Genomic DNA, 100,728 nt, shown 5'->3' with positions numbered 1-100,728 from the left:
CCCCCCCCCCCCCTCCCCCCCCCCCCCCCCCCCCCCCCCCCCCCCCCCCCCCCCCCCCCCCCCCCCCCCCCCCCCCCCCCCCCCCCCCCGCCCCCGGACCTCGCGCCCCCGGACCCCGCTCAGCCGGACGGGGCGGGGGCGGTGCCGGTCAGCAGGGCCTCGCGGACGAGTTGGACGGGGTGCCAGGCGTGGCGCTCCGTCCCGTGGAAGATCTGCTGGCGGCAGGACGCGCCGGTGGCGACGATCACGGTGTCCTCGGGTTCGGCGTTGACGGCGGGGAAGAGCCGGTCGTTCCCCACCGTCATGGACACCTCGTAGTGCTCGCTCTCGAAACCGAAGGAGCCCGCCATCCCGCAGCAGCCGGCGTCCAGTTCGACCACCTCGACGCCGGGGATCCGGTTCAGCAGGGCGATGGTGGCGGCCGTACCGACCTCGGCCTTCTGGTGGCAGTGGCCGTGGTAGAGCAGTCGGCGACCGGCCGGCCAGGCCTCGGGGCTCAGGCGGAGGCGTCCGGCGTCGATCGCCTCGGTGAGCAGTTCCTCCACCTGCCGGACCCGGCCCGCGAGATCCTTGACCACCGGGTCGTCCGGGTGCAGGGCCAGGTGCTCGTCCCGCAGCGTCATCAGGCAGGACGGCTCGCAGCCGGTGACCGGTGAGTCCGGGGCCGCCGTCGCGGCGATGGCCCGGGCGAAGTCGGCCGACTGCCGCTTGGCGTCGTCCAGCAGTCCCTTGGACAGGCTCGCGCGACCGCAGCAGCCCTGCGCCGCCAGCCGGACCCGCCAGCCGGCCAGTTCCAGCAGTTCGACGGCGGCGCGGCCGATGGCCGGCTCGGTGAAGGTGGTGAAGGAGTCGGCCAGGAAGGTCACCTCACCGAGGGGGGCCGACGGGGCCGCGCCCTCGTGCTGCCGGAACCACCGCAGCAGGTTGTCCCGCGCGAAGGCCGGCAGCGGCCTGGCAGCGGTGATACCGAGCCTCCGTTCCAGCAGTCGGCGGACGAGCCGGCTGCGCCCCGGGAGGTTGGAGAGCGGCGCGGTGGCCGAGCCGAGCCGGTTGAGCAGGCGGATGGCGCCGAACACCCGGGATCTGCGCGGCACCCCGTGCAGGTCGTGGTGGTGGGAGAGGGTCTCGGCCTTGAGCGTGGCCATGTCGACGCCGAGCGGGCACTCGCTCTTGCACGCCTTGCACATCAGGCAGAGGTCGAGGATCCCGTGCAGGCGCTCGTCTCCCAGCGCCTGCCGGGGGTCCGGCTCGGAGAGCGCCTTCACCAGGGCGTTGGCGCGGCCGCGGGTGGAGTGCTCCTCCTCCCGGGTGGCCATGTAGGAGGGGCACATCGTGCCGGTGGCGCTCTTGCGGCACAGCCCGATGTTCATGCACCGGTCGGCCGCCCCGCGCATGCCGCCGAGGACCTCGAAGGCGAGCCGGGTGCGCAGTTCGGGCGCGGGCGGCAGGGCCCGGTCCCGCAGGTGGTCCGTCATCGCGGGGGCGTCGACGATCTTGCCGGGATTGAAGAGGTTCCGGGGGTCGAAGAGCCGCTTCGTACCGCGCATCGCCTCGTAGAGGTCCCGCCCGAAGAGCAGCGGATTGAACTCGCTGCGGGCCAGGCCGTCGCCGTGCTCGCTGGAGTTGACACCGCCGTACTCGGTGACCAGGTCCCGGATCTCCTCCGCGACCGCCCGCATGGTCGTCACCTGGGCGGGGTCGGTCAGGTCCACGAAGGGGCGGATGTGCAGGCAGCCGACCGAGCAGTGCCCGTAGAAGCCGGCCGACAGGCCGTGCCGGTCCAGCACCTCCTGGAAGCGGCGGGTGTAGTCGACGAGGTGGACCGGGTCGACGGCGGTGTCCTCGACGAAGGCGAGCGGACGGCGGGTGCCCTCGCCGGCGGCCATCAGCAGGCCCAGGCCGGCCGAGCGGACCTTGAGCAGGGCCTCCTGCTGCTTCGCGGTCACCGCGTGCAGGGTGTGGTAGCCGTGGCCGTGCCGGGCCCACCGGGCGGTGAGCCGCTGGAGCCGGCCGCGCAGTTCGCCCTCGTCGTCCCCGCTGAAGCTGACGAACAGCAGCGCCCCGGGATCGCCGGCCAGGATGCCGCCGAGCGGGGCGTACTCGATCTTCCGCCGGGAGAGTTCGAGGATCGTCCGGTCCATCAGCTCCACCGCGGCGGGTTCGCAGGCGAGGGCGTCCGCGGTCGCGTCGACGGCCCCGGCGACGGAGGTGAAGTGGCCGACGGCGATGACCGTGTGCGCGGGCCTGGGCACCAGGTCGACCAGGGCCCTGGTGGCGATGACGAGGGTGCCCTCCGAGCCGACGACGAACTTCGCGAGGTCGAAGGGGGCGTCCACCGCGCCCTCCGCGCCCTCGGCGCCCTCGCGGACGAGCCGTTCCAGGCGGTACCCGCCGGAGCGGCGCCAGAACTCCGGTGTTCCCTCGGCGATGGCCCGGGCGTTGGCCCGGACGATCCGCGGGAGTTCGCGGTAGACGGCACCTTCGAGGGTCGGCAGGGCGGCCCGGCGGCGGTGCTCCGCCGCGTCGACCGGGGCGAGGTGGGCCCGACTGGCGTCGGAGAGCACGACGTCGAGCTCCCGGACGTGGTCGATGGTCATCCCGTGGCGCAGCGACCCGCTGCCGCCCGAGTTGTTGCCGATCATGCCACCGATGGTGGCCCGGTTGGCGGTGGAGGTGTCGGGGCCGAACACCAGGCCCGACGGCGCCGCCGCACGGTTCAGTTGGGCCTGGACGACGCCGGGTTCCACCAGGGCGGTGCGGGCCTCGGGGTCCAGTTCCACGATGCGGTTCAGGTGGCGGGACAGGTCCAGGACCAGCCCGGGCCCCACAGTCTGCCCCGCCAGGCTGGTGCCCGCGCCGCGCGGCACCAGCGGTACGCCGTGTTCGGCCGCCGCGGCGACCGCGGCCTGGACGTCGTCGGCGTGCCGGGGCAGGACCACGCCGACCGGGGTGATCGCGTACATGCTCGCGTCCCGGGAGTACAGGTGCCGGGTGTAGTCGTCGAAGCGGACCTCGCCGTCGAGGTCGCGGCGGAGCCGGTGCTCCAGCGCGCGGGTGTCGCCGTGGCGGGTGCCGCTCTCGGGTCGGGCGGCGCGCTCGGGGCCGCGGCCGGCCGTCGAGGCGTCGGAACTGCTCGCTGTCATGTCCGGTTGACTCCTGTGTCTGGGGGTGCCGGGGCGTTCACGGGCGGCGGAGCACGTCGAGCGCCGCACCGAGGCCGGCCGGGTCGATCGGCACCCCGGCGAGTTCCAGGCCCAGCTGCACCCCGGCGAGGGTGCCGATGAGGGTCAGGTCGTTGAGGTGGCCGAGGTGGCCGATCCGGAAGACCCGGCCGGCGAGCCTGCCCAGACCGGCGCCGAGCGACATGTCGAAGCGCTCCAGGACGAGTTCGCGGAACCGGTCGGCGTCGTGGCCCTCCGGCAGCAGGACCGCAGTGAGCGAGCCGGAGTACTCGCGTTCGTCCGCGCACAGGACCTCCAGGCCCCAGCCGTGGACGGCGGCCCGGGTGGCGGCGGCGTGCCGGGCGTGCCGGGCGTGGACGTTGTCGTGGCCCTCGGCGTCGAGGATCCGCAGGGCCTCGTCCAGGCCGTAGAGCAGGTTGATGGCGGGGGTGTAGGGGAAGGCACCGTTCCGGTTCGCCTCGATGACCGGCGCCCAGCTCCAGAACGACTTGGGCAGCCCGGCGGTGCGCGAAGCGACCAGCGCCTTGCGGCTGACCGCGTTGAACCCCAGCCCGGGCGGCAGCATCAGGCCCTTCTGCGAGCCGGACACCGTGACGTCGACGCCCCACTCGTCGTGGCGGTAGTCGAGGCAGCCGAGCGAGGACACCGCGTCGACCAGCAGCAGCGCCGGGTGGCCCGCCTCGTCCAGGGCCCGGCGCAGTTCCGCGATCCGGCTGGTCACGCCGGTGGAGGTCTCGTTGTGGACGACGCACACCGCCTTGATCGTCCGGTCGGCGTCCTCGGCGAGTCGCTGCGCGAGCACCTCGGGATCGGCACCGTGGCGCCAGTCCCCGGGGACCAGATCCACCTGGAGGCCGAGGTCCTGGGCCATCTCCCGCCAGAGCGCGGCGAACTGTCCGGTCTCGAAGCAGAGCACCCGGTCGCCGGGGCTGAGGGTGTTGACCAGGGCGGCCTCCCAGGCGCCGGTCCCCGAGGCGGGGTAGATCACGACCGGGCCCGAGGTGCCGAACACCGGCCCGATCGACTTGAGCAGACGCAGCGTCAGTGCCGCGAACTCGGGCCCCCGGTGGTCGGTCGTGGGCGCCGCGATCGCCCGCAGCACGGGGTCGGGGACGTTGGTGGGGCCCGGGATCTGGAGGAAGTGGCGGCCGGTACGGAAGGACATACGCGTCGAACCCCCTTAAGGGTTGTGCCGTCTGACGGCACGTCGTATCGTGGAGCGGCATAGTGGAGCGTAGGCGCCACCTTCGAAGGGGGTCAAGGATGCAGAACGTGCTCAACGCGCTGCGGGTACTGGAGGAGGTCGCCGCGCGCCAGCCGATCGGCGTCGCGGAGCTGGCGCGGGCCATGGACCTACCGAAGAGCTCCGTGCAGCGGGCGCTGCTCACCCTGCACACGGCGGGGTGGCTGCGCCAGGCCGGCGGGGCACCCACCCGGTGGCTGGTCACCGCCAAGGCACTACAGGTCGGTCGGCAGGCCACCGGTGAACTGGGCCTGCGCGACGCCGCCGTGCCGGTGATGGAGGAACTGCGCCGGCAGACCGGCGAAACGGTCCACCTGGCCGTGCCGGAGGGCGGCCGGGTGATCCTGGTGGAGCGGCTGGAGACCAGCCAGCCGGTGCGGATCGTCCTTCCGCTCGGGCAGGACCTGCCCGCCCACGCCTCCGCCAACGGCAAGGCGGTGCTCGCCGCGAGCCCCGCCGAGGCGCTGGAGAGCTATCTCGCCGAGGGGCTGGCCCGGTACACCGACACGACGATCGTCGAACCACGGCGGCTGCTGGACGAGTTGGCGGAGGTCCGGCGCCGGGGCTACGCGACCAACAGCGGCGAGTGGCGCTCCGACGTCTCGGCGGTCGCCGCGGCGGTCATCGGGGGCCTCGGGCTGCCGGTAGCGAGCATCAGCGTCAACGTCCCCGCCAGCCGGGCCACCGACGAGTCGCGGGCGGAGCACGGAACCCTGGTCAACGCGGCGGCGAAGCGGCTCGGCGTCGTGCTCGGAGCGCGCGGGTGACGGCGAACTCGGCTTCCCCCACGCCTTCCTGACGATACGTCAGAACCGGCACTCCCGATCCTGAGCCCGCACCCCGCCCCCTTGACGGCGGTATCGGCGCATCCCATGCTTGGCGCCTGATGGAACTCGGGTTCCATGATGCGAAAACGTGCGTGCGCCGATCGTCCGTACCCGGGTGGATCGAGCGTTCTCGCCGTCGCGGTCATCGCCGACTGGAGAAAGCGAGACCCACCCGTGTATCGCCAAGTCCCAGACCCGCTCGGACACCCCGCTCTCGCCGCCCTGCTCGCGGCGACCCCCCTCCTCGTCCTCCTGGTCCTGCTCGGCCTGGTGCGACTGAAGTCGCACTGGGCCGCCCTCGCCGGGCTCGCCACCGCCTTCCTGATCGCCACCGCCGGCTACGGCATGCCGCTCGGCCAGGCCGCCGACGGCGCACTGGAGGGAGCCGCCTTCGGACTGTTCCCGATCGTGTGGATCATCCTCGGCGCGGTGTGGATCAACCGCCTCCAACGCGCCTCCGGACACTTCGACGTCATCGGAAGGACCTTCTCGTCCCTCTCCGGCGACATCCGGATCCAGGCCGTGCTGATCGCCTTCTGCTTCGGGGCGATGATCGAGTCCCTCTCGGGATTCGGCACCCCCATCGCGGTCACCTCGCTCATCCTGCTCGGCCTGGGACTGGACCCCCTGAAGGCCGCCGCCGTCGCGGCCTTCGCCAACACGGCGCCGGCGGCCTTCGGTTCGGTGGGCAACCCGATCCAGACCCTGGCCAAGGTCACCTCCCTCCCCGGGGCCGACCTCGGCGCCATGGTCGGCCGCCAGTCCGCCGTCATCGCGGCCCTGGTGCCGTTCGTCCTGCTGCTCCTCCTCGACGGGCGCCGGGGGCTCCGGGAGGTGTGGCCGGTGGCCCTGGCCGCCGGAACCGGCTTCGCCGTCGGCCAGTTCCTCTGCTCGAACTACCTCACCTACCAACTCACCGACCTGGTGGCCTCGCTCACCTCGCTCGCCTCGGTCATCGTGCTGCTCAGGATCCGGGCGCGACGGAACGGCCCCGCCGCCGAAACGCGGCCCCGCGTGGAGCGCGCCCCCCGCCGGGACACCCTGCTGGCCTTCCTCCCGTACGCGATCATCACCGCGCTGTTCGCCCTGGTGTCCTACGGCGGGCCCGTCGCCGGCTTCGTGAAGGACCAGGACGTCTCCTTCCCCTGGCCCGGGCTCCACGTGACCAGCCCGAGCGGCCGACCCGTGGCGGTCACCACCTTCGACTTCGGCTGGCTCGGCGCGGCCGGGACCCTGCTCCTCGCCACCGGCGTCCTGACCGCGCTCATCCTGCGGGTGCCGGTACGGCGGGCACTGCGCTGTTACCTGGACGCGCTGCACCAGATCCGCTGGGCGGCCCTGACCATCGCCTGCGTCCTCGCCCTCTCCTACCTGATGAACCTCTCCGGGATGGCCGTCTCCATCGGCACCTGGCTGGCGGGCCTCGGCGGTGCCTTCGCCCTGTTCTCCGGCTTCACCGGCTGGTTCGGCGTGGCCCTCACCGGATCCGACACCTCCTCCAACGCGCTCTTCGGTGCGATGCAGGTCTCCGCCGCCCAGCACATCGGACTGTCCCCCCTCCTGGCCGCCGCGACCACCAGCACCGGCGGCGTCCAGGGCAAGGCCGTCGCGATGCAGAACCTGGTCATCGCCGCCAGCGCGGTCGGGACGTACGGGCGGGAGGGGGAGGTCCTCCGCAAGATCATCGGCTGGAGCCTGGCCGTCCTGGCCGTCCTCTGCCTCCTCGCCTGGCTCCAGTCCACCCCGGTCCTCGGCTGGATGGTGCCGTGAACGAGTCGCCGCCGCGCCGACCGGGCCGGTCGGCGCGGTGGCCCGGCTCGGCGGATCGGCCCAGGCCAGGGGTCAGCCCAGGCCAGGGGTCAGCCCAGCCAGGGGTCAGCCCAGGCGGCGGATCGGCTCGCCGGCCAGGTAGGCCGCGATGTCCTCGACCGCCTCGCCGTAGTAGCGGCGGTAGTTGTCGCGCGACACGTACCCCAGGTGCGGGGTGGCCAGCAGCCGGGGCGCGGTGCGCAGCGGGTGCTCGGCGGGCAGCGGCTCGACGTCGAAGACGTCCACGGCGGCGCCCGCGATCCGGCCCCCGGTGAGCGCGGCCAGCAGCGCGTCCTGGTCGACGATCGCCGCCCGGGAGGTGTTCACCAGGTACGCCTCGGGCTTCATCAGCGCGAGTTCGGCCTCGCCGAGCAGCCCCCGGGTGCGCTCGCCCAGGGCGAGGTGGATCGAGACGAAGTCGGCGCCGCTCAACAGCTCCTCCTTGCCGGCGGCCCGGCGCACGCCGACCTCGGCGGCCCGCTCGTCCGTGAGGTTCTGGCTCCAGGCCAGCACGTCCATGCCGAAGGCCAGTCCGACCCGGGCGACCAGGCCGCCGATCCTCCCCAGGCCCAGCAGCCCGAGCACCCGCCCGTGCAGGTCGGCGCCGACGGTGCTCTGCCAGGGACCGCCCTCGCGCAGCGCCGTGCTCTCCGGCACGATGCCGCGGGCCAGGCCGAGCAGCAGCGCCCAGGTCAGCTCGACCGGCGGGGTGGAGGAGCTGGCCGTCCCGCAGACCGTCACGCCGTGCGCCTCGGCGGCCGCGTAGTCGATCACCGAGTTCCGCATGCCCGAGGCGACCAGCAGCCTGAGCCTCGGCAGCCGGGCGAACAGCGAGGCCGGGAACGGCACCCGCTCGCGCAGGGTCACGACGAAGTCGAAGTCGGCCAGCGCCGCGGCGAGTTCGTCCTCCGACCCGAAGTGCTCGGAGAAGGCGGTCACCGCCACCCGCTCGGAGACCGGCGACCAGTCGACGATGCTGGTGGCGACGCCCTGGAAGTCGTCGAGGACGGCGCAGCGAAGGGTCCGAAGTGTCATGCCCGCACTCTCCCAGACGCTGACCGGCGCCCGGCGTGCCAGGCCCGGTCCGAGCCGCGGGTCTGCGAGCTTGGCCCCGGGGGTGGACCACCGGCACCGGAGCACGGGGAGGCGCGCGATGGCCAAGCCCCGTCACGCCACGGCGGGCTGCCCGGTCGGCCTGGCCCTCGTCCCGGTGGCGAGCGCCAGGCCGAGCAGGCAGCCCGCCACCAGACCGGCGCCGTGGTTGTTCCGCAGCGCGCACAGGAACAGACCGGCCGCGGGGATGAGCAGCAGGTACCAGGTGCCCTTGAAGGTGAGGCCCAGGGTGTTCCCGCGCAGCAGGCAGGTGACGGCCAGGGCGCCGAGCAGGCCGCAGACGGCCACGGAGTCGCCGCCGCCGCGCGGCGACCAGCCGGCCAGGCTCACCACGTGGGCGAGGACGCCGCTGACGAGGAAGACGGCCAGGGTCCGCCACCACCCGAGGACCGACTCGGCGACGGCGCCGACCACGAGCAGGGCCGGCAGGTTCATCGCGATCTGCGTGATCCCGGAGGACTGCACCAGCAGGGCCGTCCCGGCCCGCCACCACTGCCCGTCGGACAGCGCTCCCGGCTGCCGCATCAGATCCTCGACCAGGGCGGGCACCGCGTACTGGAGCACGGCCATCACCGCCATCACCGCGAACAGTGTGAGGGTGGCCCGGGGCCGGCGCGCCAGGGCGCCCCGGACCACGGCGAGCACCTCGCCCGGCCCGGCGCCCGCCGGGGCTCCTGCTCCCGGGCCGGCTGCGGAGCCGACTCCCTGACCGACGTTGGAGCCGGCCAGTACCAGCGCCTGAAGTCCCACGCTGACCACCACGGCGGCGCTCGCGTACAACCCGATCTCGTGCGGCGACATCGCCGACCCCCGTTCACCCGACCCTGGGCGCTCCCGCCCCGTCGACGCGCCCCATCATCCCGGTCGGGCGGGGCCCCGGACCAGGGAGGGTGATCATGGACTCGGCATGACGGTTGTCACAGTCCCGCCAGGTCCGCCGTCATCTCCGCCCCCGTGGATTCCCCGGGGATTCACACATTCCCGAATCGCTGGCGGTCGGGGCAGTGCAGTGGCGATCATGACGGCATGACCTCCGACACCACCCCCGCCGCCGTCACCGCTGCCGCCGTCACCGCTGCCGCCTCCGGCAGTTGGACGCTCGGCGACCGCACCGTCCACCGGATCGGCCTCGGCACGATGCGCCTGCCGCAGACCGGCCGGGCGCTCGTCCCCGACGCCGTACCGCGCGACCGCGAGCAGGCCGTCCGGGTGCTGCGGCGCGCCGTCGAACTGGGCGTCAACCACCTCGACACCGCCGCCTTCTACTTCTCCCCACTGCGCTCCGCCAACGAGCTGATCAACCGGGCGCTCGCGCCGTACGCCGACGACCTGGTGATCGCCACCAAGGTCGGCCCGGGCCGCGGGCTCGACGGCGAGTGGGTGGAGCACGCCCGCACCCCGGAGCGGCTGCGCGGCCAGGTCGAGGAGAACCTGCGCCAACTCGGCCGCGACCACCTCGACCTGGTGAACCTGCGGATCGTCGGCACCGACTCGATCGCCGAACGCTTCGGCGCCCTCGCCGAGTTGCGGCAGGCCGGGCTGATCCGCCACCTCGGCCTCTCCAACATCCACCCGCACCAGCTCGCCGAGGCACAGGCCGTGGCGCCCGTCGTGTGCGTGCAGAACCCGTACGGCATCGGCGCCTCGCCCGAACAGGACGCCGTGCTGCGGCTCTGCGGCGAGCAGGGCATCGCCTTCGTCCCGTTCTACGCGATCGCCGGAACCGGGCGGGAGTCCGGCACGGGCGGAGCCGAACCCGCCCAGGTCCGGGCGGTGGCGCAGGCGCGCGGGGTCGGCCCGGCCCAGGTCCGCCTCGCCTGGACGCTCCACCAGGGCCCGCACGTCCTGGCCATCCCCGGCACCGGCGACCTGGCGCACCTGGAGGACAACATCGCCGCCGGGGCGCTGCGCCTCTCCCCGGAGGAGTTGGCACTGCTCCAGGAGGCGCACACGGGCTGATCCGGAACCGGGCAGGGCCGCGACGGCGTCGATCCGGGACGAGCCCAGGATCACCGGCGAGCACGAGAGCACGCACGCCGACACGAACGAAGGAGTCCCGGAGCATGGCCGAGTCCGCCACCCGCTACCTCTACCTGACCCGCCACGGCGAGGCCGCGCCCGACGGCAGCGGGCTCACGGCCGACGGACGCCGACAGGCCGTCCTGCTCGGACGGCGGCTGGCGGACCGCCCCATCGCAGCCGTGCACCACGGACCGCTGCCCCGGGCCGCGCAGAGCGCCCGGCTGATCGCCGAGCAGTTGGGCGGCGGGCGGCCGGGCAACGAGCCGTTGGGCGGCGGCTGGCAGGCCGGCGCGGTCCCGACGGTCTGCGCGGAGGCCGGCGACTACGTGCCGTACGTCCCGGAGCGGCACGAACTGCCCGCCGACAGCGCCGACTACCTGCTGGACTTCCTCGCGCAGTCCACGGCGGAGGAGCGCGCCCGCGGCCCGGAGCTGGCGCGCCGGGCCGTCCAGCGGTTCACCGGTCCGGTGGCGGGCGGCGAGGACCGGCACGAACTGGTCGTCACCCACGCGTTCCTGATCGGCTGGCTGGTCCGGCACGCCCTCAGCGCCCCTGCCTGGCGCTGGCTCGGCCTCAACTCCTGCAACGCGGCGCTGACCGTCATCCGCTACACACCCGGCCGCCCCTCCTACGTGCTGCTCCACAACGACATGCGCCACCTGCCCGACGAGCTGTGCTGGACCGGCTTCCCGTCCGAGGCCCGGTGCTGAGGCCCGGCTTTGAGACGCGGTACTGAGGCCTGGTGCTGAGGCCCGTCGACAGGAATATGCAGACCGGTCTATTGTTTTCCGCATGGGAGTCAAGGGTGAGGAAACCCGGGCCCGGCTGATCGCCGGCACCCGGACGCTGATCGAGGCACAGGGCTACTTCGGGACCGGCCTCAACCAGATCGTGGCCGCGACGGGCGCACCGCGCGGCTCGCTCTACTTCCACTTCCCCGAGGGCAAGGACCAACTGGTCGCCGCCTCCCTCGTCCAGGCCGGACAGGAGGTCGAGGACCTGCTCGCCGCGCTGGCCGCCGAGGGCGCCGACAGCGGAGCGCTCACCGAGCGGCTCACCGAGGTCTTCGCCGAGCGACTGGCGGGCTCCGACTACACCAAGGGCTGCCCGATCGCGACCGTCGCCCTGGAGGTCGCCGGCACCAACGAGCCGCTGCGCGCCGTCTGCGCGGAGGTGTACGAGAGCTGGCAGCGCGTGCTGGCCGGCCGGCTGGAGGCCGAGGGCTTCCAGCCGGCCGAGGCCGCGACGGCGGCCGGGCAGGCACTGGCGCTGATGGAGGGCGCGGTCCTGCTCGCGTCGGTCCGGCGCAGCCGCGAGCCGCTGGACCACGCGCTGCACGCCGTCCGCCACCTGCTCGGCGCCAAGCCGGCCGCCCGCACCGCGTAGGGCGTCGCGGGGCGGAGCCGCCGCCGACCGGTGCGCGGCTCCGCCCTTCCGACCCTCCCGATCCCTTGTGCCCGAATCTCCCGTGCCCGAAGTCTCCTCGCGCCCAAAAAATATGCAGACCGGTCTACAGATTCCAGCTCCAGGAGTTGCCCCATGCCGCCCCTCCCGCCATCGCCCCGCACCCTCGTCCTCGGCGCCACCGGCTTCCTCGGCCGCTGGCTCGTCCTCGAACTCCTCACCCGCGGCGAGCCCGTGGCCGCCGCCGTGCGCGGCGTCGGCCGCGACACCGAACTACGCCGCTGGCTGCGCACCCACGGCGCCGACGACACCGCGCTGACCACCGTCGCCGCCGACCTCACCCGCCCCGGCCTCGGCCTCTCCCCCGAGGACGACGCCCGGCTCACCGAGGTCCGCGACGTCCACAACCTCGCCGCCCGCTACCAGTTCGGCCTCACCCGCGCCCAGGCCGAACCCGCCAACGTCCACGGCGCCCTGCACGCCCTCCACTGGTCCGCCACCCGGCCCCGGCTGCGCCGCCTGGTCCACCTCTCCGGCTACCGCGTCGGCCGCGACCCGCAGCCGCTGTACCCGCCCAGTCCCCGCGCCACCACCGCCGCCTACGCGTGCCTCGGCGCGTACGAGGCCTCCAAGCTGCTCGGCGACGCCGCCGTCCGGGTCACCGCACCCCGACTCGGCGTCCCGCTGACCACCGTCAACCCCAGCAGCGTCATCGGCCACTCGCGGACCGGCGAGGCCGGCCAGTACCTCGGCCTGGCCCAGCTCGTCCGCCAGTTGCACCGCGGCCGCCTGCCGCTGCTGCCCGGCACCCGCCGCACCTTCCTGCCCGTGGTCACCGTCGACCACCTGGCCCGCTTCCTCGCCGCCGTCCCCGCGCACGACAGCGCCACCACCCCCGCACCCGACGGCTCCGCCCTGATGGCCCACACCGTCCTCGACCCCGCCACCCCCGTGCTCCCGGACCTGATCGCGCTCATCGCCGCCCACCTCGGCGTCCGCCCGCCCCGCGGCCTGGTCCCCGTCGCCATCGTCCGCCGCCTCCCCCGCGCCCTCACCGGCGCCGACCCGGAGACCCTCGGCTTCCTCTCCGAGGACCGCTACGACACCACCTCCGCCGACCGCCTCGCCACCGCCGCCGGCCTCGTCCACCCGCCCCTCGCCCCGGCCCTCCGGCGCTGGGCCGACCGGCTGGTCGCCGAGGACTTCGGCACCCCGCCCCGGTGAACCACGGCGCGCCGTGCGGGTCCATGACGAGCGCGGAGCGGCCCGGCTGGCCGGCTGGCTGGCTGGTGGCGAACTGCCGCTGTCAGCCTTGGGGTGAGACTCCATCCGGAAGGCGCCCGTGAACAGGATCCACCGTCAGCCCCCGTGCACCGGCAGGGTCCGGAGGAAGTCGTCGAGGAGCTCGTTGAAGGCGTCCGGGCGTTCCATGTTGGGGTAGTGGCCGGTGCCGTCGACCGTCGTCGTACGGCCGTCGGCGACGCTGCGGACGAGGCGTTCGGCCATGCCGAGGTGGTCGTCGGAGTCGATGCCGCCGTTGATGGCCAGCACCGGGACGCCGATCTTCGCCGCCCGCGCCCAAGTGTCGGTGACGGGCACCTGGTGGTCGGGTTCGGTGGGGGCGTGCTTGGCGAGGGTTCGCCGGGTCATGTCCTTCAACGTGCGCACGATGTCCGGGTCGACGTCGTCGAGGGTGCGGTGCGGGCCGGCCGCGAGCCGGGTGAACGCCGTGATCCAGCCTTCGAGGTCGCCCGCGGCCATGGCGCGGGCCTCCTCGGCCTCGATCTCGCCGAGCCACGGGTCCTCGAACTCGGGTTCGCTGGTGCCGACGCCGCTGACGACCAACGCCTCGACCACGTCCGGGTGTTCGAGCGCGGTGTCGACGGCGATGGCGCCGCCCATCGACAGCCCGACGAGGATCGCGGGGCCGGTGCCGAGGTGGCGCAGCAGGGCCGCGAGGTCGTCGGTGTGCCGGAACGGGCCGGTCGCGTTGGAGGATTCGCCGTGGCCGCGGGCGTCCGGCGCGATCACCCGGTAGTCGGCCGCGAAGGCGGCGATCTGGTCGCTCCACATGCGGTGGTCGAGCAGGCCGCCGTGCACCAGCACCAGGGGTCGGCCGGACCCGGTGTCACGGTAGGCGAGGTGGCTGCGGCCGTCGTCGAACGAGAACACGTCAGATGCGTCAGTCATGACAACCAAGTTGTCATCCATCGCGAGGATTGGCAACCCAGGTGTCATGATGGTGGGGTGACCGATACCGATGCCCCGCTCCCGCCCGACGTCCTCGCCCACCGGCTCATGGACGTGTTCGACCTGGTCGGCCCGCTGTACCGGCGGGTGCTCCGCAAGGTGGAACTCGCGGCTCCCATCGAGGGGCTGTCCGTCGGCGTGCGCGCCGTGCTGCTCCTGCTCGCGGAGCACGGGCCCATGACCGTCCCTCAGATGGGCCGCGCACAAGCGCTGAGCAGGCAGTTCGTGCAGCGCATGGTCAACGACGCGGTAGCCCTGGACCTGGTCGAGATCACCCCGAACCCCGCCCACCAGCGGTCCTCGCTGATCCGGCTGACCGACCACGGCAGGGCCGCTGTCTCCGCCGCGAGCGCCCGCGAGCACGCCCTGCTCCGCCAGGTCGGCGGCGAGCTGACCGACGCCGACCTGACCGCCTGCGTGCACGTCCTCACGCAGATGCTCGAACTCTTCGACAACGTCGACGTGAACTGACCCCCGTACCGCGCAGGCGCGGCCCGGACGGCAGGAGAGCGGCCTACCCGAAGACCAGGCTCGTCCAGCGGACGCCGGACCGGCCGTGCAGGTCGCCGCGTTCGGCGCGGCGGAGCAGTCGCAGGCCCCGGGCGGCGGCGAGCGCGACGGTCTCCTCGGGCGGGACGTCGAACATCCGGCGGCCCGGCGGGACGGGGCCGTGGCGCAGGGTCAGGGCGAGGCGCCCGCCCGGGGCCAGCAGCCGACCGAGGGCGGCCATCGCCAACGGCCGCTCGGCGGGGGCGAGATGCATCCAGACGGCGGTCAGCAGGACCAGGTCGAAGCGTTCGGCGCCGGCGCTCAGCCGCGGCAGCTCGGGCAGCGCGTCGGCGACCCAGCGCACGCCGGAGCCCGCGTGCAACCGCTCGGCGACGGAACGGAGTTCGGCGGTCGGCTCGACGGCCACCACCGGATGGCCGAGGGCGGCGAGGGCGGCCGCGTCCCGCCCGGTGCCGGCGCCCACGTCGAGGACGGCGGCGGGCGGGGGCGGGTAGCTGTGCAGCAGGTCCGCGTGGACCTCGGCGAAGGTCACGCTCTCGTACTGGACGGCGAGTTCCTCCGCCGCCTCGGCGTAACCGGCGGTGCTCGAAAGCCCGTCCATCCCTTTCACGTCCTCCACCCCGTCCAACCCTTTCACGTCCTCCACCCCGTCCAACCCTTTCACGTCCTCCACCCCGCCCAACTCGTCCACCCCGTCCACCCCGCCCAACTCGTCCACCCCGATCATGCCTTCCGGTCCCGGACGACCACCGCGTCACCGGCCGCCGCCGCGTGGGCGAAGAAGTCCCGCAGCTCCCGCAGGTCGGCGACCACCCGGGACGCCCAGGTCTCGGACCACGGCGTCGGGTACCCGAGGCGCGCGACCGTCCGGGCCAGCACGGTGTCCTGCTGGCGCACGAGTTCGCCGAGCGCCGAGTCGCGCAGGAAGGTGAAGGCGGCCGCGACCTGCGCGGGGCTCAGCACCAGCGGATCGGTCTGCGCGGCGTCGGGTTCACGGCGCTCGCCGCCGTACACGGGCAGGCGGGCGGCCGGGTCGGGGTGCAGGCCGTTCTCGGTGAGGGCCAGTTCCATCAGCCGGGCGGTGCTCCGCACGCCCAGGAGGAGCCCGGCGGAGGCCAGCTGGTCGTAGCGGACGTCCTGCCGGTCGGGGACGAGCTCGCCGAGTTCCGCCGGCGAGCAGGTGTCGACCTCCTGGCCGGGCAGGCGGCGCCAGAAATGATCCACGCTCACCCGGACAGCGTAACGAAAGCGCGGCTCACGCCTCGCCGGGGTGCCAGAGGGGCCACTCCCAGGGGCGATCCGCCCAGTGGACGCGGACCGGATCTCGCGGGTCGAGGTCCGGGAAGAGCTGGCGGATCCGGGGCTCGAACTCCTCGGGGGCGAGCGGCTCCCAGCCGTGGCCCTCGAAGTGGACCAGGCGGTAGCGGCTGTCGGTCCGGAAGTCGGCCACCTCGACCAGGTGCTTGGACGTGCTGTTGGTCTCCATGCCCCCCAGCATGTGGCGCGGCGGCAATCGGCGCCCCTCCAGACCCCTCTTCCGGGTCATGTCCCGGCGTCGGCGCGCTCGTTGAGCACGGGGAAGGCATGACGGGGGATTCGGTGGGGGGTTCGGCGCTGGAAGGACGACAAGATGACTGGGCAGCCCACCGGAGGACAGTGGCAGTGGCCGCAGGACGCGTGGCAGCCACCCCCGGTACCCACCGGGTTCGCGCCGGCCCCCGTTCCGGCGCCCGCACCGGCGTCGCGGCGGTCGCGGAAGGTGTGGGCCGCCGCGACCGTCGGGACCGTCGCCGTCCTCGCCGCCGTCCTGGCGATGTGCGGGCCGGGGTCGGGAGACGAGCTGGACGTGGTGGCCCTGCCGCACGCCTCCCCCTCCGCGTCCGACCCGGCGGCTCCGGACCCGCCCGCGTTCTCCCCGCTCCCCACCACGCCCGCGCCGTCCCCGCTGCCGCCGCCCACGCCACAGGGCGCCGGACCGGCCCTGGCCACGGCCACCGCGGCGGCCGCGCCGAACGAGGACGAGCCGGCCGACGCGCAGCACGCGGCGACCGCGCACCCGAAGCCCGGCCGCACCGCGCACCCCTCGCCGTCGGCCCACGGCACCGCCCCCGCCGGCGCCACCCCGGCGGCTCCGGCCCCCGGCACGGCGCTGCCCACCCTCGGCGCGGGCGGCATCTGCGACCAGGCCGAACGCGTCGGCCGCTGGCCCGCGGGCTCGGAGCAGGCCCGCCTCTGCCACAGCATCTACGGCTGAAAAAACGCCTGCGGCGGCCGCACCCGCACCCGCACGACGAGGGCGCCCCGCCGGACCGATCCGGCGGGGCGCCCCAGGCGGTGGAGCCGCGCTACCCGGCCGCCTCCAGGATTCCCTTGTCCAGGCGCGGCGCCAGGACGCGGGCCAGGGTGTCGGTGATGTGGCCGGTGTCGCGGTACAGCACCACGCCTTCCAGCACCGCCGGGCAGTCCGGTCCGCTGCCGGGGCACAGCAGCGGGCCCAGGTCCAGGGTGCGGACGCCGTAGCGGGCGGCGAGGCCGCCGTCGAGCATCGGGTCCGGCTCGAAGGCGGTGTCGCGCGGGAAGAAGCAGGCGTCCGAGCGGCCGTCGGATGCGGCGAGGCAGGTCGGGATGTCCTTGCCGGGCATCGGGGTGTCGCCGAGGTAGGCGAGCGGGGCGCCGACGGCGGCGAGGCGGTCCAGGGTGCGGGTCCAGCCCTGGGTGCGTTCCTCCTGGCTGCCGTAGCGGTTGAGGCCGGCCATCAGGACGAGGCGCGGCCTGGGCCCGGAGGTGAGCCGGGTGAGGGTGTTCTCGCGCCAGCGGTCGCACTCCTCGAAGGTGCGGCCGAGGACGTTGTTGCGCACGGTGAGGGTGGCGAGCGGGCAGCCGGGCTTGACCAGGACCTCCAGGGCCCAGTGTCGCTGCTCGGCCATCGCGAGTGCGGAGGATATCCACTGGCCGGCGTGCGAGTCGCCGAGCAGCACGATCCGGTCGGGGCTGTCCTCGGCGCCGAACAGGCAGCGCGGGCTGCTGTCGGCGTTCAGCGGGATCTCGCAGCCCTTGCCGGGCGGGAAGTCCTCCCGGGCGCGGGCCAGCGAGGGGGTCAGGCCGAGCACCCGCGCGCCGGGGGCGAGCAGGGTGGGGCCGGTCGGGGCCCCGGCCGGGGCGGCGGAGGGGGTGTCGGCGGTGCCACCGAGGGCGCGGACCGTGCCGCCACCCAGGGTGAGGGCGGCGATCAGCGGGATGACGAGGGCACTTGCGCCGACCGCGAGGCCCCGGCGCGGCGCCGGGCTGCTGCCGTAGCGCAGCGGCTGTTCGACGAGCCGCATGGTGAGCCAGGCGGGCAGCGCGCTGGCTGCGGCGAGGGCGGCCAGGGTGGTCCAGGGCAGGGCGCCGTAGCGGGCCTGGGCGATGGTCAGCACCGGCCAGTGCCAGAGGTACCAGGCGTACGACAGGCGTCCGGCGGCGCGCAGCGGGCGGCTGTCGAGGAGGCGCCCGGCGTCGGTGGCGCCGAGCGCGCGGTGGGCGGGGCCGGCGAGCAGGACGGCGGCGGCGCCGAGGACGGGCACCAGCGCGGCGGTGCCGGGGAAGGGGGTGTTCCGGTCGTAGAGCAGGATCGACGCGAGGACGGAGGCGGCGCCGGCCCAGCCGAGCAGTCGCAGCGACCAGGCCGTCCCGCGCCGCTGCGTGCGGCCGGCCAGCGCGCCGGCGAGCAGCGCCGCGCACGCGCCGGCCGCGAACTCCCAGAGCCGGCTGCCGGTGGAGAAGTAGGCGAGCGGCGCCGAGGTCGCCGTCCACCGGACGCACAGCAGCAACGAGACCGCGCCGATGGCCGTGGTGGCCAGGGTGATCGCGACGGTGCGGCGGCGGCCGTGCAGGAAGCGGGCGAGGCCGAGCAGCAGAACGCCCCACAGCAGGTAGAACTGGTTCTCCACGCCGAGCGACCAGAAGTGCTGGAGCGGGCTCGGGGCGTGTTCGGCGGCCAGGTAGTCGGTCTGCTGGCCGACGAAGCGCCAGTTGACGAACTGTCCGGCGGAGGCCATCAGGTCGCGGGCGAGGTCGGTGCCGCGCAGCGGGTCGAGCAGCGCGCCACCGGCGACGGCGGTGGCGACCAGGACGGTGGCGGCGGCGGGCAGGATGCGGCGGGCGCGGCGGGCGGCGAAGTCCCACAGGCCGATCGGGCGGCCGAGCAGCAGTCCGGTGATGAGGAAGCCGGAGATGACGAAGAAGACGTCGACGCCGACGTAGCCGCCGGCGAAGCCGGGAACGGCGGCGTGGTAGGCGAGGACGGAGAGGACGGCGACGCCGCGCAGGCCCTCGATGTCGGGGCGGAAGCCGGTGCGCCGCTGGGCCTGCGGCGGTGCGACGGCTTCTGCGGAGGGGCGCCGCTCGGGCGCGGCCTGCCGGTCCATTCGGACGACGCCGGGCAGCAGCTCGGCCGAGGCGGTGGCGGCAGGGGAGGAAGGGGACGACGACGGTGGTGGTACGGCCGTTGACACGGCGGTGCTCCTCGCAGGGGCAGGCAGCGGGTGGTCGGGACCGCCGGGCCGATGGGGCGGCCGGGCGGCGCATCCGCGCCGGTGGGGCGACGCGCTGGGAAACGCGGTGGATCCGAACGAAGTTGATGGGTCGTCAGACATCGACTTTGACGTCAGGAGTTGATGGAGTGGAATCGAACGAGCGGAGTTGATGGAGCGTCAGAAAATCAGCGGATCGGCCCAGCCGGAGGCCAGCAGCCCACAGAGCAGCAGCACGGCGGTGACGGCGACGGCCTCCGCGTGGCCGAATCCCAGGTCGGACCGGCGCCGCACGGGCGGGGCGACCTCTCCGACGGCGGCCCCGTTGCCACCGCGCAGGAGCGGCCACAGGGACCGGATCAGCGGGATCATGGTGTACGCGGTGAGCGCGAGCAGCGCGGTGAGCGCCCAGTAGGGCTGCCAGCCGTACAGCACGGCCGCGCGCACGAGTCCGGCGATGCCCGCGAGGACGACGAACCCCAGCCAGCCGACGCCGATCCGGGCGACCGCCTTGGCCAGTGAACTGCCGCCCGACACGGCGCCGGTGGGCACCCAGTCGGCACTGCGGCGGCGCAGCGCGTGCGCGATGGCGACCACGTGGCAGAGTCCGCCGAGGAGTTGGACCCGGGTGACCTCGAAGCGCCAGCGGGTGCGGGACATCGCGGGCAGCAGGACGAGCGAGACCCAGATCGGCGGCAGGAACGGCAGCACCTGCCACGGCTGGATCTCACCGGGGGCGAAGAACAGCATGATCAGGGCCGGCAGCGGGACGGCGAAGACGTTCACCGCGCTGGTGACGTAGCCGAGGATGCCGTTCCAGAAGCAGAGCCGGGCGGAGCGAGGGAGCGGTCCGCGGCGGAAGTCCGGGTCGCGGACGAGCGCCAGGGAGCCGAGGCACCAGCGGTACTGCTGGCTGATGAAGGCCGGGAGGCCGGTGGGCGACATGCCCTTGGCGACCAGGGCGGGCACGTACCGGGTGGTCCACCCGGCGCGGGCGAGCGAGAGGCCGGTGTAGAGGTCCTCGCTGTGGTCGATCTCGGCGAAGCCGCCGACGCGCATGAGTGCGGCGCGGCGGTAGAGGGCGTTGGTGCCGCAGCAGACGGTGCCGTCCTGCGCGTCCCGGGAGGGCTGGATCCAGCGGTAGAAGATCTCCTGGGTGGCTCCCGCGGCGCGTTCGAGCCAGGACATGTCGGCGTCCGTGTCGAAGCACTGCGGGCTCTGCACGATGCCGACCTCGGGGTTGTCGAGGTAGGGCACCAGGTGGTGCAGGAAGTCGGGGCGGGGGCAGAAGTCGGCGTCCAGGACGGCGACGATCTCGCCGTTGCCCTCGGCCAGGCCGTGGTTGAGGTTGCCGGCCTTCTTGAACCGGCCGCGGTCGGGGCGGGCCCGGTACTGGAAGCCGTAGGACTCGGCGAGTTCGCGCACCTCGGGGCGGGCGGCGTCGTCGAGGACGATGACGGTCAGCGCGCCGGCCCACTGGACGGCGGCGGTGTGGCGGTAGGCGTTCTCCAGGACGGCCAGCGGCTCGCCGGCGGTCGGCAGCAGCAGGTCGACGCTCGGGTGGCGGGCGGGCTGCCAGGCGCGCATCAGCAGGTCGTGCGAGTCGCGGGTGTAGCGGCGGGCGCGCTGGCCGTCGGTGAGCGAGAGCAGCCAGGTGGCCGCGTTGAGCACGGTGAGCACCAGGAAGGGCCAGAGCAGCGGCCGGCTGAGGGCGAACAGGCCGAGGGTGGCGGTGGCTCCCGCGTAGGAGAGGGTGGCGCAGAGCAGCACCCAGCGGCGCTGCGGGCCGAAGTACCAGTAGAGCTCCTCGTCGTCGGGCGGGCTGGGCAGGCGGAGGTCGGGGTCCGCGGGGATCCGGCGCGGGCCGGCCTCGGGCGCGGGCATGGCGGTGCCATGGAGTACGGGCATGCGGAAGTGGCCCCCCTGGGCATGGGACGGAACGTGGCCGTTCGCCCTCAGCCTCTCACATTGGCCTAGACCAATCATGAACGAGGTATGACATCTCCGCATCGCCCCTGGTCAGTGACTTGACATGGCATCACGTACCGACGAACCGTCAAGCGATCATGGATTCGACCCCGAGCACCGCCGGCCCGCACCCCGTCGGTCAGGCCTCCTCCAGCGACCCGTTCAGCGCCTTCGTCAGCTCCTTCGTCAGCTTCTCGAACCGCAGATCAGGGCGCAGCGGGACACCGAAACGCTCGTCGCCGTACGGGAACGGGGTGAAGACCCCGGTCCGGCGGAAGCCGCGCCGCTCGTACCACGCGATCAGGTCGGCGCGCTGCTCGATCACGGTCATCTCCAGCTCGCCCACGCCCCACTCCTCGCCGGCCAGCCGCTCGGCCTCGGCGAGCACGGCCCGGCCGAGGCCGCCGCCCTGGAGCCCGGGGCGCACCGAGAACATGCCGAAGTACGCACGGTCCCCGCGGTGCTCCAGCTGGCAGCAGGCGACCAACTGGCCGTCCCGCTCGGCGACCAGCAGCACCCCGTCGGAGCGGCCGATGACCTCGGCGACGCCCTCGGCGTCGGTGCGCTGGCCCTCCAGCAGGTCCGCCTCGGTGGTCCAGCCGGCCCGGCTGGCGTCGCCGCGGTAGGCGGACTCGACCAGCTCGACCAGCGCCGGTACGTCGGCGAGGGTGGCGGGGCGGAAGGCGGGCTGCCCGGTGGGCCGGGCGTGGCTGGGGATGGTCTCGGACATGGCGGGTCCTCATTCTGCGTGCGGTGGAACCGCCCGCCGCTCGTGCCTGCGGCGTGGCGCGGGCCGTCCCTGGTGACCGGCCTGCGGGCATCGTGCCACAGCCCGCGAACCGGCCCCGAGACCCGGGACCTGCGGCGACGGCCCCCACAGGCCCGGCCGACGGGGCGCGGGCCCGGCCGCCGTCCACCCCGGGCACAGCTCCGCCGTCGCGGCCTACGCGCCGCGCCCCGGCGTCAGCGGATGACGGGCAGGACCGCCGTGGTGCCGCGACCGGCCGCCCCCTCGATGAAGGCCACCGGGTCGGCGACCTCGGCGAGCAGGGTGCGGGTGAAGTGCAGGGCGCCGTCGGACGGTGGCGGGCCGCCGATCGCCGCGATCAGGTCGAGCAGGTGGACGGTCGCCTCCATCAGCGCCACCTCGCCGAGCGCGCCGACCGTCACCGAGCCGAGCAGCGGGTGGGCCACCGCGGCGGTGGGCGACAGGTCGGCGATGCCGGCCAGGGCCGCCGGGCCCTCGGCCCCGAACCGGGCGACCAGCTCGGCCGGTTCGGCCGCCGCGGCGGTCTGCTTCGCCGCCTCGGCGACCTGCTCGGCGGCGGTGTGCGCGATCCCGCCCGGCCGGTTGTAGGCCCGCAGGATGCCGACCCCGGTGGTCACCTCGGCTGGGCCGTCCACCAGGGCCCCGCGCAGCCCGGCGAACATCTCCGGCACCGGCGCCACGTGCGCGTACAGATCCCGGACGGTCCAGCCGGGCAACCGGGTGGCGAGCCCCCACGACGCCTCGTCCAGGGCCGCGCCGCGTTCCGCCCAGGAGGCCCAGGCCTCGGCCAGCAGGGCGGGAACATCGTCGGTCTGACGCGTCATCGGTCCTCCTCGGAGCACATGGCAACTGAGTTGTCATCCTACCGGCCGCCGGCCGAGGACGTCCGGAAAGTCGAGGACTGGCCGGTCGGCCCGGCGGATCAGATCCGGGCGCCGAGCATCCGCAGCACCAACTCGCCGTAGCGACCACCGAGTTCATCCGGCGTCTCGGTGGAGCGGTCGGTGAACCAGCGGGAGACGTCGATGCCCAGCGAGGTGACCGCGCGGGCCGCCGTCCGAACCTCGGACACCTGGAAGACACCGGCCCTCACGCCCGCCTCGATCAGCGCGCTGACCTCGCGCTCGATGTCCAGCCGCAGCGCCGCGACCACCGCGTAGGCGTCCTCGGGCAGCGCGTGCAGTTCGTAGTTGACCACCCGGCCGACCGTACGGGCCCGGGCGTGCCAGGCGGTGAACTCCTCGACCAGCCGGCGCATCCGGTCCACCGGGCCGCCCTCGCCGGACGCCGCCGCCCGGACCAGCTCCAGCGTGGCCGCGTGCCCGGCCTGGCTGATCTCCGCCAGCAGCGCGGCCTTGGACTGGTAGTGGATGTACAGCGCCGCCGGGCTCATCCCGGCGGCGGTGGCGATGTCCCGGGTGGTGGTGGCGTGGAAACCGCGCTCCGCGAAGGACTCGACGGCCGCCTGGAGCAGCCGGTACGCCGCCTCGGGGCGGGAGTCGGCGCCGCCGGGCAGGGTGCGCCAGAGGTCGGCGATGGGCGTGCTGGTCATGGCGCCATCCTCCCAGAGAACTCGTACACACATTCCCGCCGCCCGGTCGACGGACTGTTGACAGGCTCCCGCACCGACACCATGCTGAGCAAGCGCTTAGTCAGACGATGGGCCGGCACACCCGCCGACCAGGCACCCCCGCCGAACCGGCGTCTCCGTCCACCCGGCACCCCCGTCGAACGTTCCGTGCGAAAGGCAGGACCCTCCGTGGCGCACTCCTTCAAGGGCCGGGTGGCCGTCGTCACCGGATCGAGCCGGGGCATCGGCCTCGGCATCGCACGCGAGCTGGTCGCCCGCGGCGCCAAGGTCTGCCTGACCGCCCGCAACCCCGAGCCGCTCGCCGAGGCCGTCCACGACCTGGGCGGGCCGGAGAACGCCATCGCCGTCGCCGGGAAGACCGACGACCCGGTCCACCAGGAGGAGGCCGTCGCCCGCACCCTGGAGGCCTTCGGCCGGCTCGACCACCTGGTCAACAACACCGGCATCAACCCTCTCTACGGCCCGGTCCTCGACACCGACGAGGCCGCCGCCGCCAAGATCCTCGCCGTCAACGTGCTGGCCCCGCTGGCCTGGACCCGCCGCGCGCACGCCGCCTGGATGGGCGAGCACGGCGGCTCGGTGGTCAACGTGGCCTCCGTCGCGGGCATCCGCTCCTCGCTCGGGATCGGCATGTACGGGGTCAGCAAGGCCGCACTGATCCGGCTCACCACCGAACTCGCCGCCGAGCTGGGCGGCCAGGGCATCCGGGTCAACGCCGTCGCCCCCGCCGTGGTCAAGACCAGGTTCGCCGAGGCCCTGTACGAGGGCCGGGAGGATCAGGTCGCCGCCGCCTACCCGCTCGGCCGGCTCGGCGTGCCCGAGGACGTCGCGGGCGCGGTCGCCTTCCTGCTCTCCGCGGACGCCGCCTGGATCACCGGCCAGACCCTGGTCGTCGACGGCGGCGTCACCCTCGGCGGCGGCCTGTGAGCGGCGCGGCGGACGCGGAGGCAGAGGGCCAGGAGGCCCCGGCAACGGACACAGCGGACACGGACGCTCCGGCGACGGACTTCGCCGGCCAGGGCGTGGTCGTGACCGGCGGCGGGCGCGGCATCGGCGCCGCCCTGGCCCGGGCCTTCGCCGCGGCCGGCGCCCGGGTGGTGGTCAACGACCTGGACGCCGGCGCCGCCCGCGCCGTCGCCGGGGACTGCGGCGGCACCGCCGCCCCCGGGGACGCCGCCTTCCCAGAGGGGCTGGCCGCCCTGGTCGGGCAGGCCCGGGCCGCGCTCGGCGAGATCGACGTGTGGTGCGCCAACGCGGGCGTCGCCCCGGTCGGCGGGGCCGACGCGCCCGCCGCGGCCTGGGCGAGCGCCTGGGAGGTCAACGTCCTCGCCCACGTCCGGGCCGCCGACCTGCTGCTCCCCCGCTGGCTGGAGCGCGGCGGCGGTCGCTTCCTCGCCACGGTCTCCGCCGCCGGGCTGCTCACCATGTTGGGATCGGCCCCGTACGCGGTCACGAAGCACGGCGCGCTCGCCTTCGCCGAGTGGCTCTCCGCGACGTACCGCCACCGCGGCGTCCGGGTGCACGCGCTCTGCCCGCAGGGCGTGCGCACCGACATGCTCGCCTCGACCGGCGCGGTCGGCGAGGCCCTGCTCGCGCCCACCGCGCTGGACCCGGAGGACGTCGCCGAGGCGGCGCTGGCCGGGCTGCGCGAGGGCCGCTTCCTGATCCTGCCGCACCCCGAGGTCGCCGAGTACTACCGGGTCCGGGCCACCGAACCGGACCGCTGGATCAACGGGATGAACCGGCTCCAGCAGGGGCTGGAGAGGAGCGAGGCGCTGTGAGGGCCTGGCAGGTGGAGCGGCTCGGCGAGCCGGGCGAGGTGATGCGGCTGGCCGAGGAGGTGCCGCGGCCGGTGGCCGGGCCGGGGCAGCTGCTGGTCCGGGTGCGGGCCGCGGCGGTCAACTTCCCGGACGCACTGATGGTGCGCGGCCAGTACCAGGTCCGCCCGCCGCTGCCGTTCACACCCGGCGTGGAGCTGTGCGGCGAGGTGGCGGACGGCGCGCGGCGAGGCGAGCGGCTGATCGGCAACCCGGTGCTGCCGCACGGCGCCTTCGCCGAGTACGCGCTGCTGGACGCGGCCGCCGCCTTCCCCGCTCCCGGGGCACTGGACGACGCCGAGGCGGCCGCGCTGCACATCGGCTACCAGACCGCGTGGTTCGCCCTGCACCGCCGGGCCCGGCTGGCGGCCGGCGAGACGCTGCTGGTGCACGCGGCGGCGGGCGGCGTGGGCAGCGCGGCGGTCCAGTTGGGCCGGGCCGCCGGGGCCCGGGTGGTCGCCGTGGTCGGCGGCCCCGCCAAGGCGCAGGCGGCCCGGGCGCTCGGCGCCGACCTGGTGGTGGACCGGACGGCCGGGGACTTCGTCGCCGCCGTCAAGGAGTTCACCGGCGGGCGCGGCGCGGACGTGGTCTTCGACCCGGTCGGCGGGGACGCCTACACCGGCTCCGCCAAGTGCGTCGCCTTCGAGGGCCGGATCGTGGTGGTCGGCTTCGCCGCCGGCCGGATTCCGGCGCCGGCGCTCAACCACGCGCTGGTGAAGAACTACGCCATCCTCGGCCTGCACTGGGGCCTCTACAACACCCACGACCCGCAGGCCGTCCGCGCCGCCCACGACGAACTGACCCGGCTCGCCGCCCAAGGGGTGGTCCGCCCCCTGGTGAGCGCCCGGGTGCCGCTCACCGGGGCCGCCGACGCCGTCCAGCTCGTCGCCGACGGGCGCAGCACCGGCCGGATCGCCGTCCTCGGGGACTGACGGCAGGCTCGACGGGAGCGCGGTGCGGTGGTCGGCGGATGTTGCCCTACCGCGCGTACTCCATCTCCGGGAAGCGCGCCGAGGGCCCGTCCAGCAGGTGGTCGTCGTGTCCGCGCAGCCAGCGGTCGAGGAAGGACGCGACGTAGGAGCGGGTGGCGAGCACCGCCCGGTCGGGGCGGATGTCGCCGACGTCGGCGCTCAGCCGCTCCGGGGTGATCGCGCCCTGCCGGGCGAGCTGGGGCAGCAGGGACTGCGCGTCGGTGTAGGAGCCGTGCCGGGAGCCGTTCAGCGTGACGTCGGCGTGCCAGCCGGTGCTGTGCTGCCAGAGGGCGTCCCAGCCGGGCTGCCGGTGGTGGTCCCCGGAGTCCTCGTTGCGGGTGCCCATCAGCAGGAACGGGCGGTCCAGGCCGTCCTGGGCGACGCTGGGCAGGTACACCCCGGTGTGACCGTCGGGGCCGGGGAAGTGCAGTTGGCCGTCCAGGTTGACGCCGGCCGCGATGCGCGGGTCGTCGTGCATGGTCTGGAGGGCGGTGAAGCCGCCCGCCGAGTGGCCGACCATGCCGATCCGGTCGAGGTCCAGCGAGGCGGCGAGACCGGCCGGCAGCCGTGGGTCCAGGCGCAGGCCGCCGAGTTCGTCCAGTACGAAGCGGGTGTCGTCGACCCTGGTCCGCATCGACTTGCGCAGCACCGCGCCGATGTCCAGGCCGGGCTGTCCGACCAGCGCGGGGAACACGGAGGTGGCCAGCTCCCCGTCGGGGAAGGCGACTTCGGAGGCCTCGTAGGTGTGGTCCAGCGTGACCACGACGTAGCCGCGCGAGGCCAGGTCCTCGACCAGCCCGGTGCCCCAGGTGCGCGGGTCGCCGAGGCCGGCCGAGTACAGCACCACCGGGCGCGGGCCGCCGGGCAGGGCGGGGGCGTCGGGCCGGGCGTGGGTGCGGATGCCCGCCCAGTCGGTGCGGCCGGGCGTGGCGCCGTAGTTCGCCTGGCCGATGCTGCCCTCGGTGCCGAAGTGTTCGCCGGCGGCGGGCGCCATGTACCGGGCGCGGTCGGCGCCGGTGGCCGGGCGGGCGGTCGGGTACCAGAGGCTGATCATCAGCTCGCGGCGCTGCCCGGGCTTCCAGGGGTCCTCCCGCCCGGTGTCGGTCAGGTGCAGCGTGGTGGTGCCGATCGGGTACGGCCCGGTGGGCTCCGGCAGCCAGGCCCGGGCCTGCCGCTCGCCGCCGCCGTCCGCCCCGGGCGCCGGTGCTGCCGCCACCGCCCCGGGGGCGCCGACCACTCCGAGCACCGCCGTCGCCGCCAGCAGTACCGCCGCCGCGGCCCGTCCCCGCCCGCCCATGATGTCTCTCCTCGTCCCCGTCGACCTGCCGGCCTTCTGATCTGCCGACCTGCTGATCAGGACAGTACGGGCGGGGGCGGGCCGCGGCCGTCATACCCAGGAGCCAACCCGCCCCTGAGTACTCCGGTATGACACCCCTACGGGTGCCGCCGCAGCTCCCGCCGGGCCAGCGAGCGCTTGTGCACCTCGTCCGGGCCGTCGGCCAGCCGCAGGGTGCGGTTGCCGGCCCAGAGCTGCGCGAGCGGGGTGTCCTGGCTGACGCCCGCGGCGCCGTGCGCCTGGACGGCCTTGTCGAGGATCCACTCGACGGTGCGCGGGGTGGCGATCTTGATCGCCTGGATCTCGGTGTGCGCGCCCCGGTTGCCGACGGTGTCCATCAGCCAGGCGGTCTTGAGTACGAGCAACCTCAACTGCTCGATCCTGACCCGGGATTCGGCGATCCAGTCCTGCACCACGCCCTGCTCGGCGAGCGGCCGGCCGAAGGCGACCCGCCCGTTCACCCGGCGGCACATCAGCTCCAGGGCGCGCTCGGCGATGCCGATCGCGCGCATGCAGTGGTGGATCCGGCCGGGGCCGAGCCGGGCCTGGGCGATGGCGAAGCCCGCGCCCTCCTCCCCGATCAGGTTCCCGACCGGGACGCGGACGTCCTCGAACAACACCTCGGCGTGGCCGCCGTGGTCCGCGTCGTCGTAGCCGAAGACCGTCATGCCGCGCCTGACGGTGACGCCGGGGGTGTCGCGCGGGACGAGCACCATGCTCTGCCGGCGGTGCGGTTCGGCGGCCGGGTCGGTCTTGCCCATCACGATGAGGATCCGGCACTGCGGGTTCATCGCCCCGGTGATGTACCACTTGCGGCCGTTGACGACGTACTCGTCGCCGTCGCGCTCGATCCGGGTGGCGATGTTGGTGGCGTCCGAGGAGGCGACCTCGGGCTCGGTCATCGCGAAGGCGGAGCGGATCTCGGCGTCCAGCAGCGGGCGCAGCCAGCGCTCGCGCTGCTCGGCGGTGCCGAACTGGGCGAGCAGTTCCATGTTGCCGGTGTCGGGGGCCGCGCAGTTGAGCGCGGGCGGAGCCAAGTGCGGGCTGCGGCCGGTGATTTCGGCGAGCGGCGCGTACTGGAGGTTGGTCAGGCCGGCGCCGCCCTCCCCGGGGAGGAAGAGGTTCCACAGGCCTTGTTTGCGCGCCTCGGCCTGGAGTTCGGCGACGACGGGCGGGATGCTCCAGGCCTCGCGGGCCGGGTCGGCGAGCTGCTGCGCGAGGGCCGCCTCCGCCGGGTGCACGTGCTGGTCCATGAAGGCCAGCAGTTGCTCGCGGAGTTCGTCGGTGCGGGCGTCGTAGGCGAAGTCCATCGGTCAGTGCTCCTTGAGGGTGCTCAGGCCGTACCGGGCGAGGATCGGGGCCATCTCGCCGGCCCGCTCGAAGCCCGCGCCGAGGGTGCGGCCCTGCTGGTAGCGGTAGTGGATGCCCTCGGCGACGACGGCGAGCTTGAAGGAGGCGAAGGCGACGTACCAGTCCAGGTCGGCGGCCTGGCGGCTGGTCAACTCTGCGTAGTACGCGACTAGTTCGTCCGGCTTCGGGAAGCCGGGGGCGGTCGCGGCGGAGGGGATGATGCCGCCGCCGACGCCGGCGACCTCGGTGTACATCACCAGCAGGCCGACATCGGTGAGCGGGTCGCCGAGGGTGGACATCTCCCAGTCCAGCACGGCGGTGATCGCGTCGCCGTCGCCGACCAGCACGTTGTCCAGCCGGTAGTCGCCGTGCACCAGGGCGGGCGCCGGGGAGATCGGCCGCCGCTCGGCGAGCAGGGCGTGCAACCGCTCCACGTCGGGCAGTTCGCGGCTGCGGGAGTTCGCCAACTGGGTGGACCAGCGCCTCAGTTGGCGCTCCAGGTAGCCGTCGGGGCGGCCGAAGTCCACGAGGCCGACGTCGGCCGGGTCGATCCGGTGCAGGGCGGCGAGGGTGTCGACCAGCCGTCGGCCGAGGGCGTGGACCCGCTGCTCGCCGAGGGCGGCGAACGGGGCGAGGGCCCGGTGCGCGAGGCCGGGGACGAACTCCATCAGGTACCAGGGGGCGCCGAGCACCTCCGTGCCGGGATCGAGCAGCAGGGTGCGCGGGACGGGCACGTCGGTGTCGCGCAGGGCGGTCATGACGCGGTACTCGCGGCCCATGTCGTGCGCGGTGGCCAGGACGTGTCCGAGCGGCGGGCGGCGCAGCACCCAGCGGCCGGTGCCGTCGGTGAGGACGTAGGTGAGGTTGGAGCGGCCGCCCTCGATGAGGTCGGCCCGCAGCGGGCCCTGGACGAGCCCGGGCAGCTCGCGGTCCAGGTGGGCGCGGAGGCGGGCCAGGTCCAGCCCGGGCGGCTCGGCGGGGGTCTCGGGCATCGGGCGGCTCCTCGGGACGGGGCGTCATTGACTAAGCGCTTGCTTAGCATTCAGCCGGACGCCACTCGCTGTCAATGCCGCCCCGCACGCCACGAGCCCTGGAAAGCGCCCTGGGGCCTCTGGGACCACGAGCGCCACGAACACATCCGCGTGCCCGGCTCCTCGGACCGGATCAGGCGCTTCTGCACCATCGCCGCCGAGGCATTCCAGCGGCACCTGGCCTCCGCCGTCCCGTAACCCGGCGCCCCGCGCCGCAGCCGCTCCGCCCGACCGCCACAATGGCGCCATGAGGTTGATCCACTCCCTGGCCGGCGCCCTGCTGCTCCTGCTCATCGTCGGCAGCATCCTGCGCACGCTGGTCGTCCCGCGCGGGCTGTACTCGGCGCTGGTGCAGCGCCTCTGGCGGGTGCTGCGGACCGTGCTCCGGCTCTACGCGACTCCGTTCCGCGGCTACTACGCGCAGGACCGGGCCCTGACCTGGCTGGCACCGCTGATCCTGCTCGGCATGCTCGGGGTGTGGCTCAGCGGCATGCTGCTCGCCTACACCCTGCTGCTGCACGGCACGTCCGAGCTCAGCTGGTCGGTGGCCATCCGGGAGGCCGGGTCCAGCCTCTTCACCCTCGGCTACGCCAGCGGCGAGCGCCTGCAACTCTCGGCGATCGACTTCATGGCCGCCGCCAGCGGGCCGCTGGTGATCGCCCTCCAGATCGCCTACCTGCCCACCCTCTACGCCGCCTACCAGCGGCGGGAGACCGAGGTGACCCTGCTCCAGTCCCGGGCCGGCGAGCCCGCCTGGGGCCCGGAGCTGCTGGCCCGGCAGTCCCTCGTCGACACCGAGACCGCGCTCCCCCAGCTCTACCGGGACTGGGAGCGGCTGGCCGCCGACATCGGCGAGAGCCACTCCAACTACCCGGTGCTGCTGTCGTTCCGCTCCCCGCAGCCGAACCGCAGCTGGGTGGTCGGCCTGATCGCGGTGCTGGACGCGGCCGCCCTCCACCTGTCGCTCTGCCCGCGCTCGGCCCCGCCCGAGGCCCGCCTGGTGCTGCGCGCGGGCTTCACCGCGCTGCGCGACATCGGCCGCTCCGTGCGGATCGACTTCGACCCGGACCCGGACCCGGACGTCCCGATCCGCCTGACCTACACCGAGTACATCGGCGCCGTCGCCATGATCACGTCCGCCGGTTTCCCCCGCGAGCGCCCGGTCGACGAGGCCTGGCAGCACTTCCACGGCTGGCGCGTCAACTACGAGGCGCTGGCCTACGAACTCGCCCGCCGCGGCGACGCCGTCCCCGCCCTGTGGACCGGGCCGCGCGACTTCCACGCCCCCGTCATCCCTCCGGCCCGCCCCACCGACCGCCGCCCGGGCCCGACCAACCCCACCCTGCCGCCGGTCTGACCTCCGTCGACGGGCGTCAGACCGCGACCGGTGCGCCCGTGGCCAGGGAGTGGTCGGCGCCGGCCAGGATTTCGACCACGCGCAGGCCGAACTCCGCGTCGCAGGGGTGCGGTTGGCCGGTGGCGGCCGAGGCCTGGAGGGCGTCCAGGGCGCGGTGCAGGGCGGCGGCCGGGCCCTCGCCGCGCTCGGGCAGGTGGGCGATGCCGTGCTCGCCGCGCAGTTCCAGGCCGGCGCCACCGGCGCCGACCGGCGCGGTCAGGCTCAGCGCCAGGGTGCTGGAGGCGCCGTCGGCGTGCCGCAGCACCAGGTGGACGGTGTCCAACGGGCCGGCCACCGCCGTGACCTGCGTCGCGTCGCCGAGCACCGGCAGCAGCACCGACAGCGCGTGCGGGCCGACGTCCCACAGCGCGCCCTTCTCCTCGCGCCACGGCGAGGCCGCGTACGGGCTGGTGCTGCCGGGGGCGAACACCGAACCGAGCCAGTCCGAGCGGCCGGTGAACCAGCCGCCCAGCGCCGCCTGCTGCTCGATCCACGGGATCTGCTCCCCGCCGAAGCGGACGGTGAAGAAGACCACGGAGGCGACCCCGTGGGCCCGGACGGCCTCGGCCACGGCCTGCGCGTCCGGCACGGTCAGCGCGACCGGCTTGTCCAGCAGCAGGTGGCAGCCCGCCTCGGCGGCCCGAACCGCGAGGCCCGCCTGCACGGTCGGCGGCAGCGCGATCGAGACCGCGTCCACCTCGGCGAGCAACTGGTCGAGGTCCGCGTAGCCGGGGACGCCGTACGTCCCGCCGAGGGCCGTGGCCGCCTCGGGCCGGCGGGCCCAGACGCCGGTGAACTCCAGCCCGGGGTGCTCGGCGAGGACGGGTGCGTGCACCCGCTCCGCCCAGGGGCCGGCGCCCAACAGTCCGATCCGCACGATGTCTCCGTTCCTCCGTGGTACTTGAAAAGGTTCAGCCCTGTACGCGGGCCAGCGTGAAGCCGTCATAGCCCTTGCTGCCGACCGTCTGCACCGACGTGGCGGTGACCCTCGGCTCGGCGGCGATCAGATCGTGCAGGGCCCGGGTGCCGACCACGGCCGGGTCGGTGCTGTCCGCGTCGGCGACGGCGCCGCCGCGCACCACGTTGTCGACGATGATCAGCGAGCCCGGCCTGGTCAGCTGGAGCGCCCGCCGGAAGTACTCGGGGTTGCTGGGCTTGTCCGCGTCGATGAAGACCAGGTCGAAGGGCTCCACGCCCTGCTCCACCAGCGCGGCCAGCGAGTCGGCGGCCCGGCCGAGCCGCACCTCGGCGACCTTCTCCAGCCCTGCGCGCGCGATGTTTCCCCGGGCGACCTCGGCGTGCTTCGGGTCGATCTCCAGGGTGATCAGGGTGCCGTCCGCGGGCAGCGCCCGGGCGAGCCAGATCGCGCTGTACCCGCCGAGCGTGCCGACCTCCAGGATCCGCCGCGCGCCCTGGGTCAGCGCCAGCAGGTGCAGCAGCTTGCCCTGGTTGGGGGCGACGGCGATCTTCGGCAGCCCGGCCGCGTCGGCGGCGGCGGCCGCGGCGTCCAGCGCCGGGTCGTGCCCCACCAGCTGCTCGGAGAAGTACGCGTCCACGGCATCCCACGTCGACTGGGTCATCGGGCCCTCCAGTTGTGCATGATCGGCAGGTACCCGCCGATGCTACTCCGGGGGCCCGACAGCCCCGCCGTGCTCAGTGCAGACGCCTCGTCACTCCGCTTACTCCGCTCACTCCGCGACGGGCGCCTTGGCGGCGGTCGCCGCGGCGGCCGCCTCCTCCGCCTCGATCTTGGCGTGGGTCTTGGCGGCCCGGCGCTTCATGAACCAGGCCGAGGCGCCGCCGATCAGCACCGCCGCGGCCAGGCCCGCCCAGGAGAACCGGGACAGCCAGGGCTCGATGCTCTTGCCGACCTTGTAGACCAGCAGTGTCGTGCCGCCGGCCCAGACGATGCCGCCCAGCACGTTGGCGATCAGGAACTTCCAGTACGGCATCTTCAGCGCGCCGGCGAGCGGCCCGGCGAAGATGCGCAGCAGGGCGATGAAGCGGCCGAAGAAGACCGCCCACATCCCCCACTTCTGGAAGGAGCGCTCGGCGGTCGCCAGGTGGGACGGCCCGAAGTGCGTGGGGAACTTCCGTCCGAGCTTCTCGAACAGCGGCTTGCCGCCCTTGCGGCCGATCGAGTAGCCGATCGAGTCGCCGATGATCGCCCCGAGGATCGCGACCACCGCGATCCACTCCGGGCTCACCACACCCTTGACCGCCATCAGGGTGGCCGTGACCAGCGCGATCTCGCCGGGCAGTGGGATGCCCAGCGACTCCAGCCCGATGATCAGGCCGACCAGGGCGTACACCGCGGTCGGTGGGACGCTCTCGATCCAGGCGTCGATGTGCAAGGCCAGTACCTCCGTGGCAGGTCGGAGCCGGCGCGGCCCTCAGCGGTGCCGCACGCCGGTTCCGGCAGTTGTCCGATGGCGGCAACGCGGCCGCTTCCCCATAAGGGCAGCCTAACGTGCCGGGCGGCCTGTCCCCCCGGCCGATCACCCGTGGTTACGACGTGCGGTGGTGCCCCATGGTTCCCGCGTGACCAGCCGTTCTTCAAGATCCGGCAAAGCGAAGTGCGACCACGGACGGCCGCGCGTTCACCCGGCGCACGAGCGGCAGCAGGGCGCGGAGCAGGCCCCGCCCGCCCTCCGGGTACGCCTCGCGCACGTCGGTCACCGCCGGGTGCGCGGTGGCCAGCTTGCCGCGCTCGTCCGCGTCCATGCCGAACGGCATCGGCGGGGCCTGGTAGTGCCGGGTCCGCAGCTTGCCCTGGACGGTCCGGGCGCTGAACCAGCGCGGCACCGCGTCCAGCACCATCGACCCGCCGGGGAACCGCTCGGCGCAGGCCGCGATCAGTGCCCGCACCTCCTCCGGCCGCAGGTACATCAGCAGGCCCTCGGCGCAGATCATCACCCCGTGGGCCGGATCCACCTCGTCCATCCAGCCCGGGTCGGTGACCGGGCAGGCGAGGATCCGGCGCCGCTCGTCCGGCGGCAGCAGCCGCTCCCGCAGCGCGGCCGTCTCCGGCAGGTCCACCGACAGCCAGTCCGCCCGGCCGTTGTCGACCCGCCACGCCTGGGTCTCCAGGCCGTCCCCGAGGCCGACCACGGTGCCGCGCGGGCAGCGGGTCAGGAAGTCCGCCACCTCACGGTCGAAGCAGGCCGCCCGCAGCGCCTGCAACTGGCTGACCAGCGCGCCCTCCCCGAAGCGCTCCGCGAACGGGAAGTCGATCCGGTCGACCAGCTCGACCGCCTTCGGGTCCTCCAGCACCGTGTCCGGCCGACGTGCCTCCACCGCGCGGTGCCACAGCGTCCACAACGCCGTCTCCGGCACCTCCGCCAACTCCGGCCGCTCCCCGCCGTTCATCGCTCACTCCTTCGGATGTGCTCCGCGCTGGACCTGCTCCGCGCCGGACGTGTTCCGCGCTCGGCGTGCTCCACGCTCGACGTGCTCCACGCTCGACGTGCTCCACGCTCCGGCCCGAACCCGCCGATTCTGACACCCCGGACGCGGGGACGCTCGGGCCGCCGCGCCGCTCAGCCGATGCTGAACGCGCCGTCCGGCGGGGGCGGGGAGTCGGTGGCGTCGGCGTCCGTGACCGGGGCGGTGCGGCCGACCAGGGCGGCCAGGTCGGCGCCGTCGGTGAGGCGGGCCGGGAAGATGTCGCCGGCCAGCAGCCGGGTGAGCTCGGCGGCCGGGAGCGGCGCCGTCGAACCGGCGAGCAGGATGTTGCCGTACCGGCGGCCGCGCAGCACCGGGGCCTCGGCGACCAGGCAGGTGTACGGGAACACCGCGCCGACCGTCGCGGCCTGGGCCCGGGCGAAGGCCAGCGGCGGGCCGTCGGCCAGGTTGGCGGCGTAGCAGCCGCCGGGGCGCAGGGCGGCGGCGGCCAGCCGCAGGAACTCCACCGAGGTGAGGTGGGCGGGGGTGCGCGAGCCGTGGAAGACGTCCGCGATGACCAGGTCCCGGCTGCCGGGCGGGGTCTCGGCGAGGGCGGCGCGGGCGTCGCCGACGGTCGCGGTGATGTCCGCGCCGGGCCCCTGCCAGGGCAGGTGCTCGGCGACCAGGTCGAGCAGCGGCCCGTCCACCTCGACCACCCGCTGGCGCGAGCCGGGGCGGGTGGCGGCGAGGTAGCGGGGCAGGGTGAGCGCGCCGCCGCCGAGGTGCAGCACGTCCAGCGGCTGCCCGGCGGGGGCGAGGGCGTCGGCGAGGTGGCCGAGCCGCCGGGTGTACTCGAACTCCAGGTGGGTCGGGTCGGCGAGGTCGACGTAGGACTGCGGGGTGCCGTCCAGGGTGAGCAGCCAGCCGCCGTCCCGGTCGAGGTCCGGCATGAGCTTGGCGAAGCCGAGGTCGGTGTGGCGCCCGACCGGCACCGGCTCGTCTGTCACCGGCTCGTCCGTCACCGGCTCGTCCGTCACGCGCTCTCCCCCACGGCCTGGGCGTCCACCGGCCGGACGTCCGCCAGTCGGACGTCGAGGTAGGCGGCGAGCCAGCGGTCCAGTTCGGCGAAGGCCTGGGTGCGGGCGGCCTCGCCCGAGAGCACCAGGTCGTGCATGCCGCCCTCGATCCGGACGATGGTGACGTGCCGGCCCAGTCGCGGGCCCTGGCCGGCGATGTCGTCGGCGCGCAGCACGGCGTCCGCGTGGTGCAGGGCGTTGTGCCACTTGGTGGTCGCGATCGACTTGGTCGACGCCATCAGCAGCACCGGCACGTCGATCCCGAGCCCGTGCCGCAGCTGCCGGTGGCCCTGGTGGATGGCGGCCAGCCAGCCCGCGTACAGCGGGAAGCCCTCGGCGGGCTTGAGGGCGAGGTCGAAGTCCCACTCACCCCGGTGGTCCTTGTGCAGGCTGTGCGTGTAGTGCGGGTTGAGCGTCGACGGCAGCACGCGGGTGGGCGCCAGTCGGCCGATCGCGGTGACGGCCGGGCCGCCGACGGTCCGCACGGCGGGCGCGGCCGGCATCGACAGGAACGGGCTGTTCAGGAACAGCCCCTCCACCAGGCCGCGCCCCGAGCGCCGCCCCGCCCACAGCGCGCCGATCAGCCCGCCGGTGGAGTGCCCGTTCAGCAGCAGCCTCCGGTGCCCATCCACCTCGCGGATGATCCGCACCGCCTCGTCGATCTCCTCGTCGTACTCGGCGAGGTCGCGCACGAAGTTCGGCGACTGGTGCGGGCGCAGGGAGCGGCCGTACTTGCGCAGGTCCAGGGCGTAGAAGGAGAACCCGAGCGCGGCGAAGTGGTCGGCGAGGTTGGTCTGGAAGAAGTAGTCGTTGTACCCGTGGATGTACAGCACGGCCCGCTCCGCCCCCGGCACCAGACGGCGCACCAGCGTCGCGCAGACCTCCCCCTCGGCGTCCGGCCGCAGCGTCAGCTCGGCCGTCTCGTAGGGGGCACCCAGGATGTCTTCCCGAAACTCCATCTGCGCCGCACCCGTCCTCATGCTCGACCTGCCGTCCGTCGCAGGTGCTCTTGATCCAGGACCCCGACAATACCGGCCGGTAGCCCGGGGCTGCCTGTCGGGCGGCGCTCTGCGGGGCACCGGTGTGACCCGGCCGTCCGCGCCTCCTGATCGCTCCCCGTGCGCCTGCTGTGCGCCGGTGGTCATGTGGAACGCTACCCGGACAGATCCAACTCCGGTTGTCACGCAGGCGAGTTGAGGAGAACACATGCCGCAGGCCGGCCACACCGATCCGTCGCTGTACCGTTCGGCCGCCGAGGCGATCGCCGCGCCACCGGAGACGCTGGCGTACGTCGCCGGGTTCGACCGGGCCGGGGAGCGGCCGGACGCACTGCTCACCGTGGACACCGATCCGGCCTCGGCGAGCTACGGGAAGGTCCTCAACTTCGCCGAACTGCCGACGCTGGGCGACGAGTTGCACCACTTCGGCTGGAACGCCTGCTCCAGCGCACTGGCGCACGCCTGCCACGAGAACCCCGAGCGGCGCTACCTCCTCCTCCCGGGCCTGCGCTCCTCGCGGCTGCACGTGATGGACACCCGGCCCGACCCCGTCCGGCCGCGCCTCGTCAAGACCGTCGAGGCGGCGGAACTCGCCGCCAAGGCCGGCTACTCGCGCCCGCACACCCTGCACTGCGGGCCGGACGGGGTGTTCCTGTCCTGCCTGGGCAGCGGGGACGGGAACGACGGGCCCGGCGGGGTGGCGCTGCTGGACCACACCACCTTCGAGGTGCTGCGCGCCTGGGAGACGGAGCGCGGGCCGCAGCACTTCGCGTACGACGTCTGGTGGCACCTGGGGACGAACGTGGGGGTGACCAGCGAGTGGGGCACGCCCTGGATGGTGGAGGGCGGGGTCGTCCCGGAGCTGCTGCTGGGCCGCAAGTACGGGCACGCGCTGCACTTCTGGGAGCTGGACTCGGGGCGGCACCTGCAACGGGTCGACCTCGGCGACCAGTACCAGATGGTGCTGGAGCTGCGCCCGGCGCACGATCCGCAGGCGGAGTGGGGCTTCGCCGGGGTGGTGACCAACGTCGAGGACCTGTCCGCCTCGGTCTGGCTCTGGTACCGGGAGGGCCCGGCGTTCACCGCGCGCAAGGTGATCGAGATCCCCGCCGAACCCGCCAAGACGGAGGACCTGCCGCCCGCGCTGCAACCGTTCGGCGCGGTGCCGCCACTGATCACGGACATCAACCTGTCGGTGGACGACCGCTGGCTGTACGTGTCCGCGTGGGGCACCGGCGAACTGTTCCAGTACGACGTGTCGGATCCGTTCCACCCCAGACTCGCCGACTCGGTGCGGCTGGGCGGGGTCGTCGCCCGCACCCCGCACCCGGCCGCGCCGGGACGCCCACTGAGCGGCGCCCCGCAGATGGTCGAGATCAGCCGGGACGGGCGCCGGCTCTACCTCACCAACTCCCTCTACGGCGCCTGGGACGACCAGTTCTACCCGGACGGCATCGAGCCGTGGATCGTCAAGCTGAACGCCGACACCGAGGCGGGCGGGTTGAGCGTCGACGAGCGCTTCTTCCCGCACGGCGCCGACTTCCGGGGCCTACGGGTGCACCAGACCCACCTCGCGGGCGGCGACGCCTCCTCGGACTCCTACTGCTACCGGTAGGACGTCCAGCGGCCCGTACGGCCTACCGGTAGGACGTACCACTACCGGTAGGCCGTACGGCTAGCGGGCGAGCGCCTGGTCGTAGCGGACCTGGGCCAGGGGCAGCCCGGCGGCGAGCAGTTCGGAGCGGACGGAGGCGACCATGCCGGCCGGGCCGCTGACGCAGGCGAGGTGCTCGCGCCAGTCCCCGGCGCCCGCGACGGCGTCGGCGAGCCGGCCTGCGGTGACCGGGGTGAGCGCCAGCCAGGGCTTGTGCAGGCCGAGTTCGGAGAGCGCGGACCAGTCGTAGAGGTCGCCGCGGTCCCGGGCACCGACGAACAGGTGGACGCGGCGGCCGCGCGGGCGCCGGGCGGCCTGCTGCTCGACGATGGCCTTCATCGGGGCCAGGCCGGTGCCGCCGGCGACCAGCAGCAGGTCGCGGGTGTCGTCCTCGGGCAGCAGCCCGCCGCGCGGCGGGCCGAGGCGCAGCCGGTCGCCGACGGCGGTGCGTTCGACGAGGGCCGCGCTGACCCCGTCCGGCCCGGTGCGCCGGACGTGGAACTCCAACTCGTTGTCGGTGCGCGGCGCGCAGCCCATCGAGTACTGCCGCCAGGTGTGCGGGAGCGTCGGGTGCTCGACCGTGCCGTACTGTCCGGCCCGGTACGGGTAGGGCTCGCCGGTGCGCACGCGCAGGACGGCGAGGTCGGGGCGGCGGCGCTCGTGGCCGGTCACCACGGCGTGCCAGTACGGGGGTTCGGTGAGCGCGGAGTCGGCGCCGGCCGTCATCGCCGCGACGGCGAAGCGCAGCATCCGGACCCAGGCCGCTTCCATCTCCTCGGTCCACCGGGCGGCCGCCCGGTGCCGGATCGCCGCGCACAGGGCCTCCTCGAAGGCCTCGTAGTGGACCGGCCGGACGCCCAGTTTGCGGTGGTCGCGCCCGAGTTGGCGCAGGGTCGAGGCCAGTTCGGCCGGGTGGTGGAGGTGGTCCACCAGGTGGCGGAGGATCCGCTCCAGGTGGGCCTGCTGGAACTCCATCGAGGCGGGGAAGAGCGGACGCAGGTAGGGGCGGCGGCGGAACATCACCGCGTAGAGGTGATCGATCAGTTCGGAGAGCGGTTCGAGCAGGCCGAGGTCGCGCCGGATCAGCCGTTGGTCGGCGGCGCCGCCGTACGCGCCGACGCCGACGCCGGCCGGATCTGGACCGAACGGCGAGGCGGGGGTGAGGAGTTGGCGGCGGAGCCGCATCGCGTGGTGGCGGGCGATCAGCCGGTCGTACTCGGCGGTGGTGCCGCTGGTGGTGTTTCCGCTGGTGGTGGTGTCCATGACCCGTCCAGTCAATCGCCGCCCGGTTACCGGCGAGAAGGGCCGATGGCCCCGATCGGACCCGGGACCATCGACCCCTTGACGGGAAGACCCGGCGGGAGGGCCCGGCGGGGAGGCCTCGCGGAAGGGCCCGACAGGGAGGCCGGGCAGGGAGGCCCCGCGTCGCTACCGGGCGGGATCGGCCGGGGTCGCCTCGGCGGGCTCGGGGTGGAACTCGGTGGCCGCCCAACTGGCCAGCAGGCGCAGGGATTCGGCGGAGCTGGAGCCGGGCTCGGCGTGGTAGGTGACGAGCACCTGGTCGACGTCCCCGGCCGGGCGCAGCGTCTCGTACTGGAGGTTGAGCCGGCCGACCACCGGGTGGTGCAGCCGCTTGGTGCCGTGGCCCTTGTCCTGGATGCTGTGGGTGGCCCAGAGGCGGCGGAAGTCGGCGCTCTTGAGGGAGAGTTCACCGATCAGCGAGGCGAGCCTGGGGTCGTCCGGATCCCGTCCGGCGTCCAGCCGCAGCATGCCGACGACGTCGGTGGCCTTGCCGTCCCAGTCCTCGTAGAGCTCGTGGGAGGCCGGTTCGAGGAAGAGCTGCCAGGCCATGTTGCGCTGCTCGGGCGGCATCGCGGCGAAGTCGCCGAGCAGGGCGGTGCCGAGCCGGTTCCAGCCGATGATGTCCAGGCGCCTGCCGAGGACGTACGCGGGCACGCAGTCCATCGCGTCCAGGAGCTGCTGGAGCGCGGGCCGGACCCGCTGCGGGCGGGCGGCGGCCCGGCCGGGGCGACGGCGGGCGGGCCTGGTGAGCCGGCCGAGGTGCTCGCGCTCGGCTGGGCTGAGCCGCAGCACGCGGGCGATGGCGTCCAGGACGGCGGCGGAGACGCTCTCGCCGTGGCCCTGTTCGAGCCGGGTGTAGTAGGCGGTGCTGACTCCGGCGAGCAGGGCCAGCTCCTCGCGGCGCAGGCCGGGCACCCGCCGCCGGGTGGTGCTGTCCGGCAGGCCCACGTCCTCGGGCCGCAGCCGGGCGCGGCGGGATCGGAGGAACTCGCTGAGTTCGGTGCGCTGGTCCATGTCTGCAGTATGCGGGGGATCCGGGCGGCGGGGGCGGGGGGAAGGGTGATACCGCCGTGCGTACGTTCCGTGGTCGTACGTCCGGGGTCCCTAGGCGTGGCGTACGTACGAAAGGCTCTGGTCTGGCTGGTCGCGCCGCACCGACGCAGGCTGGAAGCATGACGAACTCGACGAACGCAACGACGACGAGCACCACCGAGGGCACCACCCGCACGGTCGCCGCCTACGCCGCGGCGCGGCCCGACTCCCCGCTGGAGAAGACCACCGTCACCCGCAGGGCGGTGGGCGAGCACGACATCGTGATCGACATCAAGTTCTGCGGCATCTGCCACTCCGACATCCACCAGGTCGGCGAGGACTGGGGCACCGGCATCTTCCCGATGGTCCCGGGCCACGAGATCGCGGGCGTGGTCACCGAGGTCGGCCCGGGCGTCACCCGCTGGCAGGCCGGCGACCGGGTCGGAGTCGGCTGCATCGTCGACTCCTGCCGGGAGTGCGACAACTGCCGGGCCGGCCTCCAGCAGTACTGCACCGGCCAGGGCGGCACCGTCTTCACCTACAACAGCGTCGGCCACGACGGCCTGCCGACCTACGGCGGCTACTCCTCGAAGCTGGTCGTCGACGAGGCGTACGCGCTGCGCATCCCCGACAACCTGCCGCTGGACGCCGCCGCGCCGCTGCTGTGCGCCGGCATCACGCTGTACTCGCCGCTCGCGCACTGGGGCGCCGGGCCGGGCAGGAAGGTCGCGATCGTGGGCCTCGGCGGGCTCGGCCACATGGGCGTGAAGCTCGCCCACGCCATGGGCGCGGAGGTCACCGTGCTCAGCCAGTCGCTGCGCAAGCGCGAGGACGGGCTGAAGCTCGGCGCCGACCACTACCGGGCCACCTCCGACCCGGCCACCTTCACCGAGCTCGCGGGCACCTTCGACCTGATCGTCAACACGGTCTCCGCCGACCTCGACCTGAGCGCCTACCTCGGCCTGCTGCGCACCGACGGCACCATGGTGCAGGTCGGCGCGCCGGAGAAGCCGGTCACGGTGAACGCGCACGCGCTGCTCTCCGGCCGCCGTTCGCTGGCCGGTTCGATGATCGGCGGGCTGCCGGCCACCCAGGAGATGCTGGACTTCTGCGGCGAGCACGGCATCACCGCGGAGATCGAGCTGATCCGCGCCGAGCAGGTCAACGAGGCCTACCAGCGGGTGCTGGCCGGCGACGTCCGGTTCCGCTTCGTGATCGACGCCGCGACGATCTGACCGTCACGGCCCGACCCCGCACTCCCCCGTGCCCCGACGCCCCGCCCCCTGGTGCTCTCCCATCACCAGGGGGCGGGCGCCGTCGGGGCGCCTCGGGCTAGACCCCGGCCGGGTCGGCCCCGGCCCCGGCCGTGCCCGCTCGGGACGACCGGCGTTCCTGGCGCCGGTCCTCCCGCCGCTGCCGCCCCCGGCGCAGCGGCTGATCGGGCAGCCAGCCGAAGGTGAGGCAGGCGCCCACCAGTCCGAGCAGCATCCCGATCACGAAGCCGCCCAGGTTGGAGGTGAGCCAGCTCGCCAGCGCGGCGAGCACGGCGAGGACGGAGTAGAACAGCCGCTGGGCCGGGTTGAACAGGATCAGCAGGCCGCACAGCACCATCACCGCCGGCACCAGGTAGCCCGCCAGCCCCTGCATCCCGATGTGCAGGACGACGGGCAGCGGGGCACGCAGGGTGAACAGGATCTCGGCGCCGCCGAACAGCACCAGCAGCCCGCCCCAGAACGGCCGCTGGCCCCGCCAGTCGCGTTTGACCGGTCGGGTGGTGGCGGGAGCGGGGGCGGGAGCCGTCCCCACGGCCCCCTCCGCGACGCCCTCGCCGGAACCGGCCGGCTCCGGTACGGACTCCGTCATGGTCAGCAGCCCTGGGAGCTGAAGCTCAGCCGCAGGTTGGGCAGTTTGAACCCGACGGCGGTGCTCGCGTAGTTGTGCTGCTTGAGGTGCGTCAGCACGACGGTGTCGGCCTGCTGCCCGAAGACGCCCGGGTTGCCCTTGCCCGCGTTGCCGGCCTTGGTGTAGGTGCTGGCGTCGCCGCCGATCTCGATGTTGGTGAACTCCGCGTCACCGGACAGCATGTCGGAGTCGGTGGTGAGGTCGGTGGCGGAGACGGGGGAGCCGGCGTCGCCGGCGTGGATCACCAGGTTGACGCCACCGAGGTCCACGCTCTGGCACAGGTTGGTGATCTCGGCCTTCTTGATCGCCGAGACCGCGACCAGCACCTGACCGCCGGTGGAGCCCTGGTTGGGGCTGTCGGGGATCATCGAGTCCAGGCTGCCGAACTGGGCGAAGCCCTTGCCGTCGAGCTTGTCCGCGGTGATCGTGAACGGCATGCCGCTGATGGAGAACTGGGCGGCGAGTACGCCCTGGGCGGTGAGGGCCATCAGGACGGCGCCCGCCGCGACGGCCGGAACGGCCATCCAGGCGCTGCGCTTGAGCCGTACCCGCCCTCTCCTGGTGCCGGTCGGCGTCTCCGGGGTCTCGGCCGCGGCGGCGGCGTCCTCGGACATGGCCATGTGTGCTCCCTGTTGGGTGGGTGGGATGTGCAGGCACTGGCACGGTGCCCTGGCGCGGACAGCGTTCCACGGCCCGACCGGGCCGCCCGCCCCTCGGCAGCGGGGCGGGCACGGTCAGGCCGCGCTTTGAGTAACTGGGAAGCTACTGCCCGGTAGTGGCCGGGTCAATACGGGTGCACGAAGGATCTTCACCGATCGGCAACCCGAGCCGGACGGCCGCCTGCGCCGGGCCGAGGAAGGGCGCGAGACAGAACATGCTCAACACCGGCAGGAGTTCCGGAAGTTGAACCGTCCGACCGGAGTCGATCCGCCGGTAGAGCGCGCTGTAGACCCCGCCCACCACGGCATCCACCAGCTCCACAACCCGCACACCGCCCAGCGGTTGGGGCACCTCGGCGAAGAACGCCCGGAACCGGGTGAGGAGTTGGTCCCGCTCGCGGCGGCCGGCCGGTCCGACCGCCTCGATCTCGATCACCGCCATGGTCGCGAAGGCCGGTGTCCCCGCCAACAGATGGAGCATCGCGCCGAGCGCCTGCCGGATCCCGGCGCACCAGTCGGACTCCGCCGCGAAGGCCGCCGCCATCCGTCGGAGAACCACCCCGGTGCCGTGCCGGTGCGCGGCCAGGAAGGCGTCCTCCTTGCCGCTGAACAGCTCGTAGAAGACCGGCCTGGTCACCCCGGCCGCGCGGCAGATGTCGCTGACCGTGGCGTGCTGGTAGCCGCGCGCGGCCACCGTCTGGACCAGCCCGTCGAGCAGTCGCTCGCGCTGGGTCGCGGCCACCACGCCCGGAGGCAGCCGGCTCGGGCCGCGCTTGATGGACCGGGCTGGGTCACGACCGGCCCGCGCGCCCGGCAGCAGGATCACGTCGGCACTTCGGAGGTGTTTCCGTTCCATCACCAACTCCTGTTACCTGTATTGACATTGACGCAACATCGGGTTTACAACACTGACAGGTTTCCAACCGGTGGGCGACCCTGTCACCACCGGACGACCTCCAGGGGCTCCGGCGGCCCCGGGCGAGCAGCCCGGGCCACGGGACCACGAGCGGACGCAGGCCCGCGGCGGTGGCAGCCGCCGACGTGCACTCCTGCACTCGCAGCGCACGTCCGCACCTTCACACCGCTGTGCCGTACGAGCGGGCCCGTGGCGCCGGGCCCACCGCACCACGGCCCCGCGAAGCCCCCGGCACGCCATGCCCACGCACCTCCCCCGCCGTGCACGCCACCACACCCGCACCGCGGGCCACCCCCACCCGTCTCCGCACGGAGAGAGGTCACCCTCATGCGCTTTCGCCGCACGCTCGGTACCGCGGCCCTCGCCGCCCTCGCCTTCACCTGCGCCGCCGTCGCACCCGCCCAGGCCGACGGCTCCGCGGTGCTGACCACCGGCAGCAGCAGCGGCCCGGACGTCGCCGTCGGCGACGTCCTCACCGCCAGTCTGGTCTCGGGCACCACCGCCACCTTCTACAGCAGCGCCAGCGGAACGAGCGGCATCAGCTGTGCCAACTCGGCCTTCTCCGCCACCGTGACGGCCAACCCGGCCGCCCCCGGCAGCGCGGTCGAGCAGCTCAACACCCAGACCTTCGGCTCCTGCTCCTCCAACGTCCTCGGCGTCACCGGCGTCAAGAGCATCACCGTCAACAACCTGCCGTTCACCAACACCGTCGGCGACGGCCCCGGCAACCCGGTCGCCCTCACCCCCGGCGCGGCCGGCGCGATGAAGACCACGGTCGTGCTCAGCACCATCCTCGGCAGCGTCAACTGCGTCTACCAGACCACCACCGGCATCTCCGGCACCACCTCGAACACCGGCAACACCATCGGCTTCACCTCCCAGCCGTTCAACCTGGTCTCCGGCTCGGGCCTGTGCTTCTCGACCGGCTACTTCAGCGCCACCTACGGCCCGGTCACCGACACCTCGGTGGCGGGCAGCCCGCTCATCTTCGTCAACTGACGACCCGAGGGGCCTTCGTCGACTGACGTCCGGTCAGACGTCGTCAACTGACGGCCGACCGGCGGGAACAGACGAGCGGCGTACGGCGACCGCGGTCGCCGTACGCCGCTCCGGCGCGCCCGCACGCCCGCCAGGTGATCCAGAAGCACGCCCCGCCGCCGGCCCGGCTCAGCCCTCGCCACCCGCCGAATCCCCCGAGACGGCGAAGTGACCGGCCGGTAGGGTGCTGCCGCACGGACACGGCCGACAGGAACGGGACGGGCAGATGAGCGGCAGCGGCGACGGCACGGGGTTCTTCGCATCGGTGGCGGACACCGCCGACCAGCTGGCCGCCACCGGCTACCTGGCCTCCACCGCCGTGGCCACCACCGTCTTCCTCGCCGACCGGCTCGGCAAGCCGCTGCTGGTCGAGGGCCCGGCCGGGGTCGGCAAGACCGAACTCGCCAAGGCGGTGGCCGCGATCGGCCGGGCCCGGCTGGTCCGGCTCCAGTGCTACGAGGGCATCGACGAGGCCCGCGCGCTCTACGAGTGGAACCACGCCAAGCAACTGCTGCGGATCACCGCCGGCCGCGACGAGGGCTGGGACCAGGCCCGCACCGACATCTTCGGCGAGGAGTTCCTGCTCACCCGCCCGCTGCTCACCGCCATCCGCGGCGACGAGCCCACCGTGCTGCTGATCGACGAGATGGACAAGGCCGACGTCGAGGTGGAGGCGCTGCTGCTGGAGGTGCTCAGCGACTTCCAGGTCACCGTGCCCGAACTCGGCACCATCGCCGCGAGCCGCCGCCCCTTCGTGCTGCTCACCTCCAACGCCACCCGTGAACTGTCCGAGGCACTGCGTCGACGCTGTCTCTTCCTCCACCTCGACTACCCGGACGCCGAGTTGGAGCGGCAGATCGTCCGGCGCAAGGTGCCCGGCCTGGACGACACGCTGGCCGCCTCGCTGGTCCGGGTGGTCGGCGCGCTGCGCGCGATGGACCTGCGCAAGGCGCCGTCCGTCGCCGAGACCATCGACTGGGCCCGCACCCTGCTGGCGCTCGGCGCGGACACCCTCGACGAGGCGGTCGTCCAGGACACCCTCGGGGTGATCCTCAAGCACCAGGACGACATCCGGAAGGCCGCGCAGAAGCTCACCCCCGCATGACCACCGCCCCGCCCCCGGCCGACACCGCCGCCCGGCTCACCGGCCTGGTCCGCGCGCTGCGCGGGCACGGCCTGCGGATCGGCCCCGCCGAGACGGTCGACGCGGCCGCCGTCCTCGACGTCCTCGGATTCGCCGACCGCGAGCAGATGCGGGCCGGCCTGGCCGCCGCGCTGCTGCGCTCGGACACCCAACGGGCCCTCTTCGACGCCACGTTCGACCTGTTCTTCCCGCTCGGCGTCGGCACCCCCGAGGCCGTCCGCGCCGACCCGCCCGCACTCCCGGACGACCCCCGGCCACCGCGCCCCGGCCGCCCCGACCCGCTGCGCGACGACCTGCGCGAGCGCCTCGCCGCCGCCCTGGCCGCCGACGACCGGGCCGCCCAGGCCCGGCTGGCCGGCGAGGTGGTGGAGGCCTTCGGCCGGTACGGCGCCGGTGCCACGCCGGCCTCGGACGGCTGGTCGGCCCACCAGGCGCTCGGCCGGCTCGCCCCCGAGACCCTGCTCGCCCGGATCCTCGCCGCCCTGCGCGAGCGGGCCGCCGCCCCGGACCTGTCCGACCGCGTCCTCGCCGACGAGATCCGCCGCCGCATCCAGGACTTCCGCGCCCTGGTCGCCACCGAGGCCCGCCGCCGGGTCGCCGAACTGCGCGGCGCCGAGCGGATCGCCGAACGCGCCGTCGCACCCACCGCCGACCGGATTGACTTCCTCGCCGCCGGCCGGGACCAGCTCGCCGAACTGCGCCGCACCGTCCACCCGTTGGCCCGCAAGCTGGCCACCCGGCTGGCCGCCCGGCGCCGCCGCGCCGCACGCGGACGGATCGACCTGCGCCGCACCCTGCGTCGCTCGCTGTCCACCGGCGGGGTGCCGCTGCGCCCTGCCTACCGGCTGCGCCGCCCGGCCCGGCCGGAACTCGTGCTGCTGTGCGACGTCTCCGGCTCGGTGGCCGGATTCGCCGACTTCACCATGCTGCTGGTGCGGGCGATGAGCGAACAGTTCAGCAAGGTGCGGGTGTTCGCCTTCGTGAGAGCCTGTTTTCATTCATCCGGGCGGCATCTGCCCAGGTCAGGAATCGAACAGGGATGATCTCAGGTGCCGTCGGCGACCCGGAGCGGGGTGGGGAGGAGGAACAACCGGCCTGTGGTGGCGGACTGGAAGTCGAGGACGCTGGTGAACGGGCCGGTGATCAGCGGCAGAGTGCGGTGCGCGCGGACCGTACGGCTCCACTCGCGGGTGGTGGCGATATCGCCGTCGAACCAAGTCAGGCGGCCACCGGGCCGGCGGATGGTCAGCCAGGGGGGCGGTCCGGGTACTGGTTGAAGTCTGTGATCGTGTGACCTGGGCCCTGGGCCCTGGACATCGAAGCTCGGCGAGGACGCGAAGTCGGCAGCAGCCGGCCCCAGCGGCGGCCCATCGACGGAGGGCTGGCGCTGGGGCCGATGGCCTGAGCACCCTAACCCGATTGCTCACCGGTCCAGGGGAGGCCAAGGCAGAACATGCCAGGGCGGGGCCGGGTCAGCTGTTGCCACCGCTGTTGCCACCGCCGTTGTTGCCACCGCCGTTGTTGCCACCGCCATTGTTGCCACCGCCATTGTTGCCACCGCCACCACCAGTGGGGGGAGGCGAGAGCAGGCTGAGCAGGTTGCCCAGAACGCTGGGGGCGTAGACGTACGTGTTGCCGCAGTTGTTGGAGAATCCTGCGTCGTCGCCGACGACGCAGGCGATTCCGGAGTTTCCGCCGTGCCCGTGATCGCCGCCTGAGCTGGCGACAGCCCAACCCGCGTTCGTGAGCACGAGACCGGTGACAGCGGCCGCGACGACCGCCATTTTCTTGATCACAATTTCTCCTCAGTGTGAGACTTTGTGTCATAGTCCCGGGGAATACGCTTGCTATCGCTCAGCGCGGACGCCTCTTTGCGCGTTTTGCGATGATTTCACTCCTTAAGCCCAAAAAATCAACTGGCCTTGACCATCAGGAAAGTGAGGCGACGAATCACATCACCCGCCGGGTGTTTGCTTCAGCGCGGCGAATCCTCTGACAGGCCGCCCGGGGCCGTGGGAGAGTGAGGCGCCGGCCGGTGACTCGGGTTCTTCCCGGCCGCGTTCCCGACGGGGAACTTGAGAATGATCAGTGCCCGATCGGGGCGCGGGGATTGGGCTGGCCGGCCCGGCGGGACTGTCTTTGCGTGATGCGCCTGGTCATGAGGGTGATCGCGGCCCAAGTGATCAACGACTCGGAGTGCTGGATCAGCCGTTCGTAGTCCCTGGCGTGCCGGCGGGCGTGCGTGATCCAGGCGATCGACCGCTCCACCACCCAACGGCGCTTGATCACGACGAAGCCCTTCACGCCCTTCGGCCGGCCGACGGTCTTGAGGGTCAGGTTCAGGTACTTCTTCGCCCAGCCGCCCAGCTTCGGGCCCGCGTAGCCGGAGTCGGCCCAGACGATCGTGATCTCCGGATGCATCAGCCGCAGCCGGAACAGCACTTCCTTCGCCGCGTCGCGGTCGGTCATGTCGGCCGGGGTGACCATGACGAACAGCGGCAGGCCGTGGGTGTCCACGACCAGGTGGCGCTTGCGGCCGTTATCTTGAGCCAGCACTTCCGTGTTCTTCATGTGTGTGAAGTTCGCTGAATACCTGCTTCTGAGGGTGTGCGAAGCGTTCGGCTGGGCCGGGAATCGAACGGGTGGTGTCTCGGGCGTGGGTCCGCGCGCTCGCGCTGCTGACCGGGGAGGCTGGGCCGGGTGAGCGTCGAGAGCGAGTTCCCGGTGAGCGCCGAGCAGGTCTATGCGGCCCTGGTCGCGCTGGGGGACCAGCCCGTACTCGATCCTGAACTGTGGCCGCAGGGTCCGGAGGAGGGAAACCGCCGGCGGCTGCTCGGCGTACTGCTGGCCAGGGTCGAACTGGAGGTCACCGCCGCGACGAGGCTGGGGGTCGACCAGGACCAGGCCGAGGTGCTGCTCGGGTGGATGGACCAGGCCGGCCCCGGCTCTGCGGTGTCGACCAACGCGCTGATCAACCGGTTGCAGCGCACTGGCGTGCAGCTCATGGGCCTTGACCAGGACGAGACGCCCCCGGGCCGGATGGCGTCGGCGATGGCGATCGCCGTCGCGGTGGACGCGCTCGGCGCCCACCTCCACTTCGAGGCCGGCGACGTGGACGGGGTCCGCCGGGGTCTCGGCCGGACGGAGGCGGCCCTCATCGAGATCCTGCGGAGCATCCACGACCTGCGGGCGGAGATCGGCGACGCGGAAGAGGAACCCGACTGAACCGAGACGGTCAGGTGCCGGCCGCGGGCCGGACCGGCGTGGTGAGGAGCAGAAGGCGGCCGGCCGCGGCGACGGGCCGGAAATCGAAGACGCTGGTGAACGGGCCGGAGATCAGCAGCAGCGCGCCGTGGACGTGGACGCGGTTTCGCCACTCCCGGGTGGCGGCGATCTCGCCGTCGAACCAGGTCAGGCCGCACGGGCGACGAACGGTCAGCCGGTAGCCGTCCAGGACGGTGGACCAGGCGCACTGCTGACCGGTGGTGAGGGCGGGGACGTCGTCGTGCGGGGCCCAGCCGTCTTCGGCGAGCAGGGGACGACCGGGGGCTGCGGGGACCACCAGGGCCGGACGGCGGTCGGGCATCAGCTCGGGCCAGGGCCGGCCTAAGCCGGTGCTGCTGATGATCTCCATGCGTGGCCCTTCCCCCAAGTCCGCCCGTTCACCCTGCTCGTCGGATGGATCACATCATCGGGCAGGAAGCGGCCCCGGTGTCGGCGAACCGGCTGACCGGCGCCGGGAGGTCGTGGGAGAGTAGGGGTCGGCCGGTTCTTCCGGCGGCTCCGGGTGGCGATCGGTTGGCCGACTCCGAGAACGATCAGTCCCGCTGGGCCTCGCGGGACGCCGGCTGGCCCGAGCGCCTGGACTGCCGCTTGGTGATGCGCCTGGTCATCAGGGTGATCGCGGCCCAGGTGATCAGCGACTCGGAGTGCTGGACGAGGCGTTCGTAGTCGCGGGCGTGCCGGCGGGCGTGCATCACCCAGGCGTGCGAGCGTTCGACCACCCAACGGCGCGGCAGGACCACGAACCCCTTCGCGTCCTTGGGCCGGCTCACCGTCTTGATGGTGAGGTTCAGGTACTTCTTCGCCCAGCCGACCAGCTGCCCGGCGTAGGCGGAGTCGGCCCAGACGATCGTGATCTCCGGGTGCATCAGCCGCAGCCGGAACAGCACCTCCTTCGCGGCGTCGCGGTCGGTCATGTCGGCGGGGGTGACCATCACGAACAGCGGCAGGCCCTTCGTGTCCACCACCAGGTGCCGCTTCCTGCCGTTGATCTTCTTCGCCGCGTCGTAGCCCCGGCTGTCCTTGCCGACCGTCTCGGCGGCCTTCACCGACTGCGAGTCAATGATCGTGGCGACCGCGCCCGGCGCCCGGCCCATGTCCCGGCGGACCCGGGCGCGGAGCTGGTCACGGATCTGGCCGATCACCCCGGCCGCCGCCCAGCGCGCCATGAAGCCGAAAACCGTGCGCCAGGGCGGGAAGTCCTTCGGCAGCGCGCGCCACTTGCAGCCCGTGTCCACGACGTACCGAATCGCGTCCACGATCTCCCGACGCGGGTGCTTCTCCGGCCGCCCGCCGGCCTTCGTCTCGCAGGCCGGAACCGGCAGAAGCGCCTCGATCAGCGCCCACTCGTCGTCGAAGGTGTCCGACGGGTAGCAGCGACGCCGGGCCAACCTCGTTCCCTCCCCTCAAGACGAAGGCCCTGGTCCGGCATCGCTGTAGTCCGCGATCATTTCGAGCGTGGACTCCACCGAGCTGATCTGGGTGTTCAGGTGCTTCACCCACCGGCCCTTGGGCTGGAGGGCGAAGTGCGGGGCGACAACACCGGTGATGAACCGGCGGAACTCGGTGAGCTTCTCGCGGATCACCGCGGCCTCGTATGCCTGCAGCTCGACCGGGTCGGAGCAGAACCGGTAGCCGTCCGCCCTCGTCCAGATCAGCGGCGGCCAGCCCCGTTCGGCGATGGTGTCGCGCAGGCAGGCCAGCCCCGCCCGGGCCTGACCCGCGCTGAGCGAGGAGGCCCGGCCGAGCTGGTCGAAGGTCAGCCCGGCGGGACGGGCCTCGAAGAGGACCTTGCGAACGGTGTCGGCGTGCCGCTCGGCCGCCGCCGACCTGCGCCGGGAGGCGCGGGGCATCGCCTACTCACCCTGGAGCAGGCGGGCCAGCTCGCCGTCCATGTCGACCTTCCCGGTGTCGACCGCCGTCTCGATCCAGTCCAGCGTCGCCCTCACGCGCGCGCAGTTCTCCCGGATCACCGACTGCTCGTCGTCGCCGAGCTGCCGGTCGCGCAGGCCCGGGACGACCCGCCCGGCCGCGGCGACGAACGCGTGGCAGGCCGTCACCAGGTCCAGGAACTCCACCGACCGGTCGATCTTGCGGATCACCGGCGCGATCGGGCTGTTCTCCTCGAAGTGCTCGCGGGCCTGCCGCCCCCGCTCGACCTGGGCGTGGTTGACCTGGTGGCGGGCGGTGTCGTCGGCCATCGCCCGGGCCGCGACGTCCGGGCGCCGCAGCAGCCCGGTGGTCACCTCCGCCGCGACGTGGTCCTCGCGGGTCAGCTCCTCGACCACCCTCACCTTCTCCGCCGGGGCGACCCGGGCGACCACCGCCGGCCGGTGCAGGAACTTGGGGGCGACCGCCGCGGCGACCTCGTCGTCGCGGGTCAGCTCCTCCACCACCCGGACCTTGTCCTCCGGCTTGACCTGCGCGACCACGCCCGGACGCCGCAGCAGGTCGCCGGTCACCACCGCGGCGACCTCCTCGTCCTGGGCGAGGGTGTGGATCGCGCTGACCTTCTCCTGCGGGGTCACCGGAACATCGACCTGCCGGCCGACCCTGCGCTTGGCGTCGTCCGCCGTCCACCTTCCCCGGGGCTGCGGTGGGTTGAGGATCGCCTCGAACCGCTCCCGCTCGTCCGCGATCCCCGCCAGGACCTCGTGGACCGTGAAGGAGACGCCGGCCTGCCGGCGGTCCTTGGGCCACCGCGAAGAGGTCCACCTCGCCCGCCTGACCTGCGAGTAGGTCAGGCCGACGTCGTCGGCCACCCGGGCCAGCGACTTCTTGACGGAGAACATCTCGTCGCTGTGCTCCTGGCCGCCGACCTCGCGCATCGGCTCGATCTCCAGCGCGTAGTCGCCGATCGTGAACTGCGCGCGGGTGGTCGTCTCGACCAGCTTCCGCAGCTCGGCGACGATCTCCTGGTATCGGTCGGCGCTGACGCAGCCGACCTTCTCCGCTATCTCCTGAGCCATGTGGAATCTCACCACCAACTCGCGTACCAGGCACGGCAGTTGGCCGTGACGGGACCGGTCCGCTTCCGTGCAGCAGAGTCCGGCCCGGAATGTGGTGATCACAACAACTAGCCTGCGGATGAACGAAGTTGAGCGAATCGTGACCGTCTCGGCGTTCGCTCAACGGTCACTGTGACCGTTCGCCGAACGGTTCGTTCCGAGACCGCCAGGCCCTCATCACGCACCGCCGCGAGCAGTACCGGGCGTTCGAACGCCGATCCACCCCGGCCACCCACCACGCGTCGCACTCCGGGCACTCCACCCGGCCGGCCCCGCTCAGCTCGGCCGCCACCCGCTTCCGCAGCCGCTGGTCCACCCGCCACTGCCTGGCACGACACGCCGTCGAGCAGAAACGCGTACCGGGCCGCGACTCCGGCCTCAGCCGTACGTCGCAGCCTCGCACCACCGCTCACCAACCGGCCCGCTGTCCTCGGACACCAGCCCAGGCTAGGGCTCCAGGCTACCCGGATCGGGGGTTCAGACACAGGTACTGAACCGCACCGCCGAGGTCACCGCCCTGCTGGCGCGCGGCGACGCCGACCCGGCCCGGCTCGCCGCCCGGATCCTCACCGAGGCCAAGGTGATGGGCCACCACGGCAACAGCGACTACGGCTCCGCCCTGGGCGAGTTCGCCGAACGGCACCTGGACGCGGTCGGCCCGCGCACCAGCGTGTTGATCCTCGGCGACGCCCGCAACAACCACCGCGACCCGAACCTGGACGCGCTGCGCCGGATCGCCGGCCGGGCCCGGCGGGTCCACTGGCTCAACCCCGAGCAGCCCGCCCTCTGGCGGACCGGCGACTCCGCCGCAGCCGCCTACGCGGGCGTCGTGGAGATGCACTCCTGCCGCAACGCCCGCCGCTTCGGCGAACTGATCGCCCGCCTGCTGCCGGTGTAGGGAGCTTCCGAGTCCGCCGCCGTGGCGGCCTAAGCCTGGGCCTTGGCCTGGGCCTGGGCCCGAGCTTCCTCGGCCGCCACCTGGGCGGCCCTGGCGGCCAGCGGGTTGATGTCGGCCCGGCGCGCCCACTGCATGGCCGTCAGCCGCTGGACCACCACGATCGCCGCGACGGCCGCGACCAGGCGCAGCGCCGAGCCGGCGGTCTCCACCCGGATGGTCTCGCGCAGGTCCTCCAGGCTGTCGAGCACCGTCAGGTTCACGTGCTTCATCATCGAGCTGGCGATCCGGTTGACGACCAGCGCGCCGATCCAGGTGGACCACCACAGGACCAGGACCTTCTCCGACACCGTGCGGCGCCGTCCCTCCGCGTCCAGCGGAGCGCTCGCCCGCCAGCAGTCCACCATCAGCTGCCAGGGGAACCAGAGCAGGACGAACGGGGTGACCCAGGCCCCGATGGTCCAGCCGCGTCCGCGCCGGTGCCCGTGCGGCAGCAGCAGGTCGGCGTTCTGGCGGATGCGGTAGAACCAGATGATGAACACCACGGCGGTGACCAGCGCCAACGGAAGGAAGACCCCGTTCAGCCCTTTCACCAGGGAGTCCACGGCATCGAAGTCGTCGAGGTCAGCCGACCCGTCCGCCAACTGGCCCAACAGGGCATCGGACCAGAGGCCGGCCACGACCGCCCCCGCCGCCAGCATCGCGTTCACCCCCAGCAGGACGTAGACCGCGATGGCAAGGCTGTTCGCCGGTCGGAGCGCCGCCGCCCAGCCCGGCGCCGCCTCCGCGCAGCCGAAGCAGCGTCGGCTCTCGGTCCCCGCGGGACGCGCCCCACACGCCACACACACCATCAGATCGTCAACTCCTGGAATCGCCGCGTGCTCGGACTCGCACGCCGGTGCCGCCAACGCCCCGACCGGGGCGGGCGCGCCGACTCTAGGGGATCACCGACGTCCGCTGCCAGCGAGATTTCGCAGCTCAGCGGCGGTATCGCCAGATAAACGACAGATCACGCGGGAATCGAACCCCGGGGAGCCGACTCCGACTCACCACCCCTACCCCGCGCGCCCGTCCCGCTCGATCCGGGTGTGCGGTCGACGGACCTCGGGCGCAGGACTAGTGAAGGGGTGCGAGCGTCCCGGGGAGGTCGAACGCGGCGTCAGGCCGAGGGCACGGGCAGCAGCCGGTAGGCGTCCCCGTGCGTGAGCACGCGACCGGCGGTGGGCGGCGCGAAGTGGGTGCCGAGCAGGAGGGTGTCCGTGTCGGCGAGGGAGCCGAGGAGCTTGCGGCGCGAGGCCTCGGACTGCCGCGGGTCGATGTCGACGCAGGCGCCGATGGCGGGGTGGGCGAGCTGGACCGGGTGGTGGACGCAGTCACCGGTGATCAGCGCCGCCTCGCCCCGGCTGGTCAGTTCGACGGCGACGTGGCCGGGGGTGTGGCCGGGGGTGGGGATCAGGCGCAGGCCCGGGGCGACCTCGACGCCCTCGGCCGGGACGTCGACGAGGTCCAGCATCCCGGCCCGCTCGACCGGGATCACGGAGTCGAGGAACATCTGCCTCCGCGCCTCCTCCAGGTCGTACCCGGCCCAGAACTCCCGCTCGGCGCGGGAGGTGAGGTAGCGGGCGCGGGGGAAGGTGGGGACCCACTCGCCGTTCACCTCCCGGGTGTTCCAGCCGACGTGGTCGGCGTGCAGGTGGGTGAGGATCACCAGGTCGACGGAGTCCGGGGGGAAGCCGGCGGCGGTGAGGCGCTCCAGGTAGTCGGTCCGCAGGTGGTGCCAGGCCGGGTTGGCCCGCTCCTTGCCGTTGCCTATGCCGGTGTCGACGAGGACGCGCAGCCCGCCCACGGCGAACGCGAAGCTGTGGCTGTCCAGGTGCAGGACACCCTCGTGGTCGGCGAAGTGGGGGTGCAGCCAGTCGTGGCCGGTCACCACCTCGGGGGTGGCCTCGGGCAGCAGCCACGGCCCGGTCGCGGGCGGCAGGAGGGTCTCGTCGATGCGGTGGACGGTGACGCCTCCCACCGTCCAGGCGGGGATGGGGGCGGGGGCTTCGGACGTGGCGCCGGACATGGGGCTCCTCCCGTAAACGCAATCGGTTTGCGTTAAGCCATCGTAGGACCTACAGTCCAACTAACGCAAACAGTTAGCTTTTGGTGCGGGTGCCATCTCGCTCCAGCCCCGATCAGGAGAGAACGCCCATGTCCTCCGCCGAACCGCCCACCACCGAACACCCCTCCGCCGAACCTCCCGCCGAACCGCCCACCGGTCCGTCCGCCACCGAACGGCCCGCCACCGACCTCACGCCACCCGAGGCCGCCCGCTGGGCCGCCCGGGCCGGGCTCCCCCTGCCCGCCGACCGCCACGACCCGGTCGCGGCTACCGCCAACCAGCTGCTCTCCGTCGTCGCGGTCCTGCGGGAGCTGGACTTCGGGGACACCCCGCCCGCGAGCGCCTACCGCGCGGAAAGCGCCCACTACACGGACGAGGAGACGCACGATGCAGCCGTATGAGCTCTCCCTCGCCGCCGCCGCGGAGGAGATCCGGGCCCGGCGACTGTCCCCCGTCGAACTGGTGGACTCGGTCCTCGACCGCATCGAGCTGGTCGAACCGCACCTCGGCGCCTACGTCGCGGTCACCGCGGAGCGGGCGCGCCGGGCGGCCCGCGAGGCCGAGCAGGAAGCGGCGCGCGGCCTGCACCGGGGGCCGCTGCACGGCGTCCCGATGGGGCTCAAGGACCTGATCGACGTCGCCGGGCTGGCCACCACGGCCAGCTCCCGGGTCCGCGCCGACCACCGCGCGCAGGCCGACAGCACGGTCGCCGCCCGCCTGGCCGCGGCCGGCGCGATCCTGGTCGGCAAGACGCACACCCACGAGTTCGCCTACGGCCTGACCACCCCGCAGACCGGCAACGCCTGGGACCGCGGCCGGGTCGCCGGCGGCTCCAGCGGCGGATCCGCCGTCGCCGTCGCCGCGGGCGCCGCGACCTTCGCGCTGGGCACCGACACCGGCGGCTCGATCCGGGTGCCCGCCGCGCTCAACGGGGTCGTCGGCCTCAAGCCGACCTACGGCCTCGTCCCCCGCCACGGCGTCGCGTCCCTGTCCTGGTCGCTGGACCACGTCGGCCCGATCGCCCGGACCGTCGAGGACACGGCCCTCGTCCTGGACGCCCTCGCCGGGCACGACCCGCGCGACCCCGCCTCGCTGGCCACCCCCGCCGTCGGCCATCAGCCGGGCGCGGACACGGACCTGACGGGGCTGCGCGTCGGCGTGCCGCGCAGCTACTACTTCGACCGCGTCGACGTGGAGGTGGAGGCCGCCGTCCGGCGCGCCATCGAGCACCTGGAGGCACTCGGCGCACGGCTCGTCGACGTCGACATCCCGATGACCCGCTACCTCCAGGCGACTCTGTGGGGGCTGGTGGCACCGGAGGCCACCGCCTACCACGAGCGCTCCCTGCGGGCGGTGCCCGAGCTGTACCAGGCGGACGTCCGCGCCCTCCTGGAGGCCGGCGAGCTGATGACCGCCGGGGACTACCTGCGCGCCCAGCGCTCCCGGACGCTCATGCGGCAGGAGTGGGCCCGGATGCTGGAGGAGGTCGACGTGATCGCCGCCCCGACCGTCCCGGTCACCGCGGTACGGACCGACCAGGAGGCCGTCACCTGGCCCGACGGCACGGTCGAGAGCGTCCCCGACGCCTATGTGCGCCTGTCCGCCCCCGCCAACATCACCGGGGTGCCCGCCCTGTCCGTCCCGGTCGGCCGGGACGCGGCGGGCCTGCCGATCGGCATGCAGTTGCTCGGCCGGCCGCTCGGAGAGCGCACGCTGCTGCGGGTCGGCCACGCCTTCGAGCGGACGCAGCCCGCCCGGGCGCTCGCGCCGGCGGTCTGAGAACAGCAGGCGGGCCGGGCCGGACGGCGCCGGCCCGCCGTCCGGCTCCGAGGCGGGCACCCCGGCACCCCGGCACCCGTAAACGCAAGGATTGTGCTTTAAGGTGTTTATCATGAGTCGCAAACAGATGGTGCGCCCCGGCGGGCGCAGCGCCCGGGTCCAGGCATCGGTGCACACCGCTGTGCGTGAACTCCTCGCCGAGGTGGGCCGCGACGCGCTGACGGTGCCGCTGGTCGCGCAGCGCGCGGGCGTCACCCCGTCGACGGTCTACCGCCGCTGGGGTGATCTCCAGGAGCTGCTGTCCGACGTCGCGGTGGAGCGCCTGCGGCCCGACACGGCGCCGGAGGACCTGGGCGACCTGCGGTCCGACCTGACGGCCTGGGCCGAACAGTTCCTCGACGAGATGGCCTCCCCCTCGGGCCGCGCCTACATCCGCGACGCCCTGCTCGGCGACCCGGACGGCGGCAACGCCGGTCAGTGCTCGGACTACGCGGCCGAACAGGTCGGCGCCGTGCTGAGCCGGGCGGGCGGCCGCGGGGAGGACACGCCCGGCGTCGAGGCGGTCATGGACGGCGTCGTCGCCCCCCTGATGTACCGCATCCTCTTCCGCCCGGCCGGCCTCGACCCCGCGTACGCGCGCCGGCTCGTGGCCGAACTCCTCGACCCGTACGGGGCCGGTCCTTCGGGCGGATGATCGTTCACCGGGCGAGGACGGGCAGCTCACGTTATCGACGGGCAGCTCAAGTTATAAGCTTCTGCGGGACGTTCACGAGCCCGGCCGCTGGTCGGGACCTCGCCTGGGAGGAAGCGTCGTGGGGAAGAAGATCCCGGTGCGGACCGGATGCCAGAACTGCTCGCGGTGCACCGGCTCGATCGGCGGCAACGCGGCCCGCAAGACGGTGCGGGGCACCGGGGTGGCGCTCGGCGCGGTGGTCACCGTCGGCCTGAGCCTCCTCTTCATCCGGAGGTGCCGCGCCTGCGACCACCCCATGGGCAGCCACCACCACCACTGATCGCGCCGCCGGACCTCCGCAACCCGGATCCGACCCGGCATCCGGGCCGGAGCCGGGCGGGCGTCAGGCGTCCAGGTGCTTGAGGAAGTCGAGCAGCGCCTCGTTGACCTCCGCCGGGCGCTCCTGCTGCGTCCAGTGCCCGGTGTCCGGCAGCCGGACGTGGCGGTGCAGCTTGGGCACCCGGCTCAGCAGGTGGGCCAGCACCTCCGGTGGGACGAGCGCGTTCACCATGTCCTGTTCGCCGGCCACGTACAGCGCCGGCACGTCGATCGTCACGCCGTCGAAGGCGGCCATCAGTTCGGCGTTGCGGTCGATGTTCCGGTACCAGTTGAGCCCGCCCGTGAAGGCGTGCTCGCCGTGCAGGGCGTAGTCGGCCGCGAGGGCGTCGATGTCCGCCTCGGTGAGCCAGGCCGGCAGCTGCGCCGGCTCCGGGATGGTGTCCAGCAGGACCTTGCCCTCGGGGACGACCCATGGCTGCGGCTTCCCCCCACCGCGCGGGCCACCGCCCAGGATGCGGCGGAAGCTGGACTTCACGTCGGCCGCCAGTTCGGCGTCGGCGCGGCCCGGCTCCTGGAAGTAGTTCTGGTAGAAGCCCTCGCCGAAGTTCTCCCGGGACTCCCGCAGCGGCCGCGGCCCGCTGGGCAGCGGCGGCACGCTCAGCCCGGCGACCCCGCGCACCAGGTCCGGCCGCAGCGCGGCGGTGGCCCAGGCGACCGGCGCGCCCCAGTCGTGCCCGACCACGACGGCCCGCTCCTCGCCGAGCGCGCGGATCAGCGCCGTGACGTCGCCGACCAGGTGCAGCAGGGAGTACGCGTCCACCCGCTCGGGCTGCTCGCTGCGGGCGTAGCCGCGCTGGTCGGGGGCGACGACCCGGTAGCCGGCCGCGGCGAGCGGGGCGAACTGGTGGCGCCAGGAGTACCAGCTCTCCGGGAAGCCGTGCAGCAGCAGGACCAGCGGGCCCTCGCCCTGTTCCGCGACGTGCAGACGGACACCGTTCACCTCGACGTGGCTGTGCTTGATCGCGTCGTTCAAGTCCCGCTCCCGGTCCGGTGGAAGGGCCGGGGCATCCGTTTCGCCCCGGCCCTTCCCGGCGCAACACCGCCGGGGCGCGGGGCATTCCCGCCACTCCGGGGAAAACGGCCGAGGCCGCCCCGGAACTCCGGGACGGCCTCGGCATGGTGATGGAAGGTCAGTTCACCGTGTAGCTGTAGGGGATCGCCGCGAGCACCGAACCGGTGGTGCCCAGGGTGTTGTTGGCGGTCGCCACCGAGCTGGGGGCGGACACCAGGTACAGCACACCGTGGACGGTGCTGCCCTTCGCACCGGTCGGGGTCACGGTGACCTGGAGCGAGCCGCTGGCGCCCGGCTGGACGGTCACCGGGTTGGCGGCCGGGGCCGAGGCGTTGACCGCCAGGGCGTACGGGTCACCGGTGCTGGAGGTCAGCGCCGGGTCGAACGCCTGGGTGTGCGCGGTCGCGGTGATGGTGGCGGTGCCGGCCGGGGCACCGGCGGTGCCGAACGGGCCGACCTGCTGCAGGAAGGTGCCCCACACGCCGGGGAGGACCGGCTGCGACGCGCTGCCGTTGTCGGTCACGACCGAGATGGTCGAACCGTCCTGGGCCTTCTTCAGGTCGCCGAAGAGGTCCGGCGAGCCGGTGGTGCCGGACAGCTCCAGGTGGGCCGGCGTCGAGGAGGCCGCCACCGCCTTCAGCTGGTCGGTGCCCGGCGGGACGAGGAAGGACGGCACCGCGGAGGTGAGGCTCAGCGGCAGGGTGACCGTCGCGGAGGCGCCCTGCGGCACCAGCGGGATGTCGGTGCGGCGGTCCAGGCGGCCGTCGGCCGAGATCTTCTGGGTGGCGACGGTGTTGTTGGTGTAGTTCACCTGGACGGTGACCGGCTTGCCGGCCGCCAGCTTGGCGTGCGGGTCGTTCGGCAGGCCGGCGGCGGTGGCGACGTTCTGGTTGAACGCGACGGTGCCGGCGAAGTCCTGGGCGAGCTCCTGGCCGCTGACCGGGCCGAGCACGTTCAGGACGAACCGCCAGCGGCCGGCGGCCGGGTTGACGGTGGTGGCCGAGACGCCGGCGGTGGTGCCGGTCAGGTTGCCCTGCGCGTCGAGCAGGCCGTTGCCCTCGATGTCGATCGGGGTGCCGTTCGGGCTGATCAGCGCGCCCTGCATGAGCAGCTTCGGGTCCTTGGCGACGGTGACGCCGACCCGCAGGTCCTTCTGGCCCTTCGGGACGTCGAAGGCGTACGCGAAGCTCTGCGTCGGCGAGGCGTTGCGGCCGTTGCCACCGGTGATGGTGCCGGTGAAGGTGCCCTTGCCCTGGTTGACCGGGACGAGGCTGCGCAGCACGACCGGAACGCTGGTGGCGGTGCCGTTGGAGCTGGCGACGGTGATCGCCTGGCTGGAGTCGCCGCTGGTGCCCGGGGTGGTGAGCTGGACCTTGAGGGTCTTGGTCTCACCCGGCTTCAGGTCCGCGACGCTCGGGCTGACGGCGCCGGCCGGCACCGCGCGCTGGGTGGCGGTGCCCAGCTGGACCGGGCCGTTGTAGCCGGCCTTGCCCGCCGGGGTGTACAGGACGGCGGTCCACTCGCCGGCCACCGGGTGCGGGACGTCCACCAGGCCGAAGTCGGCCGGGGTGGCGCCGCCCTGCGGACGGGTGTTGGTCTCGAAGCGGCCCGACGGGTCGAGCAGCGTCATGCGGACCACGGAGCCGTTGGTGACCGGGCTGGCCGCACCCTGCCAGGCGATCGACGCCGCGAGGCGGTCGGCGCCGGCCGGGACGGTGAACTTGACCTGCTTCTGCACCCAGGTGGCGCCGTTGGTGGCGTACTTGAAGGTGTCGGTGGAGGCCGTGTCCAGCTGGACGGTCTGCTGGTTGCTCGACTGCGGCACGAAGGTGCGGGTCGCGCCGCTGACCGTCTGCGGGGCGGAGCTGGTGTTGGTGACGGTCACGTCGGCGGTGTGGGTCGAGCCGGGGTTGCCGGCGATGTCGACCTGACCGGTGGTGACGACGACGGTCTTGCTGTCCGACGCGCCGGAGCCGGCGTGGTAGCCGCGGGCGGCCTCGACGGCGGCGCGGACGTTCAGCAGGCCGGCGCCCTGCTCCTCGGCCGGGACGCCGAGGTCCTGGGCGGTGCCGGTGATGAACTTCTTCACCAGCGCCGGGGCGGGCGACTGGCCGTTGTGGGTGTCGCGGTAGGCCTGGATGACCAGGGCCGCGGCGCCGGTGACGAACGGCGCGGCCTGGCTGGTGCCGCCGAACGACTGGATCGGCGAACCCTGGCCGCTGTAGCCGGTGCAGTCGGTGTACTTGCTGGTGTCGGGCGAGCAGAGCGCCCAGTCCGACTCGCCCGGCGCGACCAGGTCGACCGTGCGGCCGGCCTGGGTGAAGCCGCCCGAGGAGAGCGCGGAGATGCGGTTGTTGCTCCAGGTCTTGTTGGAGAACTGGGCGGCCGCGTAGCCGGTCTGCTGGTAGTTCTGGTTGTCCGTCGAGGCGCCGACCGCGATCACGTTCGGGTCGGTGGCCGGGGTGCCGATGGTGCCGCTGATGCCCGCGTCGCCGGTGGAGACGGAGACGGTGACACCGGCCTTGACGGCCTGGTCGTTGAAGAGCGAGATGGTGTCGTGCGCGCCGCTGTCCGGGGTGACGTTGCCGCCGAAGGACTCGTTCAGCACGTCGACCTTGGCGGCCGAGACCGCGTAGTCGATGGACTGCAGGATCGACGAGTTCGACATGATCTCGCCGCCGGCCCGCAGGGCGACCAGCGAGGCGTCCGGGGCGAGGCCGCGGATGCGGATGTTGCAGCCGGCCGGCAGACCGCGGGAGGCGTTCACGAACTTCGAGACGTCGTAGACCTGGCGGCCCTGGGCGATGACCGCCGAGGCGTCGCCGAAGGCCTCCGCGCCACCGGTCGGCGCGTCCACGCCGTCGCCCGCGAAGTCCTGGTAGTCGACGACCGCGTGCGAGCCGTCGGCCCGGATGAAGTCCGGGTTGTTCGGGTCGAGGCCGTCCGCGATGTAGGCGACCTTGACGCCCTTGCCGGTGGCCAGGTCGGCCGCGCCGGGCTTGCCGTCGGCGCCGACGGCGTGCGTCGAGTAGAGGCCCTCCGGCTCCAGCAGCGGCTGGGACGGGTCGGACGGGCAGATCGTGTTGGTCGCGTTCTGCTCGGCGCCCTGGCCGTTGCTGCCCGAAACGGCCTGCGGGGCGGCGGCCTTGGCCGACTTGGCACCGGACTTGGTGTCCGCGGCGTCCTTCGCGGCCGCGGCCTTGCCGGCGGCCGGCGGCGTGACGGTGACCTGCTCGTCCGCGACGACCGAGGCGACGGCCGGGTCGGCCAGCAGCGCGGCACGCAGCGCGGGGCTCACCGTGGCCGAGAACGCGTTCCCGACCACGAAGCTCTTGATGTTGGTGCCACCGTTGGCCTTGACCTTGTCCAGCAGCGGCGCCTGGGCGTTCGCGGCCTTCTGCTTACGGGCGCCGAGGTGGCCGTTGTCGGCCGGGGCGTCCGCTATCTGGTCCTTGAGAATCACGATCACCGGCACCGGGGTCCCGTCCGCGGACGCCACGGGGGCGTTCTGCGGGTCCGGGAGCGGAGCTGCGTTGGCGCTGGACCCGAAGGTCAGGACCATGGACGCGGCGGTGACCGTGACGGCAGCTGCTAGCTGGGATTTCCGCCAGCCGATCAATGGACATCCTTTCGTCTGATGAGACGTCAGGTTGCGCGGCCCAGCGTACGCGAATCCAGGTCGGACGCGTGGTTGCTCCGGACCGCGCGTCCCGACAGCGGTCGCATTCCAGCGCATCCGACACGACCACGACAAGGGGGGAAATCCCCATTAGAAAGTAAAAAAGACCATCAGAAAGTAAAATTCGCGGCAGAAATCGGGCCATGTCCGCCCCTTTTCGCTGACCAGACCCGGTCGGAACTGTCCGATCCCGGTCGGAAAAAATCGGTGGCGAACTCTGGACAGTGGCGGACCATCGCCACCTGGGACACACCGTCAGCACCGCCACACACCCTTCCCCCCGGACCCACCCTGAAACCGGACATGACAGAACGGGCGCGCGGTCACACCGACGCCCGGTGGCCGGAATCCCCCGGCCGCCGAGCGATCGGCACCCGATCAGCCGGCGGCCAATCGCTCCTGGGCGTCCGCCAGATCCTCGGCGGTGGGCGCGTCGTCCTGGGTCAGCCGGTGGCGCCAGTACCCGGTGAAGTCGATCGACCGCTTCGGCACGCCGCGCTCCGCCACCAGGTGGCGGCGCAGCGCCCGCACCGCGCCCGCCTCCCCCGCGAGCCAGGCGAACGGCGCGCCGGCCGGCAGCGCGGCGGCCCGCACGGCCCCGGCCAGCACGACCCCGGGGGCCGCCCCGCCCCGGACCGACCAGTGCACGGCCAGCTCGGCACGGCTCTCCAGCGGCTGCCGCTCGGCCTCGTCCGCGACCTCGACGAACGCGAGGGCCCGCACCCCGGCGGGCAGCGCCTCGACCAGCGTCGCGATCGCCGGCAGCGCCGTCTCGTCCCCCGCCAGCAGCACCCAGTCGGCAGCGGCGGCGGCCTCGGCGAGCGGGACCGGCGGGGCGTACAGCGCCGAGGGGCCGACCATCCCGAGCCGCTGCCCCGGCTCCGCGCGCTCCGCCCAGGCGGCGGCCGGACCGGTGTCGCCGTGCAGCACGAAGTCGATCTCGACCAGGCGGGTGCCGGGCCGCCGGCGCCGGAGGGTGAAGCTGCGCAGCAGCGGGCGCCCCGCCTCGGGGATCGCCAGGTACGCCTGGTACCAGCTCATCGGGTCGTCGCTCTGCGCGGGCAGCTCGGGCACCGCCTGGCCGGGACGGGGGAAGCACAGCTTCACCTGCTGGTCGGGCGCCGTGCCCACGGAGTCCGCCAGGGCCTCGGCCTCGAAGGTGACCCGGGCGGTGCGCGGCGTGATCCGGCGGACCTCGACGACCTCGGCGAAGGTGACGGGCAGTGTCATCGCAAAACCCCTTCGGTTGATAACCTTACGACATAAAGAGTTGTCGCGGCCGAGGATACTTTACGCCATAAGGAGTTGCTGCATGGTCGTCTACGCCGGACAGGGCGACGCCCACCGGTCCCTGTCCCTGCTCTGGGGCGCACCACCGCAACCGCGCACCGGGCGCAGCGGCCCCAAACCGGGCCTCAGCGTCGACGCGATCGTCTCCGCCGGCATCGCGGTCGCCGACGCGGACGGCATGGCCGCGCTCTCGATGCGCGCCGTCGGCGAACGGCTCGGCCGCACCGCCATGGCCCTCTACACCTACGTCCCGGGCAAGGCCGAACTCCTCGACCTGATGCACGACCGGGCACTCGGCGAACTGCGGCCTTCCGTCGCGGACTTGGAGGGCTGGCGCCCCGCCGTCACCGCCTGGGCCGAGGAACTGTACGCCTGCTACCTGCGCCACCCCTGGATCCTCCAGGTATCGCAGGCCCGCCCGGTGCTCGGACCGGCCGAACTCGCCGCCATGGAAAGCCTGTTGCGTGCCCTGCAATCGGCCGCCCTCGCACCCCCGCGGCTGCACGGCGTCGTCGCGGCGCTCTGGCAGTTCGTCCGCGGCACGGCCGCCGTGGCCGCCGAATCACGCGGCGCCGCCGCCGCGACCGGCATCGCCGACGAGGACTGGTGGACCGCCCGGTCCGCCCGACTCGCCGAACTGGCACCGGACTTCACCGAGCGCTTCCCCCTGCTGACCGCCCTCCAGGGCGCCTCCGACGGCACGCCGCAGGACCGCGACCGGGCGGCCTTCCGCACCGGGCTCGCCGTCCTGCTCGACGGCGTGGCGGCCTCGGGGGCGGGGGCTGATCAGAGTGCCGGTCGGGGTGCCGGTCGGGGCTCGGGTTGAGCCGCTGATCAGCCTCGGCGGGCCGCCGGGATCGCCAGCAGGATGCCGAGCACCAGCAGGGTGGCGTACCCGGCGGTCTCATGGCCGTCCGGGACCAGGAAACGGACGAAGCCGAACAGCCGGAAGCCCCCCAGCCAGTCCGCCGCCAGGCCGGACCCGCCGCCGAGGATCAGCACGAAACCGAGATAGCCGAGCAGCGTCTTCATGCCCCGAGCCTAGGCAGCTCCCGGCGCCCGGGAATCCGACTTTCGGCGCGACCCGGGGATGACCAAAGTCGTCCCGGCGGCTTCCGCCGGCCGTCCCGGAGCCGCCGGTCGCCGCCCGCCCGCCGCCCGGCCGTCCCGGTGCCGTACCGCCCGGGGTGCGGACCGCCGTACCCGCCCGGGATCCGGACGGAGCAGCAGGCGCGGCGGCCCGGCGGCGCCCCGGGTACGTTCGCCGTGTGCAGCAGATGCCACAGCATGTCAGCAGAGTGGCGGCGGCCGCCGCGGTGTCCGCCCTGATGCTCGCCGCCGGCGCCCCGACCGCCCCCGGGCAGGACGCCGCCGGTGCGATCGGCGGCGAACGGCTCGGCCGGTCCGCCGTCCAGGTCGCTCCGCTGGCCGGGGCGCCCGCGCTGCCGCCCACGTTGACCGGGCGGTCCTGGCTGGTCGCCGACGCCGGCACCGGCGAGGTCCTCGCGGCCCACAACGCCCACCTCCAGCTCCCCCCGGCCAGCACCCTGAAGATGCTCTTCGCGGACACCGTGCTGCCCAAGTTCGACCGCACGACGGAGCACAAGGTCACCACGGCCGAACTGGCCAACGTCGGCGCCGGCAGCAGCCTCGTCGGCGTCAAGGAGGACCTGCCGTACCGCGTCGAGGACCTCTGGCGGGGCGTCTTCCTCAGCTCCGGCAACGACGCCGTCCACGTCCTCGCGCACATGAACGGCGGCCTCCAGCAGACCGTCGCCGAGATGCAGGCCCGCGCCCAGGCCCTGCAAGCCCGCGACACCAAGGTGGTCTCCCCCGACGGCTACGACATGGACGGCCAGGTCTCCTCCGCCTACGACCTCACCCTGTTCGCCCGCGCCGGGCTGCGCAACGCCGACTTCCGCTCCTACTGTTCCACCCGCACCGCGCACTTCCCCGGCGGACTCGACAAGCTCACCGGGCAGCGCACCAGCTTCGACATCGCCAACACCGACCGGCTGCTCGGCAAGTACCAGGGCCTGATCGGCGTCAAGAACGGCTACACCACCAACGCGGGCGCCACTTTCACCGGCGCCGCCCAGCGCGGCGGCCGAACCCTGCTGGTGACGGTGATGCACCCGGACACCCAGACCCGGGTCTACGACGAGGCGGCCGAGCTGCTCGACTGGGGCTTCGCGGCGGCCGACAAGGTCCAGCCGGTCGGGCAACTGGTGGAGGACACCGCCGCCGCCCGCCCGGCCACCATCACCGGCCGGGCCGGCGCTGCCTCCTCCGCCGCCCCCGCCGCCATCGCCGGTCAGGCGCACCCGCAGGCCGTCCGGGGCAACGACCCCGGCCTCGCCCCGGCCGCCTGGACGGCCATCGCACTCGGCGCCGTCCTCGCCCTGTGGGCCGCCGGGCGCACCGCCGCCCGCCGCCGCGCCGCACTCGCCGCCGACCCGGCCGCGCTCCCCGACCCGGGCGCCACCGCCCTCGGCGGGCACGGCCACCGCGGGCTGGCCCGCCGGGCCCGGGCCCTGGTCAGGCACGCCCTAGACTTCCGGCCATGACCACGCCCGACCCCGTTTCCTCCGACCGGCTCGCCCGGATCGTCAGCCTCTCCTCCGGGAGCTACCTGCTCGTCACCACCTACAAGAAGGACGGCACCACCGTGCCGACCCCGGTGTGGGTGGTGCGCGACGGCGAGGCGCTCGGCGTCTGGACCGTCGCCGACTCCTGGAAGGTCAAGCGGATCCGCAACCGCGCGGACGTTCTGGTGGGCCCCTGCGACGTCAAGGGCCGGCCGACCGGCGAGCAGTACCCCGCCACCGCCGAGATCCTCAGCCCCGAACGCACCGCCGCCTACCGCACCCTGCTGCGCCAGAAGTACGGCCTGCTCGGCGTGCTCACCCTGCTCGGCAGCCGCCTGCGCCGCGGCGAGCGCGGCACCGTCGGCATCCGGATCACCCTCACCTGACGCACCACCCGGCTGGCAGGGCCCCCGGTCACTCGCCGGGCCGGCCCGGGGAAAGGCGTGACGAGGAAGGGCGTGGGAGAGGCCATGGAGGACAGGGACGCGGACGGGGCCCGGGGCGGGCTGCCGCTGCTGGTGGTGGACGCGGCCAACGTGGTCGGGTCGGTGCCCGACGGGTGGTGGCGGGATCGACGGGGCGCCGCCGAGCGGCTGCGGGACGCGCTGGTCGCCGTCGCCGGGCAGGGCCTGCCGGAGCGGCCCGGGCCGCTGGAGGTGGTGCTGGTCGTGGAGGGCGCGGCCCGAGGTGTGGACGGACTGCCCGAGGTACGGGTGGTCGCGGCGGCCGGCAGCGGTGACGACCGGATCGTCGAGCTGGTCCGGGCGGCCAGAGCCGAACAGCCGGACCGGGACTGCCTGGTCGTCACCGCCGACCGCGAACTGCGGGCCCGGGTCGGCGCGCTGGGCGCGGCGGTCACCGGGCCGCGCAGCGTGCGGCGTTAGGGCCGGTCCCGTTCAGTCCCGTTCGGTCCTGTCGCGCGCGCGGCAGGACCGAACGGGACCCGTTCCGGGACGCGCGGCGGGGTCAGTCCGCCTGGGTGGCGTACATGCCCCAGTGGATCGCCTGGTCGGAGGCGGTCACCGTGAACAGGAGGTCCCGGCCGGGCCGGGCGGGGATCTCCACCGAGCCGATGCCGGTCGCGCCGACCGGGCACTGGACCGTGAAGTCGGCCGGCGCCAGGCCGGCGACGTGGACCTGGACCGAGCCGCCGCCCTGGCAGCCCACCGTCACGGTGAAGGGCTGAGAGGGGTTGACGGAGGCCGTCACCGCGCCACCGTCGCCGATCCAGTCCGGGATCCAGATCAGGCCCGTCTCCCCCGGGTGCGGCAGGATCTCCCCCGTCCCCATACCGCTCTGGACCGCAGCCGGGCCCGGCTGCGCCGAGGCCGTCCCGGCGACCGCCAGTACCGCCGCCAGCGCGGCCGCGCTGGCGGCCAGCATCCGCTTCCCCGTACGTGTCATCGCTACTCCCCGCTGCGTTGACCATCCGTCCGGCCGCACGAGCGCGCGCGGCCGGGCCGGGTGCCGACCCTCGGCACACGAAGGGATCTTATGACGATCAGATTTCGCCGAGGGCGGATTCGCCTGACCCCGGCCCTCGAACCACGCCCCCGCGCGGCGGGCTGAAGCGACCCCGGGGCTGAACGCGTATGGGCGCCTCCCGGAACCCGACCACGGGCACCGGCATCTAGTTGACGGGTAGTAGCCGGGGCCCAGCGCATCGGGAGGCGCCGTCCCGGACGCTACCTGGTCACACCGGGTGCGTCATCCGAATTAATCCGGGCCCGAGGCCCGCCGTACGGGTCTCGCCGGGCCCGCGACGCCAGGGCGCTCCCACCGGTCCCCACCGGTTCGGACCGTACGGGAACCAACCGTGCCCGTCGTCCGACTGCTGGGGGGTGAGTGCGAAGTCGCCGGGTGTCCGGCCCTTGAGTGTGCTGGCGGGGTTCGCCCTGCTGCTGGTGGTGGTGTTCGTGGTGGCGTACGCGGTGGGACGGCAGGCGGGCCCGGTGTCCCCGGGGCTGACGCCCGGGGGCGGCGCGTCGCCCGGGGCGCCCGGGATGGGCGGGCACGACATGGGCGGGATGCGATGAGCCCGGTCGCGGGGGCCGACGCCGGGGCCCTGGTGAGCACCGATCTGGCGGTCGGCGGGATGACCTGCGCGGCCTGCGTGGGCCGGGTGGAGAAGCGGCTGGCCCGGATCGACGGAGTGACGGCCGGGGTGAACCTGGCGACCGGTCGGGCCCGGGTGCTGCACCCGGCCGGGGTGCCGGTCGCAGAGCTGGTGGCGGCCGTCGAACGAGCGGGATACACCGCCGAGTTGGCGCCCGCCGGGGCGGGCGTCGGGCTGCCGGACGAGGAGCCGGCGGAGCGCTGGCGGCTGCTGGTGACGACGCTGCTGGCCGTCCCGGTGGTGGTGCTGTCGATGGTGCCGTCACTACAGTTCCCCGCCTGGCAGTGGGTCTGCTTCGCGCTGGCCGTCCCGGTGGTGACCTGGGGGTCGGTCGGGTTCCACCGCCGGGCCTGGCAGGGGCTGCGGCACGCGGCGGCCACCATGGACACCCTGGTCAGCCTGGGGGTGGTGGCGTCCTTCGGCTGGTCCGCGTACGCGCTGGTGTTCGGCGGCGCCGGGGAGGTCGGCATGCGGATGCCGTTCTCGCTGACCGCGGACGGCAGCGGCACGGCGCACGTCTACCTGGAGGCGGCGGTCGGGGTGCCGCTGTTCGTGCTGGCCGGGCGGCTGCTGGAGGGCCGGGTGCGGCGGCGCAGCGGTTCCGCGCTGCGGGCGCTGGCCGAACTGGGCGCGAAGCAGGTGTGCGTCCGGGACGGCGGGACCGGCGAGGAGCGCCTGGTACCGATCGAACTGCTGCTGCCCGGGCAGGAGTTCGTGGTGCGGCCGGGTGAACGGGTGGCCACCGACGGGGTGGTGGTCGAAGGCGGTTCGGCGCTCGACCTGAGCCTGCTGACCGGGGAGAGCGTGCCGGTGGAGGTCGGCCCCGGGGACGCGGTGGCCGGCGCGACCGTCAACGTCGGCGGCGCGCTGGTGGTTCGGGCGACGGCCGTCGGCGCCGACACCCAACTCGCCCGGATCACCGCGCTGGTGGCGGACGCCCAGGCCGGCAAGGCCCGGGCGCAGCGCCTCGCCGACGCGGTGGCCGGGGTGTTCGTGCCGTGCGTGCTGGCGGGCGCGGTGTGCGTGCTGGGCTTCTGGCTCGGCGCGGGCGCGGCCCCGCAGGCGGCGGTGACGGCGGCGGTCGCCGTGCTGGTGGTCGCCTGCCCGTGCGCCCTGGGCCTGGCCACCCCGACGGCGCTGCTGGCGGCGACCGGGCGGGGCGCGGAACTGGGCGTGCTGGTGCGCGGCCCGGAGGTACTGGAGAGCCTGCGCCGGGTCGACACCGTGGTGCTGGACAAGACCGGGACGCTGACCACCGGACGGATGGAACTGGCGGCGGTGACGGTCGCCCAGGACTTCGACTCGGGGCTCGGCGAAGGTCTCGGCGAAGGTCTCGACGAGGGTGCGGTGCTGCGGCTGGCCGGCGCGGTGGAACACCGCTCGGAGCACCCGATCGGGCGGGCCGTGGCGGCGGCCGCGCGGGAGCGCTGCGGTCCGCTCCCCGCGGTGGACGGCTTCGCGGCCGCCACCGGGGTCGGGGTGTCCGGGGTGGTCGAGGGCCGGAGCATACGGGTGGTCCGCCCGGACGGCACGGCGCAGCCGCTGCCCGCCGACCTCGCGGACGCGGTCACCGCCGCCTCGGACACCGGCCGCACGGCCGTGGTGGTCGAACTGGACGGGCGGGCCGCGGCCGTGCTCGCCGTCGGCGACACGCTGCGCTCGGGCAGCTGGCGGGCGCTCCACCGGCTGCGCGGGATGGGACTGGAGACCGTCCTGCTGACCGGCGACGGCCCGGGCGCGGCCCGGGCGGTGGCGCGCGAGCTGGGCATCGAACGGGTGCACGCCGCGGCCTCGCCGGAGGGCAAGGCCGCGGTGGTGGCCGAGCTGCGGGGCGCCGGGCGGACGGTCGCGGTGGTCGGCGACGGCGTCAACGACGCGGTGGCACTGGCCTCGGCGGACCTCGGGGTGGCGCTGGCCTCGGGCAGCGACGCCGCGATCGGCGCGGCCGGACTCACCCTGGTGCGCGGCGACATCGAGGCGGTGGTGGACGCCGTCCGGTTGGCCCGGCGCACCCTCGGCACGATCCGGGCCAATCTGCTGTGGGCCTTCGGCTACAACGTGGTGCTGATCCCGCTGGCGGCCGTCGGCCTGCTCAACCCGATGCTGGCGGCGGTGGCGATGTCGCTCAGCTCGCTGCTGGTGGTCGGCAACAGCCTGCGGCTGCGCACCTGGCAGCCCGGGCGCGGCGCCTCGGCGGCCCGGAAGGGGGCGCGGCGATGAGCACGGCGATGAGCGCGATCGGACGGCTGCGGGTGGTCGGCCCGCCGGTGGGCGCGGCGGCGCTGACGCTGGTGCTGCTGACCGGGTGGACGGCGGTCGGCGGGGCCGGGCGGCCCCGGCCGGTGGAGGCCGGCCCGGGCTGGCTGCTACTGCCGACGGCGGGCGCGGCCCCGGCCACGGCGGCGTTCTTCACGATCCGCAACCCGGGCGACGTACCGGACGAACTGACCTCCGCCAGCTGGGAGTTCGGCGGCAGGATCACGATCAAGCGGCACCTCCACCAGGGCGCCGCAGGCCGCTGGGAGCCGGTGGCCGCCCTCCCGATCCCGGGCCGCGGCGAGCTGGCGATGGCCCCGGAGGACGCCGACCTGATGATCGCCGACCCCCCACCCCTACGGGCCGGCCAGTGGGTGGACTTCACCCTCGGCTTCCGCCACAGCCCGGACCTCCACCTCAAGGCCCAAGTCCTCCCCCCGGGCACCCGCCCCCGCCCGACCGAACCCCCGGCAACCTGACACTCCCCGGCCGGATCACGCCCCGCCCCCGTCGAGGCGTGATCCGGCCCGGCCGATGGCCTGTCGGGCGGAGGCAGAGAACACGAGATTGCGGTTCGAACAGGATCAGGCCCCTTTCCCGGCTCCCAGTCCTGGACCGGAACGGACCGGATTCATTTGCCGGCCTCCGGCCCGTACCACTGGAGGGCCTGTCCGGTGACGCTCGCGATGCACTCGAAGTCGCGGTCCCGGTGCAGAAGGGTCAGGCCTTGCAGTTCCGCTGTGGCCGCGACGACCAGGTCCACGGCTCCGGCGCTGCGGTGCTGACCTCGTTTGGTCAGCATGCCCTGGACGTACCAGGCGCGGTCGTAGGCGCGGTCATCGACCGGCACCCAGCCGAACAGCAGCCGCATGTCCTCGATCCCCTGAGCGCGGTCGGCCGCTGTCCGCGCGCTGTAGAAGAACTCAAGTTCGGTGATGGGGCAGCTTGCGACCAAGCCCGCCGCTGCGGCTTGGTCCCAGCCGTACTGCTCGGCGTCGCCGCGCATGAAGCGCGCGAGCGCGCTGGTGTCGATCAGGAATTGCGCCGCGTTCACCGGCGGTAGTTCCTCTTGTCCTCGAAGATCTCCAGGTCGAAGGCCCCCGCATCCGCCGCGGCACGCAGCCGCGTGAGGGCGAGCGCTCGCCGCCTGTTCTCCAGCACCTCACGCAGAGCGGTGTTGACCGTCTCCCTCTTGGTGCTGGTGCCGAGAGCCTGAGCCACGTCGGCGAGCAGCTCGTCGTCCAGGTCGATCACGGTCCGGCTCATGTGATGCACCTCCTGATATCAACTCGCATCTGAAGTATATCTCGACATGTTCCAGGCGGAAGGGATGCGTGGACGGCGATGCCCAGCACTGCCGGAACGCCTGCGACGCCGCGCACGTTGGCGCCCCCCTGGGTTCCTCGGACGGGATACGCCGATGGCCCGGACCGCTGTGCGGTCCGGGCCATCGGCCGGCCGAGGAGGTGAGATTCGAACTCGTGAGGGGTTGCCTGGGCCCGCTTTCCGAGCGTGCGCCGCCGGGGTGTCGGTCAGGGGTGGGGGATGACGGCGACCGGGGACTGGGCGTGGTGCAGGGCGGCGTGGGCGACGCGGCCGAGGCGGGGGCCGAAGTCGAGGGAGCGGTGGCGGCGGCCGACGACCAGGAGGGCGGCACCGGCGGAGGCTTCGACCAGGCCGCGGGCGGAGCCGAGCCGGACGTCCTCGATCACCACGGTGTCCGGGTGCCGCTCGCGCTGGCCGGCCAGGGCGAGGGTGAGCAGCTTGGCCTCCAGCGCCTCCAGTTGGGCGATCTCGGTGGGCGGCACGGCCCCGCCGGCGTAGCCGAAGACCGGCGGGAGGTCCCAGCCGTGCACGGCCCGCAGCCGGGCGCCGCGCAGGGCGGCCTCCTGGAAGGCGAAGGCGAGCACCTCCTCCTCCGGGGCGTGCGCGTCGACGCCGACCAGCACCTCGGGCCCGTCATCGCCGGCCCCGTCGGGCGCGCCCGGCTCGCGCACCACGACCACCGGCACCGTGCTGCGGGCGGCCGCGGCCATGCCGACCGAGCCGAGCAGCAGCCCGGTGAAGCCGCCGAGGCCGCGCGAGCCGAGCACCAGGAGGGCGGCGTCCGCGGCAGCGGCGACCAGGCCGTCCACCGGCGCGTCCAGGACGGCGTCGGTGTGCACCACCAGGTCGGGGTGGCGCTCGCGGATCGCGTCGGCGGCCGAGGCCAGCACCCGCTGTGCGGCGGCCGGCAGGTCGTCGGGCTCGGCGAAGGTGGCCACACCGTCGGTCAGCCACGGCCAGGCGTGCACCAGGCGCAGCGGGGCGCCCCGGAGCACCGCCTCGTCGGCGGCCCAGAGGGCGGCGGTGGTGCTCTCCGGCGAGCCGTCGACCCCGGCCAGGACGGATGGCGTCATGAGGGTTCCTCCACTGTGTCGGCGCTTGGTGGGGCGGCGCGGGGACGGTGTGCGCACTGACGGCCCGTCCGCTCCTCCCCCACCCTGGCGGTCCGCCAAGGCCTCGCGACAGAGGCCGCAGGCCCCTCGGTGACGGGACGAAAGGCCCGCCCGTGGGAGCGTACGGCGCACCCCGGCGTGCGGGGTGCCGACACCCGGGCACTACCGTGAATCCGGCAATCGCCCTGATCGGGCGGCACCTGGCGCCCTCCGGCGGCGGGTGGAGGACGGGCCGGGGCGAGTACGAGGAGGACAGCGGTGGGCGGAGCGGACGGCAGCGCGGCGGTCGGCGGCGCGCGGATGCCCCGGCTGCGCCTGGACGAGCTGCTGGAGGAGCTCCAGTGGCGGATCGACGCGGCGCGCGGCACCCAGAACCGGGTGCACAGCCTGCTGGAGGCGGTGCTCGCGGTCGGCCGGGAGCTGGACCTCGCCCAGGCTCTGCACCGGATCGTCGAGGCCGCCGCCGACCTGGTGGACGCCCGCTACGCCGCGCTCGGAGTGATCGGCCCGGACGGGCACTCGCTGTCGCAGTTCCTGACGGTGGGACTGTCCGAGGAGGAGATCGCCGAGATCGGCCCGCCGCCGTCCGGCCGGGGCATCCTCGGGGAGTTGATCCGCGACCCGCAGCCGCTGCGCTGCCCGGTGCTGTCCGAGCACCCGGCCTCGGCGGGTTTCCCGCCGAACCATCCGCCGATGCACACCTTCCTCGGGGTGCCGGTGCGGGTGCACGGCGAGGTGTTCGGGAACCTGTACCTCACCGACAAGCGCGGCGGGCTGGACTTCGACACCGACGACGAGGCGGTGATCTCCACCCTGGCGGTCGCGGCCGGGGTGGCGATCGACAACGCCCGGCTGTACGAGGAGGCGCAGCTGCGCCAGCGCTGGCTGCGGGCCAGCGCGGAGATCAGCCGCAGCCTGCTGTCGGGCGCGCCCCGGCTGGAGGTGGTGGAGCTGATCGCCCGCCGGGCCGGGGAGATCGCCGGCGCCGAGCTGGCCGACGTCTCGGTGGCGCTGGACGGTCCGCAGGAGCGGGCGGAGGAGCTGACGGTGGAGGTCGCGCTGGGCGGGGCGCCCGCCGCGCGGCTGGGGGTGACGGTGCCGGTGGACGGCACGCTGTCGGGCGCCGCGTACGCCTCCGGTTCACCGGTGACCAGCGACGACCTGGCCTGCGACGCCCGCTACCCGGCGGGCCCGGCGGGGCGCTTCGACGGGCTGGGCCCGGCGGTTGCGGTGCCGCTGGGCACCGGGGCGGGGTACGGGCGGGGCGTGCTGCTGCTGGCCCGCGCCGCCGGACAGCCGGCCTTCGGGCCGGACGAGACCGGGCCGCTGCTGGGCTTCGCGGACCAGGCGGCGCTGGCCCTGGAGCTGGCCGAGCGGCGGCGCGACGCCGAGCAGCTGACGCTGCTGGAGGACCGTGACCGGATCGCCCGGGACCTGCACGACCTGGCGATCCAGCGGCTGTTCGCGACCGGGATGACGTTGCAGAGCGCGGGCCGGCTGATCGACAGCCCGGCCGCCGCCGACCGGGTCGCCCGCGCGGTGGCGGACCTGGACGAGACCATCAAGATCATCCGGTCGACGATCTTCGGGCTGCGCGCCCACAGCGAGCCCGACCGGGGCCTGCGCGCCCGCGCCACCCGCGTCGTCGCCGAGGCGCAGGGGACGCTCGGCTTCGCGCCCCGGCTGAGCATGGAGGGCCTGCTGGACACCGACGTGCCGCAGGAACTGGCCGACCACGTGGTGGCCGTCCTCGGCGAGGCGCTCAGCAACGCCGCCCGGCACGCGCGGGCGGGCCGGGTGGAGGTGACGCTGCGAGCGCTCGCCGGGCGGCTGTCCCTGGTGGTGGCCGACGACGGGGTGGGCGTTCCCGAGGGCGGCCGGCGCAGCGGGCTGCGCAACCTCGCCGAGCGGGCCGAGCGGGTGGGCGGCGCCTTCACGGTCGGGCCCGCCGAGGGCGGCGGCACCCGGCTCTCCTGGGAGGCCCCGCTCAGCTCCTGACGTGCCGTCACCGGGCCTTCGCCCACGTCGCTCCGCCCCCTTGCGCACGCCGTCCCTACTCGAACGACCGAACGTCCTCGGGCGGGTTCACACGTCAAGCACGCCCCCTTCGAAGAACGCTCTCAACATCCATTGTCGCCACGCATGTTCGACGGTAGAGTCGCCGTTCGCCGAGCACGGATGAGCATTCGACGGCATCATTTGGGGCGGCCATGTCAATTAATCAGGACACCCTCCAGGTCGTTCCCGACCTGATCCACGCGTTCACGGAAATGGCACGCCGCAATCCCCGGCACCCCGCGATCGTCCAGCGGGGTCGCACTCTCGACTACGGCCGGCTCGCAGAGCTGGCGAACACCCTGGCCAGGCGCCTGGGACCGGACCCCGGCACGGTCTCCGTGCCGGCCGTCCACACGGCCGAAACGGTGGTCGCACTTCTCGGCGTGCTGACCGCCGGGGGCGTGTACTGCCCGATCGATCCGGCATTCCCGGCGGCCCGTCGACACGCCATGGCGACGGCCGCGAACTGCCGCACGGCGATACTCGGCGACGCCGTCGCGGAGCACCAACTCGACGCTCGATTAGTAGAGTTACCCGCCCTCTCGGAATTCCCCGGAGAACCGCCCGGAACCCTTCCGGCGGACCGTGCCGCAAGCGGCCCGGAACATCCGGCCTACATTCTCTTCACGTCGGGTTCGACCGGGCAGCCGAAACCCGTCGCCACTCCCCGCCGGGCCGTCGCGGCCACGGCCCACGCACTGCGCGACCTCTTCCACCTCACCCCCCAGGACCGGGTGCTCCAGTTCGCCTCGCTCAACTGGGACACCTGCTTCGAGGAGATCCTCCCGGCACTCACCGCGGGCGCCACCCTCGTCCTCGACCCCGACGCGCACTGCGGGTCGTTCCCGCGCTTCCTGCGGATGGTCGAGCGCGAGCGGATCACCGTCCTGGACCTGCCGACCGCCTTCTGGCACGAACTCGTCCACCACCTGGTCGACGACCGGGCCGAACTGCCGCCCTGCGTAAGGCTCCTGGTGATCGGCGGGGAGGCCGTCCAACCGGCCCGGCTGGACGACTGGGCCCGGCTGGACACCGGGCGGATCCGGCTGCTGAACACCTACGGCTGCACCGAGACCACCCAGATCACCCACGCCGTCGACCTGTCCGGACCGCTCGCCCGCGAACCGGCCCGGCCCGGCGCCGACCGCGCACCGGCCGCCCGCGCACCGATCGGCCACGCCCTGCCGCACGTCATCGAACGCCTCGGCGAGCAGGGCGAGTTGCTGATCGGCGGGCCCGGCCTCGCGCTCGGCTACCCCGGCCTGCCCGAGGCGACGGCGGCCCGGTTCACCACCGTCGACGGCGAGCGGTACTTCCGCACCGGCGACCGGGTGAGCCGCGGCCCGGACGGCCTGCTCACCCACCAGGGCCGCCTGGACGGCGAATTGAAGGTACGCGGCGTCCGGGTGGACCCGGCGGAGGTCGAGGCGCACCTCACCGGCCACCCCGAGGTGAACGCCGCCGCCGTCACCGGCGCCGCCCTGGCCGGCCGCACCACGCTGCTCGCGTACGTCGTGGCGCGGCGGCACACCTCCCCGCCGGACCTGGCCGGCGAGTTGCTGTCCTACCTGCGGGCCCGGGTACCCGGCCACCTCGTGCCCGGGCGGATCACCGTCGTCCCCCGGCTCGTGCACACCCCCAGCGGCAAGGTCGACCGGGCCGGCTGCCACCTGCGCTACGGCGCCCACGACAGGTCGAAGGAGACCTCCGTTGAGCACTGACCTCACCACCCCCGCCACCCCACAGGACCTGGTGGCCGTCTTCCGGCGCGTGCTGGAACGCGACGACGTGGCGCCCGACTCCGACTTCTTCGACCTCGGCGGCGACTCGCTGATCGCCACCCGGGTGCTGAGCGCCGTCGCGCGCGGCTACGCCGTCGAGCTCACCTTCGACGAGTTCCTGCTCGCGCCCACCCCCACCGCGCTCGCGCGCAGAATCACGGCCGCGAGATGAACGACCACCCGTTCAACGACCGCCCGTTCAACGGCCGGCAGTTCGACGCGCATCGGCCAGGAGGAACCGCCGTCGTGGTCGGCGCCGGACTGGCCGGGCTCACCGCCGCGACCGGGCTGGCGGCCCACGGCTTCGAGGTGACCGTCCTGGAGGCCCGGGACCGGGTCGGCGGGCGCACCCACGGCATCGAGGCCGCCCCCGGTGTCCTGGTCGACGCCGGAGCCGCCTACCTGGGCGACCGGCACACCGAACTACTCGCCATGATGGACGAGTTGGGGCTCAAGACCACCCCCACCACGATGTCCGGTGCCAGCCGGTTCGCGCTCGGCAGCGGCAACGACAACCACAACGGCAGCAGCGCCGACGCCACGACCCGCGACGGCCGGTTCCCGCCGCTCGACGGCGTCGCGCTCGGCGACCTGTTCGACCGGCTGTCCGAACTCACCGCCGCCGTACGGCCGGAGGCGCCCTGGCTCACCCCGGACGCCGAACGCCTGGACGCCCTGACCGCCGCCGAGTGGGCCGAGCAGCACCTCACCCACCCCGACGCCCGGCTGTTCTTCCCGTTGTTCCTGGGTGAGATGACGGCCGCCGACCCGGCCGACATCTCCGTCCTCCACCTCGCCTTCTACCTGCGCTCCGGCGGCGGCCTGCGCTACCTCAACGCCTTCGCCGGCGGCGCCCAGCAGGACCGGATCTCCGGCGGCGCCCACCAGGTGTGCGAGCGGCTGGCCGAGCGCCTGGGCCGCCGGGTACGGCTGGGCGAGCCGGTCCGGGCCGTCCACCAGGACGCCGACGCCGTCACCGTGCACACCGACCGCGGCGAACACCGCGCGGACGTCGCCGTCATGGCGCTGCCGCCGCTGCTCGCCGACGCGATCGACTACCGGCCCGGCCTGCCGGTGCGCCGGGCCGGCGAGCGCACCGCGCGCGGCTGCGCGGTCAAGGTCCACCTGGTCTACCCGGCGCCGCTGTGGCGCGACCACGGCCTGTCCGGCTGGTCGGTCAACGCCCGGGGGCCACTGCTCTCCACCGTGGACGACTCCCCCGCCGAGGCCGGCATCGGCGTCCTGACCGGCTTCGTCACCGGCGCCGAGGCGCACCGCTTCGCCGCCCTCACTCCGCGGCAGCAACGCGCCGCGGCCGTCGGGCAGGCCGCACAGCTCTTCCCGATGCTCCCCGAGCCGACCGCCTGCCACGTCACCGACTGGCTCAACGACCCGTACAGCCAGGGCTGTTACGCCGCCCTGCTGGGGCCCGGCGACTGGCCGCGGCTCGGCCCGGCGCTGACCGCGCCGCACCACCGGGTGCACTGGGCCGGCACCGAGACCAGCACCGCGTACTTCGGGCTGATGGAGGGCGCGATCCGCTCCGGCCACCGGGTCGTCGCCGACATCCTCGCCCGCACCTGAGACCCGCGCCGGACGTCCGGATCCGACGCCCGCACCTGAGACCCGCGCCCGACGTCCGGGTCCGACGCCCACTCCGGACGCCCGCGCCCCGAACCCACGCCTGACGCCCCACCCCCGTCCTTCCCCGGCCCTTCCCCCTCCCCGGCGCCGATTCCACGAGAACCCGCGCCCGGCCCCCCTTCGGGAGACCCCCATGAGCGACCGCAGTTCCATCGCACCCCTCGCCGCCAGACAGCGGCTGATGACCGAACCCGCCCTGGGCGCGGGCAACTTCCTCGACCACGCCCTCGCGGCCAACCCGCACCGCGCCGTCCCGTCCGTCTTCACCCACCGCACCGACCACCGCGGCGAGGTGGTGCTGCGCGGCCACAGCCTGCTCGACCTGGCCGCGCTGCGCGACCGCTACGCCGCCTGGTACCACGCCAACGGGGTGCGCCCCGGCGAGCCGGTGGGCGTCGTGGTCGGCGAGGGGCTGGAACCGCTACTGCACTTCCTCGCGCTGACCTCGCTGGGCGCCGTCCCCGCGCTGGTCAACGACGCGATGCGGCACGACGTGCTGGTCCGCTACCTGGACCACGTCGGCGTGGTCGGCGTGGTCGCCGACGACCCCACCCGGCTGGCCGCCGCCTACCGCGAGGACCCGGGCCGCCGCCCGCGCTTCCTCGCCCTGGCCGCCGAGGTGCAGGCCTTCGACGCCGACACCGTCGAGCTGCCCGCCGGCCACCCGTACCGGCACGCCCCGGACGACGTGGTGGCGCTGATCCACTCCTCCGGCACCACCGGCACCCCCAAGTCCACGATGCTGGCGCACCGCCAGTTCTGGGACGGCAAGCAGCCGCGGATGGAGCGCTTCCCCGCCGAGCCGTACGACCGGCTGATGTCGCTGATGCCGCACACCCACGCCGGCGGGCTCAGCTACTTCCTCACCGCGACCCTGCTCGGCCTGCCCACCGTGGTGATGTCCGACTGGCGGCGCGCCGTCGTCGAGCCGGTGATGGAGGCCTTCCAGCCGACCATGGTCGCCTCCTTCCCCCGGACCTTCGTCGAGCTGGCCACCGGCGAACTCCCGGTCCGCGGCGCGGCCCGGGTGCACTCCTGGTTCAACACCGGTGACAGCGCGCACCACGGGCACATCCGCCGCCTGGTGACGCTCGGCGAGCGGCCGGCCGGGCTGATCCGCCCCTGGCTGCTGCCGCAGGACCGGGCCGACCAACCCGCTCTTCCCGGTTCGCAGTTCGTCGACGGCCTGGGCTCCTCCGAGATGGGCATGGCGCTCTTCGGCCAGGTGACCACCCCGGAGAGCGCCCGCGACGACCGCTGCGTCGGCAGGCCGCTGGAGGTGGTCCTGAAGGCCGCCGTGCTCGACCAGGACGGCACCGAACTCCCTGACGGCACGGTCGGGTTGCTCGGCGTGGTCAGCCCCTCCCGGACCCCGGGCTACTGGCACGACCGGCGGCTGACCGAGAGCTTCGAGCTGGCCGGCTACTGGCTCACCGGCGACGTCGCCCACCGCTCGCCGGACGGCCGGTTCTACCACCTCGACCGCACGGTGGACGTCATCGACACCGCCGACGGCCCGGTCTACAGCCTGCCGATCGAGGAGGTGCTGCTCGCCGACTGCGCCGACCTGGTGCAGGACTGCTCGGTGGTCGGCGTGCCCGGGGCGCCCGGTGAGGGACAACGCCCGGTCGCCGTCGTCCGGTTGCAGGCAGGGGCCGGAGGGGCCGCCGGGGCCGGCGCCGAGGAGGTACAGGACGCGGCGAACAAGGCGCTGGCCGCGGCCGGGCTGGCCGCACTCGCCGCCGTCCGGATCGCCCGCACACCTCAGGACTTCCCACTCGGACCGACCGGCAAGGTGCTCAAGCGCGAGCTGCGCACCCGCTTCGCGGGCCTCTTCACCGACGTCCGAGCCGACCCCCAGGCAAGCCCTCGAACAGGCCCCCTGGTCGGCCCCTCCACCGCCCCCTCCACCGGCCAGTAGCCGGCCGTGGACCACCCCGTGATCCGCCAGCCGTACACGTACGCGCGGACGGCGCTGGTCGAGCCGGACTGGCGGCGGCTGCCGGGCTGGCGCCGCGTCACCGAGGCGCAGTGGCGCGACGCCCAGTGGCAGCGGGCCCACTCGGTGAAGACCGCCCGGCAGCTGCGGGCCGTCGTCGGCGACCGGCTCACCGACCACTTCTACCGCGAACTCGCCGCCGACCAGGCCGGGTTCGCCACCATGCCGATGCTGCTGCCGCCGCAGCTGCTGAACACCATGGCCCCGGACGCCCCGGCCGACCCGCAGGCCTTCACCGAGGCGTTCCTGGCCGACCCGGTGCGCCGCTACATGCTGCCGGTGCGCACCGACCGGCACCCGCACTGGCCCAGCCATCCCCGGGCCGAGCGGGATTCGCTGCACGAGGCGGACATGTGGGCCGTCGAGGGACTGACGCACCGTTACCCCACCAAGGTGCTGGCCGAGTTGACCGCCACCTGCCCGCAGTACTGCGGCCAGTGCACCCGGATGGACCTGGTCGGCACCTCGACGCCCCAGGTGGCCAAGACCCGGCTGCTGCTGCGCCCCGCCGACCGGCAGGAGCAGATGCTCGACTACCTCAAGCGCACCCCCGCCGTGCGCGACGTGGTGCTGTCCGGCGGCGACCTCGCCAACGTCCCCTGGCCCCGGCTGGAGTCCTTCCTGCTGAGGCTGCTGGACCTCGGCACCGTCCGGGACATCCGGCTGGCCAGCAAGGCCGTGGTCGGCCTGCCCCAGCACTGGCTGCAACCGCAGTTGCTGGACGGCCTGGCCCGGGTCGCCGAACTGGCCGCCCGCCGCGCGGTCAACCTGGCCGTGCACACCCACGCCAACCACGTGCGCTCGATCACCCCGCTGGTCGCCGAGGCGGCCCGGGCCCTGCTGGACGCGGGCGTGCGGGACGTCCGCAACCAGGGCGTGCTGATGCGGGGCGTCAACGACACCGCCGAGGACCTGCTCGACCTCTGCTTCGCCCTCCAGGGCGAGGCGAACATCCTGCCGTACTACTTCTACCTCTGCGACGTGATCCCGGGCGCCGAGCACTGGCGGACGCCGCTGCACCAGGCGCAGCGCCTCCAGGAGGCGATCATGGGCTACCTGCCCGGCTACGCGACCCCGCGCCTGGTCTGCGATGTCCCGCACGTCGGCAAGCGCTGGGTGCACCAGGCGGTGGCCTACGACCGCGAGCTCGGCATCTCGTACTGGACCAAGAACTACCGCACCGGCCTGGAGAGCGGCGGCGGCCAGGACGCCCCGCTCGACCGGCGCCACCCCTACTACGACCCGGTGGACACCCTCCCGGAGACCGGCCGCCGCTGGTGGTCCGAGCCGTCCACCGCACGAGGAGCGCGATGAGCACCCCCGGCCCGAGCCCCGACCCAAGCCCCGCCCCGAGCCCCGACCCGAGCCCCGCCCCTCCCCGGGACGGCGAACTGCGCCGCCTGTGCTGGATCTTCCCCGACCGCGAGTCCTCCCGGATGGCCGCGATGTGGCACGGCTTCTTCTGGGACCTCTACGCCGAGAGCGCCGCCGACCTCGGCCTGCGCTGGACCAGGCACGCGCCGGAGGCCGTCACGGTGGACGCCACCGGGCCCGGCCGCCCCCGGGTCTACGTGGACGACGAGCCGGTCACCCCCGAGGACACCCTGTTCATCACCGCGCTCTACTCGCTGCCGTACCAGTCGATGGACGTCTTCAACCAGTACGCGCTGTACGCGGTGCTCGAACAGGCCGGGTTCTACCTGCCGTTCCCGCCGCAGGTCTCGCTGATCGGCAACGACAAGCTGGCCACCCTGCTGTTCCTGGGCGGCTCCCCGGTGCCGACCATCCCGACGGTGCGGATCGGCACCGGCCGGGACATCAGCAAGCACGGCTACGAGGTGGGCCTGCGGAACATGACCTACCCCGCGATCGTCAAACCCGCCGGCTGGTGCGGCGGCGGCGGGATCAACCTGGCCCGCGGCCCCGAGGACGTCCGGGGCCTGGCCAGCCTCGCCCAGGGCGGCGACACCACGCTGGTGGTCCAGCCCTACCTGGGCGACGGCACGATCGACTACCGGGTGTACGTCGTCGACGGCGAGCCGTACGCGGTGATGAAGCGGACCCCGGAGCCCGGCTCCCCGGTCGCCAACGCCAGCCGGGGTGGCGCCATGGAGTTCCCGCCGGTGCCGCCCGAACTCGCCGCTGCCACCGCCTGGTTCGCCGAGCGGCTGCCGATCCCGTTCTTCTGCGTCGACTTCCTGTACGACGGCGAGCGGTACTGGTTCTCCGAACTGGAACCGGACGGCGTGATCGCCCCCGACCTCACCGACCCGGACCGCACCCTCCAACGTGACGTCACCCGCGCCCGCTTCGCCGCCTACCGCGACGGCCACGCCAGGTGGCTCGCGGACGGCGCCCGCCCGCTCACCCTCGACCCCGCCCGAAGCCCCGCCCCCACCCCCGCCCCCACCTCCAACCGCGACCGCGACCTCGACCTCCGGACGGACTCCCGATGACCGCCTCCTTCTCCCTGCCCCCCGAGGCCGCCGAGCCCCGCCTGCACGTGGCCCGGCGCACCCTGGAGCGGCTGCGCAGCGTCCCCGACCTGGCCCCGCGCTACGCCAGCCACGTCAACGTCCACACCCTCGACCGGCTCGCCACGCTCCCGCCCCTGGCGAAGGACGACCTCAACACCGCCCTCGCCCACCTGGAGCCCGCCGCCGACCAGGCCGCCACCTGGCTGTTCCAGAGCGGCGGCAGCACCGGCGCCCCCCAGGTCGGCTACGCCCCCACCGGCTTCTACATGGCCGGCGTGCACGCCCACTGGCAGCCGCTCGACCGGACGGACGTCTTCGTCAACGCCTGGGGCGCCGGCCGGATGTGGGGCGCGCACTTCCTCGCCGCCGCGCTCGCCGACCTCTCCGGCTGCCGGATCATCGCGCTCGGCTCGGTCGCCGCCGAGGAGTACGGCGACTGGCTGGCCTTCCTGGCCGCGCGCCGGGTGACGGCCATCGGCGGGACGCCCAGCGTGCTGCGGCTCTGGTTCGCGCACGCCCGCGCCGCCGGCATCCGACTCCCCTCCCTGCGCAAGGTGTTGTGGCTCGGCGAGGCCTGGCAGCCCCAACTCGACGAGGACCTCGCCGGGGTGGCGCCCGAGGCGCGGCGCTGGGGCATGTTCGGCAGCACCGAGACCTGGGTGGTGGCCACCAACACCCCCGACTGCCCGGCCGACACCTTCCACCCGCTGCCCGACCAGCTGGTCCACGCCGACGCCGGCGGCCTGCTCGACTTCACCACCCTCAACCCCGAGATGCTCAACCCCGTGCTGCGCTACCGCACCGGCGACGCGGGCGAGTTGACCGACTGCCCGTGCGGGCGACCGGGCCCGGCGATGCGGGTGCTGGGCCGACGCGACAACGTCGTCCAGGTCCGCGGCCTCGGACTGGACGTGGCCGAACTGATCGCCCGGGCCGAGCGCGACCCGGGCGTGGCCCGGGCCCAGGTGGTGCTGACCGAACAGCGCGGCCGGGCCACCGGGGTGGAGGTCCTGCTGCTCACCGGCGGGACGGGCGCCACCCCCGACGCCGAGCGGCTGCGCAAGGAGCTGTTCACCGCCACCTTCACGCTCAGCACCGCCTTCCAGCACGACCCGGAGTCCTTCCGGGTACGGCCGGTCGAGGAGCTGATCAGCAACGGCCGCACCGGCAAGACCGCCGGGCTGGTCCTGCGGGAGGGTGCGTGAAGTCCGACCGGACGGGCGAGGGCGTGACGTCCGACCCGGTGGGAGGCGGGACGGCGCCCGAGCGGCCGGCGCCGCTGGGCCGGGGCTTCGACCTGTTCTGGGCCGGGCAGACCGTCAGCCTGGTCGGCGACAAGGTCACCGTGTTCGTCGTCCCGACCCTGATGATCTTCGTTCTGCACGCCTCCGCCCTCCAGGTCGGCGTGGTGGCGATGGCCCAGTACCTCGGCATCCCGCTGCTCGGGCCGGTCGCCGGGGTGCTGGTCGACCGCTGGGACAAGCGCCGCACCATGCTCGGCTGCGACCTGGTCCGGCTGGCGGCGGTGGCCGCGATCCCGCTCGCGTACTGGCTCGACGTGCTGTCCACCCCGCTGCTGTTCGGCTGCGTGGCGGTGATCAGCGGCGCGACGATCTTCTTCAATGTCGGCTACCTGGTCGCCGTCCCCGCCGTGGTGCCCGAGGACGGCATGGTCCGCGCGTACTCCCGGCTGGAGGGCAGCGGCTCGGTCGCCGAGGTCGCCGGCCCCTCCATCGCCGCCGCCCTGTACAGCGCGCTCGGGGTGGCCGCCCTGCTGGTGGACGCGGCCAGCTACCTGGTCTCGGCCGTCTGCTTCCGGTACATGAGCCCGTGGGGCGAGCGGACGGTCGAACCCGGCTCGATCCGGGACCGGCTGACCCTCGGCTTCCGGCTCAACTGGGCGGACCCGGTGCTGCGCCGGGTGGTGCTGGCGGCCGTCACGCTCAACTGCGGCGGGCCGGTCTTCGTCACCGTCCTGCCCGTCCTCGCCTACCGGGGCCTGGGCGTGACGGTCGGCGCCTTCGGCGCGGCCATGTCGGTGGCCGCGCTCGGAGCGCTGATCGGCGCCCTGGTCGCCCCGCGGCTCAGCCGGCGGTTCGGCCTGGGGCGGACGATGGCCTGGTCGCTGCTGCTGCACTGCCTGGCCGGCCTCGGCCTGCTCGCCGCGCCCGCACTGCCGCCCGGGCCGGTGATCGCGGTGACCATGGGCTGCTACGGGTTCTTCATGTCCTGCATCAACGTGTGCAGCGCGCCCACCCGGCAGGCCCGGATGACCGCCCGCAACCAGGGCGTCATGCACGCCGCCTTCCGGACCGTCACCTGGGGCGTGATCCCGCTCGCCGCGCTGGTCGGCGGCCTGGCCGTCACCCTGCTCACCGGCCCGCTGGGCATCCTGGACGCGGCCCGGGCGGTGATGGCGGGCGGCACCCTGCTGGCCGCCTGTTCCTTCCTCCCCGCCCTCGGCCTCCAGCCGCTGCTGGACGCCGCCGGGCGCGAGGCCGCCGCCCCCGGGGAGCTCGCGGAGAGCGCGTCATGAGCGGCGGGAGCGCTGGGGGCGCTGGGGGCGCCGGGAGCGCCGGGAGCGGCGCCAAGGCCGGGAGCGCCGACGGGAAGGTCCTGCTGATCACCGGGACGTCCTCCGGCATCGGCCTGGCCACCGCCGTCGCGGCGGCCCGGGCCGGGTACCGCACGGTGGCCACCCTGCGCGAACCCGGCCGCGCCGGGGAGCTCCGGCGGGCCGCCGAGGCCGCCGGCGTCACCGTGGACGTCCGCCGCCTCGACGTCACCGACCCCGGCTCGATCGCCGCCTGCCTGGACGGCGTGGCCCGGACGTACGGGCGGCTGGACGCCGTGGTCAACAACGCGGGCGTCTCCAACTCCGACCCGACCCTGGAGATGTCCACCGACGCGGCGCTGCGGGCCAACCTGGAGGTCAACTTCTTCGGGGTGGCCGCGGTCAGCCGGGCCGCGCTGCCGCTGCTGCGGGCCGCCGCAGGCCGCCTGGTCGCCGTCGGCAGCGTGCACGGCGTGGTCGGTCAGCCGTTCAACGAGGCCTACTGCGCCGCCAAGTTCGCCGTCGAGGGGTTCCTGGAGGCGCTCGCCCCGGTCGCGGCGGCGCACGGCGTCCAGGTCTCGGTGGTCGTCCCCGGCTACGTCCCGGACACCCGGTTCGGGGTCTTTCCGGACATCGACCGCGGCACCGTCCAGGCCGCCTCCGGCCCGTACGCGCCCACCTTCGCCGGCTACCTGGACTGGATCGGCGGCCAGGGCTGGGAGTCGGCCGGCCAGCCCGCCCGGGAGGTCGCCGAGGTCGTCGTGCGGACCCTGCTCTCCGACCGGCCGCCCTTCCGGGTGCCCGCCAACCAGTGGGCCGCCGACTACCTGGCCGCCAAACTCGCCGACCCGGACGGCTCCACCGTCCAGTCCCTCGCCCGGACCTGGCTCGGGCAGCCCGAAGCACGCCTCCAAGCGCGAGTCGAAGCACCCCCCGCAGCACCCGCCGAAGCACCCCCCGCCGCACCCTCCTCCTGAGCAAGGGACCCGACCACCATGCCCGCCAAGCCCCTGGCCGAGCTGATCGCCTTCGCCCGCGCCAACTCGCCGTTCTACGCCGAGCTGTACCGCGACCTGCCCCCCGCCGCCGAGCGCCTCGACCAGCTCCCCGTCATCGACCAGGCCGCCTTCTGGGCCGCCAACACCTGGCCCGACAACCGCGTCCTGACCGGCCCGCTCAGCGACGCCGGCATCTACAAGACCGGCGGCACCACCGGCGTCCCCAAGTTCTCGCCCTGGACCCGCACCGAGCACGCCGACTCGGTCACCGCCTTCGGCGCCGGACTCGTCCGGGCCGGCCTGCGGCCCGGGCACCGGGTCGCCAACCTCTTCACGGCCGGCGAACTCTACGGCGGCTTCCTCTACATCGAGGGCGCCCTGCACCACGCCCCCGTGGACAACGTCCGCCTGGGCGTCGGCGGCGCCGCCCCCGACCCGTACATCGCCGACCTCATCACCGGCTTCGGCGTCCACGTGCTGGCCGGCGAGCCGATGAAGCTCAGCGCCGTCGCCGAGTGCCTGGTCCAGCGCGGGGAGACGGCCGACGGGGTCGAACTGCTGCTGTTCGGCGGCGACCTGCTCTTCGCCGACCTGCGGCCGATCCTCGCCCGGGCCTTCCCCCACGCCGCCGTCGCCTCCGTCGGCTACGCCTCCAACGACGCCGGGCTGGTCGGCTCGCCCGTCCCCGGCGACGACGTCCGGGTGCACGAGGCCTTCGCGCACCGCACGGTGGTGGAGCTCGTCGACGACGTCACCGGCAAGACGATCACCACGCCCAGGACTCCCGGCCGGGTCGTCGTCACCAACCTGTTCCGCACCCTGATGCCGATCCTGCGCTACCCGACCGGCGACCGCGCCGAGTGGACCGACGCCCGCTGCCGCCGCTTCCGCCTGCTCGGCCGCTCCACCGAGGGCGCCCGGGTCGGCACCGTCGCCATGCCCACCGAGGAGATCCGCGCCGTCCTGCTCGCCGCCGACCCGGAGCGCCACATCACCGGCATGCAGCTCGTGCAGCGCCGCTGGGCCGGGCGCGACGGCCTGATCCTGCGCCTCGGCTACACCGGGCAGCGGCCGGCCCCCGAGCTCGCCGACCGGCTCGTCGAGGCCGTGTACACGGCCCGGCCGCTCTACCCCGACGAGGTCGCGCTGGGCAGCATCCACGACCTCGCGGTCGAGTGGGTGCCGCGCTCCGAACTGGTCACCAACCCGCGCACCGGCAAGCTCCAGCAGGTGCTGGACGAGCGTCCACGGTCCTGACCGGGAGGTGACGACGGGGGCCGGGCAGCGGTGAGGGGCCGGGCGCTCAGTCGGTCTGCGGCCGGCCCCCGATCACCACGCTCTGCCCGCGGAACTCGGCGATGGCCTTCCCGTCCGCCCGCCGGACCGTCACGTCGTAGACCCCGCCGCGCCCGGCCCGCGACCGCTCCACCGCCTCCGCCACCAGTTCGTCCCCGACCGCCGCCGGGGCCAGGAAGACGACCTGCGCCGCCTGCGCGACCGTCACCGGGCCGTGGCTGTTGCAGGCGAACGCGAACGCGGCGTCGGCGAGCAGGAACAGGAAGCCGCCGTGCGCCGTCCCGTGGCCGTTCACCATCGTCGCGGCCACCGTCATCCGCGTCACCGCTCGACCGGCGGACACCTCGTCCAGCGCGATGCCCAGCAGCCGACAGGTCTCGTCCCGCGCGTAGAGGGCGGCGGTCCCGGGGTCGAGCATGGCGTCCTGTTCCCTCCGTCGACGGCGTCCCGAGCCAGCCTAGGGCACGGCGCCCGCCCGCCGTCCGGGGGAACTCGGCCACGCCGCCCCGCCGTTCGGCCCGCCCCGCCGCCCGCCGACCCTAAGGTCTGTCCGGCAAGATCCGCCGGACAGGCCCTGGCCTGCTCAGGTTCCCCGAGCGCAAGGACGGCTGATGGCCCAGAAGTCACCCGCGACCGCCACCCCACCGGGCCCCGCCGAGATCCCGTCGGCGCAGCCGCCCAGCGGATCCGTGACGGCCCTGCGGATCGGGGCCGCCGTGGCCGGCGCGCTGCCCTCCGTGGTGCTGCGGCTGGCCGGGGTGCACCTGGCGCCCGTGCCGGGCATGGTGGTCTTCGGCCTCGGCGTCCTGGCGGCGGCGCTCCTGCTGATGTGGGCCGCGGAGACCGCCCGGGCCGACATCTCCGGCCCGCTCGCCCTGGCCCTGCTGGCGTTCATCGCCGTCCTGCCCGAGTACGCCGTCGACCTCTACTTCGCGTACGCGGCCGGCACCCGGCCCGAGTACGCCGCCTACGCGGCCGCCAACATGACCGGCGCCAACCGGCTGCTGGTCGGCGTCGGCTGGCCACTGGTCGCCCTCGCCTCCTCCTTCGCCGCCCGGCGCCGCGGCGCCGCCCCCGGGATCACCCTGCGGGAGCACCGCCGGATCGACACCGCCTTCCTCGGCGCCGCCGCCCTGGTGGCCTTCGTGATGCCGCTGACCCGGCAGATCTCCTGGGTGCTCGCGGTCGTCCTGATCGCCTGGTACGGCTACTACCTCTTCCGGGTCAGCCGCTGTAGCGAGGACGACGAGGAGGAACTCATCGGCGTTCCGGCCCGGTTGGCCGCCCTCCCCCGGCAGCGCCGCCGGGCGACCACCGTCCTGGTGTTCGCGGTCGCGGCCGGGGTGATCTTCGCCTGCGCCGAGCCCTTCGCCACCTCGCTGGTCGACGCCGGCGCCTCGCTCGGCATCGACCGCTTCCTGCTGGTGCAGTGGCTGGCCCCGCTCGCCTCCGAGGCGCCCGAGCTGATCGTCGCGGTCGTCTTCGCCTGGCGGCTGCGCGGGGACGACGGCCTCGGCGCGCTGCTCTCCAGCAAGGTCAACCAGTGGACCCTGCTGATCGGCTGCCTCCCGCTCGCCTACCTGGCCGGCGGCGGCGCGGCCTCCCTCCCGCTGGTCGAACGCCAGGTGGACGAGGTACTGCTGACCGCCGCGCAGACCGTCCTGGCCGTGGTGCTCCTGCTCGACCTTCGGTTCCTGCCCTGGAAGGCCGGGCTGCTGTTCGCCCTGTTCGCCGTCCAGTTCGCCCTCCCCGGCGAGTCCGCCCGGGTCGCCCTCAGCTGGGTCTACCTCGCCCTGGCCGTCCCGCTCCTCGCCGTACACCTGCGCCAACTCCCGCCGACCGTCCGCGCCTTGGCGGGCCGCATCGAGGGCGATCTGCACTAGTCGGTGCGCGGGGGCAGCCGCCGGCCGACGACGAGTTCCGGGCGGATGCGGATCCGGACGGCCCCGGGGGCTCGGCCGGCGGCGGGGCCGACCTGGGCGCGGCCGAGGACGGTCACGTACCAGCCGGAGCCGTCCACGCCGTCCACCTCGTCGGCCTCGAAGGCGATCACGGCGTCGTCCACGGCCCGGGCGAGTTCGGAGCCGGCCGGGGCCGAGAGCAGCACTCCGCCGCCGTCCGACAGGTCGAGCCGGAAGGACACCGGCAGCACCGCCGGGAGGGCGCGGATGGTGTAGACCACCCGGCCGACCGCGGCCCTGGCCAGCAGTTCCAGCGCCCGCTCCCGGTCCAGTTCGAGCAGGTCGTGATCACCGTTCATGCTCTCGATGCTCGCCCCGGCGGTGGCGGCGGCGCGAGGGCCGATGGTCCCGCCGGGGGTCCCGGGCCCGGACGTCGCGTCAGCCCCGGAGGGAGCGCAGGTGCGCCGGCTGCGCGGCGGCGGCCGCCTGGCGCAGCTCGGTGGAGATCAGCGCGGCCTGCACCCGCCGCTCCACACCCAGCTTGGCGAGCAGCCGCGACACGTGGTTCTTCACCGTCTTCTCGGCGAGGTAGAGCCGTTCGCCGATCTGCCGGTTGGTCAGGCCCTCCCCGATCAGCGCCAGCACCTCCTGCTCGCGCACGGTCAGCGCGGGCCCGGTGGTGACGGGCTGCGCGGGCTCGGCGTCGCTGCGCAGGCGGTTGAGCAGCCGGGTGGCGGCGCCCGGGTCCAGCATCGAGCGGCCGGAGGCGACGGTCCGCACCGCGGCCACCAGGTCGGTGCCGCTGATCTGCTTGAGCACGTACCCGGCGGCACCCGCCATCACGGCGTCCAGCAGCGCCTCCTCGTCATCGAAGGAGGTCAGCATCAGGCAGGCCAGGCCGGGCATCCGGGAGCGCAGTTCACGGCAGACCGACACCCCGTCGCCGTCGCCCAGCCGGACGTCCAGCACCGCCACGTCGGGCCGCAGCGCGGGCACCCGGACGAGCGCCTGCTCGGCGGTGGCGGCCTCGCCGACCACCTCCAGATCGGGCTCGCCGTCCAGCAGGTCGTGCACCCCGCGGCGCACCACCTCGTGGTCGTCCAGCAGGAACACCCGCACCGGCGCCGGTGCCCCGGCGCCCGCCGTCTTGGTCGCCATCACGCGGCTCCACCTTCGTCACCCCCGCACACTCCCGGCAGGGCCCAGGGCATCATCGCCCACCGACCGCCGCAGGACCCAGGGCCCAACGACCCCATTCGGGCGAGCACACGGGCGGCGCGGCCCCCGGAGGAGCCGCGCCGCCCGTACCGGAGGGGCCGTCAGCGCCGCCGCGCGCTGCCGAGGCCCGCCAGCAGGAAGGCCAGCGCCACCCCGGCCCCGCTGACCGCCGCGAGCACCACCCGGGAGCCGACGGCGCCCTCGTCCGACAGCAGGATCGCCACCGCCCCCAGCGAGGCGACGGCGGCGCCGACGACCAGCCACCCCGCGAGGGTGACGGCGGCGGGGCGGCCGGAGCGCGGCGCCGGCCGGGCGCCCGGGGCCGCCCAGCGGGCGGCGGCCTCGTGCTGCTCCCCGCGCCGGTCCCACCGGGCGCGGACCCGCAGCGCCACGCCGCCGACCAGCCCGGCGAGGGCGATCTGCGCGGCGGGCCGCCAGTCGGGCACGGCGAGCAGCAGCCCGCCGGCCATGGCGAGGGCGGCCCACCACAGGACGCAGGCCGCCGCGGCCGTGCGGGTGGAGCGGGGCCGGTCGGCGCCGGCCTGGAGGTCGGCGATGGCGGGCAGGTACCAGACGCAGCCGCTCGCGGTGAGCGCGGCGGTGCCGATGGCGAGGACGGTGTGGGTCATGGGGCCGGCCTTCCAGGTCGCGAGGGGAGGGAGCCGTCCCCGCCCGTGACGGGGGCGCGGGCGGAGACGGCGGTCGGAGGGTTCGGAGCGGGTGGCCGGGGCGCGCCCGGCCTCGGGTCAGCTGTCCACGGCGGACCGCGCCCGCTCCGCCCTGGTCTGTGGCAGGTCGTACTTGGCCGGGCTCACGTCGCCCAGGTGGGTGGCGGGCTTGCCGGTGTTCTCCAGGACGTCCAGGGCCGCGATGTCGGGGTGGTGGAGGTCGAAGGCCGGGGATTCGGAGCGGATCCTCGGCAGCCGGACGAAGTTGTGCCGGGGCGGCGGGCAGGAGGTGGCCCACTCCAGCGAGCGGCCGTAGCCCCACGGGTCGTCGGCTTCGACCTTCTCGCCGTACTTGGCCGTCTTCCAGATGTTGTAGAGGAACGGCAGGATCGACAGTCCGAGCAGGAAGGAGAAGATGGTGGACAGGGTGTTGAGCGTGGTGAAGCCGTCCGAGGCCAGGTAGTCGGCGTAGCGGCGGGGCATGCCCTCGGCGCCGAGCCAGTGCTGGACCAGGAAGGTGCCGTGGAAGCCGACGGTGAGCGTCCAGAAGGTGATCCGGCCGAGCCGTTCGTCGAGCTTCTTGCCGGTCATCTTGGGCCACCAGAAGTGGAAGCCGGCGAACATCGCGTAGACCACGGTGCCGAACAGCGTGTAGTGGAAGTGGGCGACGACGAAGTACGAGTCGGAGACGTGGAAGTCGATCGGCGGGGCGGCGAGCAGCACGCCGGTGAGGCCGCCGAAGAGGAAGGTGACCAGGAAGCCGACCGTCCACAGCATCGGTGTCTCGAAGCTGAGCGAGCCCTTCCACATGGTGCCGACCCAGTTGAAGAACTTGACCCCGGTCGGGACGGCGATGAGGAAGGTCATGAAGGAGAAGAACGGCAGCAGCACCTGCCCGGTGACGTACATGTGGTGCGCCCACACCGTCACCGACAGGCCGGCGATGGCGACGGTGGCGGCGATCAGCCCCGCGTAGCCGAACATCGGCTTGCGGCTGAAGACCGGGATGATCTCGGAGATGATCCCGAAGAACGGCAGCGCCAGGATGTACACCTCGGGGTGGCCGAAGAACCAGAACAGGTGTTGCCAGAGCATCGCCCCGCCGTTGGCCGGGTCGAAGACGTGCGAGCCGAACTTGCGGTCGCATTCGAGGGCGAGCAGGGCGGCGGCGAGGACGGGGAAGACCAGCAGCACCAGCACCGAGGTGAGCAGCACGTTCCAGCAGAAGATGGACATCCGGAACATGGTCAGCCCGGGTGCGCGCATGCAGATGATCGTGGTGATGAAGTTGACGGCGCCGAGGATGCTGCCGAAGCCGGAGAGCGTCACGCCCATGATCCACATGTCGGCGCCGACGCTGGGCGAGTGGACGGCGTCGGACAGCGGCGCGTAGAGGAACCAGCCGAAGTCGGCGGCGCCCTGCGGGGTCGCGAAGCCGGCGGCGGCGATCAGCGAGCCGAACATGAACAGCCAGAAGGACAGCATGTTCAGGCGCGGGAAGGCGACGTCCGGGGCGCCGATCTGCAGCGGCATGATCCAGTTGGCGAAGCCGGTGAACAGCGGCATCGCGAAGAGCAGCAGCATCACCGAGCCGTGCATGGTGAAGGCCTGGTTGAACTGTTCGTTGGAGAGGATCTGCGTTCCGGGCCGGGCGAGTTCGGCGCGCATGACCAGCGCCAGGACACCGCCGATCAGGAAGAACCCGAACGCCGACACCAGGTACATGGAGCCGATCGTCTTGTGGTCGGTGGTGGTCAGCAGTCTGACCACGGCCGAACCGGGCCGTTTCGGCCGAACCGACGGCTGCGGTACGGAGGTTGGCGGTGGCGTGGGGTCGCCCTGTGCCGGGGTGGCGCTCAAGGACGCACTCCTTAGGAACGTCGTGCGAATGGCTGGCGATCCATGATCCGAACGCACCGCCCCCGCCCCCTAGGGCCGTTCGGCCCGCGCCCCCGGGGCCGCACGGCCCGCGTTCCGGCACCCGGACCGGGACCTCCGGTGGCCGTCGGTCCCTCCCCGGCCCCTCGGGCGGCGCTCACCGCGCCGACGAGCACCGCTGGAGGAACGCCGGAACCGCCCCGGCGCCCGCGCCCCGGACCTCGCCCGCCCGTCCCCGTCCGCCCCGGGGCCCGCACCCCCGGCCCCGGCCCTCCGCCGCACCCCGCCGGCCTCTCCCACCCCACCCCACCGGCCACGACACCGCGCCCGCCGGCCGCCACCGCCCCCGGCCGCCCCCTCCCCCGGATGCCCCCTCCCCCAGGTGCCCGAAGTGTGAGGGTCGCGTGACCGAAACAGGCCGATTCCGTGCCCTACAGATCGGATCGGCCGTCAAGTAGCCTGCGCCCACGCCCGCACCGCACCGGTCACGCACCCCCGCTCGGACACGCCCTGGCCCCCACCCACGCCCCGGAGGTACGCCGATGCCCCTGGCCCAGCCCGCCGCCCCCACCCGGCCGCGCTTCTCCGTCCTCGGCCCGCTGACCGGCGAAGCGGACGGCCGCCCGCTCGCCCTCGGTCCGCTGAAGCAGCGGCTGGTGCTGGCCGTCCTGCTGAGCCGCGCCAACACGGCCGTCCCGGTCGACCTGCTCACCGACGCGGTCTGGCCCGAGGAGCCGCCGCGCACCGCCCGCAAGAACCTCCAGGTCTACATCTGCACCCTGCGCACCCTGCTCGGCCGCGACCCCGGGCCCGAACGGCTGGTCCACACCGCCGGCGGCTACCTGCTGCGGGTCGCCGAACCCGAGCTCGACGTCCTGCAGTTCCGCGCCCTCGCCCGGGCCGGCCGGGCCGCCGCCGACAGCGGCGCGCTCGCCCCCGCCGCCCGGCTGCTGCGCCAGGCCCTCGACCTGTGGCAGGGCCCGCCGCTCGCCGACCTGCGCTGCTCGCCCGCCGTCCAGGCCGAGGCCGATCGGCTGGAGGCCCGCTGCCTGGGCGTCCACGAGGACTGGGCGGAGACCGAGTTGGAGCTCGGCAACGCCACCGCCGTCGCCGAGGAACTCGCCGACCCGGCCGAGCGCCACCCGCTGCGCGAACGCCTCCAGGCCGCCCGGATGAACGCCCTGCACCTGTCCGGCCGGCAGGCCGAGGCGCTCGCCGTCTACGACACCCACCGCCAGCTGCTCGCCCGCGAGTTGGGCCTCGAACCCAGCCCCGCCCTGACCGCCCGCTACCGGCAGCTGCTCGCCCACGGCCCGGCCCGCCCCGCCACCGCCCGGCCGGCGCAGCACCCCGGCCCGAGCGGCGCACTGCTGCCCGCCGACACCACCGACTTCACCGGCCGAAGCCACGAACTGCGGGATCTGATCGACGCGTTGGCGGAGGGCGGCGAGCGCGTCGCGGTCCTCTCCGGCCCGGCCGGCGTCGGCAAGACCGCCCTCGCCGTGCACGCCGGACACCTGCTCGCCGACCGCTTCCCCGACGGCCGGCTGCTGCTCCGGCTGCGCACCGAGGACGGCACCCCACGCCCGCTCGCCGACATCCTCGCCGAACTCGCCGCCCTCACCGGCCGATCCGGCCCGAGACCGGCCGACCCGGCCCAGGCCGCCGCCCTCTGGCGCGCCTCCCTGGCCGGACGCCGGATGCTGCTGATCCTCGACGACGCCCCCGGCGAGGCCGTAGTCCGCGAACTGCTGCCGGGCTTCGGCCCGAGCGCCACCCTCGTCACCTCGCGCAGCCAGCTCGCCGGACTGGCCTCGGTGCACCGGGTCACCGTGCCGCCCTTCGCCCCCGCCGAGGCGCTCGACCTGCTCGGCCGGATCGTCGGCACCGGCCGGACCGGCACCGACCGCGCGGCCGCCGCCCGGATCGTCGAGGCCTGCGGGCTGCTGCCGCTCGCCGTCCGGGTCGCCGGCACCCGGCTCGCCGTCCTGCGCCACCTGCCGCTCGCCGAGTACGCGGCCCGCCTCGCCGATCCGGCCGGCGCCCTGGACGAACTCGTCGCCGGGGACGTCACCGTCCGCGCCCGCCTCGACTCCGGCTGGCGCGACCTCACCGACCAGGGTCGCCTCGCCCTCGGCCGGCTCGCCGCCCTGCCGCTCTCCCTGCTGTTCACCCTCCCCGAGGCCGCCGCCGCCCTCGGCCGCCCCGAACGCCTCGCCCTGCGCACCCTGGAGGCCCTCACCGACACCGGCGCCGTCACCTCCCCCACCGGCGAGGTCACCGCCCACGCCGCCCTCTACGCCCTCCCCCGCCTCACTCACCTGCACGCCCGCGAGCACGCCACTGCTTTGGCCGACAACCTCAGCTGAGCCCGCCGCGCCGGCCGGCACCCCTTGGGCCGAGCGTCAGCACGTCCAGCAACTCCCCGCCCTCCGAGCCCTGTTCGACGGCCCGCAGGGCCAGCAGGACGCCCGCCGCCCCGGTGTGCAGGTCCGCCGAGAACCGCCGCAGCCGCATCCCGGGGACGAGCAGGCCCTCCGGCCGCGCGACCAGGTGCCACTGGAGCTTGCGGACCTGCTCGCGGACGGCGTCCCGGGCCGCCGCCCCGCCCAGCCGGTCCAGCGCCAGCAGCAGCCCGGCGCGGCCCCGGAACAGCCCGGGCTCGCGCACGAATCCGGGTGCGCACACCCGCCGCACGTCGGCGAGGAACTCCCCGAACTCCCCGAACCCGCCGAACTCCCCGGGCCCGCCGAACTCCTCGGACCCGCTGCCGCCGAGCGCCTGGTACTCCTGGGCGACGAGCGCGATCCCGCTGCTGCCGCGGTCGAGGTAGGCGAGCCGCCGCCCCCGGTCGAGGACCTGGACCGACCCGTCGGGCACCCGCACGCACTGCGCCACGGCCCGCCCCAGCGCCTCGCGCCCGGAGGCCAGCAGCCAGTCCTCACCGGTCCGCTGGTACAGCCGCAGCTGGACGAGGGCGATCCCGGCCAGGCCGTACAGCAGTCCGGCCGCCGTCGGCGCGCCGAGCCCCGGGACGGTCTGCCCGCGCAGCACCGCGTCGAGCGCCCGCGCGTCGGCGAGGGCGTCCGCGAGTTCGCGCCAACTGCCGAGGGCGTCGGCGAGCCGCAGCCGGGCGAGCGCGGCGCCGGCCCGGCCGCCGTGGAGGGCGACGGTGGGCGCGGGCCGGGCCTGCCGGGCCTGGGCGGCCAGTTCGGCGGCCTCGTCGCCGCGGCCGACCCGGGCGAGCACGGCCGCCACGCCGAGCGGCCCGTCGAAGAGCCCTCCGGCGCCCGGTCTCGGGCCGCGCCGCCGCATCGCCGCGATCAGCCAGTCCGCGTACTCGTCGGGGCAGGGCGCCCCGGCGCGGTGCAGCGCGTACAGCACGCCGGCGGCGCCGTGGGCGACGCCGGTGCCGCCGTCGGCGAATCCGGCCGGGTCGCCGGGGAAGAGCCGGTCCGGCCGGTCGGGGGTGGCCCCGGCGTGGATGCCGGCGACGAGTTCGTTCCTGGCGGCGTCGAGGGTGGGCCCGGCGAGGAGTTCACGGACCCGCCGTTCGCCGACCGGTTCCACCCGCGCCACCGGTGCCACGGCGCCCGGCCGCACCGGCCCCTCCTCCGGCCCGAGGCCGAACCAGTGCCGTGCCCGCCGTTCCAGCGCGGGCAGTTTGCCGGGATCGCGTTCGGCCAGCTCCATCACGGGCATCAGCAGCATCAGCCAGGTGGCCCAGAGCATGTGGCGGTCGGCGTCGGCCCCGTCGAGCCCGGGCGGGGGCTGCAGCGCGCCCGCGCCGGCGAGCGGGACACGGCGGCCGGTGAGTTCCTCCGCGTACTCGAAGTCGACGAGCACCACCGAACCGTCCGGACGGACGATCACATTGGCCGGGTGCAGGTCGCCGAACCGGACGCCCCGCTCGTGCAGGGCACCGAGCGCCTTCTCCAGTCCGGCCACGACCCCGGCTACCCAGTGCGCGTACTCGGCGCGCTGTCCGGCGGTGCAGTTCTGGTGCACCAGCGGGTAACGGCGGATCGCCTCGGCGAACAGCTGGACGCCCTCGATGTGCTCCTGGACCAGGAAGGTGTGCTCCCAGACCGTCCGGACCTCGTGCAGCCGGGGCACGCAGTCCAGGCCGGCGAGCCGTTCCAGCGCCCACTGCTCGCGCCGCAGCCGGGTGACGGCGTCGTCCCCGGCGGCGTCCAGCCCGGCGTGCGGGCGGGCCTCGCGCAGCACCACCCGCTCCCCGGTGGTCCGGTGCTCGGCGAGGTAGATCCCGCCGGCGTTGGAGAACTGCAGCACCTCGACGATCCGGTACGGCAGGTCGCCGCCGGCCGCCTCCCGGGCGGCCAGGTGCGGGCGCAGTTCCTCGGGCGGTTCGACCCAGGCCGGCAGCTGGAACACCGGGTCGCGCCGGTCGGGGACCAGCTCGCCGGACGGGTCGCGCAGCGCGGGCACGGGCCGCCCGTCCTCGTCCTGGCACCACAGCTCGACGAACGCGCCGTAGCGCACGTACACGGGGGCCGTCCCGATCCGCAGGTCGGTGAGCACGTACGGCCCCCGGCGGCCCGCCAGCACCTCGGCCAACTCCGCCGCCACGGCCAGGAACTCCGCCTCCGACCCCGGGTAGACGGTGACGAACTTGCCGCTGCTGCCGCGCCCCATGTACTTGCCGTTCGCGACCCGCAGCGCCTCGTCGCTGCGCAGGAACTTGAACGTCGTGCGGCGCGCCATGCAGACCCGCGCGACGGCCCGCAGAGTCGCCTCGGCCTCCTCCGGCACGGTCGAGACGTGGATCTTCCAGCCCTGCTCCGGCAGCCGGGCGCCGTCCGGCCGCAGCGCCGTCCACAGCCCGCGCCGCTCGCGCCGCCACCCGGCGGGCGGTGCGCCGAGCCCCAGCTGGTACCGGCCGGCCCGGTCGCGGAGCCGGCCGGGGGTGTCGTAGTACGTCGGATCGGCGAGGCAGTACAGCTGGGTCTCCTGGGCGCCGGCCATGGCGCGCCTCCTCTTCCGGGTCGTCTTCCGGGTCGTCTTCCGGGCTCTTCCGGGTCGCTCGTCTCCCGGGCCGCCGAACGGTTCAGCCTGCGGGTGCGGGTAGCGGTGCGGGGGCCGGGGCAGGCGCCGGACCGCGCCGGACCGGCGGCGCCCAGGTGACGACGGCCGCGCAGAGCGAGATGGCGAGCGCCAGCAGGGCGAAGGTCCGGGTGCCGCCGAGAGCGCCGAGCAGCGCGCCGCCCACCAGCGGGCCGAACGGCTGGACCAGGGTGGACAGGAAACCGGCGGCGCTCTGCACCCGGCCGATCCGGTCGGGCGGCGCGGCGAGCAGCATGCCGGAGACGAAGCCGATGCTGGCGACCGTGGACAGGCACATGCACACCGCGCACAGCAGCCCGATCAGCAGCGGGATCCGAGTGAGCACCAGCACCCCGGCAGTGGCCGCGGCCGCCCAGCAGCTGAGCGCCACCAGCCTGCCGTCGCGCACCCCGGGGCGCGCCTCAGGGCGTGTCTGACAATTCCCGTCGGGCGCGTGAATTGTCAGACGCGCCCTGGCCTCCAGCCTCGGGGCGAGCAGCGCGCCGGCCAGGGCGCCGGCCGCGGTGCAGGAGACCACGGTGCCGCCGCCGATCCCGGAGTGGCCGCCGTCGGAGGCCACGGCCAGGGTGGTGAACATCAGCGCGCTGAACGCGAAGTTCATCCCGAGCCCGAAGATCAGCAGCAGGGTGCGCAGGTAGGGCTGGCGCCAGATGAAGCTGAGCCCGGCGGTCAGTTCGCCGCGGCTGAACGCCGCGCCGCTCCTGGCGGCGGGCACCGAGCGGGTCCGCATCAGCGCGACGCAGACGGTGGAGAGCAGCAGCCCGACGCCCTCCGCGAGGAACGGCAGCACCGGGTGCCAGGCGAACAGCGCGCCGCCGGCGATCGGCCCGACCAGCCGGGCGGCGGCGCCGCGTGCCTGCATCCGGGACGAGGCCGCGCGGACCTGCTCGCGCGGCACCACCGCGCGCAGCAGGCCGCCGGCGGCGGGCCCGTAGGCGCTGGTGATGAGCGCCCCGGCGGCGGCCACCAGCAGCACCAGCGGCAGCGGGGTGTGGCCGCGCAGGACGGCGATCACCAGCGCGGTGACGGCGAGCAGGCTGCCGACGTCGCACACCCGCATCAGCCGGCGCCGCTCGATCCGGTCGGCGATGACGCCGCCGGGCAGCATGGTGAGCAGCAGCGCGCCGATCGAGACGGTGCCGATGGCGCCCGCCTGGGCGGCCGATCCGGTCTCCCGCAGGACGAGCAACGGCAGGGCGATCGAGGCGAGTTGGGAGCCGAGCGAGGCCATCAGGCCGCCGACCCAGAGCAGCCGGAAGTCCCGGTTGCGGGAGAGCGAGGTGGGCTCCATGGCCGTCCTCCGGGGTGGGGGGTGGAATCGGGCCGGGGGGGGGGGGGGGGGGGGGGGGGGGGGGGGGGGAGAAAAGAAAAACAAACAGAAAGGGGGGGGGGGGGGGCGTTCCCCCGCTCCGGCCCAACCCCCACCCCCCTTTCCCCAGTGGAT

General features: G+C 74.1%; 89 protein-coding genes and 4 pseudogenes. 43 read left to right on the top strand and 50 right to left on the bottom strand.

Features of this window, described 5'->3' with window-relative positions:
* Nucleotides 1–119 precede the first annotated feature (119 nt).
* Together AC07BF_RS24455 and AC07BF_RS24450 are read right to left on the bottom strand one after the other, a co-directional pair.
* Nucleotides 120–3,143 carry an FAD-binding and (Fe-S)-binding domain-containing protein gene (locus AC07BF_RS24455; protein ID WP_478333915.1) on the bottom strand — a complete coding sequence of 1,008 codons (3,024 nt, stop codon included), beginning with the start codon at nt 3,141–3,143 and terminating at the stop codon, nt 120–122.
* 37 nt (nt 3,144–3,180) lie between these two features.
* Nucleotides 3,181–4,347: a pyridoxal-phosphate-dependent aminotransferase family protein gene (locus AC07BF_RS24450; RefSeq protein WP_400843454.1), complete on the bottom strand. Its 1,167-nt coding sequence runs from the start codon at nt 4,345–4,347 to the stop codon at nt 3,181–3,183.
* A gap of 98 nt (nt 4,348–4,445) precedes the next feature.
* Here AC07BF_RS24450 and AC07BF_RS24445 point away from each other — a divergent pair, with 98 nt between their 5' ends.
* Nucleotides 4,446–5,192 carry an IclR family transcriptional regulator gene (locus AC07BF_RS24445; protein WP_400843451.1) on the top strand — a complete coding sequence of 249 codons (747 nt, stop codon included), beginning with the start codon at nt 4,446–4,448 and terminating at the stop codon, nt 5,190–5,192.
* Nucleotides 5,193–5,426: 234 nt separating this feature from the next.
* Complete coding sequence (locus AC07BF_RS24440; protein ID WP_400843448.1) at nt 5,427–7,022, top strand: L-lactate permease; 1,596 nt, start codon at nt 5,427–5,429, stop codon at nt 7,020–7,022.
* A 105-nt stretch (nt 7,023–7,127) separates the two neighbouring features.
* Here AC07BF_RS24440 and AC07BF_RS24435 read toward each other — a convergent pair whose 3' ends face one another.
* Nucleotides 7,128–8,096 (bottom strand): D-2-hydroxyacid dehydrogenase family protein, encoded by a 969-nt coding sequence (locus AC07BF_RS24435; RefSeq protein ID WP_478319194.1) that lies wholly within the window; start codon nt 8,094–8,096, stop codon nt 7,128–7,130.
* 132 nt (nt 8,097–8,228) lie between these two features.
* Nucleotides 8,229–8,975: a rhomboid family intramembrane serine protease gene (locus tag AC07BF_RS24430; protein WP_400802670.1), complete on the bottom strand. Its 747-nt coding sequence runs from the start codon at nt 8,973–8,975 to the stop codon at nt 8,229–8,231.
* A 225-nt stretch (nt 8,976–9,200) separates the two neighbouring features.
* Here AC07BF_RS24430 and AC07BF_RS24425 point away from each other — a divergent pair, with 225 nt between their 5' ends.
* The 4 genes from AC07BF_RS24425 (at nt 9,201) to AC07BF_RS24410 (ending at nt 12,824) form a co-directional block, all read left to right on the top strand.
* Nucleotides 9,201–10,133, top strand: a complete 933-nt coding sequence (locus tag AC07BF_RS24425; protein ID WP_478333914.1) for an aldo/keto reductase — start codon at nt 9,201–9,203, stop codon at nt 10,131–10,133.
* A 104-nt stretch (nt 10,134–10,237) separates the two neighbouring features.
* Nucleotides 10,238–10,906, top strand: coding sequence for a histidine phosphatase family protein (locus tag AC07BF_RS24420; RefSeq protein ID WP_478333913.1), 669 nt, complete (start codon nt 10,238–10,240; stop codon nt 10,904–10,906).
* 82 nt (nt 10,907–10,988) lie between these two features.
* Nucleotides 10,989–11,582 (top strand): TetR/AcrR family transcriptional regulator, encoded by a 594-nt coding sequence (locus AC07BF_RS24415; RefSeq protein WP_363584842.1) that lies wholly within the window; start codon nt 10,989–10,991, stop codon nt 11,580–11,582.
* A gap of 153 nt (nt 11,583–11,735) precedes the next feature.
* Nucleotides 11,736–12,824, top strand: coding sequence for an SDR family oxidoreductase (locus tag AC07BF_RS24410; protein ID WP_478333912.1), 1,089 nt, complete (start codon nt 11,736–11,738; stop codon nt 12,822–12,824).
* A 135-nt stretch (nt 12,825–12,959) separates the two neighbouring features.
* Here the strand turns inward: AC07BF_RS24410 and AC07BF_RS24405 are convergent, their stop codons facing one another.
* On the bottom strand, nt 12,960–13,790 hold the full coding sequence (locus AC07BF_RS24405) for an alpha/beta fold hydrolase (RefSeq protein ID WP_478333911.1): 831 nt from the start codon (nt 13,788–13,790) through the stop codon (nt 12,960–12,962).
* A 57-nt stretch (nt 13,791–13,847) separates the two neighbouring features.
* Here AC07BF_RS24405 and AC07BF_RS24400 point away from each other — a divergent pair, with 57 nt between their 5' ends.
* Nucleotides 13,848–14,321: a MarR family winged helix-turn-helix transcriptional regulator gene (locus AC07BF_RS24400; RefSeq protein ID WP_363584836.1), complete on the top strand. Its 474-nt coding sequence runs from the start codon at nt 13,848–13,850 to the stop codon at nt 14,319–14,321.
* A gap of 43 nt (nt 14,322–14,364) precedes the next feature.
* On the opposite strand, the gene AC07BF_RS24395 is transcribed toward AC07BF_RS24400, so the two are convergent.
* From AC07BF_RS24395 to AC07BF_RS24385, 3 genes are read right to left on the bottom strand one after another with little or no spacing between them, the layout of a single operon-like run.
* On the bottom strand, nt 14,365–15,087 hold the full coding sequence (locus AC07BF_RS24395; protein WP_478333910.1) for a class I SAM-dependent methyltransferase: 723 nt from the start codon (nt 15,085–15,087) through the stop codon (nt 14,365–14,367).
* On the bottom strand, nt 15,084–15,590 hold the full coding sequence (locus AC07BF_RS24390) for a hypothetical protein (protein WP_363584832.1): 507 nt from the start codon (nt 15,588–15,590) through the stop codon (nt 15,084–15,086). Before AC07BF_RS24390 ends, AC07BF_RS24395 begins: the two co-directional genes overlap by 4 nt.
* A gap of 25 nt (nt 15,591–15,615) precedes the next feature.
* Complete coding sequence (locus tag AC07BF_RS24385) at nt 15,616–15,846, bottom strand: hypothetical protein (RefSeq protein ID WP_363584831.1); 231 nt, start codon at nt 15,844–15,846, stop codon at nt 15,616–15,618.
* Between the two features lie 144 nt (nt 15,847–15,990).
* Here AC07BF_RS24385 and AC07BF_RS24380 point away from each other — a divergent pair, with 144 nt between their 5' ends.
* Nucleotides 15,991–16,614: a hypothetical protein gene (locus tag AC07BF_RS24380; protein ID WP_400802684.1), complete on the top strand. Its 624-nt coding sequence runs from the start codon at nt 15,991–15,993 to the stop codon at nt 16,612–16,614.
* 91 nt (nt 16,615–16,705) lie between these two features.
* Here the strand turns inward: AC07BF_RS24380 and AC07BF_RS24375 are convergent, their stop codons facing one another.
* The 5 genes from AC07BF_RS24375 to AC07BF_RS24355 all read right to left on the bottom strand — a co-directional run bounded on the left by AC07BF_RS24375 (nt 16,706) and on the right by AC07BF_RS24355 (nt 23,160).
* Nucleotides 16,706–18,853 (bottom strand): acyltransferase family protein, encoded by a 2,148-nt coding sequence (locus AC07BF_RS24375; RefSeq protein WP_478333909.1) that lies wholly within the window; start codon nt 18,851–18,853, stop codon nt 16,706–16,708.
* A gap of 198 nt (nt 18,854–19,051) precedes the next feature.
* A complete protein-coding gene (locus AC07BF_RS24370; RefSeq protein ID WP_363584825.1) occupies nt 19,052–20,779 on the bottom strand; it encodes a glycosyltransferase family 2 protein in 1,728 nt (575 codons plus the stop codon).
* Between the two features lie 199 nt (nt 20,780–20,978).
* Entirely contained in the window at nt 20,979–21,569 is a 591-nt protein-coding gene (locus tag AC07BF_RS24365; RefSeq protein ID WP_363584823.1) for a GNAT family N-acetyltransferase, read from the bottom strand.
* Nucleotides 21,570–21,802: 233 nt separating this feature from the next.
* Nucleotides 21,803–22,432, bottom strand: coding sequence for a maleylpyruvate isomerase N-terminal domain-containing protein (locus tag AC07BF_RS24360; RefSeq protein WP_363629875.1), 630 nt, complete (start codon nt 22,430–22,432; stop codon nt 21,803–21,805).
* A gap of 98 nt (nt 22,433–22,530) precedes the next feature.
* Nucleotides 22,531–23,160 (bottom strand): TetR/AcrR family transcriptional regulator, encoded by a 630-nt coding sequence (locus AC07BF_RS24355; protein ID WP_363584819.1) that lies wholly within the window; start codon nt 23,158–23,160, stop codon nt 22,531–22,533.
* 207 nt (nt 23,161–23,367) lie between these two features.
* Here AC07BF_RS24355 and AC07BF_RS24350 point away from each other — a divergent pair, with 207 nt between their 5' ends.
* From AC07BF_RS24350 to AC07BF_RS24340, 3 genes are all read left to right on the top strand, one after another.
* Nucleotides 23,368–24,126 carry an SDR family oxidoreductase gene (locus AC07BF_RS24350; protein WP_400802694.1) on the top strand — a complete coding sequence of 253 codons (759 nt, stop codon included), beginning with the start codon at nt 23,368–23,370 and terminating at the stop codon, nt 24,124–24,126.
* Between the two features lie 95 nt (nt 24,127–24,221).
* The gene (locus AC07BF_RS24345) at nt 24,222–24,980 is read left to right on the top strand and encodes an SDR family oxidoreductase (RefSeq protein ID WP_478333916.1); all 759 of its coding nucleotides are present in this window, start codon (nt 24,222–24,224) and stop codon (nt 24,978–24,980) included.
* Entirely contained in the window at nt 24,977–25,948 is a 972-nt protein-coding gene (locus AC07BF_RS24340; RefSeq protein WP_478333908.1) for an NADPH:quinone oxidoreductase family protein, read from the top strand. Before AC07BF_RS24345 ends, AC07BF_RS24340 begins: the two co-directional genes overlap by 4 nt.
* A gap of 46 nt (nt 25,949–25,994) precedes the next feature.
* Here the strand turns inward: AC07BF_RS24340 and AC07BF_RS24335 are convergent, their stop codons facing one another.
* From AC07BF_RS24335 to AC07BF_RS24325, 3 genes are all read right to left on the bottom strand, one after another.
* The gene (locus AC07BF_RS24335) at nt 25,995–27,284 is read right to left on the bottom strand and encodes an alpha/beta hydrolase family protein (RefSeq protein ID WP_478333907.1); all 1,290 of its coding nucleotides are present in this window, start codon (nt 27,282–27,284) and stop codon (nt 25,995–25,997) included.
* Nucleotides 27,285–27,421: 137 nt separating this feature from the next.
* Nucleotides 27,422–28,633, bottom strand: coding sequence for an acyl-CoA dehydrogenase family protein (locus AC07BF_RS24330; protein ID WP_363584811.1), 1,212 nt, complete (start codon nt 28,631–28,633; stop codon nt 27,422–27,424).
* Between the two features lie 3 nt (nt 28,634–28,636).
* The gene (locus tag AC07BF_RS24325; protein ID WP_478333906.1) at nt 28,637–29,665 is read right to left on the bottom strand and encodes a phosphotransferase family protein; all 1,029 of its coding nucleotides are present in this window, start codon (nt 29,663–29,665) and stop codon (nt 28,637–28,639) included.
* 286 nt (nt 29,666–29,951) lie between these two features.
* Between AC07BF_RS24325 and AC07BF_RS24320 the strand changes: the two genes are divergently transcribed.
* Entirely contained in the window at nt 29,952–31,061 is a 1,110-nt protein-coding gene (locus tag AC07BF_RS24320) for a hypothetical protein (RefSeq protein WP_478333905.1), read from the top strand.
* A gap of 16 nt (nt 31,062–31,077) precedes the next feature.
* Here the strand turns inward: AC07BF_RS24320 and AC07BF_RS24315 are convergent, their stop codons facing one another.
* From AC07BF_RS24315 to AC07BF_RS24290, 6 genes are all read right to left on the bottom strand, one after another.
* Entirely contained in the window at nt 31,078–31,977 is a 900-nt protein-coding gene (locus tag AC07BF_RS24315) for a Gfo/Idh/MocA family protein (protein ID WP_478333904.1), read from the bottom strand.
* 34 nt (nt 31,978–32,011) lie between these two features.
* Complete coding sequence (locus tag AC07BF_RS24310) at nt 32,012–32,680, bottom strand: O-methyltransferase (protein WP_363629861.1); 669 nt, start codon at nt 32,678–32,680, stop codon at nt 32,012–32,014.
* A gap of 108 nt (nt 32,681–32,788) precedes the next feature.
* The gene (locus AC07BF_RS24305) at nt 32,789–33,454 is read right to left on the bottom strand and encodes a DedA family protein (RefSeq protein ID WP_478333903.1); all 666 of its coding nucleotides are present in this window, start codon (nt 33,452–33,454) and stop codon (nt 32,789–32,791) included.
* Nucleotides 33,455–33,656: 202 nt separating this feature from the next.
* Nucleotides 33,657–34,469, bottom strand: coding sequence for a class I SAM-dependent methyltransferase (locus tag AC07BF_RS24300; protein WP_478333902.1), 813 nt, complete (start codon nt 34,467–34,469; stop codon nt 33,657–33,659).
* Nucleotides 34,470–34,639: 170 nt separating this feature from the next.
* The gene (locus tag AC07BF_RS24295) at nt 34,640–35,434 is read right to left on the bottom strand and encodes a spermidine synthase (protein WP_363584866.1); all 795 of its coding nucleotides are present in this window, start codon (nt 35,432–35,434) and stop codon (nt 34,640–34,642) included.
* Between the two features lie 83 nt (nt 35,435–35,517).
* A complete protein-coding gene (locus AC07BF_RS24290; RefSeq protein ID WP_363629859.1) occupies nt 35,518–36,519 on the bottom strand; it encodes an alpha/beta hydrolase in 1,002 nt (333 codons plus the stop codon).
* A 247-nt stretch (nt 36,520–36,766) separates the two neighbouring features.
* On the opposite strand from AC07BF_RS24290, the gene AC07BF_RS24285 reads away from it, so the two are divergent.
* Nucleotides 36,767–38,173, top strand: a complete 1,407-nt coding sequence (locus AC07BF_RS24285) for a selenium-binding protein SBP56-related protein (protein ID WP_478333901.1) — start codon at nt 36,767–36,769, stop codon at nt 38,171–38,173.
* A 60-nt stretch (nt 38,174–38,233) separates the two neighbouring features.
* Here AC07BF_RS24285 and AC07BF_RS24280 read toward each other — a convergent pair whose 3' ends face one another.
* Together AC07BF_RS24280 and AC07BF_RS24275 are read right to left on the bottom strand one after the other, a co-directional pair.
* Nucleotides 38,234–39,475 (bottom strand): globin domain-containing protein, encoded by a 1,242-nt coding sequence (locus AC07BF_RS24280; RefSeq protein ID WP_478333900.1) that lies wholly within the window; start codon nt 39,473–39,475, stop codon nt 38,234–38,236.
* A gap of 165 nt (nt 39,476–39,640) precedes the next feature.
* Nucleotides 39,641–40,528, bottom strand: a complete 888-nt coding sequence (locus tag AC07BF_RS24275; RefSeq protein WP_478333899.1) for a helix-turn-helix domain-containing protein — start codon at nt 40,526–40,528, stop codon at nt 39,641–39,643.
* Nucleotides 40,529–40,686: 158 nt separating this feature from the next.
* On the opposite strand from AC07BF_RS24275, the gene AC07BF_RS24270 reads away from it, so the two are divergent.
* On the top strand, nt 40,687–41,781 hold the full coding sequence (locus AC07BF_RS24270; protein WP_363584789.1) for an NAD(P)-dependent alcohol dehydrogenase: 1,095 nt from the start codon (nt 40,687–40,689) through the stop codon (nt 41,779–41,781).
* 97 nt (nt 41,782–41,878) lie between these two features.
* Here the strand turns inward: AC07BF_RS24270 and AC07BF_RS24265 are convergent, their stop codons facing one another.
* The 3 genes from AC07BF_RS24265 to AC07BF_RS24255 form a co-directional block, all read right to left on the bottom strand.
* Complete coding sequence (locus AC07BF_RS24265) at nt 41,879–42,409, bottom strand: DUF6114 domain-containing protein (RefSeq protein ID WP_244293257.1); 531 nt, start codon at nt 42,407–42,409, stop codon at nt 41,879–41,881.
* A 2-nt stretch (nt 42,410–42,411) separates the two neighbouring features.
* A complete protein-coding gene (locus tag AC07BF_RS24260) occupies nt 42,412–43,068 on the bottom strand; it encodes a DUF6230 family protein (protein ID WP_478333898.1) in 657 nt (218 codons plus the stop codon).
* Nucleotides 43,069–43,210: 142 nt separating this feature from the next.
* A complete protein-coding gene (locus AC07BF_RS24255) occupies nt 43,211–43,963 on the bottom strand; it encodes a TetR/AcrR family transcriptional regulator (RefSeq protein WP_363584785.1) in 753 nt (250 codons plus the stop codon).
* Nucleotides 43,964–44,350: 387 nt separating this feature from the next.
* Between AC07BF_RS24255 and AC07BF_RS24250 the strand changes: the two genes are divergently transcribed.
* From AC07BF_RS24250 to AC07BF_RS24240, 3 genes and pseudogenes are all read left to right on the top strand, one after another.
* Nucleotides 44,351–45,022: a Tat pathway signal sequence domain protein gene (locus AC07BF_RS24250; protein WP_363584783.1), complete on the top strand. Its 672-nt coding sequence runs from the start codon at nt 44,351–44,353 to the stop codon at nt 45,020–45,022.
* A 265-nt stretch (nt 45,023–45,287) separates the two neighbouring features.
* Entirely contained in the window at nt 45,288–46,166 is an 879-nt protein-coding gene (locus tag AC07BF_RS24245) for an AAA family ATPase (RefSeq protein ID WP_363584781.1), read from the top strand.
* Nucleotides 46,163–47,188 (top strand): annotated as a pseudogene (locus AC07BF_RS24240) (VWA domain-containing protein); the annotation flags it as partial. The gene AC07BF_RS24245 and the pseudogene AC07BF_RS24240, both read left to right, overlap by 4 nt.
* Nucleotides 47,189–47,677: 489 nt before the next feature.
* Here the strand turns inward: AC07BF_RS24240 and AC07BF_RS24235 are convergent.
* Both AC07BF_RS24235 and AC07BF_RS24230 read right to left on the bottom strand, forming a co-directional pair.
* Entirely contained in the window at nt 47,678–48,001 is a 324-nt protein-coding gene (locus AC07BF_RS24235) for a hypothetical protein (RefSeq protein WP_478319174.1), read from the bottom strand.
* Between the two features lie 343 nt (nt 48,002–48,344).
* Nucleotides 48,345–48,759: pseudogene (locus AC07BF_RS24230) on the bottom strand (transposase); the annotation flags it as partial.
* 146 nt (nt 48,760–48,905) lie between these two features.
* Between AC07BF_RS24230 and AC07BF_RS24225 the strand changes: the two are divergent.
* Complete coding sequence (locus AC07BF_RS24225; protein ID WP_478333897.1) at nt 48,906–49,430, top strand: hypothetical protein; 525 nt, start codon at nt 48,906–48,908, stop codon at nt 49,428–49,430.
* Nucleotides 49,431–49,440: 10 nt separating this feature from the next.
* Here AC07BF_RS24225 and AC07BF_RS24220 read toward each other — a convergent pair whose 3' ends face one another.
* From AC07BF_RS24220 to AC07BF_RS24205, 4 genes are all read right to left on the bottom strand, one after another.
* A complete protein-coding gene (locus tag AC07BF_RS24220; protein ID WP_363584775.1) occupies nt 49,441–49,839 on the bottom strand; it encodes a hypothetical protein in 399 nt (132 codons plus the stop codon).
* A gap of 184 nt (nt 49,840–50,023) precedes the next feature.
* The gene (locus tag AC07BF_RS24215; RefSeq protein WP_363629851.1) at nt 50,024–50,878 is read right to left on the bottom strand and encodes an IS5 family transposase; all 855 of its coding nucleotides are present in this window, start codon (nt 50,876–50,878) and stop codon (nt 50,024–50,026) included.
* Between the two features lie 15 nt (nt 50,879–50,893).
* Nucleotides 50,894–51,340: a RacP protein gene (locus AC07BF_RS24210; protein ID WP_363584771.1), complete on the bottom strand. Its 447-nt coding sequence runs from the start codon at nt 51,338–51,340 to the stop codon at nt 50,894–50,896.
* Nucleotides 51,341–51,343: 3 nt separating this feature from the next.
* Complete coding sequence (locus AC07BF_RS24205; protein WP_363584769.1) at nt 51,344–52,456, bottom strand: DUF6192 family protein; 1,113 nt, start codon at nt 52,454–52,456, stop codon at nt 51,344–51,346.
* Nucleotides 52,457–52,985: 529 nt separating this feature from the next.
* Between AC07BF_RS24205 and AC07BF_RS24200 the strand changes: the two are divergent.
* A pseudogene (locus AC07BF_RS24200) lies at nt 52,986–53,393 on the top strand (VWA domain-containing protein); the annotation flags it as partial.
* A 29-nt stretch (nt 53,394–53,422) separates the two neighbouring features.
* On the opposite strand, the gene AC07BF_RS24195 reads toward AC07BF_RS24200, so the two are convergent.
* Together AC07BF_RS24195 and AC07BF_RS24190 are read right to left on the bottom strand one after the other, a co-directional pair.
* The gene (locus AC07BF_RS24195) at nt 53,423–54,241 is read right to left on the bottom strand and encodes a DUF4328 domain-containing protein (RefSeq protein ID WP_478333896.1); all 819 of its coding nucleotides are present in this window, start codon (nt 54,239–54,241) and stop codon (nt 53,423–53,425) included.
* Nucleotides 54,242–54,549: 308 nt separating this feature from the next.
* Nucleotides 54,550–55,458 carry an MBL fold metallo-hydrolase gene (locus AC07BF_RS24190; protein ID WP_478333895.1) on the bottom strand — a complete coding sequence of 303 codons (909 nt, stop codon included), beginning with the start codon at nt 55,456–55,458 and terminating at the stop codon, nt 54,550–54,552.
* A 218-nt stretch (nt 55,459–55,676) separates the two neighbouring features.
* Between AC07BF_RS24190 and AC07BF_RS24185 the strand changes: the two are divergent.
* The 4 genes and pseudogenes from AC07BF_RS24185 to AC07BF_RS24170 all read left to right on the top strand — a co-directional run.
* Nucleotides 55,677–55,898: pseudogene (locus tag AC07BF_RS24185) on the top strand (hypothetical protein); the annotation flags it as partial.
* Nucleotides 55,885–57,276 carry an amidase gene (locus AC07BF_RS24180; RefSeq protein WP_363629845.1) on the top strand — a complete coding sequence of 464 codons (1,392 nt, stop codon included), beginning with the start codon at nt 55,885–55,887 and terminating at the stop codon, nt 57,274–57,276. The pseudogene AC07BF_RS24185 and the gene AC07BF_RS24180, both read left to right, overlap by 14 nt.
* A 112-nt stretch (nt 57,277–57,388) precedes the next feature.
* A complete protein-coding gene (locus AC07BF_RS24175) occupies nt 57,389–57,970 on the top strand; it encodes a TetR/AcrR family transcriptional regulator (RefSeq protein WP_363625455.1) in 582 nt (193 codons plus the stop codon).
* Nucleotides 57,971–58,088: 118 nt separating this feature from the next.
* Nucleotides 58,089–58,289, top strand: coding sequence for a hypothetical protein (locus AC07BF_RS24170; protein WP_063346158.1), 201 nt, complete (start codon nt 58,089–58,091; stop codon nt 58,287–58,289).
* 63 nt (nt 58,290–58,352) lie between these two features.
* On the opposite strand, the gene AC07BF_RS24165 is transcribed toward AC07BF_RS24170, so the two are convergent.
* From AC07BF_RS24165 to AC07BF_RS24155, 3 genes are all read right to left on the bottom strand, one after another.
* The gene (locus AC07BF_RS24165) at nt 58,353–59,321 is read right to left on the bottom strand and encodes an alpha/beta fold hydrolase (protein WP_363584761.1); all 969 of its coding nucleotides are present in this window, start codon (nt 59,319–59,321) and stop codon (nt 58,353–58,355) included.
* A 157-nt stretch (nt 59,322–59,478) separates the two neighbouring features.
* The gene (locus AC07BF_RS24160) at nt 59,479–62,922 is read right to left on the bottom strand and encodes a S8 family serine peptidase (protein ID WP_478319299.1); all 3,444 of its coding nucleotides are present in this window, start codon (nt 62,920–62,922) and stop codon (nt 59,479–59,481) included.
* Between the two features lie 495 nt (nt 62,923–63,417).
* On the bottom strand, nt 63,418–64,269 hold the full coding sequence (locus tag AC07BF_RS24155) for a siderophore-interacting protein (RefSeq protein WP_363629841.1): 852 nt from the start codon (nt 64,267–64,269) through the stop codon (nt 63,418–63,420).
* An 82-nt stretch (nt 64,270–64,351) separates the two neighbouring features.
* Between AC07BF_RS24155 and AC07BF_RS24150 the strand changes: the two genes are divergently transcribed.
* The gene (locus tag AC07BF_RS24150) at nt 64,352–65,155 is read left to right on the top strand and encodes a TetR/AcrR family transcriptional regulator C-terminal domain-containing protein (RefSeq protein ID WP_363629839.1); all 804 of its coding nucleotides are present in this window, start codon (nt 64,352–64,354) and stop codon (nt 65,153–65,155) included.
* A gap of 8 nt (nt 65,156–65,163) precedes the next feature.
* Here the strand turns inward: AC07BF_RS24150 and AC07BF_RS24145 are convergent, their stop codons facing one another.
* Nucleotides 65,164–65,361 (bottom strand): hypothetical protein, encoded by a 198-nt coding sequence (locus tag AC07BF_RS24145; RefSeq protein ID WP_363373336.1) that lies wholly within the window; start codon nt 65,359–65,361, stop codon nt 65,164–65,166.
* Between the two features lie 245 nt (nt 65,362–65,606).
* Here AC07BF_RS24145 and AC07BF_RS24140 point away from each other — a divergent pair, with 245 nt between their 5' ends.
* From AC07BF_RS24140 to AC07BF_RS24130, 3 genes are all read left to right on the top strand, one after another.
* Nucleotides 65,607–66,896, top strand: a complete 1,290-nt coding sequence (locus AC07BF_RS24140; RefSeq protein ID WP_400803784.1) for a D-alanyl-D-alanine carboxypeptidase family protein — start codon at nt 65,607–65,609, stop codon at nt 66,894–66,896.
* The gene (locus AC07BF_RS24135; protein WP_363625447.1) at nt 66,893–67,303 is read left to right on the top strand and encodes a PPOX class F420-dependent oxidoreductase; all 411 of its coding nucleotides are present in this window, start codon (nt 66,893–66,895) and stop codon (nt 67,301–67,303) included. The genes AC07BF_RS24140 and AC07BF_RS24135 overlap by 4 nt, the downstream gene beginning before the upstream one ends.
* A gap of 84 nt (nt 67,304–67,387) precedes the next feature.
* On the top strand, nt 67,388–67,801 hold the full coding sequence (locus tag AC07BF_RS24130) for a PIN domain-containing protein (protein WP_363584751.1): 414 nt from the start codon (nt 67,388–67,390) through the stop codon (nt 67,799–67,801).
* Between the two features lie 82 nt (nt 67,802–67,883).
* Here the strand turns inward: AC07BF_RS24130 and AC07BF_RS24125 are convergent, their stop codons facing one another.
* The gene (locus tag AC07BF_RS24125; RefSeq protein ID WP_363584749.1) at nt 67,884–68,321 is read right to left on the bottom strand and encodes a hypothetical protein; all 438 of its coding nucleotides are present in this window, start codon (nt 68,319–68,321) and stop codon (nt 67,884–67,886) included.
* Nucleotides 68,322–68,788: 467 nt separating this feature from the next.
* On the opposite strand from AC07BF_RS24125, the gene AC07BF_RS24120 reads away from it, so the two are divergent.
* From AC07BF_RS24120 to AC07BF_RS24110, 3 genes are read left to right on the top strand one after another with little or no spacing between them, the layout of a single operon-like run.
* Nucleotides 68,789–68,953: a hypothetical protein gene (locus AC07BF_RS24120; protein ID WP_350879799.1), complete on the top strand. Its 165-nt coding sequence runs from the start codon at nt 68,789–68,791 to the stop codon at nt 68,951–68,953.
* Complete coding sequence (locus AC07BF_RS24115; protein ID WP_363584747.1) at nt 68,950–71,253, top strand: heavy metal translocating P-type ATPase; 2,304 nt, start codon at nt 68,950–68,952, stop codon at nt 71,251–71,253. Before AC07BF_RS24120 ends, AC07BF_RS24115 begins: the two co-directional genes overlap by 4 nt.
* Nucleotides 71,250–71,768 (top strand): copper chaperone PCu(A)C domain-containing protein, encoded by a 519-nt coding sequence (locus AC07BF_RS24110; protein WP_478319296.1) that lies wholly within the window; start codon nt 71,250–71,252, stop codon nt 71,766–71,768. Before AC07BF_RS24115 ends, AC07BF_RS24110 begins: the two co-directional genes overlap by 4 nt.
* 152 nt (nt 71,769–71,920) lie before the next feature.
* On the opposite strand, the gene AC07BF_RS24105 is transcribed toward AC07BF_RS24110, so the two are convergent.
* From AC07BF_RS24105 to AC07BF_RS24095, 3 genes are all read right to left on the bottom strand, one after another.
* The gene (locus tag AC07BF_RS24105) at nt 71,921–72,343 is read right to left on the bottom strand and encodes a PIN domain nuclease (RefSeq protein WP_363584743.1); all 423 of its coding nucleotides are present in this window, start codon (nt 72,341–72,343) and stop codon (nt 71,921–71,923) included.
* Nucleotides 72,340–72,555, bottom strand: coding sequence for a type II toxin-antitoxin system VapB family antitoxin (locus AC07BF_RS24100; RefSeq protein ID WP_363584741.1), 216 nt, complete (start codon nt 72,553–72,555; stop codon nt 72,340–72,342). The genes AC07BF_RS24105 and AC07BF_RS24100 overlap by 4 nt, the downstream gene beginning before the upstream one ends.
* 266 nt (nt 72,556–72,821) lie before the next feature.
* Nucleotides 72,822–73,688: a universal stress protein gene (locus tag AC07BF_RS24095; RefSeq protein WP_363584739.1), complete on the bottom strand. Its 867-nt coding sequence runs from the start codon at nt 73,686–73,688 to the stop codon at nt 72,822–72,824.
* Between the two features lie 339 nt (nt 73,689–74,027).
* On the opposite strand from AC07BF_RS24095, the gene AC07BF_RS24090 reads away from it, so the two are divergent.
* The 11 genes from AC07BF_RS24090 to AC07BF_RS24040 all read left to right on the top strand — a co-directional run bounded on the left by AC07BF_RS24090 (nt 74,028) and on the right by AC07BF_RS24040 (nt 88,495).
* Nucleotides 74,028–75,725, top strand: a complete 1,698-nt coding sequence (locus AC07BF_RS24090; RefSeq protein WP_400803787.1) for a sensor histidine kinase — start codon at nt 74,028–74,030, stop codon at nt 75,723–75,725.
* A gap of 212 nt (nt 75,726–75,937) precedes the next feature.
* Nucleotides 75,938–77,506: an AMP-binding protein gene (locus tag AC07BF_RS24085; protein ID WP_400987180.1), complete on the top strand. Its 1,569-nt coding sequence runs from the start codon at nt 75,938–75,940 to the stop codon at nt 77,504–77,506.
* Nucleotides 77,496–77,738: a phosphopantetheine-binding protein gene (locus AC07BF_RS24080; RefSeq protein WP_063346173.1), complete on the top strand. Its 243-nt coding sequence runs from the start codon at nt 77,496–77,498 to the stop codon at nt 77,736–77,738. The genes AC07BF_RS24085 and AC07BF_RS24080 overlap by 11 nt, the downstream gene beginning before the upstream one ends.
* Entirely contained in the window at nt 77,735–79,150 is a 1,416-nt protein-coding gene (locus tag AC07BF_RS24075) for a flavin monoamine oxidase family protein (protein WP_478333894.1), read from the top strand. The genes AC07BF_RS24080 and AC07BF_RS24075 overlap by 4 nt, the downstream gene beginning before the upstream one ends.
* A gap of 193 nt (nt 79,151–79,343) precedes the next feature.
* Entirely contained in the window at nt 79,344–81,131 is a 1,788-nt protein-coding gene (locus tag AC07BF_RS24070; RefSeq protein WP_363629827.1) for a class I adenylate-forming enzyme family protein, read from the top strand.
* A 6-nt stretch (nt 81,132–81,137) separates the two neighbouring features.
* The gene (locus AC07BF_RS24065; RefSeq protein ID WP_363629825.1) at nt 81,138–82,523 is read left to right on the top strand and encodes a KamA family radical SAM protein; all 1,386 of its coding nucleotides are present in this window, start codon (nt 81,138–81,140) and stop codon (nt 82,521–82,523) included.
* On the top strand, nt 82,520–83,665 hold the full coding sequence (locus AC07BF_RS24060; protein WP_478333893.1) for an ATP-grasp domain-containing protein: 1,146 nt from the start codon (nt 82,520–82,522) through the stop codon (nt 83,663–83,665). The genes AC07BF_RS24065 and AC07BF_RS24060 overlap by 4 nt, the downstream gene beginning before the upstream one ends.
* Nucleotides 83,662–84,891: an AMP-binding protein gene (locus tag AC07BF_RS24055; protein ID WP_478319291.1), complete on the top strand. Its 1,230-nt coding sequence runs from the start codon at nt 83,662–83,664 to the stop codon at nt 84,889–84,891. Before AC07BF_RS24060 ends, AC07BF_RS24055 begins: the two co-directional genes overlap by 4 nt.
* Nucleotides 84,888–86,222, top strand: a complete 1,335-nt coding sequence (locus AC07BF_RS24050; protein ID WP_363629819.1) for an MFS transporter — start codon at nt 84,888–84,890, stop codon at nt 86,220–86,222. Before AC07BF_RS24055 ends, AC07BF_RS24050 begins: the two co-directional genes overlap by 4 nt.
* Complete coding sequence (locus AC07BF_RS24045) at nt 86,219–87,217, top strand: SDR family NAD(P)-dependent oxidoreductase (RefSeq protein WP_478333892.1); 999 nt, start codon at nt 86,219–86,221, stop codon at nt 87,215–87,217. Before AC07BF_RS24050 ends, AC07BF_RS24045 begins: the two co-directional genes overlap by 4 nt.
* An 18-nt stretch (nt 87,218–87,235) precedes the next feature.
* Nucleotides 87,236–88,495: a phenylacetate--CoA ligase family protein gene (locus AC07BF_RS24040; protein ID WP_363584719.1), complete on the top strand. Its 1,260-nt coding sequence runs from the start codon at nt 87,236–87,238 to the stop codon at nt 88,493–88,495.
* Between the two features lie 46 nt (nt 88,496–88,541).
* Here AC07BF_RS24040 and paaI read toward each other — a convergent pair whose 3' ends face one another.
* Nucleotides 88,542–88,952 carry a hydroxyphenylacetyl-CoA thioesterase PaaI gene (paaI, locus tag AC07BF_RS24035; protein ID WP_363584717.1) on the bottom strand — a complete coding sequence of 137 codons (411 nt, stop codon included), beginning with the start codon at nt 88,950–88,952 and terminating at the stop codon, nt 88,542–88,544.
* 193 nt (nt 88,953–89,145) lie between these two features.
* Here paaI and AC07BF_RS24030 point away from each other — a divergent pair, with 193 nt between their 5' ends.
* On the top strand, nt 89,146–90,417 hold the full coding sequence (locus AC07BF_RS24030) for a hypothetical protein (protein ID WP_478319289.1): 1,272 nt from the start codon (nt 89,146–89,148) through the stop codon (nt 90,415–90,417).
* Here AC07BF_RS24030 and AC07BF_RS24025 read toward each other — a convergent pair.
* The 4 genes from AC07BF_RS24025 to ctaD all read right to left on the bottom strand — a co-directional run bounded on the left by AC07BF_RS24025 (nt 90,414) and on the right by ctaD (nt 94,211).
* A complete protein-coding gene (locus AC07BF_RS24025; protein ID WP_363584713.1) occupies nt 90,414–90,794 on the bottom strand; it encodes a pyridoxamine 5'-phosphate oxidase family protein in 381 nt (126 codons plus the stop codon). The two genes, AC07BF_RS24030 and AC07BF_RS24025, sit on opposite strands and share 4 nt — an antisense overlap.
* A gap of 79 nt (nt 90,795–90,873) precedes the next feature.
* Nucleotides 90,874–91,593, bottom strand: a complete 720-nt coding sequence (locus tag AC07BF_RS24020; protein ID WP_363584711.1) for a response regulator transcription factor — start codon at nt 91,591–91,593, stop codon at nt 90,874–90,876.
* Nucleotides 91,594–91,754: 161 nt separating this feature from the next.
* The gene (locus AC07BF_RS24015; RefSeq protein WP_363584709.1) at nt 91,755–92,282 is read right to left on the bottom strand and encodes a hypothetical protein; all 528 of its coding nucleotides are present in this window, start codon (nt 92,280–92,282) and stop codon (nt 91,755–91,757) included.
* A gap of 117 nt (nt 92,283–92,399) precedes the next feature.
* On the bottom strand, nt 92,400–94,211 hold the full coding sequence (gene ctaD / locus AC07BF_RS24010; RefSeq protein ID WP_478318332.1) for an aa3-type cytochrome oxidase subunit I: 1,812 nt from the start codon (nt 94,209–94,211) through the stop codon (nt 92,400–92,402).
* A 530-nt stretch (nt 94,212–94,741) separates the two neighbouring features.
* Here ctaD and AC07BF_RS24005 point away from each other — a divergent pair.
* A complete protein-coding gene (locus AC07BF_RS24005; protein WP_363584705.1) occupies nt 94,742–96,568 on the top strand; it encodes an AfsR/SARP family transcriptional regulator in 1,827 nt (608 codons plus the stop codon).
* On the opposite strand, the gene lanKC is transcribed toward AC07BF_RS24005, so the two are convergent.
* The gene (gene lanKC / locus AC07BF_RS24000) at nt 96,561–99,185 is read right to left on the bottom strand and encodes a class III lanthionine synthetase LanKC (protein WP_478333891.1); all 2,625 of its coding nucleotides are present in this window, start codon (nt 99,183–99,185) and stop codon (nt 96,561–96,563) included. The two genes, AC07BF_RS24005 and lanKC, sit on opposite strands and share 8 nt — an antisense overlap.
* 82 nt (nt 99,186–99,267) lie before the next feature.
* A complete protein-coding gene (locus tag AC07BF_RS23995) occupies nt 99,268–100,575 on the bottom strand; it encodes an MFS transporter (protein ID WP_363584701.1) in 1,308 nt (435 codons plus the stop codon).
* Between the last annotated feature and the right edge of the window lie 153 nt (nt 100,576–100,728).

Source organism: Kitasatospora sp. NPDC043950, from assembly GCF_056435345.1.
This window is presented reverse-complemented; position numbering and strand designations above follow the sequence as displayed.

Excerpts from the sequence above, each read along its gene's own strand:
- AC07BF_RS24160 (WP_478319299.1), bottom strand. The coding sequence starts at position 62,922 with ATGGTCCTGACCTTCGGGTCCAGCGCCAACGCAGCTCCGCTCCCGGAC.
- AC07BF_RS24100 (WP_363584741.1), bottom strand. The coding sequence starts at position 72,555 with ATGAGCCGGACCGTGATCGACCTGGACGACGAGCTGCTCGCCGACGTG.
- AC07BF_RS24395 (WP_478333910.1), bottom strand. The coding sequence starts at position 15,087 with ATGATCGGGGTGGACGAGTTGGGCGGGGTGGACGGGGTGGACGAGTTG.
- AC07BF_RS24125 (WP_363584749.1), bottom strand. The coding sequence starts at position 68,321 with ATGACACGTACGGGGAAGCGGATGCTGGCCGCCAGCGCGGCCGCGCTG.
- AC07BF_RS24195 (WP_478333896.1), bottom strand. The coding sequence starts at position 54,241 with ATGGTGTGTGTGGCGTGTGGGGCGCGTCCCGCGGGGACCGAGAGCCGA.
- AC07BF_RS24190 (WP_478333895.1), bottom strand. The coding sequence starts at position 55,458 with ATGTCCGGCGCCACGTCCGAAGCCCCCGCCCCCATCCCCGCCTGGACG.
- AC07BF_RS24290 (WP_363629859.1), bottom strand. The coding sequence starts at position 36,519 with ATGGAGTTTCGGGAAGACATCCTGGGTGCCCCCTACGAGACGGCCGAG.
- AC07BF_RS24025 (WP_363584713.1), bottom strand. The coding sequence starts at position 90,794 with ATGAACGGTGATCACGACCTGCTCGAACTGGACCGGGAGCGGGCGCTG.
- AC07BF_RS24130 (WP_363584751.1), top strand. The coding sequence starts at position 67,388 with ATGGAGGACAGGGACGCGGACGGGGCCCGGGGCGGGCTGCCGCTGCTG.
- AC07BF_RS24265 (WP_244293257.1), bottom strand. The coding sequence starts at position 42,409 with ATGACGGAGTCCGTACCGGAGCCGGCCGGTTCCGGCGAGGGCGTCGCG.
- lanKC (WP_478333891.1), bottom strand. The coding sequence starts at position 99,185 with ATGGCCGGCGCCCAGGAGACCCAGCTGTACTGCCTCGCCGATCCGACG.
- AC07BF_RS24075 (WP_478333894.1), top strand. The coding sequence starts at position 77,735 with ATGAACGACCACCCGTTCAACGACCGCCCGTTCAACGGCCGGCAGTTC.
- AC07BF_RS24430 (WP_400802670.1), bottom strand. The coding sequence starts at position 8,975 with ATGTCGCCGCACGAGATCGGGTTGTACGCGAGCGCCGCCGTGGTGGTC.
- AC07BF_RS24295 (WP_363584866.1), bottom strand. The coding sequence starts at position 35,434 with ATGCCGGACCTCGACCGGGACGGCGGCTGGCTGCTCACCCTGGACGGC.
- AC07BF_RS24015 (WP_363584709.1), bottom strand. The coding sequence starts at position 92,282 with ATGACCCACACCGTCCTCGCCATCGGCACCGCCGCGCTCACCGCGAGC.
- AC07BF_RS24415 (WP_363584842.1), top strand. The coding sequence starts at position 10,989 with ATGGGAGTCAAGGGTGAGGAAACCCGGGCCCGGCTGATCGCCGGCACC.
- AC07BF_RS24180 (WP_363629845.1), top strand. The coding sequence starts at position 55,885 with ATGCAGCCGTATGAGCTCTCCCTCGCCGCCGCCGCGGAGGAGATCCGG.
- AC07BF_RS24250 (WP_363584783.1), top strand. The coding sequence starts at position 44,351 with ATGCGCTTTCGCCGCACGCTCGGTACCGCGGCCCTCGCCGCCCTCGCC.
- AC07BF_RS24115 (WP_363584747.1), top strand. The coding sequence starts at position 68,950 with ATGAGCCCGGTCGCGGGGGCCGACGCCGGGGCCCTGGTGAGCACCGAT.
- AC07BF_RS24325 (WP_478333906.1), bottom strand. The coding sequence starts at position 29,665 with ATGCCCGAGACCCCCGCCGAGCCGCCCGGGCTGGACCTGGCCCGCCTC.
- AC07BF_RS24205 (WP_363584769.1), bottom strand. The coding sequence starts at position 52,456 with ATGGCTCAGGAGATAGCGGAGAAGGTCGGCTGCGTCAGCGCCGACCGA.
- AC07BF_RS24355 (WP_363584819.1), bottom strand. The coding sequence starts at position 23,160 with ATGACCAGCACGCCCATCGCCGACCTCTGGCGCACCCTGCCCGGCGGC.
- AC07BF_RS24145 (WP_363373336.1), bottom strand. The coding sequence starts at position 65,361 with ATGAAGACGCTGCTCGGCTATCTCGGTTTCGTGCTGATCCTCGGCGGC.
- AC07BF_RS24150 (WP_363629839.1), top strand. The coding sequence starts at position 64,352 with ATGGTCGTCTACGCCGGACAGGGCGACGCCCACCGGTCCCTGTCCCTG.
- AC07BF_RS24360 (WP_363629875.1), bottom strand. The coding sequence starts at position 22,432 with ATGACGCGTCAGACCGACGATGTTCCCGCCCTGCTGGCCGAGGCCTGG.
- AC07BF_RS24040 (WP_363584719.1), top strand. The coding sequence starts at position 87,236 with ATGCCCGCCAAGCCCCTGGCCGAGCTGATCGCCTTCGCCCGCGCCAAC.
- AC07BF_RS24280 (WP_478333900.1), bottom strand. The coding sequence starts at position 39,475 with ATGGACACCACCACCAGCGGAAACACCACCAGCGGCACCACCGCCGAG.
- AC07BF_RS23995 (WP_363584701.1), bottom strand. The coding sequence starts at position 100,575 with ATGGAGCCCACCTCGCTCTCCCGCAACCGGGACTTCCGGCTGCTCTGG.
- AC07BF_RS24335 (WP_478333907.1), bottom strand. The coding sequence starts at position 27,284 with ATGGGCGGGCGGGGACGGGCCGCGGCGGCGGTACTGCTGGCGGCGACG.
- AC07BF_RS24435 (WP_478319194.1), bottom strand. The coding sequence starts at position 8,096 with ATGACACTTCGGACCCTTCGCTGCGCCGTCCTCGACGACTTCCAGGGC.
- AC07BF_RS24260 (WP_478333898.1), bottom strand. The coding sequence starts at position 43,068 with ATGGCCATGTCCGAGGACGCCGCCGCCGCGGCCGAGACCCCGGAGACG.
- AC07BF_RS24420 (WP_478333913.1), top strand. The coding sequence starts at position 10,238 with ATGGCCGAGTCCGCCACCCGCTACCTCTACCTGACCCGCCACGGCGAG.
- AC07BF_RS24320 (WP_478333905.1), top strand. The coding sequence starts at position 29,952 with ATGAGGTTGATCCACTCCCTGGCCGGCGCCCTGCTGCTCCTGCTCATC.
- AC07BF_RS24020 (WP_363584711.1), bottom strand. The coding sequence starts at position 91,593 with ATGGCGACCAAGACGGCGGGCGCCGGGGCACCGGCGCCGGTGCGGGTG.
- AC07BF_RS24425 (WP_478333914.1), top strand. The coding sequence starts at position 9,201 with ATGACCTCCGACACCACCCCCGCCGCCGTCACCGCTGCCGCCGTCACC.
- AC07BF_RS24285 (WP_478333901.1), top strand. The coding sequence starts at position 36,767 with ATGCCGCAGGCCGGCCACACCGATCCGTCGCTGTACCGTTCGGCCGCC.
- AC07BF_RS24110 (WP_478319296.1), top strand. The coding sequence starts at position 71,250 with ATGAGCACGGCGATGAGCGCGATCGGACGGCTGCGGGTGGTCGGCCCG.
- AC07BF_RS24095 (WP_363584739.1), bottom strand. The coding sequence starts at position 73,688 with ATGACGCCATCCGTCCTGGCCGGGGTCGACGGCTCGCCGGAGAGCACC.
- AC07BF_RS24005 (WP_363584705.1), top strand. The coding sequence starts at position 94,742 with ATGCCCCTGGCCCAGCCCGCCGCCCCCACCCGGCCGCGCTTCTCCGTC.
- AC07BF_RS24085 (WP_400987180.1), top strand. The coding sequence starts at position 75,938 with ATGTCAATTAATCAGGACACCCTCCAGGTCGTTCCCGACCTGATCCAC.
- AC07BF_RS24310 (WP_363629861.1), bottom strand. The coding sequence starts at position 32,680 with ATGACCCAGTCGACGTGGGATGCCGTGGACGCGTACTTCTCCGAGCAG.
- AC07BF_RS24030 (WP_478319289.1), top strand. The coding sequence starts at position 89,146 with ATGGCCCAGAAGTCACCCGCGACCGCCACCCCACCGGGCCCCGCCGAG.
- AC07BF_RS24445 (WP_400843451.1), top strand. The coding sequence starts at position 4,446 with ATGCAGAACGTGCTCAACGCGCTGCGGGTACTGGAGGAGGTCGCCGCG.
- AC07BF_RS24385 (WP_363584831.1), bottom strand. The coding sequence starts at position 15,846 with ATGGAGACCAACAGCACGTCCAAGCACCTGGTCGAGGTGGCCGACTTC.
- AC07BF_RS24175 (WP_363625455.1), top strand. The coding sequence starts at position 57,389 with ATGAGTCGCAAACAGATGGTGCGCCCCGGCGGGCGCAGCGCCCGGGTC.
- AC07BF_RS24090 (WP_400803787.1), top strand. The coding sequence starts at position 74,028 with ATGCCCCGGCTGCGCCTGGACGAGCTGCTGGAGGAGCTCCAGTGGCGG.
- AC07BF_RS24055 (WP_478319291.1), top strand. The coding sequence starts at position 83,662 with ATGACCGCCTCCTTCTCCCTGCCCCCCGAGGCCGCCGAGCCCCGCCTG.
- AC07BF_RS24365 (WP_363584823.1), bottom strand. The coding sequence starts at position 21,569 with ATGTCCGAGACCATCCCCAGCCACGCCCGGCCCACCGGGCAGCCCGCC.
- AC07BF_RS24210 (WP_363584771.1), bottom strand. The coding sequence starts at position 51,340 with ATGCCCCGCGCCTCCCGGCGCAGGTCGGCGGCGGCCGAGCGGCACGCC.
- AC07BF_RS24245 (WP_363584781.1), top strand. The coding sequence starts at position 45,288 with ATGAGCGGCAGCGGCGACGGCACGGGGTTCTTCGCATCGGTGGCGGAC.
- AC07BF_RS24070 (WP_363629827.1), top strand. The coding sequence starts at position 79,344 with ATGAGCGACCGCAGTTCCATCGCACCCCTCGCCGCCAGACAGCGGCTG.
- AC07BF_RS24045 (WP_478333892.1), top strand. The coding sequence starts at position 86,219 with ATGAGCGGCGGGAGCGCTGGGGGCGCTGGGGGCGCCGGGAGCGCCGGG.
- AC07BF_RS24060 (WP_478333893.1), top strand. The coding sequence starts at position 82,520 with ATGAGCACCCCCGGCCCGAGCCCCGACCCAAGCCCCGCCCCGAGCCCC.
- AC07BF_RS24135 (WP_363625447.1), top strand. The coding sequence starts at position 66,893 with ATGACCACGCCCGACCCCGTTTCCTCCGACCGGCTCGCCCGGATCGTC.
- AC07BF_RS24410 (WP_478333912.1), top strand. The coding sequence starts at position 11,736 with ATGCCGCCCCTCCCGCCATCGCCCCGCACCCTCGTCCTCGGCGCCACC.
- AC07BF_RS24370 (WP_363584825.1), bottom strand. The coding sequence starts at position 20,779 with ATGCCCGTACTCCATGGCACCGCCATGCCCGCGCCCGAGGCCGGCCCG.
- AC07BF_RS24155 (WP_363629841.1), bottom strand. The coding sequence starts at position 64,269 with ATGACACTGCCCGTCACCTTCGCCGAGGTCGTCGAGGTCCGCCGGATC.
- AC07BF_RS24380 (WP_400802684.1), top strand. The coding sequence starts at position 15,991 with ATGACTGGGCAGCCCACCGGAGGACAGTGGCAGTGGCCGCAGGACGCG.
- AC07BF_RS24330 (WP_363584811.1), bottom strand. The coding sequence starts at position 28,633 with ATGGACTTCGCCTACGACGCCCGCACCGACGAACTCCGCGAGCAACTG.
- AC07BF_RS24275 (WP_478333899.1), bottom strand. The coding sequence starts at position 40,528 with ATGGACCAGCGCACCGAACTCAGCGAGTTCCTCCGATCCCGCCGCGCC.
- AC07BF_RS24405 (WP_478333911.1), bottom strand. The coding sequence starts at position 13,790 with ATGACTGACGCATCTGACGTGTTCTCGTTCGACGACGGCCGCAGCCAC.
- AC07BF_RS24220 (WP_363584775.1), bottom strand. The coding sequence starts at position 49,839 with ATGGAGATCATCAGCAGCACCGGCTTAGGCCGGCCCTGGCCCGAGCTG.
- paaI (WP_363584717.1), bottom strand. The coding sequence starts at position 88,952 with ATGCTCGACCCCGGGACCGCCGCCCTCTACGCGCGGGACGAGACCTGT.
- AC07BF_RS24300 (WP_478333902.1), bottom strand. The coding sequence starts at position 34,469 with ATGAACGGCGGGGAGCGGCCGGAGTTGGCGGAGGTGCCGGAGACGGCG.
- AC07BF_RS24140 (WP_400803784.1), top strand. The coding sequence starts at position 65,607 with ATGCCACAGCATGTCAGCAGAGTGGCGGCGGCCGCCGCGGTGTCCGCC.
- AC07BF_RS24255 (WP_363584785.1), bottom strand. The coding sequence starts at position 43,963 with ATGGAACGGAAACACCTCCGAAGTGCCGACGTGATCCTGCTGCCGGGC.
- AC07BF_RS24455 (WP_478333915.1), bottom strand. The coding sequence starts at position 3,143 with ATGACAGCGAGCAGTTCCGACGCCTCGACGGCCGGCCGCGGCCCCGAG.
- AC07BF_RS24450 (WP_400843454.1), bottom strand. The coding sequence starts at position 4,347 with ATGTCCTTCCGTACCGGCCGCCACTTCCTCCAGATCCCGGGCCCCACC.
- AC07BF_RS24270 (WP_363584789.1), top strand. The coding sequence starts at position 40,687 with ATGACGAACTCGACGAACGCAACGACGACGAGCACCACCGAGGGCACC.